Source organism: Streptococcus sp. 'caviae' (genome assembly GCF_001937065.1).
In the GTDB taxonomy this organism is placed as follows: Bacteria; Bacillota; Bacilli; order Lactobacillales; family Streptococcaceae; genus Streptococcus.
This window is the reverse complement of record NZ_MOWR01000002.1, coordinates 1-115,343: the sequence shown is the minus strand read 5'-3', so window position 1 is coordinate 115,343 and position 115,343 is coordinate 1. Positions and strand designations below refer to the sequence as shown.

Sequence of the window (115,343 nt, the reverse complement as noted above, 5' to 3'; positions counted from 1 at the left end):
GAGCAAAAAGATGAATGATGCCCAAGCTGGAATAAATATCACTCATTTCATCAAAGGACTTGTCTAAATAGCCAAAAAGCAAGCCGGTCATGTAATGGCGCATAGGAGCCGGAAACTTTCGATTGACAAACACCAGGGCTCGGCGCCGCCATTCATGCAGTCTCTCAAAAAAAGAGATGTCTTGCTCAGGCACTGCTCTTTCTATCTTCCTAACATTGGCTAGGCGGTAGATCTTTTGTGCTTTTAAATAGCTTCGATAATCAAAACCGCCAAAATTCCGCTGACTGTCGGCTTCAGTCAAATCAGCAGATACCTTTATACGGCTTGTTTCCCAGAGATTCTCAAAATAATGCTTCTCTTTTTGAGATTTTAAGGTGTAAAAAGCTTGATAAATGCGGTGACCTGACTTGCCCTGAAAACTAAGGCTGTCACCATTAACACTGACAGTATCCGGAATAATTCTCAGTTCCTCGACCTGCTTGGGGGCATTTTGATAGTCAGATTCTATCTTTTGGTAGGAAAGGTAAAAATAAAGTCCAAAAAGCAGCAGGAATACGAATGTTTTTAGGCAGGTTTTTTGATCATACTGAGCAAGAAGAAAGATAAAACTTAAAAAGACCAAGAAAACAGTTAGGAAGGAAAAGCGATAGATTAAAAAATAAATCAAAATCGTTAAAAAGGCCAGATAAATGGGTCTTAACAGCAGCATCTTAATCAATACTCACCAAATCTTTCAGCTTTTCAACTGTTTTTTCACCAATGCCGGAAATATTTTCCAAATCGTCTACTGACTGAAAGCCACCGTTTGCTTCACGGTAGTCAATAATATCCTGTGCCCTTTTTTCTCCGATGCCCGATATTGTTTGGAGATCAGCAAGGCTGGCCGTATTTAGGTTAATCTTATCCTGTACCGCTGTCTGAGAACTGCTGCTTTGATTAACTGCCGCTTTTTGAGAATTATCGACAACACTGATATCTTCTCCGATAGATGCTACGTAAATAACAGCCTCATCCTGCAGTTTTTGCGCAAGATTAACTGATTTATGGTCTGCCTTTTCAGAAAAACCGCCGGCTTTCTCAATAAGCTCGTTGACACGGCTGCCAGCCGGCAGACTGTACACGCCTTCTTTTTTCACTGCACCTTTGACATCAACCATTATTGTTGAAACGGCTTGAGTTTTCTTTGATTTTTCCGAATGGGCAGATAAAGCTGCTGATGAAAAGTACTGTTCTTGTGAGCGCTCCAAATGATTCTGTTCCTCTTTTCCATTGGAAAACAAAAGATAAAAACCCAGTCCCAAGGCAGCAAAAACAGCGACTGCAATAAGGAGCCGTTTGTTTTCTCTACATTTATCCAGGATTTCTTCTATCATATAATCCTCCTTACACCTATTCATTCGTAAACCAACGAAAAAGCTGTTTGATAAAAAAAGATTTTATCAAACAGCTCTTTTTCCGCCTGTAGGCAAAAATAAAAAATCGTTAGAAAGGCTGAGCATTTCGTTCAGCTTTTCCAACAATTTTCTTTAAATATCATTTAATTTAACTTCTTTTCCCGATGTTTTTCAGGGTTCCAGACAAAGCTGGCAAACCACGAAAAGATATAGGTTAGGCCCAGCACAATAGCCACCAGAATCATAGCTGGTATGCGGTAAATTAAGCTCCACCAGCTCGGACGGCTATCATCTTTAAAGGTCGCAATTTCTGCATCCATCTGAGCAAATTCCTCTTCAATACGATGCGAAACTTTTTCAATACCGTCGTCATTCATGCGCTTAATATCTGAAATATCAATCGGATTTCCAAAGGTCACATCAATCCTATCGTGCTTGAGAAGGCCCTTAATTGAAGTAGGACCCGCATAGGCGGCCGGCATGATTTTGACCTTACTGGTTTTAGCGATAACAGCAACACCTCCTTTAACATCAGAAGAGTGGCGGCTGCCGCTTGGAAACATAATGAGAGAACGGTCGCCCTTTCTAAGCATGTTTACAGGATAGCGGATCGCTTCAGTTCCTGGGTTTTCCCGGTCTATAGGAAAAGCTCCGCACATGCGAATCCACCAGCCAAAGGCACGGTTGCCAAAAAGTTCCTTCTTAGCCATAAAGATAAATTGCTTAGGCCGAGCTGCAAATGCTAGAAAAATTGGATCCCAGAGAGTACGGTGGGGAGCTACCAAAACATAGTTTTCATCTTGAGGTAAGAGCTTCTTTCGATGGTGATAATGAATATTGCCATTGGCAGCCCAAATTAAAAAGACAAGCAAAGAGCGCAGGTAAGTGTAAAACACTGTCAATTCTCCTTTAATTAAGATACAAAGAGCGTTTCAAATCCGTATAAAATAGGAAACTGACGCTGTGTCCCCAAGACACAAGGAAGTTTATCTTTTTTACCAGGATTTTAGCCCGTGTTCAATTTTGATTACATGATAATGATTTCATTATACTAAAAATTTAACGTTTTTAACAGAAGAAATATGACAGAACTGCTCTTTAGTGTATAATAAAAGTGTTTGATTTTAATCAGCCGCAGCAAGTGGTATCCTATGCCAGGGAACATTTATATGTGGTTATTTCCCTTGCCTTTTTGTTATAATAATGCTTATGAAAAATTCTCTTTTAAAAAAGAAAGAGCGAATTGACCAGCTCTTTTCAACTGATGTTAAAATTATTCAAAATAAGGATGTCTTTTCTTATTCGATTGACAGTGTCTTGCTTTCGCGTTTTCCAAAATTCCCCAGCAAGGGGCTGATTGTTGACCTTTGCTCCGGCAACGGAGCCGTCGGGCTGTTTGCCTCAACTAAAACCAAAGCCAAGATCATTGAGATTGAAATTCAGGAACGGCTGGCTGATATGGGAAGGCGGTCTATTGAACTCAATGGTTTAAGCGGGCAGGTTTCTATGGTTCATGATGATTTAAAAAACCTTATGAAGCACGCACCCAGATCACGTGTTGATCTCATTCTTTGCAATCCGCCTTATTTTAAAGCGACAGAGACATCTAAGAAAAATGCCAGTCAGCACTATCTTTTGGCTCGGCACGAAATCACAACCAACCTTGACGAAATCTGTCAGATCAGTCAGCAGGCACTGAAAACCAAGGGACGCTTGGCTATGGTGCATCGGCCTGAGCGTTTTTTAGAGATAATTGACACTTTGAAGCAGTATAAACTGGCTCCTAAGAGAGTGCAGTTTGTCTATCCTAAGGCTAATAAAGAGGCCAATATGCTGCTGATTGAAGCGATTAAAGACGGTTCTCCTGACGGTATGAAGTTTCTGCCGCCTTTGATTGTTCATAAGGATAATGATGATTATACCGACGAGATTCACGATATTTACTTTGGCAAGGATTACAAGGCCTATATGTATGTTCTCAAATGTGCTGACGGCAGCCTCTACACTGGTTATACGACCGATATTGACAAACGTTTGGCCGCCCATCAGGCAGGCAAGGGCGCCAAATATACCAAAGCCAGACTGCCGGTTGAATTGGTCTATGTTGAAACTTTTAACCATAAAAATGCTGCCATGAGTGCCGAAGCAAAATTTAAACAAAAAACACGTCAGGAAAAGCTGGATTATATCGCAAAACATACTAAATAAGACTAGAACAGGCGCACTACGCCTGTTTCTTTCTTAATTGGGTACATCTTTTCCAGAAAAATTTTAGAAAAAATGCACTCACAAAATCAAAGGGCTAAATGTGAACGAGTTTCGCCAGCCTAAATTTTCAAACCATCAAAAATCCAGACTGAAGCGCTTAACAAGATAGTCCAAACATAAAAAAATCTCCTGAAACACATGTTTCAAGAGAGTTTGACTATTTATCTGTCTTTATCCACCTGACAATACCAGCAACCAGCAATACTGTTATTAAACCACAAGCTATAAGTGCTGCTGTACTGGCAACTGTCCCAGATATAGCATCAATTCTATATAGCAACTGCATAATTGAAACGACTGTAAGTATAATCAGCAGCGAGGATTCAATTCTAATCAGGGAAGTCAGTTTATTGTCAACTGTTCGTAAAAAACTAGGAAGCAGCAGTAAAGTAGTAATAATCAAAAATAAATTAGAAAATGTTTCTTCTCCATTATTGAATGGCCAAATCATTAATAAATTAACTATAACATTTAAAGATGAACAAAAAATAAACGACCATTTTTTTGTCATTATCTATACCTCAAATGATTGAAAATACTATCATCAAATCATTTTAATCTAATGTTGCTGCACCGTAACCTATCATTCCACCTGCAGCAGCACATGTAAGTAAATAAGCACCGCCGAGTCCCCATCTAGCTGCCTGACAAACTATAGCATAGCAGACCAACTCCTAAAGCTCCAAAAACCAGTTCAACTAAACCCAAAATTATAGATTGCATTCTGAGCATCTCCAATCTCTTATTCATTTAAACTGGTAAACTAGGGGCTGTGATTGCAAGTCCGGCAAATCTGCCAGAAACACAGCACGAATTACACCACCTGCGATAGCACTCGTAAGACCAAGTATCAAACCACCTCCGTCTGATTCAAAAAGATAAGCGATATCCACTGCCACAAAATCATCAAGGAAATACTGACAAAACCTCTGATAGGAGAATTCATCACTTTGTTACTTTTTATTTATTTTATTCAAAATAATTCGTCCTACAATTGCTGATATAGCACCGATGATTATAAGCACAATATACTTCATAATTAATCTCAATCGCCTCCCGTTATTAAATACCAACTTCCGCTTGCAACGGCACCGTTAATAATACCTGCTGCTTCTGTTTTTTAATGTAAAATGCTGTAGATACAAAGGCCGAGAAAAAGAAACAGGCAAATAAACGAGACAATAATATGTTTACTGCGGTAAGAAATAACTGCTAAAGCACAGAGAACCAGCATCAATAGAAGTCCAGAAAATCTTTCCATGACATTATCCTTCCTTTTCTAAGTCTGTTTTACTTAATAAGCTAGTATAACCATTACAATAAGACGGAGCGAATTGAATCAAAAAACGATACATCACCAGAAGCCACCGTCTCCCCAACCGTTTTTGGCACCAGCATAGGCACCCGAAACGATACCGATTGCTTCAGTCCCTAAGGCTAGGTAGGGCCCTACTGTCGGAATATTCCATAACCACTTAGCAGGTCTATAAGCAGCGGTAGCACCTGTACAAGCTCCCACAAACCCTTCAGCAACAGCCGAGACAAAACCCTCACCTTCTACAGCAGCCAAATAAGCTGCATCCGCTACTTCAAAATTATCAAAGGCCCAGTGACTCTAATGTTACTGTGTTCATAAAATCTTCCTAAAATTTCACAAGATTCCTAATGGAGCAGGAGATGTTTCTAAAAGTTTTCAAAAACTACATGTTCATTTTAACCCCTACTTTTTGCTGATTCAAGGGCAATTCTGTTCATTTAATGAAATCGATAATAAACCATAAAAAAAGAGCAAATTTTCAGACTATTTTCTTAAGCTATTAACTTAATTTGAAATTTATCAAAAAACTCTCCCGAAATACACGTTTCAAGAGAGTTTGACTGCTTATCTGTCACCTTTGTTGCGAATGGTGAAGCCGTTTTTCTTTTCGCTGGAAGTGCGGTGAGGACGTTTATTGCCCTTGTTTTCAAAATCCTTGCGGTTCTTGTTGGATACCCGCTTGAATTCACGGCGGCTTCTGTCACGATTGCGGCCGTCACCGTGATCACGACGGCTGCCGCGGCGGTTATCACGGCGGCGCCCGCCGCTTCCCTTGCTGCCGGCAAATTTAAAGGGCAGCGGCTTCTCACGGGCAATTTCGACCTTAGGCATCATTTCCGGATCCTGAACTGTCAGAGTCAGAATATACTGTGCCAGCTCTTCCGATGAAAATTCAGCAGCTAATTTCTTAGCATCATCAGTGAACTTTTCAAAATTGGAACGGATCTTATCATCCTCAAAGTCACGTTCAATTTTCTTAAGAGCGACTTTTTTAGTAGCATGAAAGGCTTCCTCGGCAGTTGCCGGTTTCATTCCTTTCATACGTTTCTTGGTCAGATTTTCAATGATTTGCAGATAGCCCATTTCATTTGGAGAAACAAAAGTGATGGACTGACCATGCTTGCCGGCACGGCCCGTGCGGCCGATCCGGTGAACATAGCTTTCTGGATCCTGCGGAATATCATAATTGTAAACGTGGGTCACACCTGAAATGTCGAGACCGCGTGCAGCCACGTCTGTTGCAACCAAGATATCAAGATTGTCATTTTTAAAATCACGGAGCACACGCAGGCGTTTGCCCTGATCCAAATCCCCATGGATTCCTTCTGCACGGTAGCCGCGCAGTTTTAAGCCGCGAGTCAGCTCATCTACCCGGCGCTTGGTGCGGCCAAAAACAATGGCAAGATCCGGCTGCTCTACATCTATAAGGCGGGTCATGGTGTCAAATTTTTCATGTTCCTTGACGCGGACATAATATTGATCAACCAAATCCGTTGTCAGTTCTTTAGCTGCAATTCTGACATGCTCTGGCTCCTTCATGAATTTCACACCGATATTTTTGATAGCATCAGGCATGGTAGCTGAAAAGAGCAGCGTTTGACGGCTTTCAGGCACGCGTGAAATAATCGCTTCAATATCCTCTAAAAAGCCCATGTTAAGCATTTCATCGGCTTCATCAAGAATTAAAGTTTCCACATGGTTAAGTTTAAGCGCTTTGCGTTTGATCAAGTCAAGCAGGCGGCCCGGCGTTCCGACAACAATATGAGCGCCTGATTTCAAAGCCTTGATTTGTTTTTCAATACTGGATCCGCCGTAAACCGAACGAACCTTAACTCCCTTTTCACGGCCAAAACGGAACAGCTCTTCCTGACTTTGAACAGCCAATTCACGCGTAGGAGCAATCACAAGTGCCTGCACCAGATTGCTGGCGATATTAATTTTATTTAAGGTTGGCAGGCCAAAGGCTGCTGTTTTCCCGGTTCCTGTCTGAGCCTGACCGATAACATCTTTGCCTTCCAAGGCCAAAGGAATGGTTAATTCTTGGATAGGTGACGGCTCAGTAAAGCCTGCTTTTTCAACGGCAGAAAGAATGTCTTCTGTTAGGTTTAATTCTGTAAATTTCAATGTTTTCTCTTTCTAAAAAGCAGTGCGAAGCTGCTTTATTAAACTTATTAGTATGTGCAACCTAACCATTATAACATAAATAGCGCAAATTGATAGTTTTTTATTTTAGAATAGAACCATAACACGCTTTCAACATAAAAAGCCTCCAGAAGAAGTGCTGTAAAGCCAGCGGAACTTTCCGGAGGTTTGTTGTTAAGCAAAGAGAACATAGCGGCGGATGCCGCTGTAGGAAATGTAGCTGATCCATTGATGGCCGTCGGCCGTCAGAACCTTATCGTAATGAATGGTTTCACCTGCTCTGAATGTGAATTGGGTCGGGCTGGACGTTTTAGCTGCATTTTTAACACTGAGTTCCTTGGTAAAGGTATAAGTTCCCTGAGCCGGAAGTTTGGGTTTTGCTGGTGCTGCCGGAACCGTCTGACCGGAACTGCTGCCGCTCTTTTGCGCAAGCACGGCTATAGGAGCATAGCGGCGGATACCGCTGTAAGATACATAGCTGATCCATTGACGGCCATCTGTTTCTAAGACCTTGTCATAGAAGACCTTATCCCCTTTGTTAAAGAAGAACTGAGTTGGGCTGGACATCTTAGCTGCATTTTTGACATCCGTCTTACCTGTGAAGGTGTAGGTTCCAGAAGCTGGAAGGTTCTTCTTAGCAGGTACTGCTGGAGCTGGCTTAGACCTTTCAACAGTTGTTTCGGCAGATCCGATACCAAGCTGCTGACCGCTGCTCATCAGATAGTAAAGGTGGACATGGTACTTACCAGTATTATTTTTGTGTTCACTGATTTTCACCGTTACCTGATAATTGCCGCCTGCCTTCTTGTCAGCTTTATACCACACAATATCATCCTGACCATTTTGATCGGACCAAACCGGAACTCTGACTTCTTTAATGGTTTGATTGCTTGAAACCTTAGAAATCAGAACATCAAATTGCTGACTGGTCTTATTTTGAATGCTGATGCTGCCAGCTGCTTTCGGAGCTGCTGGTTTTGGCTGTGGTTTTGCTGGTGTGCCCAGTGAAGCGATAACCACATAGCGGCGGATGCCGCTGTAGGAAATGTAGCTGATCCATTGATGGTTATCTGCATTCAAGACCTTATCATAATAAACCTGATCCCCCTTGTAAAAGGAAAATTGGGTCGGGCTGGACATTTTAGGCTGATTTTTAACATCTGCCTGCTTGGTAAAATGATAAGTTCCGGAAGCCGGAAGAGAGGATTTTGCCGCTGTTGGCTTTGGCGCTGCGGGGACGGAAACCGTTACTCCAATCGGAGCATAACGGCGGATGCCGCTGTAGGAAATATAACTTATCCATTGGTGCCCGTCAGTATCCAGAACTTTATCATAATATACCTTATCTCCGGCATAAAAGGAGAATTGGGTTGCACTGGCCATTTTAGGTTCATTTTTGACAGGCGTCTGCTTTTTAAAAGTATAGTTGCCTTGGGGCGCAAGAGAAACTGCTGAAGCGGTCGTCTTCTTTTGAACTGACTGTGCTGAAACACGAGACTGGACAGCCTTTACACCGACCTTGCTGCTGGCGGTGCGGTCTTGTGTGCTGACCGCAGGTTTGCTGCTCGCAGGAGCAGTTTTTTCTATGGGCTGAGCAGCTGACTGAAGCTTATCGCTAACAGCAGGAGTTTTTACACTGCTGACTGATTTTTCAGAGACAGCGGAAGGGGCTCCAAGCGGCTGATTGAGAGCAGCGCTCTTCTTATCTGCAGTGGCTGGCTGCGTGCTGCTTTTTGCTTCAGCCGGCTGGACAGCTTGGACAGCTTCACTTACAGGCTGAGCGGCAACAGATGATGCTGTGCTGTCGCCTTGATTAGCTGTGTTTTCAGAAACAGCTGGCTGAGCAACTGTCGTTTTAGCTGCTGGGAGCGGATTTGTTACTTCATCGGCAGAAATATTTTGAGCACCTAGAAACAAGAGACAGCCAATCAGAACAGAAGCTGCTCCAAATGAATATTTACGAATTGAAAAACGTTGTGCCTGATGATCTAAATAATTTCTTTTCATGATTTTCTCCTTCTATCTCCCTGTGTTTCAGCAGAAACAGCTGTTGGTTAGTAAAACCGCCCGACTGATTTTTTAAAGTAAACAGGTTTTAGATGACTTTTTACATCTTTATTGTAACATAAAAGAAATATAATGCAATGTAATTGTAATGAAAACGAAATATTGTTTGACCTAATCTCACCAATAAGAAAAAGCAGCTGCCTCAACCTTGCTGCCAGCATTCTCACGATGCCCTGCTTCACATCGTTCGTGGACTATAATTATACTTTCACTGACAGCTAAATGAACAAAAGGCCGGAACTTATGTTCCGGTCTCAACTTGAAGACAAAGTCTTTTATGAGACTTTCCTTAGGTGATGCGGACGGCAAAACCAAACGCCAACGCTATGGCTCTTGACTAGGTTTTGCATTAGATTACAGTTAGAAATAGTATCGATTTCTAACTGCAATCGTCGCAGCGACTTCCTTCGGAATTCCATGCCTAAGTCCAAGATGCAAAGGACGTCAGCGGATAAAGGCAAAATAGGGAGTACGACATGGAATCGTTAAGATTCTAGGCGAACTCATCTTTTTGCCACCATCCGCAGCCCGTGTTCAGTTAAGATTTGAGCCTAAGGTCTCAAATCTTCCGAGTGGCAGAAACAAGGGAGGTCTACCACTTTTATCACGGCGGAAATCTCGGATTAAGGCTCGCTTCGCTCGTAAACCAAAGCCATTTAATTGATATTTGAAGAGCTTCAAAGCATGTTTGCATTGAAAAAGGTCTTTGTCTAAGACACATTAGTGTCCCTTCTTCTTTTGACGGCGCTTCTCCTGCTTTTGCCGATACCTAAGCTCTTTGGCCGCTTCACGCTCCTGCCTGCTTTGAGACCTGCGTTCTTTTTTCAGGCTGTCGTGAATTTCCTGCATGGCCACTTGCGCTTTGGTCGAAGCAATCGGTTTTCTTTTAGCCTTATTAATTTCTCGCTGCATGCGCTTGGGATTGCTTTTCTTTGGCGAAAGAGCTGAGCTGTCTGCCTCAATATGTGTGTCAATATGAGCATATCTGCTCTGCCATTTTCCCAAATCTCCATAAATAAAAGCAAGGATATCCTCGTCTTTGGGTTCCTTGCCAAAGACATAGCGAAAGGCCTTGTACCGACCCTTGGTATCAGTATATTCCACCAAGGCCGCCCAAAAGGCACCGTCAAAATAAACTGTCATTTTCATGCCAGTCCCTCCAAACTAAGAAACAAGGAAATTTAGCCCTTGTTCAATGATATATATTTGGTATGGGACGACCTTGGAGGGAAGGTTACTGACATCTGATGATGCTTGCAGACTACCAACTGCAATGTGTTTTTATACCGCTTTTATTGTAACAAAAAAATCAAGCAGGAACAAATTCATTGGGTGCTGCTCATTAAAAAAATATCTAAGGCCTTGGCTGCCCTTATGAAATGGTTAGATAGCGTAAATACTAAGCAAGAGCAGCAAACTGCCTCAATGCATCAAGAGACAGCTGCATTCTCACCTTAAATGAAAAATAAGGCTTTTCAAGCATAACACCCAGAGCCAGAAAACCGGCATAGCAAAAACTATACCGGTTTCTTTTTATATTTAAGGCTGCTTCTTTTTTCGGGTCAAAATGCAGCTATGAAGCTGTAAACCATCTCAACGTCGCTGCTTAATCAGGCAGAAATCGGCTTAATTCCTCAGCGAATTGAGGGTATCTTTGCACAGCAATCTGTGAAAAATCAGCCATAATATCTGATAAGCTGATCTGGGCCATGGCCTTTTCAGCTGCTTCTTGTATTTCTTGATATCTAGCAGTTAAAACCTCTTTAACACCGCTTGCGATGATACAGTCGGCATTGGTATTTCTGTCTACCTGCAGCAAAGTGTTATGGGACGGCAGGCTTTCAAAAATATCTAACAGGGTAATCTCTGAACTGTCTTTTGCCAAGCGCGGCTGAGCCTTACCGCGCTGGCTGATGATTAAGCCGGCTCTTCTCAAATTGCTCATGATTTTACGAACATTGGAAGCATTGGTTTGAATACTGGCCGCAATCATTTCGCTTTTTAAAAAATCAGGATTGCTGGTACAGGACACATAAACCATGATATGAATGGCATCACTGAATTGTACTGACTGTTTCATTTTACCCCTTTCTAAAATTATTTTTTTCTTGAATTATTATACCATAAAAGCCCAAAAAGTTGTATGTATTAAAGGTACATCTATAAGATATAAGAAGCCCTGCTCTCATCACTATTGCTGCATAAGATGGCTAAAAGAGAAACATTTGCGCTCTTCAAGGAAAGCCTTCAAAGCCTGTCCTGCCAACAAGAAAAAGAACTGAAACAATCAGTTCTTAACAGAATGGCTGAGCAGCAAATATTAATCTTAACAAAAGAAATTTTATCCTTAGAAGATTGGTTTACATTTTTTCTTCCAATTCAACATCTGGATATTTATCCGCAAACCAGCGCAAGGCAAAATCATTTTCAAAGAGAAAGACGGGCTGATCAAAACGATCACGCGCCAAGATATTACGGCTGGAGGACATGCGCTCATCGAGGTCTTCTTCCTTAATCCAGCGGACAGTCTTTTTGCCCATTGAAGTCATGACCACTTCTGCATTATATTCATTCTCCATGCGATGTTTAAAAACTTCAAACTGCAGCTGGCCGACAGCTCCCAGCATGTATTCGCCCGTTTGATAATTTGTATAAAGCTGAATAGCACCTTCCTGCACCAGCTGTTCAATGCCTTTATGGAAGGACTTTTGCTTCATGACATTTTTAGCGGCGACTTTCATAAACAATTCTGGGGTAAAGGTCGGCAGAGGTTCGAACTCAAACTTGTTTTTACCAACTGTAAGCGTATCTCCAACCTGATAGGTTCCTGTATCATAAACCCCGATAATGTCGCCGGCAACAGCATTGCTGACATTTTCCCGGCTTTCGGCCATGAACTGAGTGACGTTTGACAGTTTGACACTCTTGCCGGTTCTGCTCAGATTCACTGACATGCCGCGCTCAAATTCACCCGACACAATGCGGACAAAGGCAATCCGGTCACGGTGTCTGGGGTCCATGTTGGCTTGAATTTTAAAGACAAAACCAGAAAAATCTTTGTTGAGCGGATCGATCGTCGTTCCTTCAGTCGTTTGATGCCCATGCGGTTCTGGTGCAAATTCCAAGAAGGAATCCAAGAATGTCTGAACGCCGAAATTAGTCAGGGCAGAGCCAAAGAAAACGGGCGTCAGTTCTCCTTTTAGAATAGCTTCTTTTGAAAATTCATTGCCGGCTTCCTGCAGCAATTCGACATCTTCTAAGACCTGCTCATAAAAAGGATTGTTGGCAAAAAGTTCTGCACCTTTAGCAAAATCCGCAAAACGCTCATCACCCTTATAGAGCTCTAAGCGCTTATTATACAAATCATAGAGACCTTCAAAAGCTTTTCCCATACCAATAGGCCAGTTCATAGGGTAGCTGGCGATACCAAGCACTTCTTCGAGTTCTTCCAGAAGATCAAGCGGTTCCCGGCCGTCGCGGTCCAATTTGTTCATGAAGGTAAAGACGGGAATTCCGCGATGTTTAACGACCTCAAACAGTTTTTTGGTCTGTGCTTCAATCCCCTTAGCCGAATCCACAACCATGACTGCGGCATCCACTGCCATGAGGGTTCGGTAGGTATCTTCTGAAAAGTCTTCGTGCCCCGGTGTATCAAGGATATTAACGCGCTTGCCCGCATAATCAAACTGCATCACAGATGAGGTCACGGAAATGCCGCGCTGCTTTTCGATATCCATCCAGTCTGATTTAGCAAAGGTGCCTGTTTTTTTCCCTTTGACCGTTCCTGCTTCACGGATTTCGCCGCCAAAATAGAGCAGCTGCTCAGTAATGGTCGTCTTTCCGGCATCCGGGTGACTGATAATAGCAAAAGTGCGGCGTTTTTTAATTTCGTCTTGTAAATTCATAGGTCCTCTTTTTACATTTATCGTATACAATTCTTTGATGCTTAGCAGAGATGGAATTATCTAATGATGATCTCTGTTATTTCAGCATACCAACCCTATTAGTATACTTAATTTTCAGCTTTTTTTCAATCATCTTCAAGCCTTCTGCTGCTATAAAAAACAGAAGAGCATCTTTAACGGACTCTTCTGCCTATAAAAGCTTTAAAACACCAGTCTCTTTTTCCTAATCCTTTTAAAAATCTCATCAATCAGCAGCAGCATGGCTATTAAAACCAAGGAAACAGCTAAATACCTCACCCATAAAGCGCTTTGGCTGATAAAAGGGGGATAGCGCAGGAGTCCATAGTTGCCGCCGGTTATTTTGTTGATAAAAACCAAAAAAAGATTGAGCCCCAAGGTATAAACAGTTATGCTGCGCCGGCTGAGCAGACGGCTCTCATAGTGATTGAACAGATAAACCAAACCATTGACCAAAAGAACATAATGGCCGATAATAAACGAAAAAGCTGTGATATGAGGAAAAGTGTAGGCATCCATAATGGGATAGCCTAGAGCAAAGATGGCCCCGCTTGCCCCCATCAAAGCAAAGTACTGCTTGAGCTTGGTCCCGTCAGGCAGCAGCAAAAGAGCAAACATAGCCAGCCTGCAATGATAGAAGGGCAGACTGTTAGAAAGAGGAATAGCTGCAAACCAATACCAAGCATAGAGCGCTGTCAGCTGAAAAGCCTGAAAGAATTTAAAGGTTCTGACATAAACAGGATTTTGGTAATATTTGGCAGAAGTATAAATCAATAAAAGCAGTGCAGCCATCATCACCAGATACCACAAGAGGGAAATCTCAGGCGGCTGTGTCTGCTGGGAGGTAATAAATGCCTTCATCATAAACTTTCTTTTCATTTTTATGAGCAGCTGGGCTTACGCTCTCAAATTCTGCTGCTTCAGATCTTGATTTTCTTCGATGCTATACGATGTTTCCTCAGGAACTGCAAAGTAATTAAACAGTAAAATCGTGCAGATGCCAAGACTGACACCGTAATCTTCGATCATCGCTATCAGAAAAGCGGACAGAATCAAGATGAAATGATAGAGGGTGAAACGTTTCTTTAGGGTCTGAAGGCCGATCATAATTGGAAACAGCAGATAAACAAGTATTCCCTGACGCATGAGAGAATCAACATAATAATTCTCATTAAAAATTCTAGCTCCGTTTGCATAGTGCAAATCCGGAACCCGTCTAGGTAAAAACTTGAAACCGTAAGCCTTGATATAAGCATGAGCATTTTTCGGACGGCCGGACAGTATTGAATTTAAAAAATCAAAAACAGACGACTTAGCTTGGTAAAAATAGGAAATCAGAGTACCAAGCACAAAGACCGCGACAATTGATTGAAAGACAAATTTTCCTGATATCTTGTAAGCCAGCAGCTGCTTTTTAAAGAGGGAAGTAACCAAGATCACTGCAAAAATAAGAAGACCTGTCCGTGAATCTGTAATTGAAAAAACCAGAAGTCCCAAAACAATCAGCCATAGAATTTCAGATATTGGCACTATTTTTTTACGCATGAGCGAAAAATCATAAAACAAACTTATGATAAACATGCTTAGGGAATTGGGATGCATAAATCCATAAGAGTGGCGAACCAGGTGCTTTGCAGGCCTATAAAGGGTAACATCTGGTATTTTGCCATTGATGTAAAACAGCAAAATTCCGATAGCTAACAGAATTTTGGCATAAAAAATAATGGTAACAAGATTGGACTGCTTGGGATCAACCGAAACGGACAGCAGGAAAAAAGACAGTAAGGAAAAATCCGGAGCAAAATCTATCAAATAAAATTCAGAAGGCAGCAAGACCAAACAGATACCTACTGCAATTACGGCAAATAAGCTTTCCTTTGACCACTTATGCAAATAAAGATGCCAGATAAAGGTCACAAGGCTGAGCAGCAGAGAAAACAAGGTAAATTCTACATAAGTATCATCTACCATATAACGTTTAAAAGAGTATGTATAAACGACAGCTATGAGTGCAATTGTATAAAAACATTGGTAAACCTTATTTTTATTTTCTAAGAAAAAGCGCCACTCTTCTTTTATTAAATTCATTTTTTTCTCCAAAAAAGCCTTCTATCATCAAACTGGACTGCCGCCTGAAAATGAAGTTAAGCAGCAGCTAATCTGTTTCCAAAAATTCTACGACCTTGCCTAAGTTCATTGAATTTGACCCTTTAAGCAAGATTTGATCCTCAGGCTGCAAGACTTCTTTAATCCGTTTGAGCAGCTCTTCAAATTGATTCTGATCTTTTGTCTTTTTGAAATAATAAACCTTGCCCAACGGAAATATCTGACTGGCTAACTGGGCCAAATCAGCAATATCGTCCCCGTAAAAAATCACAGTATCCAAAACATCCGGATTCAGACTGGTAATCAAATTGGTATGCATCTGAACAGAGTCCGGACCCAGCTCTTTCATATCTGCCAGAACGGTGATTTTTTTACCGCCTTCATTACTTGGAATCGCCGAAAAAGTTTCCAAAATCAAGCGCATAGCCGTCGGATTAGCATTGTAGACATCTGAAAGAATGTCGGCACCGTTGGCAGCTTTTTTCCACTCGGTACGGTTGCGGGTCAGCTGCAGTTCAGACAAGGCAGCAACAATCTTTTTTTCCGGCACATTCAGCAGCTTGCCCACATAGGCGGCAATCATAGCATTGGCGGCATTGTACTTGCCGGTAACAGGCAAGGTGATCCTCTGCTCCAAGAAGTTAGTGCTAAAGGTCAGAAAATCTTTGTGCTCTTCTAATTCTGTCACATAAATATCTGCGTCAGAGCCAAAACGAATAACCTTTTGATTATCCGGCAGGAATTGATTGATAATCTTGTCGGCCGGTGCAATCAAAATACCATGGCCGTCCATTCCTTGTGTAATCTGCATTTTTCCTTGGGCAATCTTTTCCCGGCTGCCGAAGAATTCTAAGTGCGCCTCACCAATCAGTGTCACCACAGCGATGTGCGGATGAGCCAGATTAGACAAGAGTGCAATATCACCAAGGTGGTCCTGTCCCATTTCAAGAACGATTTTTTCGGTATCATCCGGCATGTGCAAAACCGTATAGGGAAGACCGATTTCGTTATTGTAATTGCCTTGGGTCTTATAAGTTTTATAGGTGCTGGCCAAAATATCTGCAATCATGTCCTTGGTCGTTGTCTTGCCGTTTGAACCTGTCACAGCAATCACATCAACACGCATTTTTTCCAGATAATACTGAGCCAAATCCTGAAAAGCTTTTAAGCAGTCATCAACCAAAATGTAGGGCTTTGTGTCAGCCAAGTCTTTTTCTGAAAAAACGGCAGCAGCGCCGTTTGCAAAGGCGGTGTCAATAAAATCATGGCCGTCACGTGCGCCCTTAAGCGGCAAAAAAAGATCGCCTGGCGCAATTTTCCGGCTGTCAAATTCAATCTGATGAAGAGCAAGGTCTTCAAAATGGGTCACATCATTTTTGGCGCCAACAGCTTTGGCGGCCTCATATAAACTTAATTTCATTTATAAATCCTTTTTAGGAAAATTCTAAAATCACTACGCCCATTATACCATAAATACTGGCCAACAAATATCTTTATGATATAATATTATATTATCCGCTGATTAAGTGAATGTTCATTGCCTATGCGGCAGTATGCTGCAGCCAATCTAAAAATCAGAATCAGCCCTTGTTTCTGGATTTTTTTGGGCTGAGGCAATCACTTTCTGACTGGATAAACAAGCAAAGTAATTTGCACAGAGTAGATGGTTTGCGTCAAGTGTGTGTGAATGGGATGTTGTCACACAACGAAGCTAACGCGCGGTAAATCATTGCATCCGCTGTTTTCAAGTTTACTTGATGAACAGCTCCATTTATATTAAGGAGCAACTATGTTATCATTTTTCAAACTTCCCCAACTAACTGTTCAGCGTCTGGTCACCCTTGCTATGGCTATTGCCTTGTCCTTTATCATGGGAAAACTATCCATTCCCATTATCCCCCAGCAGCTGGCAATCAGCCTGACCTTCATTCCCAATACGATTATCGGAATGATTGCCGGGCCTGTTTGGAGTTTCATAGCTCTGGGACTGCTTGACATTGTGGACACTCTCTCAGGCAATGCCGGCAATTTTATCATCTGGTGGACTCTTGTAGAAGCCTTTCAAGGTCTGCTGTACGGCCTTTTTTTCTATGGAAAATCCCTAAGCTGGATTTCTCGGAAAGACTGGTTTCATGTCAGTCTGGCAACGACTGCTATCATGCTCGTCGGAAGCTTCATTTTTACACCATTGCTCATCCAAATTTACTACGGTGTACCCATTATTGCTCAGTTTATCGCTGGCCGCTGGTTAAAAATCTTTGAGATTCCCATTCGTGTCCTCGTGATTATGGCTGTTATTCCGCAGCTGCAGCGAATTCCTGAACTACAAAAACTAATGCATAAAACATAATTATAAAAATAAAAATCAGAGAACCATCCCATCTCTGATTTTTTATTTTACTCCGCCTAAATTAAATGGCTTTCTCGCTTGGCAAACATTTCTTTTGCCAGCTGGACTAATGTTTCAATTAACTTCGGATAAGTAAGTCCCATATTTTCCCAAAGCAATGGGTACATGGACCACTGGGTAAAGCCGGGCATGGTATTTAGTTCATTGAGAAAAATATCTCCCTCAGCTGTCAAAAAGAAATCACAGCGCGATAAGCCGCAGCCTCCTAAAGCCTTGAAAGCTGCCGCAGCGTATGAGCGCATTTTTGCGGCCGTGCTGTCATCAACATCTGCCGGAATAGCCATGGTAATTTTATTGTCAATATACTTAGCTTCGTAATCATAAAAAGCAACATCTTTGACCACTTCTCCAGGCAAGGTTGTCTGAACATCCTTATTTCCCAGAATACCGACTTCGATTTCACGCGCATTGACACCTTGTTCAATCAAAATGCGGCTGTCATATTTCAACGCAAGTTCAATTGCTGCCCTCAGTTTTGCTTGATGACTGGCCTTAGAAATGCCCACGCTTGAGCCCATATTAGCCGGCTTGACAAAGACTGGATAAGTCAGTTTAGCTTCGGCCTCAGCCAGCTTAGCCTCTACATCTTCTCCTTCAATAAAGGTCACATAGGCCACCTGAGGAATAGAGACACTTTCTAAGACTTGCTTGGTTGTAATCTTGTCCATGGCTAGGCTGGAAGTCAGCACATTGGTCCCCACATAAGGCATCTTTAAAACTTCCAAGAAACCTTGAACTGAACCATCTTCCCCCATCGGTCCATGAAGAACAGGAAAAACGACAGCTCCTTCTTCATAAATATCACTAGGCTTGATTTTTTGAGAAAGAACAAGAGTGTCATTGGTCATTAATTTTTCTGAATCTGAGGGCTGACTGCTGAATTCCTGAGTCTTTATAAAATCACCTTTTTGAGTGATGAAGTAAGTTTTGACCAGAAATTTATCATAATTCACTGCCCGCATAACGCTCTCGGCTGAGAGTACCGAGACATCACGCTCAGCAGAACGGCCGCCATATAACAAAATCAGTGTTTCTTTTGACATAAATTACCTTTTCTATTTTCTCATTTTTCATTTATCATATCATAAAAAAAGAACCTTTTCAAAAAATATTGAAAAGGTCAGATTGAAGAAAAAGTCAATTTTTATCAAAAGAACTATTGTGTTATGATACTTTCCTTAGGTAGCACGGACGGCAAAACCAAACGCCAACGCTATAGCTTTTGACTAGGTTTTGCATTAGACTGCCGTTAGAAATAGTATCGATTTCTAGCGGCAATCGTCGCAGCAACTTCCTTTGGAATTTCATACCTAAGTTCAAGATACAAAGGGCGCCTGCGGATAAAGGCAAAATAGGGAGTACGCCGCGGAATCGTTAAGATTCTAGGCGGACTCATCTTTTTGCCACAATCCGCAGCCTGTGTTCAATTCGCCTATTTTTCTTATAGATTGTGAGTTGATACTATCCTAAGATGTGTGTGCTTGTGAAATGCTAACTATAGAGTTTGTCTGCAAGCTGAAGGTTCTTTTTAGCAATTGACCAAGCAAAAATCTGCCGGAAAAAGGCGCCACTATAATTCTGTTCTGTTTTCGATGGCACGCAGGAGGGTTACTTCGTCAGCGTATTCAATATCAGAACCGACTGCCAGCCCGCGGGCCAGCCGCGTGACCTTGATTCCAGCTGGTTTTAGCACTCTGGAGATATACATAGCCGTTGCTTCTCCATCCGCTGTTGCATTGGTGGCGATAATAACTTCAGTAATGTCACTATTATCCCGCAAGCGCGTCAAAAGGCTTTTCAGATTAATATCATCCGGACCAATACCGTTCATGGGAGAGATAAGCCCATGCAAAACATGATAGAGGCCATGATATTCCTGGATTTTTTCCATGGCCGACACATCCTTGCTGTCTTCCACCACGAGAATGGTCGAATCATCTCTGCTGTCATCTGTACAAATGCTGCAAGGATCATCATCGGTCAGATTGCCGCAGACTGAACAATAGGTCAGCTCCCGCTTAGCAGCCAGAAGATTTTTGGCAAAATCATTAACATCTTCATCGCTCATGCCAATTGTATAGAAGGCCAGACGTGTCGCCGTTTTAATCCCAATTCCGGGCAGCTTGGTAAAGCTTTCAATCAATTTCGCTATGGGAGTTGGGTAAAGCATTCTATTTTCCTCACTGTTTCATCGGATTCATTTTATGATAAAGGTTGATAATATCGCGGGTAATGGCATGGCTGGTTGTCCCGTGCAAGTCCGTTTCATGCGGCAGGACGACAGCTACAGCGACCTGCGGATTATTGCTGGGAGCATAGGCGACAACATTCAGGTTGGATGTGTAGACAGATTTACCGTCTTCACCGGTCACATAGGCTTCGGCCGTTCCGGTTTTAGCAGAAATAGGAACGCTGGCACCGTTGGCAAGAGTTTTCCCTGTCGCATAGCTGCCGCCATTAACAACATTATAGAAACCATCTTTGATGATAGCCATGTTATCACTGGAAATCGGCACCTCATTTAAGACCTTGGTATCAACAGACTGAACCAGCTTGCCCAAACCGCCGGTCTTGTTGTTATCATAAATTCCTTCCACCAAATGGGGAGCGATGCGCTTGCCGCCGTTAGCTACAGTAGCAGCATACTGAGCCAGCTGCATGGCCGTATAGTTGTCAAACTGACCGAATGATTCTGTCAGAACATTGGCAACATCAAACTTATCCGGTGTGTAGCCTTTGGATTCTCCCGGAAGGTCAATCTCAGTTGCCACACCGAGGCCGTACTGAGCATAAGCCGTTCGCAGTTTTTCCATGGCACTCTCATAGCCCTCTGACGACAGCGTCATACCGCTGTGGTAATCCTGTCCCATCAGCTTTAAGGCCAGCTGAACCATGTAAGTATTGGACGAATATTCCAAGGACTGGCTGGCAGTCAGCGGGATTGAGCCATTGGTAAACCATGATTTGATCGGGTTAGAGCCTGCAAACTGGATGGCTTGGTCATTGATGACCTGATTGCCTGACAAGACACCATTTTCCCAGCCGGCCGTTAAGGTAGCTCCTTTAACCACAGAACCGGGGGTGAAAACTTCTGTAATGGTGCCCAGCGCATTGGAGGAAACCTCTCCTGATTTCAGGTCGTGCTCAAGGCCGGCCATAGACAAAACAGCGCCTGTATTGGGATTTAAGACAACAGCATAGACACCTTCGGAATACTTGGTGTTTCCGGCTGCTAATTCTGACTTAAAGTATTGGTTGAGAATCTGTTCAACACCCTTTTGAAACTCAAGATCAATCGTCAGCTTCAAATTTTTGCCTTTGGTTCCTTTGGCGGTGGTTTTATTGCTGACAATCTTTCCTTCTTTATTAACTTTAATGGACTGAATAGTTCGGCTGCCCTGCAGGTAATCCTCGTATTGTTTCTCTAAGTAAGAAGTTCCGACGCGGTCATTCAGCGAATAACCCTTTTTGACATAGTCACTTGCTTCCTCAGCAGGAAGGCCCGTTTTCTGGCTGGAAACCTTACCGATAATGGAGGTAATTGAATTCTTATCGGCCTTACGCTCCCAGTCCGTCTTCACAGAAATACCTTCCAAATCTGACTTGCTGGTTGCCAGCACAGCAATTTGTTCGGCCGTCAAATCTCCCGTTGTCAAGGAGGCCGTGTTAAAGACCGATGTCGCATTCATCTGACTGAAAATATAAATGATTTTTTCTTCATCTTCAGAATAATTAATTGCACTGTCCGGAACAGCCTTGACCGCATTGGCATAGATATCTGATTCCTTCAGATTGTTGCCGAAATTATCATATTTTTTCTTATCCGGCAGCTTCTTAACCACTTTTTGATAGATCTTAGGATCCGCCAAATAATAATCTTTTTTCTGACGCTTGGTGACCTTGTTTTCAGTCAAAGTGACCATGCCTGCTAATTTCTGGGCATTCTTTTTAATATCCTCAGCAGTCATCGTGTTGCTTCTGGTGAAAGCAACAACTTCTTTGACCTCATTTTCAACCAAAGGAACGCCCTTAGCGTCATAAATCTGACCTCTGGGACTTGACGTCTTGATCGTATAATTCGTTGATTCTGTTAACTTGGCCTTGTAAAATTTAGCGTCGTAAATCTGCATCTGTGCTAATCGTAACAGCAAGATTGTAAACAGAGCTACAATAAAGAAAAATAGGAGATTGATTCTGTTTGAGATAAGAACAAAGGTTCTGGACTGATTCTTCTTAGGTTTCTTGAGTTTACGTACCATTTTTCCTCCTATTTTTTATGAAACTACGTCTTTTATTTTATCATAATTTAGATGAAAACTTGTGACTTTTCTTCAAACAGAGCAAAATTCCTGCAAAGAAAAAGCAAGACAGGAACTCAGTAAAACTAATCTTATCATCCCTGTCTTACTTATACAGCTGCCGGCAAAGAGGCTTTGGTTTGCTATAGAAAATGAGATTGGAACTCAGCCAATCTCATTTCTTTTTCTTTAAACAAACAATCTAAAAATTATTCTCCGAGGTAGTACTCAGCAGTCACGTTCAGATTTTCGTCAAATTCAAATACCAATGGTGGGAAATTAGGAATTTCAACACCCATAATTTCATCATCTGATAATTGTTTGATGTGCTTAACAAGGGCACGGATCGAATTACCGTGTGCACCAACGAAAACATTTTTACCGTCTTTAAGTGCCGGAGCAATCTTATCTTCCCAGAATGGAAGAGCACGTTCAAGCGTTACCTTCAGGTTTTCCGCATCCGGAACGACAGTATCGTCAAGATTTGCATAACGGCGGTCTGTATGGGCAGAGTATTGGTCGTCTTTAGCCATAGCCGGAGGCAAAACATCATAAGAACGACGCCAAATGTGAACTTGTTCATCACCGAATTGTTCAGCAGCTTCAGCCTTATTTTTACCAGTCAAACCACCATAGTGGCGTTCATTCAAGCGCCATGATTTTTCAACCGGCACCCAAAGCTGATCAGAATATTCAAGAGCTAAGTTAGTTGTTTTGATGGCACGTGTCAAAACTGATGTGAAGGCAAGGTCAAATTCAATTCCTGCTTCCTTGATCAATTTGCCGGCATCAATCGCCTGCTGGGTTCCTTTATCTGAAAGGTCAACATCAGCCCAGCCAGTGAAAAGGTTAGCCTTGTTCCATTCTGATTCACCGTGACGAGCAAATACTAATTTTACCATTAATGTTCTCCTTTATTTTTGACCAATGTCAAATAGTTTACTGTTTTATTTTACAAAAATATCGTGAAAAAATCTACTGCATTTTCTAAAAAGATTGAAATCTTCTGTTTCAAAAGCAAAACGAAAGTTCTAAAATGACATCAGATCAAAAAGTAACCATTTAAACTCTAAAATATTAATGCAAAAGAGAATAAGCAAATAAAGCCATCAAAACGATGGCACAGATAAATGAAATCATAATGTTTTTACTGCGGTAAGAAACCAGTGCTAGTATACACAAAACAAGCAATACTAAGATAAATCGAATTATGTCCATAAACTAACATCATCTTTTTATTATTTTTTACAATTCATTAGACTTAGAAGCATTATGAAAACAAGGCCTCCAATGGCTCCAATAATATAATATTCCATATTTATAAGCCTATCTTATTAAAAATTTCATTCACCTATTACTTTTTAAGTATATGACAATAACAAAAAGAGATTGCAATATGAGCAAAGTAAATATAATTAACTTGGCGTCATTGTTGGGAATCAATACACACAATAAAGCTAGGAATATATAACTTAAAAATATATAGCGTCGATATTTCTCTAAAAACATAAGCAATCCTATTAAATCAATGGCCCACATTTATCATAACTTAATCCGGCCATCATACAGGCAAAGCCAGTACTCGCACCTACAGCTCCTGCTCCAGATACTGTTCCAAAGACAGGCACAGTTACCGTACCAAGCCCTGCACCTACAGCCGCTCCGCCAATGAATTCAAAAGCGGCTCCCGCAAGGCCTAGTAACAAACCTTCCCCTTCAGCATCCGAAAGAACAGCCATATCTGCTGCCTCAAAGTTGTCAAAGGCCATTTATTGTGTTCTTTGTCTAAACTTCTATCAGCTTGCAGCAAGCTCTTGAAGCGTTAATTTAGTATTTGAAAATTATTTTAACATTTGATGTTTCTAAATCAATACTATTTGACCGAATTTAACATAACTGTATATTCTATGAAAAAACGTAAATTTTCCGAAAAAATATGGTAATAAAAAGAAACCGACACCCATAAGGAAGCCATAAAATCATAAGAAGATTCTCAAATAAGCTTGCGGCTGCGTATATCTAGTGTTACAATAGAAAAAATTTAACTTTTTGGAGGTCACATGGTTTCAACTCACACAACAATCGGCTCTTTTGATTTTGATAATTGTCTGATGAATGCTGCCGGTGTCTATTGCATGACGCGTGAAGAATTAGACGCTATTGAACAGTCTGCGGCAGGGTCATTTGTGACTAAAACCGGCACTCTTGAAGAGCGTGCAGGCAATCCTGAACCGCGCTATGCCGATACGGTTCTAGGTTCTATCAACTCAATGGGGCTTCCCAATAAAGGGTTCCAATATTATCTGGACTATGTCATTGAGCTGCAAGATCAGCCGGGCAGCAAAAATCATTTTCTCTCGCTCGTTGGTATGTCACCGGAAGAGACCCATACAATTTTAAAAGAGGTTGAAGCCAGCAGCTACCAGGGCCTGGTCGAACTCAATCTTTCCTGCCCCAATGTTCCCGGCAAACCGCAGATTGCCTATGATTTTGAGACAACCGATCAGATTCTTGCAGAAGTTTTTTCATACTTCACCAAGCCTCTCGGTGTTAAGCTGCCGCCGTATTTTGATATTGTGCATTTTGATCAGGCAGCCGCGATTTTCAATAAATACCCTCTCACCTTTGTTAACTGCATTAACTCCATCGGCAATGGATTGGTCATTGAGGATGAAACAGTCGTTATTAAACCCAAAAACGGCTTTGGCGGACTTGGCGGTGACTATGTCAAACCAACAGCTCTGGCCAATGTTCACGCATTTTACAAGCATCTCAATCCGTCAATTCAAATTATCGGTACAGGCGGTGTCAAAACAGGCCGCGATGCTTTTGAACATATTCTCTGCGGTGCCAGCATGGTCCAAATCGGAACAGCGCTCCACCAAGAAGGCCCGCAAGTTTTCGAGCGCATCACCAAAGAATTAAAAGATATCATGACAGCTAAAGGTTATGACAGTCTGGAAGATTTCCGCGGCCAGCTGAACTATATAGACTGACCTTTATAAGAACCGGCTTCCTTAAAGAAGGCGGTTCTTTATTTTCCTCTTTCAGCAGTACTTCTGCTATAATGAAAGCAAGAATCAAAAGGAGGAGTTAGATGTCAACATTATTATCACCTGCCCAAGTCGCAGGGCTTTCACTAAAAAACCGAGTGGTTATGCCGCCCATGTGCATGTACGCTGTTGAAAAAGAAGATGGAAAAGTCACACCCTTTCACCATACACATTACGGTTCCCGCGCTATCGGCCAGGTTGGCTTGATTATTTTAGAGGCAACAGCCGTAGAACCGGACGGCCGTTTAACAAATAATGACTTAGGTATCTGGAGTGATGACCATATTGCGGGACTGAAATCTTTGGTGGATGAGCTGCATGCTTTTGGTGCCAAAGTCGGTGTACAGCTGGGCCATGGCGGTCGAAAAGCCGCTGACGCTATCGATAAAATTGCCCCGAGTCCTATTGCCTATAATCAAGAGTACGGAAAGCCGCGCGAAATGACGGCGGCAGATATTAAGCGAGTTCAAAATTCTTTCGCAGCGGCAGCCAAACGCGCCCAGGAAGCCGGCTTTGACTTGATTGAACTGCATGGAGCTCACGGCTATCTCATCAATCAATTTTTAGAACCTCTGACCAATCACCGCAAGGACAGTTACGGCGGCAGTCTGAAAAATCGCTACCGCTTTGTTCAGGAAATGCTGCCTCACATTAAGGCTAATTTTAAGGGGTCTGTCTGGATTCGCTTATCATTAACGGCTTATGATGAGAGCGGCACACAAAATACCATTGAAGACTGGCAAAATATCGGACGCTGGCTGGAACGCGACGGCATTGACTGTATTGATGTTTCAACTGGCGGCCTGCTCGATGTCCGTCCAAACATTCCCGTTTACGGCGGCTATCAGGCACCTTACACCAGCCGCATGAAAGAAGCTGTGTCCATTCCTGCTACTGCTGTCGGTCTGCTAAATTCTCCAGAATTAGATGAATACCTCTTGCAAACCCAGCAGGCTGACCTGATTGAAATCGGACGCGGTCTGATTCGAAATGTTAATTGGCTGGCAGACGCTGCAGCAATTTTGCACGACCACCAGTTTAAGGTTTACAATAATTCCTATGAACGCGGACAGGTCAAATAAAATGAAAAGCACCTACAGTTATTTGCTGCGGGTGCTTTCTTTTATGAAAAATCGTCTTTACTATCCCTGTCCGTCTCAGACTGATGTTGCGCTTTTAAGTCAGAAGCTTCCATTGTTTTACTGACAAAAATAACACTGATCATTTTGGCAAGTGAAAAGACAATGAGAAAAACGAGAAACAATTTTTCCATAACAGATCTTTCTCCTTTGGCTATAAGTACATGTAAGAAGCGGCTCTCCTAGATTTCTTCAAGCGCAAATGGCGGCAAATCATCTGGTTCGTTTAAGCCTTTATATCTTTTTTTCTCTCTTTTGGCATTCCGGACAAAGGCCATATATCAGAAGCTGCGTCCGTGTGACGTCATAGCCGGTTTGCTGGCGTACCTCCTCCTCAATTGAAGAAATATCGGCATCTGCAAAATCCGTAATCTTACCGCAGGACTCGCAAACAATATGCAGATGCTCATCACCCATAAAATCAAAATATGCTGTATTATCATTGCTGAGTTTGAGCTCTACAACAAAGCCTTCATCTATCAAAACTTTGAGATTGTTATAAACGGTCGCTAAACTCATGCTGGGATATTGAGGAAGAAGGTCGCGGTAAATCTGCTCTGCACTCGGATGATGGTGAGCATTAATCATATAAGCAATAACTGCCTTGCGGGTCTCCGTAATACGAATATGCTTTCTCTTAAGGTGCGTCAACACATGATTGTAGACGGCCTGTTTTGGATCATTGTCATAGACATGCAGTACCATTCTTAGTCCCAGCTCCTTTCTATTTATCTTTTTCTATTATACACTATTTTTACTTAAAGGCGTAAAAGAAGGCTTAAATGGTAAAAGAACAGTTCAGTCTTGGCTTATTTTAACAGTATAATCCAGTAAGTTTGTCTTTTGTCCGTAAGATTAAAGCATAACAAAAACCCTGCTCATAAAGCAGGATTTTTAGACTGTCCTATAATTATTTTACAGCGTCTTTAAGAGCTTTACCAGCTTTGAATGCTGGAACTTTAGAAGCTTTAATTTCGATTTCTTCACCTGTTTGAGGGTTGCGACCTTTGCGTGCTGCACGTTCGCGAACTTCAAAGTTACCAAAACCGATAAGTTGCACTTTTTCACCTTTGGCAAGGTATTCAGATACTGCTGAAAATACAGCATCAACCGCTGCAGCTGAATCTTTCTTAGTCAATTCAGTAGCTTCTGCAACTTTTGCAATTAAATCTTGTTTGTTAGCCATTTAACAAATCCTCCAATAATTTTATAAGCCTTATAGGCTTTAACAGATTCTATCATACCTAAAAAACTTAGATAGGTCAAGTATTTAATGCCGTTTTAACGGTTTTTCTTTAAAATATCAAAGTTTATTTCATCAGTTGCCAAATTGATAGCTGTAGATTTCAAATAAAGGCCGCTGTCATTGTCAATATTTTGCAAATTGATATTAACAACAGACTTCTTGGGGAGAATTTCAACAAAACTTGGCAGCTTGTAGCTGGATCTGATGTAGCTGAGCACCTCAGCTTCCGGCAAGGGCAGATTGCCTACTGACATTGAGGTCACTTTCAGCTGAATGGCTCCGCTTTTTAGGTGGTAAGGCTCAAAATAGATGTAGAGCGGCACCTGAGATCCCAGAAGCTTATAACTTCCCTGAAATTCAATGTTCGTTGATGTCAGGCGCACATTGTAGTTCATATCTTTAGACTGATAGTCATTTAAGTAGCTTGCCAGGGTTTGATTGAGCTCTTCCTTAGTTGTAGTAACGGTGCCGACCTTAACCGGATTTGTTATCGTCTGGCTGCTCTTAGAAGCATCTGCAGAGCCTCCCATTACTCGACTGATAATAACTCCCCAAAAAGCAATGTTGAGGGCTAATAAAAGCAAGAACCCCCACTTCCACCAGTTTCTTTTAGTTCCAATTCTTTTTTGTTTCACTGATTTTCTCCATTACTGCTTTTGACATGATCTGATAACCGACATTATTGGGATGAAAGCGATCATCCTCGGAAAGGACATTGTTGGTTATCTGGCCAGAATCACTTTCACTGCTCGGAGTTTCAACAGCTGTCTGACCGCTGTCAGTTCCCTTATAAAGCAATTCATTAATCGATACAAAATAAACATTCTCATATTCTGCGGTAACCTTCTGTGTTCCTTGGTTCCACTTGTCAATAATTTCCTGCATCTGCGTCAAATCAGGAAAATTTAAATAATAGGGATTGTAGATACCAACCACATAGATAGGCAGGTTCTTATTTTTTTGTCTGGCCAGTTCGATAATTTCTCTCAGATGTTTCTGATAAACCTGAGCTGGTTTTGTAAAAGAAGATGCCTTCAAATTGGTCAAATCTTTTCGGATAACAGCCATAACATCGTTGCCGCCGACTGTCAGCGTCATCAGATTAGCCCTTGTAAGACTTTTTTGAATCTTTTTTTCTTCAGACATCCGTGTCAGAATCTGCTGGCTGGTATTGCCTGAAACCCCGTAATTATTGCTGGCTACATCATAATGGTAGCTTGTCTGCAGTTCCTGTGACAGCAGCGGAATAAAACCGCCCTGCTCTGTTGTGTCCCCAACACCCTCTGTCAGGGAATCTCCGATTGCAACATAATTAAAGGTCGCTGATTTCTTTATCGACAGCTTCTGCCCCAAGTGCTTCAGGCCGGACTCTCTGACCGGAATTAAAAAGTAAAATAAGAGACTGAAAATAAGAAGGCCTGCAAGAAAAAAAGCAAGTCCTTTAGGAAGTTTTTTATTCATAGTGCACCATCACCGCAAAAGCTCCTTCACCTGTGTGAGTCTGAATGACTGACCCTGTTTCAAAAACAGCAATTTCTTTTTCAACATAGGCCTGTAATTTATCTCTGAGACCCTTGGCAAGTTCTGCAGTACCCGCATAAGAAATACCAATCTCAGCAATTTTCCGATCTTTGATGTGAGCAATAAAGCTGTCCAGCCATTTATTGAAAGTCTTATTGCCCCGCCCTTTTGTAACGGGATTTAAGACGTGGTCTTTGAGTTCCATGACCACTCTGATATTAAGCAAAGAACTGATAAGCCCTGTGACACGGCCAATCCGTCCGCCTTTAACCAGATTTTCCAAGGTTGAAACGCCAATGAACAGTTCCGTTTTCTGTTTTACTTCTTCAATCTTGGCTAAAACCTCTTCCAAACTGCTGCCGTTCTTAGCTGCCCGAGCAGCTGCAACAACTTGAAATTTCATGGCCTGATCCGTAAAAGAAGAGTCCAAAACAGTAACATTGGCCCCAGCAATATTGGCTCCCTGACGCGAGGCTTCAACCGTTCCTGATAAAGCATGGGTAATATGGATGGCAACAATCTGCTCTGCGCCTTCTTTGAGAAGGTGCTCATAGGTTTCAGCAAATAATCCCACAGGCGGCTGGCTGGTCTTAGGAAGCGTCTTGCTGTTTTTAGCCAGGGCGCGAAACTGACCTTCCTCCTTAAGATTATTATCGGAATAAACCACACCGTCAACCATAACAGTTAAGGGAACCACCGTAATATCCAATTCCTTAACCAACTCAGGCTCGATCGTAATCGACGAATCGGTGACAATTTTAATTTTGCTCATTTTTGATCCTGTTTCATTTAGCTTTCTAATTTTATAGTATCGCTTTTATTATACCAAATAATCACCTTTTAGGGGAAATTTTGCAGAAGAAAAAGTCTAAAGGCACTGCAGCCTTTTAAGATTCTTGACTAAAAGGAATTTCTTCGATAGGTACCGGGCTTATTTATCAGTAAAAGCGACTTTCTTTACCCTTTTACAAGGATGACACTGCCACATCTGAGAGCTATTTTTTACACTGCTTACTCATTTACTCAGCAATTCTCTGGCCTGCTGACGGGCAGCTGGGGTGACATTGTCTCCTGCCAGCATCTTGGCAATTTCTTCAACTCGTTCATCCGGGCTCAGAAGATGGACAGTTGAAACAGTAGAGTCCTCATCGCTTTGCTTTTCAATGAAATATTGATAATCACTGATGGCAATAACCTGAGGGAGGTGTGAAATAGCCAGAACTTGACCGTGTCGGCCAATCTTATAAATCTTTTGAGCTATGGCCTGCGCCACGCGGCCTGATACACCGGTATCAACCTCATCAAAAACAATGCTGGTCTTATCCTCACGGCGGGAAAAGGTCGATTTAATGGCCAGCATCAAGCGAGACAGTTCTCCGCCGGAAGCTACCTTAACCAAAGGTTTGAAGCCTTCTCCCGGATTTGCTGAAATATAAAACTCAACGTTTTCATTTCCCTCACGGTTGAACTTTCCCTTGGTGAAAACCACTTTGAAATCGGCCTTATCCATGTAAAGCTCTTTTAATTCCTGCTTGATTTCTTTGGACAGGTGATCCGCAATGGCATGGCGCTTTTGGCTGAGCTCTGCCGCTGATGCCAGTAAAGACTGCTCCAGCGATTTTAAGTCTTTTTCAATACCGTCCAAAGACAGATCATTTCCTGTTAAATGATCATATTCCTTGGTGATATTGGCAAAGTAATCCAAGACATCATCTGCTGAACCGCCGTATTTGCGGGTAATCGTATTGATCGTATCTATCCGCGCCTCAATCTGGGCTAGGGCATTGGCATCAAAATCCAGACTGTCCAGAATATCTCCCAAACGCTTGCTGACATCTTCCAAAATATAATAAGATTCGCTGAGACTGTCGGACAATTCCTTGTAGTCAGTATCGTATTCTTCCAGACTTTGCAGATCGTTCATGGCAGAGCGGACATTTGCCAGGCTGGAAAAATCGTCATTATCCAGCAGAACATAGGCATTGGTCAGGGTGTCCACAATAAGCTTGTGATTCATAAGCTTATCGCGCTCTTTTTGCAGTTTCAGGTCTTCGCCTGATTTAAGGGCGGCTGCTTCAATCTCAGCTATCTGATACTCCAGCATCTCAATGCGTGCCTGGTGTTCTTTTTCGTTCTTGCGCTGATCAAGGACACGTTTGCGCAGGCTTTTATAGCGGTCAAACAGCTCCTGATAGGTCTCTTTGACTGTTTGAAAATCCTCATCGCCAAATGCATCTAACAGCTGGATGTGTTTTTGCGGACGCATGAGCTCTTCTTGGTCATGCTGACCGTGAATATCCACTAAATATTGACCGACAGCACGCAAAGTGCTCAAATTAACCATCTGACCATTGATACGGCTGATACTGCGGCCGTTTTGCAGAATCTCCCGGCGAATAATCAGTTCATCGGAATACTCGATGCCATTATCCTGCAGCAGCTGCTCCAAAAACGGATTGGCATCGATGGAGAAGAAGCCTTCAATCTCTGCCTTAGAACTGCCGTGGCGAATGACATCAGTGCTGGCTCTGCTTCCCAGCATCATATTCATGGCATCGATGATAATAGATTTCCCGGCACCTGTCTCACCAGTCAAAACAGTCATCCCCTGCTCAAAGCTCAGTGAGATTTCTTTGATTATGGCAAAGTTTTTTATGGCAATTTCTAAAAGCATGCTCCCTCCTTTTCAGTCTAATCTTTCATCCAAGTCTTTATTTCCCGACGGATTCTGTTACTGTCCTTAGGACTTTTAGCCAGCAAAAGCAGACTGTCATCATCGGCAATCAGACTAAAGATAAGCCCTTCAAACCGTTCGAGCAAGAAACGTTTAAGCAGGTAGCTGGTTCCCGGCACAACATCAATATGAAGGAAATTTTCCAAACCGGAAACTTCATCGGAGACAGCTTTAACAGAACTTTCTGCAGGTTTAGGCGCAGAAGCTTCTTTGCGGCTGTTTCCTTTAGACAGACCATAGATATACCGGCCGTTTGCAGTCGGCACCTTAATAATCCCCACTTCATTAATATCACGGGAAATAGTCGCCTGTGTTGCCTGCAGACCTTCTTTTTCTAAAAGCCCAACCAATTCATTTTGGGTTTCGATGTCATTTTCTAAAACAATCTTTTTGATTAACTCTAAACGTTCACGCTTTTTCATTCTTTTTAAATTCCTCGTGTGCTTGGTCAACAACAGTCTCAATACTTGCTGCAGCCTTATTTTCAGGCTGGTCCGATTTTTCTAAATGGGCTAAAAATTCAATATTGCCGTGCCCGCCCTGAATGGGTGAAAAATCCAGCCCCTTAACTGTAAATCCGCAATCTGTTGCAAAAGCTGTCACGTCTTTCAAGACGTTTTTATGAACCTGCCTGTCCTTAACAACCCCATGTTTGCCAATCAGTTCTCGGCCGGCCTCAAACTGAGGTTTAATCAGTGCAACAACCTGTCCTTGGTCCTTTAAGACCTTAAAGAGCGCCGGCAGTATCAAGGACAGTGAAATGAAACTGACATCAATAGAGGCAAAGGCCGGCTGACCCTGCTTAAAATCCTTAGGCTCTGCATAGCGAAAGTTGTACTGCTCCATGCTCAGCACGCGCTCATCCTGACGCAGTTTCCAGACTAACTGATTGGTTCCGACATCAACCGCATAAACAAACTTGGCACCATTTTTCAGCATGACGTCCGTAAAACCGCCTGTTGAGGCGCCAATATCAAGGGTTATCAGATTGTCCACCGAAATGGAAAAAACATCTAAAGCCTTTTCCAGCTTGAGTCCGCCGCGGCTGACATATTTTAACTTTTCGCCCTTTAATTTTAATTCAGTTGCCGCATCAATTTTTTCGCCGGGTTTATCATAACGTTCCCCATTGATGACATTGACAACCAAACCGGCCATCACTCCCCGTTTAGCCTGTTCTCTGGTATCAAAGAGGCCTTGTTTATAAGCTAAAACATCCACTCTTTCCTTAGGCATGGAGGCGCAACCTTTCTATCATCATTTCAATAGCACTGCTGTCAAAGGAGCCGTCTGAGGCAAATGTTTGAAAAATGACCTTGGCCTGATTAAGGGCATCGTTTAAAACAGCATACGATTCATCCAGCCCCAAAAGGCTGGGATAGGTTGATTTTTCAGCAGCCAAATCCTTTTGCGGTGTCTTACCTATTTCAGCAAAATCCGCTGTTACATCCAAAATATCATCACGTACCTGAAAGGCTAAGCCAACCAATTCTCCCGCTCGACGAAGCTGACCGATGGCTTTTTCCGGCAGCTCTGCTGTAATTCCCGCAGCCACAAAAGGAAAAGTCAAAAGTTTTCCTGTCTTATTGGCATGAATCTTGGCTAAATCAGTCAAATCCAGCTGAACGTGCTCACCTTTAATATCCAGCATCTGACCGCCAACCATGCCATAGGTTCCTGAAGCTTCCGACAATTCGGCTACCAAGCGTATTTTGATCTTATCTGCTAAGTCAGCCTTGGCCAGCAAACCAAAAGGGTCCAGAAAAAGACTGTCACCCGCCAGAATCGCTGTTGCTTCGTCAAATTTTTTATGATTGGTCAGCTGTCCCCGCCGGTAGTCATCATTATCCATAGCAGGCAGATCATCATGAATGAGACTGCCTGTGTGAACCATCTCCAGACTTGCCGCCACTTGATAGTGAGCTTCTGTTAAGCTCAACCCAAACCCCTGCAGCACTTCCAGAAACAATAAGGGTCTGATCCGCTTGCCACCCGCATGAATGGAATACAAGACAGCATCAATAAGATCTTTGGAAACGGCCTCTTGAGCATAGTAGTCCTGCAGAGCTTGGTCAATTTTTGTAATCTTCTTATCCACAATCAGTCCATTTCCGCTTCGCTGCCATCAGCCTGCATAACCTTTACCAGGGTCTTCTCGGCTGATTCCAGAGTCTTCTGCAAATCCTTAGAGAGCACCATGCCCTTTTGAAATTCAGCAATGGCTTCTTCCAGAGGAACATCACCGTTTTCGAGTTTCCCGACAATTTCCTCTAATTCCTGTAAATTTTCTTCAAATGTTTTCTTCTTGTTCGACATTTTCTACCTCCGCTTGAACGTGTCCGTCCTTCATGGCCAGACTGAGACGGTCGCCTTTTTTAAGGTCCTTGGCTGACTGAATAATCTGACCGTCCTTTTGGACAATAGCATAGCCCCGTGCGACAATTCGCTTTGTATCCAGTGACAGCAGCGCATCCTGTGCCTTTTCAAAGCGAGCTAATTTACTGTCGTACTGGCTGGTCATGTGGCTTAGGAGCAGACGCTGGGTCTGCTTTAATTGTTCTTGGTATCGTTTTATCGTTCCCGACAGATCCAGAGACAGCAAACGCTGCCTTAAAAGTTTTTCTTCTCGGTCATGGACATCGTAGGTCTGCTGCACTCTGGTCAGCAAACGTGTCCTCAGATGGTCCAGCTTTTGAACATAAGCATCATAGAGCCTTTCCGGCTGCCTAAAAATAACAGAATGCTGCAGTTTCTTAAGCTGCTCATCCTTTTGCCGAATCAAGCGCATGACAGCCTGATAAGACCGCATCTGCCTTTCCTGAAGAAAGGCCAGCAAATCAGCCTTGGTCACAGGTGTCGCCAATTCGGCTGCTGCCGTTGGCGTTGCTGCTCTGCGATCTGCCGTAAAATCAGCCAAGGTTGTATCTGTTTCATGCCCGACACTGGAAATAATGGGCAGCTGTGAATCAAAAATAGCCTGCACCACGATTTCCTCATTGAAAGCCCAGAGGTCCTCAATAGAACCGCCGCCGCGGCCGACAATGAGCAGGTCTAAATCATCACGCTCATTGGCCAAACCAATGTTGTCAGCCACTTCCTGCGCGGCTCCTTCGCCCTGTACCTTGGTTGGAAAAAGCAAGATATTAACTCCGGGGAAACGGCGCGAGACCGTAGTGATAATATCTCTGATAACCGCACCGCTAGGACTGGTGACAACACCAATCTTTTTGACAAAACGCGGCAGAGGCTGCTTATGGCGCTCATCAAAATAACCGGCCTCAGCCAGCTTTTTCTTGAGCTGTTCAAACTGAACCGCCAAGGCACCAATGCCATCCGGCTCTGCTTTTTCAATGATGATGGAATAAGAACCGCTGGGCTCATAAAGCTGTACGCGCCCGATGACATTGATCTTTATGCCTTCTTCCAACTCAAAACCAAGTTTTTGGTAAATACCGCTCCACATGGTCGCCTGAATGACAGCTTTTTCATCTTTGAGCGAAAAATATTGATGTTTAGGCCGTTTTCTAAAATTAGAAACCTGACCTGTCAGATAAACCCGCTCCAAATAAGGATCACGGTCAAATTTCAGCTTCAAATATTTAGTCAAAGATGACACCGATAAATACTCAGCCATGGAACTCCTTTCCTAGGTTATCAGGTCTTGGATTGCCTCAGCTATCCAAACTGCATAGTAATACAATTATAGCAAAAAATACAGAATTTAGCAGACCTTAGACAGGAAAAAAGCTGCCCCAAAAACACTGCGGCAGCTCTGTGTATATAAAAAGTTATTCTGCTGATAAAGAACCAACTGAAATTTTACAGCTATCCTTGTTCTTAATTGTCAGCTTCAGCAAATTGCGCTTGAAAACAGAAAAGAATACGTTTACAATATAAGATAGAATAGAAATGGATGGTTATATGGAAAAAGTTATTATTTTTGATATGGACGGTGTCATTGTTGACTCAGAATACACCTTTTTTGAAACCAAAACACAGATACTGCGCGATGAAGGAATTGACGCAGATGAATCTCATCAGTATCAATACATGGGAACTACTTTTGAATTCATGTGGCAGCAAATGAAAGATGAATTTAACCTGCCAAAATCAGTGGCCGAATACATAGCCGATATGAATGCGCGTCGGGATGCCTTGATGGCACGGGACGGCGTAAGGCCCATCAAAGGCGTTAAAACCTTAATCCACTGGCTCAAAGACCATGGCTACCGCTTAGCAGTAGCATCATCTTCTCCCTTACAAGAGATTAAACGCGCTTTAACAGAACTTGAGCTGGCAGACTGTTTTGATTATATGGTAACCAGCGAAGAGGTTCCCCGTTCAAAACCGGCTCCCGATGTTTTCTTATACGCCGCTCAGCTCTTACAGGCCCAACCGGCTGACTGTATTGTCATAGAAGACACCAAAAACGGCACCCGCGCCGCTAAGGCTGCGAATATGTATTGTTTTGGTTTTGCTAATCCAGACTACCCCGCTCAGGATCTAAGTGCAGCTGATCAGCTAATTACGGACTACAGTGACCTTTACCAGTATCTGAAAGACTAGGCTGTTGGCTACAGTATTTTTACTGTGACAGAGACTCCTCGCTCATTTCTTTCATCCACTTTGGCAGTTCCTGACTGATTCTTGTGGGTAAAACCACATAAGCCCTTTGCGCTAATGTTTGAGCAATAGCAGAGTGAAGATAGGCAGCCGCGGCAGCTGTTTCAAAAAGATCTGATTTAAACTGGGCGGTAAAACCGGCTATCATACCGGCCAGAGTATCGCCCATGCCGCCGGTTGCCTGATAGGGACCGCCTACGCGAAGTTCTCCGACACGATTGCCTTGATAAATTTTAGTGCGATGCGATTTAGCGACTAGCACCGTTCCTTTAGGAAAATGGGCCAGCGCTTTTTTTGTTTTATCCTCAGTCTGCTCTGAAATCGCAAGACCGGACAGCCTTTCCCACTCTTTTTGGTGGGGAGTGAGGATAATGTTTTTAGTTAGCCATTGAATGCCGGTTTTTTTAGCCAGCAGATTTAGAGCAGAGCCGTCAATGATTAAAGTCTGCCTTGTCCTGATTGATTTCCACACCGCATCAAAGGTCTTTTGAGCTAATTCATCTTCAGCCAAGCCCGGTCCAATAAGAATGACATCAGCCGCTGCCGTCTGTTCGGACAGGCGGTCTTTTTCTGCCATATCAAAAGCCATGGCCTCAGGCAGCTGGCTGTGCAGGGCTGTGATATTGTCTTTATGGGTAGCAACTGTCACCAAACCTGCTCCGCTGTTAACACAGGCCAAAGCAGCCATGATAATAGCACCGCCGTAAGGATAGTTGCCGCCAATTAAAAGAACACGGCCAAAAGTCCCCTTGTGACTTTCAAGAGGACGCGGCTGAATAATTTTTTGAGCTAAAATTTCATCAATAATCATTTGATCACACTTCTTAAAGCTGCTTGATAGGTTTGTTCCAGAAGCATGGTAATAGTCATGGGACCGACACCTCCCGGAACAGGGGTGATGAGACTTGCGACTGTGGCAACTTCGTCAAATTTGACATCGCCAATCAACTTGCCATCATCGTCACGGTTCATGCCAACGTCGATAACAACAGCACCTTCCTTGACAAAGTCTTTGGTTACAAAATGTCCCTGACCGATTGCAACAATAAGCACATCAGCCTGTTTGGCTACCTGAGGAAGCTGGCGCGTCCGTGAATGCGTTAAAGTAACTGTTGCATTTTTATCGAGCAGTAACTGCGCCATGGGCTTGCCGACAATGTTGGAGCGGCCAATAATAACCGCATGCTTGCCTTCAAGATCCACCTGATAAGCACTCAGCATTTCCATGATGCCGGCCGGCGTGCAGGGAACCATGACTGGTCTGCCGCTCCACAAATGTCCTGTATTCATAGGGTGAAAACCATCAACATCCTTATGGGGATCAATAGCCAGAATAATTTTTTTATCATTAATATGAGCGGGAAGAGGCAGCTGCACCAAAATACCGTGAATAGATGGGTCTTGATTATAGCTTTCGATCACATCAATTAATTCTTCTTCACTGATGGCATCTGACAGGCGCACTGTCTCGCTTTTGAAGCCTGCTTTCTTAGCTGCGCGCTCTTTATTGCGGACATAAACCTGACTGGCCGGATTATCTCCCACCAAAATGACCGCTAATCCCGGAACAAGATTGTATTTTTCTTGCATGCGTGCAACTTTCTCAGCCAGCTGAGCCTGCATCTTCTGTGCCAGTGCTTTACCATCAATAATTTCTGCCATGTGTCTCTCCTGAAATAAAACTAAATCTATTATATCAAAAAAGAGCGGGAAAGAAGCAAAAATTTTAAGTTTTGCTTCTTTCCCGCTCCCGCACAGTTGACTGGACTTTGCACTTTATCCTTGCGACAAAAGGAAAAGCAGCCAGCAGTGGTTCATTGCTGCTAAAGCACCTGATAAACTGTGCAGGGGTAAGACTTCTTGGCTTAGCCAGCAAGTCTTACTCCCAACCACAGCGTCAAGTGTTTATCTAAACGTTTCTTATATTTAAATGCTACAGACAGTTCAAAAGATTGCTCTTTCCAGCAAACAGTCTGCTTTCTAGTCTGTTTTAGCTGATTTTTTGATTTCCTCTTTGATTGGACAGGCACAGCTGCAATCTCCGCAGGAACCCTTTTGTTTGAGATAATGGCGCATGCCCAAAAAAACACAGACGGCAATCAGCAGGGCAATAATAATTGTTGACATCTATTTCTCCTTTATCACTCGCGTATGAGACCTAAATTATCCAAAGTAATGACCTCTTCCTTAATCTGACGCGGTTTTCTCACAATGAAATAAAGCATTGCTATCAGCACGGCAACAGCTACTCCTGTCCAAAAGGAGAAGGGCCTGCCATACAGAGCCACAAGACCCACCTGGTAAATAAGGAGACTGACCAGATAGGCAAGACCGGTTTGAAAACCGATTGCTGCCAGAGTCCATTTGAGATTCCCCATTTCCCGCTTGATGGCTCCAATAGCCGCAAAACACGGTGCACAGAGCAGATTAAAGGTTAAAAAGGAATAGGCCGCTAAAGCACTGTAATCTCCCTGAAGACTGGCCCACAGCGAATGCGTGGTTTCTGTCGCATTGGGATTATGATAGAGAATGCCAAAGGTCGCAACAACCGTTTCCTTAGCAGCAAGGCCGGTAATTGCCGCTACGGTTGCCTTCCAGTTGCCAAAGCCAAGCGGTGCGAAAATCCAGGCCAGCAAATGACCGAGGCCGGCCAAGATACTGTTTTCTGTATCAACGGCCTGAAGGGCAAAGTTATAAGAACTCATAAACCAGATTAAAACAGTTAAACTGAAAATAATGGTTCCTGCACGCTTGACAAAGCTCATAGCCTTACCAAAGGCATAACGCAGGACTGCATCAGCTTTTGGCAGATGGTAGCTTGGCAGCTCCATGATGAAAGGACTGGTATAGCCGCCAAGAAAACTCGTTTTCTTAAGGGCAATTCCTGATAAAACAATAGCAGTCATCCCCATAAAATAAGCACTGGGAGCAATCCAAGGATTATGCGGGAAGAAGGCTCCTGCAATCAAAGCAATGATGGACAGCTTGGCCGAACAAGGCATGAAGGTTGCTGTCATAATAGTGATGCGCCGATCGCGCTCATTTTCAATGGTCCGGCTGGCCATAATTCCAGGAACACCGCAGCCTGTCGAAATTAACATGGGAATAAAAGATTTGCCTGAAAGTCCGAAACGTCTGAAAATCCGGTCCATGACAAAGGCAATCCGGCTCATATAACCAATATCTTCCAAAATTCCCAGACAGACAAAGAGGACAAAAATCTGCGGCAAAAAGCCAAGCACTGTCCCAACACCAGCCACAATGCCATCAATAATCAGCGACTGCAGCCAAGGCGCTACTTTTAAACTCTCCAAAATCCCTGTCACAAAATCAGGAACATATTTGCCGAAAAGGACATCATTAACCCAATCGGTACCGATAGTTCCTACCGTTTGAATGGACAGATAATAAACCAAAAACATGACTCCTGCAAAGATTGGCAGTGCCAATATCCGGTTGGTTACAACCTTATCAATCTTATCAGATATGGACATCTTAAAGTCACTGTCTTGACCCTGTGCCATTTGGCTGACCCGCTCAATGAAGGCGTAGCGCTGATTGATAACAATCGATTCTGAGTCCTCTGTAAAGATTTCCTCCGTAATATGGATAATATCTTCAATCTCTTTCTTCTGAAAAGCAGATAAATCCAACTCTTCTTCAACTAAGCGGTCGCGTTCAAATAACTTTATCGCGTAAAAGCGCTGAGAACGCTCCGGAACCGTCTGACCGAGGACTTCTGTAATCTGAGCAATGGCTGCTTCAAATTTGGCATCATAAACCGGATACTGGACGCTGTCAACACTGGCTTTCGTTGTTTGGCTGGCCTTTTTAACAGCCTTGTCAATTCCAGTATTTTTCAAAGCACTGGTAGCAACAACCGGGACTCCCATCTGGTAAGCCAGCTTTTCAGCATTGATGATTTTCCCCTGACTTTTTAAAACATCACTCATATTAAGAGCAATCGTTACAGGAATGCCAGTCTCAATCAACTGGGTCGTCAAATACAGATTTCTCTCTAAGTTGGTGGCATCAACCACATTTAAAATAGCATCTACATGATTGCTGAGCAGATAATCACGCGCCACCTTCTCTTCCGGGCTGTAAGGAGACATGGAATAAATTCCCGGTAAATCCTGCACATTGACTCCCTTTAGTTTTCTGACTTGGCCGCTTTTGCGTTCAACAGTTACACCGGGCCAGTTCCCAACATGCTGGCGGGTACCTGTCAGTAAATTAAAAAGACTGGTTTTTCCGCTGTTGGGATTTCCAATCAAAGCAATTTCTGTCATTTTTTCCTACCTATCTATCTTTACAACACTGATCATTTGCGCTTCAGATTTTCTAAGCGTCAGCTCATAGCCGCGCAGGCTAATCTCTATTGGATCCCCCAAAGGAGCAACCTTGCGAAGATAAACCTTGGTATGACGTGTCAGCCCCATATCCATTAAACGGCGTTTAGCCTCATTGACAGCAAATATATTGTCAATATAAGCAAATTCGCCGACCGGCAGCTCTGATAAAGGAAGTACTTCTTCATTTTCCTTATCTTCACCGACATCTATTTTAGCTAAAATGGAGTCATCAAAAGCAAGACGGCTTGATTTTAACATGACAATAGCACTGGATTTCGTCTTTGAAATCAATTCAACACGGCCGCCAACCTTTAAGCCCAGATTAGAAAGATGCCTTATGCTGGCTTCCGGCAGATTGATACTGACAATTTTATAGGGGGTGTTTGTCTTTGCTTCTTGTAATATCACTGCTGCACTCTCCTTTTCATTGGTCAGACTAAGACTTTCCTGTCCTCATTATAGCATATAAAAAGCCTTGATTTAAGCGGTTTTCAAAGATTGGAATCATTCCAAAAACCTCAAATATCCCAGAAATCGTCTTTTGTTTCAGACAAGGAACAAACCTAACTATCAAATGTTCCTTATCCCTGTAACATACAAGAGATTCTATGCTTTTGAAAAGATATAAAACAGTTAGTCGCTGGAAAGCTTAAAGGCTGCCGTTCAGACAGCCTGATATGAAGCCTTTTGTCAAGTTCCTTTTATATTTATGGATACTATTATTCTCATTTTGAGCAAAGAAAAAAACAGCAAATCCTTTTGATTTACTGTTTCAAAATTGCTCTATTCAATTAGACAAACTGGAATTTGCCAGTCTTATTTGACTTTCTTTGGTTTCTTTTCGGGCAGTTCCGCATACATGCCATCCAGAAGTTCCAGAACAAGTGCCGTATCTTCAAATCTATCAAATACATGCATCAGTGTCTTTGAGCCTTCATACGGATAACGCAGTTCAGAATCTGCAAGCAGTCTGTTCGATGTCGGCGTCCTCTTTAAAAACAGTTCATTATTGCAAATGTCACCAATCAGCTTACCGTTAAAATATACAAGGTATCCACCCATCATGGATTTTATGACAATATCGCCTGCTGCGGAAAAAACTTCACGAGCATATTCGTTAAATTCATTCACTGCGATTACCTCCACAACTTTTAATTTTCTTATCTGTGCAAACTACAAATTATCAACTTATCCAATCTTCCTTTTTTAAGCAGGTTATATGTTCTGTTCTCACTTCGTTCTACACACTGCAAAACGAAATCCCTGGCACAATTTTCTCTCTGACAAAGAAGCAAGACGCAAATGTTGGTCACCTTTCTTTACAAGACTTTTCCTAAGAAATCCTTGGTTCTTTCTTCTTTGGTATTTTCGAAAACCTCCTCAGGCGTTCCTTCTTCAACAATGATCCCGTCATCCATAAAGATGACACGGTCAGCAACTTCACGCGCAAAGCCCATTTCATGGGTCACAATCGCCATGGTCATCCCTGATTTAGCCAGATCCTGCATGACACCCAGCACTTCTCCAACCATTTCCGGGTCAAGGGCGGAAGTCGGTTCATCAAATAAAAGAACGTCCGGATCCATAGCCAAACCGCGTGCAATCGCAATACGCTGCTGCTGGCCTCCCGACAGACTGGAAGGATAAGCGTCTGCCTTATCTCGCAAACCGACCTTATCCAAGAGCTGATAGGCCTTCTCTTCAGCTTCAGCTTTAGTGAGCCCCTTGGTTTTGATAGGCGAAAGTGTAATATTTCCTAAAACGGTCATATTGGGAAAGAGGTTGAATTGCTGAAAGACCATTCCCATCTTCTCACGCATTTTAAAAATATCATTGGATTTATCGGTAATATCCACACCCTCAAAAGTAATGCTTCCTTTGGTCGGCACTTCCAAGAGATTCATCGTCCGCAAAAAGGTTGATTTTCCTGAACCTGACGGCCCGATAATTACCAGAACCTCTCCTTGCTTGATATCAAGATCAATTCCTTTAAGTACCTCATTTTTACCAAAATATTTGTGCAGGTTTTTAATACTGATAAGTGTTTCTGACATTAGCTGTCTCCTTTACCAAAACGGTTTTCAAGTGATTTGACCAGTGCTGACATCAGCGTCGTCACCATCAAATAATAAAAGGCACCAAATAACAGCGGGGTCAAAGGCAGGTAGGTTGCCGTGACAACTGACTGAGCACCGTTCCACAGCTCCATAACACCGATGGTCTGTAAGAGTGAGCTGTCCTTGATAATGGTGATAAATTCATTGCCCAGAGCAGGCAGGATATTTTTAAAGGCCTGCGGCAAAATAACATAACGCATGGCATTGGCAGGCTTAATTCCTAATGAATAGGCAGCTTCCAGCTGCCCCTTAGGAACAGCTTCAATACCGGCACGGACAATTTCTGAAATGTAGGCACCGCTGTTGAGCGACAAAACAATAATTCCGGGCAGAAGCCGTGAAAAATCCAGGTCCAAAACACCGAATTTAACAATGGGCATATTGGCAAAATGCAGAACAACGAAGGAAATCATGATCTGAACGACCATAGGCGTTCCGCGGAATATCCATACATAAAATGACACCAGCCAGTTTAAGAATTTGATATTGCTGCGTTTAATCAAGGCCACCAGAACACCAATAATAGTCCCGAAAAACACCACGCAGGCCGAAATCATGATGGTAACTAGCACCCCATAATTAAAATAAGCCCAATATTTAGATAAAAATGAAAAGTCCATAAACTGCTCCTCTGAAATGATATGAAATATTATATTATAATTTGAATAAAAATACAAGCTATCTTTATCAGTCTTTTACTAGGCTTGACCATTGATAAAACATGGGTAACAGACACGGTATAAAAAAACTGTAAACAAAAACAATGTCTGACAGACGGGTGCTTTAGCTCATCTCGCACCTATGGGAACAAGACGAGCTGACGTCTCATAAGAAAAAGGTTGGAATTTTCATCCCAACCTCCTATAACCATTTGATGCTAGTAGAGTAAATCGTAGATTTCCATAGCGATGAGATCGATACTGTCAAAAGTATAAGTCTCACGCGCAGCAACATCCCGCAGTGTAAACACAGGACCGTTTTCCGGATCATTATTAAATGAAACTTCGGCAACGACAGCACCGTCACGTTCAAAATGACGCTTTAAATTACTGCTGTCGGTCGTCATTAATTCTAAACGATTAATAATTCTCACTAAATGTGATTCCATGGTATTCTCCTATCCGTTTTTTAACTCTTCTTATTTTAACACAAATAAGTCAAAAAAACAGTAAAATCATTCATTATTAGAGATTTTTTAGAGATTGATACATAATTGCTTTAATGGAGTGAAGACGATTTTCTGCTTCCTGAAAAATAGACTGACTGTGTTTCTGGAAAACAGCATCAGTAATCTCAAGTTCCGCATAACCGTACTGTTCATAAATCATTTGACCTATTTCTGTATTGGTATCATGGAAGGCCGGCAGGCAATGCAAAACGATAGCTTCAGAATTAGCCGTCTGATCAAGCAGGTCTTGATTAATCTGATAAGCCATCAGCAGGTCGATTCTTTCCTTGAAATCCACCTCTTCTCCCATTGACACCCAAACATCTGTGTACAAAATATCTGCTCCCTCTACCGCAGCAGTATCCTCTGTAATGGTAATCCTCCCGCCAGTCTGGTGCTGCTTAGCCAAAGCCACAATCTCTTCTTCAGGCTGCAGGGCTTTGGGAGCAATAATTTTCACATTAATTCCCAAAATAGCCGCAGTCACTAGTAAAGAATTGGCTACATTGTTGCGGCCGTCTCCCAAATAGGCCAGTGTCAGTCCTTCTAATTTCCCAAAGTGTTCTTTGACCGTCATAAAATCAGCTATCATCTGTGTTGGATGCCAGATATCTGTCAAGCCGTTCCACACAGGAACTCCTGAAAATTCAGCCAGCAGCTCCGCACTTTCTTGCTTGAAGCCGCGGTATTCGATACCATCAAACATGGAACCGAGAACTTTAGCCGTATCAACAACAGATTCCTTTTTCCCTAATTGTATTTCATTGCTGCCCAAGTAGGTCACATTCATTCCCAGATCCTGCCCTGCAACAGTGAAGGCACTTCTGGTTCTGGTAGAGGTTTTCTCAAAAATAAGAGCAATATTTAAGCCTTCCAGATATTTATGAGGAATTCTTTCCTGCTTCAATTTTTTGAACTGCAAAGAAAGATCAATCAGAGCTTCCAGTTCTTCTTTCGTATAATCTATCTCTTTTAAAAATGATTTTGCTGCTGTCATTCCAATCTCCTTGTATTTTTATACTATATTTTTACATTTTTATTCATGATTGTCAAGTGTCTTTTCAAATAATTTAGCAGCTGCCTTATATTGCAAGACCTTATCCAAACTTTTTCAACTGTTTAACTTCTAATCTTTTTACTTGATTTATGTGCAGATGGTGCTATAATTAACTTATAAAGTTTGACCATTATTGACCAAATAATCTAATGTTCAAATCTTGTATTCTATGACGAAAGAGGTAGTAATTATGCTCTGTCAAAATTGTAATTTAAATGAAGCGACCATTCACTTATATACCAGTGTTAACGGTCAGCAAAAGCAGGTTGATCTCTGCCAAAATTGCTATCAAATTATGAAAACAGATCCTGAAAACAGCTTTTTGAATAATCTTTCCCATCAAAATTCTTCATCTATCAATCCTTTCTTTGATGATTTCTTTGGGGATTTGAATAATTTCCGAGCCTTTAATCAAGATCTGCCAAACTCCCCGCAAACTCAGTCGGGCGGCAGCAATGGTGGCGGCGGAAACAATCGGCGCCCCGGCGGTCCTCGTCAGCAGGGCCCTCAAAGACCAAACGGTCTGCTGGAAGAATTTGGTATCAATTTAACAGATATCGCCCGCAAGGGAGAAATTGACCCTGTTATCGGCCGTGACGAAGAAATTACCCGAGTCATTGAAATTCTCAACCGCCGAACTAAAAACAATCCTGTTCTCATCGGAGAACCCGGTGTTGGTAAGACGGCTGTTGTCGAAGGACTTGCTCAAAAAATTGTTGACAACGATGTTCCTCAAAAACTGCAAGGCAAAAATGTCATTCGTCTTGATGTCGTCAGCCTCGTCCAAGGCACAGGCATCAGAGGACAGTTTGAAGAACGGATGCAAAAACTGATGGAAGAAATTCGGCAGCGCAAGGATGTCATCCTCTTCATTGATGAAATCCATGAAATTGTCGGTGCCGGTTCTGCCGGTGACGGCAACATGGATGCCGGTAACATTTTGAAGCCCGCTCTGGCCCGCGGAGAGCTCCAGCTGGTTGGTGCTACGACGCTCAATGAGTACCGAATCATTGAAAAAGATGCCGCTCTGGAACGCCGGATGCAGCCGGTCAAGGTTGATGAGCCTAGCGTTGAAGAAACAATCACTATTTTAAAAGGTATTCAGCCTAAATACGAAGATTACCATCATGTCAAATATACGGACGAAGCTATCGAAGCAGCTGCCAACCTGTCCAACCGCTATATCCAGGACCGCTTCCTGCCAGACAAGGCCATTGACCTGCTGGACGAATCCGGCTCTAAGATGAATCTAACGCTTAACTTTGTAGATCCTAAAGAAATTGATCACCGCTTGGCTGAAGCCGAAAATCTAAAGGCTCAGGCAACCCGCGATGAAGATTACGAAAAGGCAGCCTACTTCCGCGATCAGATTGCCAAATATAAGGAAATGCAGTCGGCTAAGATCGATGAACAAAATATACCGATCATCACAGAAAAGAATATTGAAGCTATCGTTGAGCAAAAGACCAACATTCCGGTTGGCGAGCTCAAAGAAAAAGAACAGTCTCAATTAATCCATCTGGCTGATGATTTAAAACAGCACGTTATCGGACAGGATGCAGCCGTTGATAAAATTGCCAAGGCTATCCGCCGCAACCGTGTCGGACTGGGAACACCAAACCGGCCAATCGGAAGCTTCCTCTTTGTAGGACCTACCGGTGTCGGAAAGACGGAACTATCCAAGCAATTAGCCATCGAGCTCTTTGGTTCTGCTGACAGCATGATTCGCTTTGACATGAGTGAATATATGGAAAAACATGCTGTCGCTAAACTTGTCGGAGCCCCTCCGGGATATGTCGGCTATGAAGAAGCTGGACAGCTGACGGAAAAAGTCCGCCGCAATCCATACTCTCTCATCTTACTTGATGAGGTTGAAAAAGCCCATCCGGATGTCATGCACATGTTCCTGCAGGTTTTGGATGACGGCCGCCTGACCGATGGTCAGGGCCGCACGGTCAGCTTCAAGGATACCATTATTATCATGACTTCCAATGCCGGTACGGGAACATCTGAAGCCAGCGTTGGTTTTGGTGCCAGCCGAGAAGGTCGGACAAATTCTGTTCTCGGTGAATTAGGCAACTTCTTCAGTCCCGAATTCATGAACCGTTTTGACGGTATCATCGAGTTCCAAGCACTGAGCAAGGACAACCTGCTTAAAATTGTTGACCTCATGCTGGATGACGTTAATAACCGTTTGGCAGTCAATGACATTCATCTCGATGTTACGGACAAGGTTAAGGAAAAATTGGTTGATCTGGGTTATGATCCAAAAATGGGTGCGAGACCGCTTCGCAGAACCATTCAAGATCATATTGAAGATGCCATTACCGATTTCTACCTTGAAAATCCTGATCAAAAGAACTTAAAAGCTGTCATGACCAGCCAAGGAAATATCAGTATCAAGGCTGCTAATCATAAGGTTGAAACAGTAGCCAATACAGCTTCAGAGGCAGAATAAACCTGTAAAGAAGGCTGAGACAAAGGTCTTGGCCTTTTTTCAATGATGCTGGTGATGGACTGAGAGCAGTATCCCAAACCCAAACAGTCCAGAGGCGGCTTTGACTTTTTAGCTGCAGCCGGTTCTGATTTCATACGGTAGGATTATCCTTAGCCGCAGATAATCCTGCTTTTACACTGCACTAGGCAAGAAAACTGTTTTTTAGTATAATAATAAGCACTATTGAGATAATTGTGAAGGAGACGACATGAACCATCCAACTTTTGGCCACAAAGAAGCAAATATTGATTATAATGAGCGCTTTGGTGTCTATGCTGTTATTCCCGACAGCAGTCTGGAGAAAATTATCCTTGTTCAGGCACCAAACGGAGCCTGGTTTCTGCCGGGCGGCGAAATTGAAAAAGGCGAAAATCAGCTGCAGGCCTTGGAGCGAGAACTCCTTGAAGAACTGGGTTTTACGGCTGCTATTGGCCAGTACTACGGCCAGGCAGATGAATATTTTTACTCCAGCCATAGGGACACGTATTTTTACAATCCTGCTTATATTTATGAGGTAACAAGTTTTACAAAAGTTGGCAGGCCTCTTGAAGATTTCAATCATCTGGCCTGGTTCTCTGTTTCGGAAGCCAAGGAAAAATTAAAACGCGGCAGCCACAAATGGGGCATTGAATGCTGGCAAAAAGAGCACCAGAAAAACTAAATTCAGACAGCATTTCTGCTTAAATCATGCTATAATATTATTACGACACTACTACAGGAGGAAAGTTATGCGATTGATCAACACGACCAGCAGCCACCAGCGTCTGGTAAAAAACCAGCTGCAGCATACAGATGCGACACTTATTGAAACTTATTCAGCCGGCAATACTGATGTTATTTTTACCCAAGCCCCTAAACATTATGAACTCTTAATTTCAAATAAACACCGTGCTATTAAAGACAGTGAAATCGAAGCTATCCGAGAATTTTTCCTCAAGCGTAAAATCGATAAAAATATTATTCTTTTAGATCAATTAAAAACCTTGCATACGGCAAATTTGATCGAAATCTCCATTCCGACAATTAACTAGAGTTAGGAACTTGCCTTCCTAACTTTTTTCTTTAACCTGTCAGGTCTTGGACATTTTACGACTGGCTGCAAAAGCACTTTTAGACAAAAAAGACTTGGTCTCATCTTCACTTGATAAGAAGATAAGTTCCAAGTCTTTTTGATTATTTACTTTCAAATCCCTGAGCAAGAGCTTCTGGGAAATGCTCCTCCAGAATAGCTGCACAGTGATCGCAAATAACAGCATTATAAGAGCGTTCTTTAACACTTTCATCCACGCGGCGGCAGCGGTCACAAACCTGACCTTTGGCATGCTCAACAGCAAATGCAACATCTTCAAAAGCAAGCGCTGACTCTGGCGCTGCTTCTTGTGTCACCGTTAATTGCGATACAATCAGCAGCTGAGCCACATCGCTGTCCAGAGCTGTAAGAAGGGTCTGAACTTCCTCGTTTGCATAGATCGTCAGATGCGCTTCAAGCGATTTACCGATAATCTTGGCATTGCGGGCTTCTTCAAGAGCCTTTTGCGCTTGATCGCGAAGCGTCATGAAGGCGTCCCATGTGTCCAAAATCTCATCCTGATTAGCAAAATTCTGAGCCTCAGGCATTTCTGCCAGCTGTACAAACTCTTCTTCCTCATGCTCCAGATACGACCAGATTTCTTCGCTGGTATGCGGCAGAATCGGTGTCAGCAGCTTTGTAATCTTGACTAAAATATCATAGAAAACAGTCTGCATCTGACGCCGAGCCAAACTATCTGCTGCTTCAATATAAACCACGTCTTTGGCAAAATCAAGGTAGAAAGCTGACAAATCAACCGTCACAAAATTAACAACAGTCTTGTAAATGGCCATAAAATCATAGTCACGGTATGCTTGATTAATGGCAGCTACCAGCTTGTTAAACTTAATGGTCATGTACTTATCAACAGAGCGAAGGTTGTCAAAGGCAACCCTATCTGTATGCGGGTTAAAATCAGCTGTATTAGCCAGCAAGAAACGAAGGGTATTTCTGATTTTACGATAGGTTTCTGATACCTGTCCTAAAATTTCCATAGATACACGGACATCGCTGTCAGTATCAACAGAAGCCACCCACAGGCGCAGAATTTCAGCACCGTATTGTTTGGCAACGTCATTTGGTGAGATAATATTGCCCTTGGATTTGGACATCTTTTCACCCTTGCCGTCAAGCACAAAACCTTGAGACAGAACTGATTTATAAGGGGCATGGCCATTAACCGCAACGGAAGTAATCAAGGAAGAGTTGAACCAGCCGCGGTATTGATCGCTTCCTTCCAAATAAAGATCAGCAGGATAAGCCAGCTCCGGACGTGTATTTAAGACACCGTTCCAAGATGAACCCGAATCAAACCACACATCCATAATATCTGTTTCTTTGGTGAATTCTCCATTAGGCGATCTTGGATGCGTAAATCCTTGAGGAAGCAAGTCCTTGGCATCGCGCTGCCACCAGACAACAGACCCATGTTCTGCAAACAAATCAGCAACATGATCTGTAACTTCCTTAGTCATAATAGCTGTTCCGTCTTCCGCATAGAAGATTGGCAGCGGCACTCCCCAGGCACGCTGACGGGAAATAACCCAGTCGCCGCGGTCGCGAATCATATTGTAAAGACGTGTCTTGCCCCAGGAAGGATAGAAATGAACCTTGTCAATCTCATCAAGAATGTCCTGACGGAATTTAGAAACCGAGGCAAACCACTGCGGTACTGCCCGCCAGATAATTGGCTTTTTCGTTCGCCAGTCAAACGGATAGGAGTGAGTAATGACTTCAGAAGCCAGCAGCAAATCGCCCAATTTTTCCTTGACTGTCGGCAGAACCTTGTCATAGAACTGCCCTTGAAAATCAGGACCGGCATTTTCCATCATGATACCGCGCTCATTGACAGTAACAGCTACTTCAAGGCCGTATTTGATACCCACATTGTAGTCATCCTCACCAAAACCAGGCGCTGTATGGACAATTCCCGTACCGGAATCAAGCGTAACATGGTCGCCGTTCATAACCAGCTCTTCCACATCATTGTCCCACGGATGGGCTGTGACGATGCGGTCAAGCTCAATTCCCTTATAAACTGCCAGAGTTTCCGGATTTTCCCAGCCAAAACGCTCCGATAATTCCGAAAGCAGAGCCTGTGCCACAACAAATTTACGCTCATCATTGGCCGGTTTCACCACGACATAGTCCATATCCGGACCAACCGTTAAACCGCGAGAGGCTGTAATGGTAAATGGTGTTGTTGTCCAGACGGCAATATAAGTGTCCGTATCCAAAACTCCCTTACCGTCCTTAACGCGGTTGGCATAGTAAAGCGATGTTGATTCAATGTCATGATACTCGATTTCAGCCTCTGCCAAGGCAGATTCTGATGACCATGACCAGTAAACCGGCTTAGCACCGCGATAGATGTAGCCCTTGTCAGCCATGGCACCAAAGACGCGAATCTGAGCGGCTTCATATTCAGGAACCAGGGTCACATACGGATTGTCCCAATCACCGGATACGCCCAAACGCTTAAAGTCCTCACGCTGCTTATCAACCTGACTTAAAGCATAGTCACGGCACATTTCCAAGTACTCAGCCAGATCAAGTTCCTTGCGCTTCACACCTTTTTTAGCAAGCACCTGTTCAATTGGCAGACCGTGGGTATCCCATCCCGGAATATAGGGTGCCCTGAAACCAGACATCGATTTGGAACGTACAATAATATCCTTTGAAATTTTATTGAGAGCATGCCCCAAATGAATGTTACCATTAGCATAGGGAGGTCCATCATGCAGGAAGAAGGATGGTTTATTAGCATTTAATTCCTGACGTTTAGCATAAATGTCGGCTTCATCCCATTGTTTTTGCCACTGCGGCTCTTTGTTAGGCAGTCCCGCACGCATGGGAAAAGGTGTTTTACCAAGGTTAAGCGTTTCTTTTAATTTCATTGTAACTCCTTATTTATTCTTCACTTCTTTTGTAAAGGGATAGCTGAGCTGTAAGAGCTAAGTCTTTGCTGGTTCCTGAATAAAGTAACAAAAAAAGAACCTTCATCAAAGGACGAAAGTTCGTGGTACCACCTTAGTTCAGACAGACTGCTGTCTATCCCTCTTGGCTTGTAAGGCAAGCTAAGCCTTCTATCCTAGTTATTCAGATAGAAACGAACAAAATGATAAGCTTAATCAAGAGAGTGCAGGTCTTCCACCATCACCTGCTCGCTGAATCTATTCATTAAGCTTGTGTTTTTGTTATTCGTTAATATTTAATTTAAAGGTTTGTGTTTCGTTTAAGTTTAACTCTTCAGGCGTATCAGGTGCCGTTTCATGAGTTGCTTCAATAATAATCGGCTGTTCATTGTCAGCTTGTGTTTCTTCCAATTTCTTATTGCTTTCAGCAACACGGCGGTGCAGATCTTCCATCTCTTCCGGAGTAAACTGACGGGTGACATCAACAGGTTCCGTATCTGCAGTATCCGGTACATGTTCATCTAAAACCTGTTCAACAACTTCTTTGAAAGCTGCATCTGAATTTTGCAGATAAACCGCTGTCGGCTGCAAAAGTTCTGTCCATTCCGGAGAATTAGCAAGAGCCAGCTGACCTTCTACCACAGATAAAAGATGCTGATGGAACACACGGCTTTGGCGTTTCAGCTCTTCTGTTTCAACAGCAATACGCTTAGCTTCATCTGTAGCATCACGCAGAATTTCATTAGCCTTCGCTTTGGCTGCATCAACCAATTGCTGAGACTCATAAGTCGCCTTATTTAAAATGTTGGTTGACTCTGTATTTGCTGATGCCTTAACTTTCTCAGCTGTTTCCTGAGCCAAAATGACAGACTGACTGAGTGACTCTTTCATTTCATCAAAGTAACCAAGTTTGTCTTCTAATTCCTTGATACGATTATCTTTTTCACGATTGGTGCGTACCAACTCTTCATAGTCATCAACAACAATATCCAAGAACTCTTCAACTTCCTGGGTATTGTAGCCAAACATTTTCGTTCCAAAAGTTTTATCTTTAATTTCAAGTGCTGTAATTGCCATTTTATTCTCCTTATTTATGTATGATTCGGTCAATGGTCAGTTTATGTTTTCCATGCTTTGAAAAACCGTTATCGCGTTTTACGGTAAATCTTCCGTAACCTCTGACGCTGATTAAATCGCCTACTTCAACCAGATGAGATACCTTAGGCTGAATGAGGTAATCCAGCTTCACCTTTTCGCTTTCGATTAACTTACTTGCCGTTCCCCGAGAAATTTTCAGAACTGCTGCAATAATTTTATCTAATCGCATACTTGATGCTAAGATATCAACTTCTTTGGTATCGGATTGACTTTCCAGCTGTTTTTCAAAGGGGATTTCTTCAAAAATAACCGCTGCTCTTCCTATTTTGCTTACCTGAGTCCTTAAATAGGAAACCATGCTTTTCTCAACAAAAACCTGCGCGCGGTTTTCCTGAACTAAAATATCACCTAGGATATGACGTTCAATGCCTAATTTATTAATCAAGGTTCCCATAATCTGAGCATGTGTTAAATGATTAAATTTACTGTTGTATTTAATTTCCAGCAAGCTGATACCAAAATCTGTCAGATCCAAACTGTAGTAAGCCGGCGCTATCAGCAGCCGAGCGTATTCAGAAGGAATAAAATCCGAGCTGACATAACACTTTAGATCTGTCTGCCCTGCAATACTCTTCATGACTGCAATTTCTCTGGGATTTAAAAAATCCGTAAGACAAAAACTGTAGGTATCTTCTGCCTGTTTAATTAAATCATAAGCTTTTTCAATTAATTCTTGCTCTTCTAACCTAAAGTGCTGATAAATCTCTTGTTTTGCCATGTTAAATAAGAAGATTAAATAAAAACTGTTTTAATAAATTCAAAAGCAAAATAATGATAATAATTGTAAAATCAAGTCCTGCAAACTGCAGATTGAAACGTCTGAAAGGTTTTATGACTGGTTCCACAATATCAACCAACAGTCTCCCAAGCCAAGTATGATAAGCATCAGGAAACCATGATAAGAGAGCATAAACCACCAGCAAGAAAGAATAGACTTCAATTGCTCTTGCCAGAATAAACACAATATACGCTAACATCGTTTAACGTCTCTTCATGTCGTAATTAAAGCTGACATCCTGACCATTAGCAGCAAGACTCATTTCTTCAATATCAACAATAACATTGATTGGTGTCAACAGATACATTGATGCGCCAACCTTTTGCAGATTGCCGGCCAGCACCTTACTCGCCCCGTCAATAAAGTCTAAACAGCGCCTAGCTTGTGCTTCAAGCATGTATTGGAAATCAATCAGCACACACTCATTTCGAATCAGCAAATCAACAATTTCCTCTGCATCCTCATATTTACGAGGAAATTTAAGGGCAATTGTTGTTTTTTCCTGCGCAGACTGCTGAGCATTGTTGCGGCGGGTTGGCAGCGGGTGAATATTTTCTTCACTGGCAGGACGGCGATTCTGTCCTGACTGCCCTTGGCTGGGCCGCGAAGCCCCTTGGTTAGGCTGGTGACTTTTCTTTGCGTTTTGCTGTGTCTGCTGAGCAGCGGGACGTTTAGCAGATTCCTGCTGTCGAGCCGGTACAGCAACAGGTTCTTCTACTTCGCTGACTTCATCAGTGTCAAAGTAAGAAATAATTCTGTTAAAGCTATCTCTAAGTGCCATAGGTATCTCCGTTTCATTTAAAGAATGCACTGCCTATACGGACAAAGGTTGCACCATTTTGAACTGCAAGCGGAAAATCACCGCTCATCCCCATGCTCAATTCATCCAAAGGCATATTCTTTAAGTTTTTTTCTTTTAGATTTTTTCTCAATGCATTGGTTTGGCTGAAAATTTTTGCCAATTCCTGCTCAGAAGCGTCTATTGGCGCCATCGTCATCAAACCAACAACTTTAATCTTATCAAATTTTTGAATTTCTTCAAGTGCATTATCTACTTCTGACACTTTGAAACCATGTTTGCTTTCCTCGCCAGAAATATTAACTTGCAAAAAGCATTTAATATCATGTTCAGCACGTTTTTGAATTTCAGCAGCTAACTTTACAGAATCAAGGGCATGGAAATAATCAACCAGGTTGATAACATCCTTAACCTTCCGCCGCTGTAAACTGCCAATCAGGTGCCAGGTCAAATCATAGGCCTGTAAAGCTTGATATTTGTCGAGAAACTTGTCAACCCTGTTTTCAGCAATATGCTTAACCCCTGTTTGAACAAGCTTTTCTGCCGTTTCACTGTCAACATATTTCGTAACTGCAATAACAGTGACATCATCCTTACTGCGTCCGGCTGCCTGGGCACAGGCAGCGACTTCCTGAAAAATGCGATCTTTATTTGCTTGTAAGTTCATTGTTAGCGGTTTTTAAAGAAAGGAGGTGTTTCCAATTCATCATCATCGTCTGAGTCAGCTGAAAAACTGCTCATTTTTAACTGACTGTCAATTTCACCTTCAGTAGGACGGGCAATGCTTTCACGGCGAAGATCCCAGTCACCGAAAGCAGACTGCTGAGGCTGCGCCTCTGATTGCGTTTGTCTTGGCTCTGCCGCTGGCATTTCATGGGATTCATTCAAATCAAAATCAAAATTTTGACGGCGTTCAAAATTTGGCTGTGAAGGATTTGAAGATGGAGCTTGCTGCTGAGGTCTTGGCTGACTGTAAGGCTGTGACTGACGGCGAATGCCGGACACTTGCTCAACACGGTCAGGACGAACACCGGTAGCAACTACAGTTACGCGAATCTCGTCTTTCATCGACTCATCAATTGCTGTACCGAGCCAAATATTTACTCCGTGTCCTGCAGCCTGATTAACAATTTCCGAAGCTTCTTCAGCTTCTGTCAGCGTCATATCAAGACCGCCGGTAACATTGACGATGACATCTTCTGCACCATCAATTGTTGTTTCAAGGAGTGGTGAGTAAGTCGCTTTTCGAGCAGCTTCAATCACACGCTCTTCCCCGGTTCCGACACCAATTCCCATCAGTGCATTTCCCTTATTTGCCATGACAGTTTTGACATCAGCAAAGTCGAGGTTAATCAAACCGGGACTGGTAATCAAATCGGTAATCCCCTGTACACCTTGGCGGAGCACATTATCAGCTTCGCTGAGGGCTTCGAGAAGCGGTGTTTTCTTATCAACAATTTCGAGCAAATTATTATTTGAAATAATAAGCAGGGTATCTACTTCATCGCGAAGTTCATCAATACCTTCAATTGCATAATTGCCGCGCTTGCTGCCTTCAAAACCAAACGGCCGTGTAACAACGGCAACGGTCAAGGCACCAACTCCTTTGGCAATACGAGCAATAACCGGAGCAGCTCCTGTACCGGAACCGCCGCCCATACCAGCAGTGATAAAGACCATATCAGCACCACTGAGAGCTTCTGTTAAGGCTTCTTCGCTTTCCTCTGCGGCTTTGCGGCCGATTTCAGGCTGGCCGCCGGCACCCAGTCCGCGCGTCAGTTTAGGACCGAGCTGAATCACCGTTTCAGCTTTGGAGCTGCTCAGAGCTTGGATATCGGTATTGGCTGCGATGAATTCAACACCGGAAACGCCTTCGTCAATCATGCGGTTGATGGCGTTGCCGCCGCCGCCGCCGACTCCAATTACTTTAATTACTGCACCTTGTACAGATGCTGCATCGAATGAAAATGCCATTTTAATCTTTCCTCACTTTAATTTTAATCAAACATACTGCCAAAGATACCACGTACGCGGTCACTCATCTTTTGTTTTGGCTTGGCTGCTTCTCCTTTTTTAGGAGGAAGCTCTTCCAGCTGCGACTCAAGAGTGGTAGATTCTTGTGTTTGAGCGAAACTTCTAGTTTTAGGAGCAACACCTGTCGGTTTAATATCAATTGGTTTTCTTCTCAATTTTTCATCACCAGAAACAGCTCCCTGCGCCAAAATATCAACCTCAGTCAGTGTTCCTACATACTCAACAATACTGATAATGTTGGCAAACATAGGGTTTCTGATACCGACTTGATTTGGAACATGCAATTTGACATTGGCACCAAAGATTTCTTGAGCAACCTCAACAACACCGGGCATGATTGCAGCACCGCCGACGATAACGATACCGCCGGGCAGATCGAGCAGTCTGCCGCGTTCCAGATCTTGCTTGATTCGATCCAGCAAGTGGCGGACGCGTGCTGAAATAATTTCCGAAAGGTAACGTTCAGTGACCTCTATCGGATTTCTTTCACCGACAACTTCCACCTGCACTGTTTCTGTTGAACTGGCTTCAGAGACATTGGCTTCTCCGAAATTGAATTTAAGTGCTTCGGCAACTTGGTGCGATGTTTTAAGAACCTTGGAAATATCCTTGGTGATGTAATCGCCGCCCTCTGCATAGGTATTTGTAAACTGCAGTTCTTGGGCACGCATTGAAGCAACGGTTGTCTGACCGCCCCCCATATCAATCACAGTAGCGCCAAACTCGCGTTCCCCTTCGTTTAGAACTGATTTTGCCAGAGCAAGAGGCGAAATAATGATATTTTCAACCTCAATACCTGCACGCTCCACTGTTTTGCGAAGATTATGCAAAATCGTGCTTGGCCCGGTGTAGATCAAACCGCGCATTTCTAAACGGATCCCCATCATTCCGCGAGGATCGCGGATGCCCTGAAAACCATCTACAATGAACTCCTCCGGAATCAGTGAAATAACTTCACGTTCCGGTGTGATGCTCTTGGTCAAGGCTGAGCGGACCACACTGTCAACATCTTCGTCTTTGATTTCTTTAGATTCGCTGGGGACAGGAATCATTCCTTGGGTAGGCTCAATCTGCAGCAGATTTGCCGGCAGACCGACATTCACCTTGCTGATTGACATCCCCGCTTTTTCTTCAGCTTCTTCAATCGCTGCTTTAATAGCGTCTGCTGCAGTGTCTATATCAATGATAATACCATCTTTTACACCCGAACTTTTAACATTACTGACACCGATAACGTTCATACTGCCGTCAATAAATTCAGCAACCAAAACTTTAATCGAGCTTGTTCCTATATCTAATCCTGTAAAAAAGCCATCTCTAGCCATTCACTCGACCTCTCTATCTTTCCATTCTATTACTGTCAAAAACAGAATTATTCAGGAAATATTATACCATAAAAAAACGTAAAATGTTAAGCTTTTTACGTTTTTTGTTATAGAAACTTAATTTCTTGATTCTCATAAAAATCATGGAGCAGCAGTCGCTTCTGTCACCTGCTGAGCAGATTCTTCTGACCCGGCAGACGAAGAAGACGAGTTGCCATCCGCTGGCGGCTCACTTGATTCTTCCTCAGAAGAGCTTTGGCTTGTTGCAGATGACTTGTGTTCAGCAAGCGCAGCTTCAATATCTGAATTGGTACTGTAGAGACCGACTTCCATGTCGACAATGCTGCCGTTTGTCAGATTCTTCTTGATTTTAGGATAGTAAGGCAGTTTACTGTCAATTTCGGACAGAGGAACACGGACAGTATGGCCGTCTGTCATTTCCAGCAAAAGCAAATCTTTGGTAGAGTTCGAATTAGCCGAGGAAATCGTTTTAATTTCCTTAACTAATGCTTGATCTAATTTTGCTAATTTTTTAACGAGTGCCTGCTCATCCCGCACTTTATCAAGATTGATAGTCATAAAAGATTGGGGCAGTTCTGAAGCATTGACTGTATCGGCACGCGCGCCGTTTTCTAAAATAGGGATATAGCCATTGTCAGTCTGCGTATAGGCGATGATGCTGCGTTCTTTTACTTTCAGCGTAAAATTATTAGGAAAACGGTAAAGCAGATGGGCTTCTTTGATCCATTTATCCCTGGCTTTTAAGGTAGTCTCAAAACGGCTCCTTTCAAAGATCAAAGCTGTCAGATAATCTGATTCCTTAATGCCTGAGCGTTCAATCAGCTGCGCTTCAATGGCATTTTTATTGCCTGAAACCTTTATCTTTTTTTGGCGGCTGAACGGGCTGATCATAAACAAAGAAAGCAGCAAAACCAGCACCGAAACGGTGATTACCAAAAAGGCCTGCCAGAAGTCTTTGCGGGGAATGACCCGTGTTTTTTTCTTCTTCGGCTTTTTAACTTTCGCTTGTTTTTCTTTTGGCTTTTCCTGCTTAGCATCTCTGTCAGCAGCTGACGGCTCTTTCGCCTTTGATTTAGCTTCTTTAGAAACATCCTTGCCAGCCTGAAACTGAGCTCTTTTTTCAGCTATCTTTTTTTCATTTAGTTTTTCTTTTTCAAGCTTTTCTTCCTGTTTTTTTCTGAGAAATTCCAAATTGCGCTGCTGCCATTCCGTTAAAGGAATTTCCTGCTTTTCTGTATCTTTTTTATCTTTTGCCATTACGTTCCTTTTTTTCAGTTCCTATATCTTTTAACAAAAGACTGTAAAAATTGTCCGGAGAGGTAATCTCGTTTGATGAAGCCATATTCTTTTTATAAAAATCTTGATTGGCCAGTAAGTTTTCGACTTTTTCAGTCAGATTGACAACGTTTAAATGTTCTTCAGGCAATTGCTGAGCATAACCCTTTTTTTCAAAATAAGCAGCGTTTTCCAGCTGATCCCCGCGGCTGGCTTCCTTTCCCAAAGGAACAATCACATGCAGTTTGTTCATGGCCAGAAGCTCAAAAATAGTATTGGAACCGCCGCGTGTAACGACAACGTCTGCCAAATCCATGAGCGGCTGATAGAGATCCGTTACATAATCCACCCGATAAAGATTCGGACTCAGGCTGTTTAGATCCTTATCGCCAGAAATATTGATGATATTATAAGCTTTCAATAATTCTGGTGAATCCGTAATAAAGCGGTTAAAAACCTTGGCGCCGGCTGACCCTCCGATAAAAAGCAGTGTTTTCAAATCAGGATCAAACTGTTCTTTGACAGCCTCAATCTGCTGCTCTGCCGCCTGGCTCAAGTCTTTTTTGTCAATTTTAGTGATGGCGCCGACATGCTTGGTTTTAGCCAAGGTATCTGCCTGTTCAAAAGTGGTATACATGGTCGTAGCAAACTTATAAGCAATTTTATTGGCCAGCCCCATTGATAAATCTGATTCGTGGACGAAAACCGGAACCCTTAAAAGCTTAGCTGCAATCACGGGCGGGACCGATACAAAGCCGCCTTTAGAAAACAGCAGCCGCGGACGAATTTTAGCAATTATAGCCAAAGACTGCAAAACGCCCCAGCCAACCTTAAAAGCATCCAGCAGATTTTGCCAGGAAAAATAGCGCCGCAGTTTGCCAGTCGCAATCGAATGGAAGCTGACATCAAGACCGGACTGCTTAATCTGCTCGTGTTCAATCCCGTGCTTATCACCAATGTAGTGCACTTCCCAGCCGTCTTTAAGAAATTTAGGAATAAGAATCAAATTGAGAGTAACATGACCGACAGTTCCGCCGCCTGTAAAAACAATTTTCTTTTTCGCCATGCTAGTCTCCCTTGATAGCTTCGAAAGCCGCAATAAATTCATCTCCGCGCACTTCAAAGTTCTTGTACATATCCCAGCTGGCATTTGCCGGACTCAAAAGCACAACATCACCAGCATCAGCATTTTCAAAAGCAAGTTTTGCAGCCTCAGCTACATCTTTAGCATCCAAATAGACTACCTTTGCCTTATCTGCAGCACGCTTAACCCTAGGAGCTGATTCTCCTAAAATCACCATCTTCTTTAAACCGACAAGGTCGGGAACCAGTTCATCAAATTCATTGCCGCGGTCAAGACCGCCTGCAATCAGAATAACTTTTTGGTTATCAAAGCCTGATAAGGCTTTCTGAGTTGCCAATATATTAGTTGACTTACTGTCATTGTAAAATTTAACTCCGCTGACTTCACCCAAATATTGCAGACGGTGTTTGACTCCGCCAAAATGAGCCAAGGTCTCTCTGATAGCCTCATCTGACACCCCGGATAATTTAGCCGCGGCGATTGTTGCCAAAGCATTTTCAATATTATGGCTGCCCGGAACACCGAGCTCGTCTGCTTTCATGACTGCTTGGCCCTTAAAATAAAGTATTCCGTCTTCTAAATAAGCACCGTCAACCTTTTCTTTTGTTGAAAAAGGCACAACCTTAGCACTGGTTTTGGCAGCCAGATCCTTGGCAAGTTCCTGATTAAAATTAAGGATAATGGTGTCAGCTGCCGTCATATTTTTTTGGATATTCCACTTGGCCTCAATATAATTTTCAAAAGAACCATGGTAATCAATATGTGTCGGCATCAGATTAGTAATGACAGCAATATGCGGGTGAAACTCTTCTATTCCCATCAGCTGAAAAGAGGACAGTTCCATCACCAGCGTATCATCTGAAACTGCCGATTGCGCTACTTCGCTGGCCGGATAACCAATATTGCCTGATAAAAGAGCTGACTGGCCGGCATGATTTAAAACATCTGCAATCATGGTCGTTGTCGTTGTTTTACCATTAGAGCCTGTAATGCCAATAATAGGCGCCTCAGAAATCAAGTAGGCCAGTTCAACCTCTGTAAGGACAGGAATTTTCTTCTCCAATGCTCGGACAACCATAGCGTTTGTGTAAGGAATTCCCGGATTTTTAACCATGTAAGCAAATTCCTCATCCAAAAGTTCCAAAGGATGGCCGCCGCAGATGACCTTGATGCCTTCTTCCAAGAGAGCCTGTGCAGAAGGGTTTTCATCAAAAGGTTTGCCATCATTGACCGTTACAATGGCACCCAGTTTTGCCAGGAGGCGTGCAGCTGCTTCACCCGATCGCGCTAAACCCAGCACCAGAACTTTTTTATTTTCAAATGTTTTAACATGTTTCATTTTGATATTTCTGACTTTCTCATTAACTTATATACCTTAATATTTTACCCTGAATAGAAGACTTTTTCAAGATTTTAAAGTAGGACATGGACTTTCTTTCTCATCAAAAAGCCGCATGATAATATTTGCTATCGGCAAGAGCTTCTTTAATAATCTGCTGAACATAGCTAAGAGACCGGAACAAAGTCCCGGCCTCCTTATTTTAGTTATGATTTTTTTTATTTTTAGGTCTGACTGTCAGCTGCAGCACATCTTTTAGAGCACAGTAGCCAACAGCAATCATTCCTATACCAACAAATATTTCGGGAGGTGACTGCATGATTCTGATAAAAGTCATTCCAGCCAGCACCATTAAAAAGGCCACAACAGCTACCACAGAAATCATATTCATGGTATTTTTGACCGTCTTAGGAGCGATAAAAATGTAATACATTAAAAGCAGGATTGCGATGATAGCATAAAACATTTTTTCTCCTTTCTCTTTGACTGGTAATTTTTACTCTTCTGTAGATTTTTTCTTTTTAGCAGCCTTGGCCCGTGCATTCTTATCCAAAATTTGCTTGCGCAGACGGATAGACTCAGGCGTTACTTCCATGTATTCATCATCATTGAGGAATTCAAGCGATTCTTCCAGTGTCAGAATACGCGGTGTTTTAATAACTGCTGTTTGATCCTTGGTAGCTGAACGAACATTGGTCATTTGCTTAGCTTTGGTAATGTTTACCGTCAGATCATTCTCGCGCGAATTTTCTCCGATAATCATGCCTTCGTAGACTTCTGTACCCGGGTTCACAAAGATAGTTCCGCGTTCCTCAATAGACATGATAGAGTAAGTCGTTGCCTTACCTGTATCAATGGAAACAAGGGCACCGCGGTGACGGCCGCCGATTTCAGCATTGATAACCGGCATGTATTTATCAAAGGTATGGTTCATGATACCGTAACCGCGTGTCATTGACAGAAATTCTGTCGGGTAACCGATAAGCCCGCGGGCCGGTGCCAAGAAAATCAAACGGGTCTGACCGTTGCCGGTTGACTGCATATCAAGCATTTCACCCTTGCGCTCTGACAGCGATTGGATAACCGCTCCCTGATATTCTTCCGGCGTATCAATCTGCACACGCTCGAAAGGTTCCATTTTCACGCCGTCAATTTCCTTGATGATAACTTCGGGACGTGATACCTGCAGCTCATAGCCTTCACGGCGCATGGTTTCAATGAGGATTGACAGGTGCAGCTCCCCACGCCCTGACACTGTCCATTTATCAGGAGAATCAGTTGCCTCAACACGGAGCGAAACATCAGTCTGCAGCTCAGCTAACAGCCGTTCTTCCACTTTGCGGGATGTAACAAATTTACCTTCACGTCCTGCAAAAGGCGAATTATTTGCCAGAAAAGTCATCTGAAGTGTCGGTTCGTCGATATGAAGGATTGGTAGTGGTTCAACGGCATCTGTGGGTGTGATCGTTTCCCCGACAAAGATATCTTCCATACCGGAAACGGCAATCAAGTCACCAGCTTTAGCTTCTTTAATTTCACGGCGTTCAAGGCCAAAGAAACCAAAAAGTTTTGTCACACGGAAGTTTTTAGTCGTGCCATCGAGTTTGGAAAGGGTAACTTGGTCACCAACTTTTACCGATCCGCGGAAAACACGGCCGATACCGATACGTCCGACAAAGTCATTGTAATCAAGGAGGGACACTTGGAACTGCAGCGGCTCATCTGAATTATCCACCGGTGCCGGAATGTGGTTAATAATCGTGTCAAAAATCGGTGCCATGGTATGCTCTTGATCAGCCGGATCATCTGAAAGTGATGAGGTTCCGTTAATCGCTGACGCATATACAACCGGAAATTCCAGCTGATCATCATCTGCTCCAAGCTCAATGAAAAGCTCCAGCACTTCATCAACAACTTCTTCCGGGCGGGCAGACGGCTTATCAATCTTGTTAACAACAACGATTGGAACTAAATTCTGCTCTAAGGCTTTTTTCAAAACAAAACGCGTCTGCGGCATTGTTCCTTCATAGGCATCAACAACCAGAACAACCCCATCAACCATTTTCATGATACGCTCAACTTCACCGCCAAAATCCGCGTGCCCCGGTGTATCCATGATATTGATGCGTGTCCCCTTATAAGCGACAGCTGTATTTTTAGCCAGAATCGTGATTCCGCGTTCCTTTTCAAGATCGTTGGAATCCATAGCCCGTTCTTCTAGCTGCTTATGTTCATCAAGTGTATGCGATTGCTTCAAAAGCTCATCAACGAGGGTTGTTTTCCCGTGGTCAACGTGAGCAATAATAGCAACATTTCTAATATCTTCTCTAAATTTTGTCATGATTCCTCTTACAATTATTTTATTTCAACTTATCAATTATAGCATAATTTTTGAGAAAAAGCGCAGGAAAGATAGCTGTAAACGTTTAAAATAAGAAAAAACATGCCCGAAAGCATGTTTGATACTAAAGCCGCAAGAAAATCAGGCCTGTTCTTTTACTTTCCCATTCCAGTAATCAAGACCGTTTTTTAAGACATAAAGATCTTTATAACCAGCTTTTCTGAGCGTCAAAACCGCACGGGCAACCAACTGTCCGCGGGTATTATCATAAAGCAAAACCGGTTTGTCCTTGCGAAGAGCTGATACAGACTCCTTAAATTGTTCAGACGGCAGATTGCGCGCCCCTAAAATATGCTTACGGCGGAATTCACCGGGAGAACGTAAGTCCACAACCTGCGCTCCTCTCATCATATTTTCAAATTCTGCATTAGAAATATATTTAGCAGCACGGCGGACACGGAGATAATTCCACGCAAAGAAAGCAAGAAAGGCAAAAACAATAATCCATAAAATAATCGTTACAGTTGACATATAACTCCTTTATTCTTCAATAAACTGACGGGCAAGACTGGCTGCTCCAATGATACCGGCATCATTTCCCAGTTCTGCGATTTTAATTTTCGTAGATTTTTTGACTTGCGGAAAGGCAAATTTTTGGAAGTAATTCTCGATGCGTAACCGCAAAAATTCACCGGCTGCGGATACCCCGCCGCCAACAATAACAGAATCAGGATTCAAAATATTACTGATATTGGCTGTTGCAAGTCCCAGGTAAAATCCGACCTTTTCAACCACAGAGTCGGCAAATGCATCACCAGCTGCCGCTGCCGTAAAAATATCCTTGCTTGTCACGCTGTCGCCATTATCAATGGCAGCTTTAATGGCTGACGGACCCTCATAATTTTCTGCCAGCTGGCGGCCCAGACGAACCACTCCCGTCGCTGAAGCAACCGTTTCAAGACAGCCCTTATTGCCGCAGGTACAGTCAAAACCATCTTCCGGCTCAACAATAATATGGCCGATTTCTCCGCCGGCTCCGGCAACCCCATGAATAAGATTTCCATCAGCAATGATACCGCCGCCAACACCTGTTCCCAAGGTCACAAAAACGACATCCGGGTTATTATCACCAGCACCAACCCAGCGTTCTCCGAGAGCTGCAACATTGGCGTCATTATCAATCGCAAAAGGAATGCCCAGTTCTACTTCGATAGCTGCTCCAACTTCCTGTGTCTCAGCCCAATTAAGATTAAAAGCTCCTGTAACAGTCTTTTGAGCACGGTCTACTGCTCCCGGCGAACCCATACCAATACCCGCAAAATCGTCCTTTGATAAACCATACAGTTCCAAACGGTGTTTGATAGAAGCAATAATATCAGGAACGATATGCTTGCCGTCCTCCAAAATATTGGTTTCAATCGCCCATTTTTCCTGCACTTGGCCATCCAAGGTCAGAATACCGAATTTAATGCTTGTTCCGCCAAGATCAATACCTAAAAGCTTTTTACTCATTTTCTTTTTCCTTTTCTATCCTGTGCTCCCTGCGCAAAACCAGCTCAGCCTGTAAGTAGTCATCTTTAGAAATCAGCCCGTTTTCATAGAGCCTCTCAAGCTCAATTTTCATCATTTCGATGTCGTAAAGCCGTTTGCCCAAATAAACATAAATGCCAAACCGTTTCAACAGCTGCTGCACATCATATAATGTTTTCATCTCTCAAATTTTACCAAAAAAAGCCTGTCTTTTCAATACATTTTTGCAAACGTTTGCCTCTTCTCACCAAAAGAAAAAAGGGAGCAAACTAATTGCTCCCCTTCTTTTACCTGCATCAGCCAGACTGCCCAGCTGATTAATCGGCTTGCTGCCGAATAAAACCGTTACAAGCCAGCTATTACCAGCTTAGAGTCCCGGTGCTTGGCCAAGTTCTGCCTGCAGCATCCAAATCGTCTTTTGCGCATCAGTCTGAGCAGCGGTAAAGATGTCATTAGAAACAGCATCCCCTTCTTCATCTGTCACATCAAGACCTACTTGATAAAGGCTGGAAAGATAGCTGTAAACTTCTACAAGACGGCTCAAATGATCAGCCATTGATTTTTCCCAGCTTCCTGCTGTTTCTTCCAGCTTAGAATTTTCATCAAATTCCTTTAAAGTTGAAAACGGGCTGCCGCCAATAGTGATCAAGCGTTCACTGATTTCATCCAGATGGCCATTTAAGCCATCCATCAATTCGTCCATTTTAGGATGGAGGTAAAGAAAACCAGCTCCGCGCATGTACCAGTGCACTTGATGAACAATAGATGCCGCCTTGGACAAATCGGCTACAGCCTGATTAAGCACAGCCTTGGTTTTTTCATTGCCTGAAGCTTCTTTCTTTTCAACTTGATGCGTGATAGACGCATAGATATTTTCAACGAGTGTGTTAGTCATAGTAAGTCCTCCTTGTAAATCTTATTGACACTTATATTTTAGAATGATTCTAATTAAAAAGCAACTATTTTGTCTTCTTTTTGACGAATAATTAGATATGAAACTCTTTTTATTTTTTATGATGGGCGCTTCACTGGGTTCTTTTTTAGGCTTGGTTTGTGACCGTTTCCCAGAAAAATCCATCGTTTTTCCGCGCAGCCACTGCTGTAACTGTCACAGCTACCTAGCAGTGCGGGATTTGATTCCTATCTTTTCACAAGTGTTCAATAAAAGCCGCTGCCGCTTTTGCGGCTGTCGCATTCCTTTAAGATATGCTCTTACAGAATTTTTCTGCGGTCTCATCGGCCTAGGATTTGGACTTAGCCTAGTGACATTTTCACAGGTGTGTCTGCTTTTAATGGGAATGCTTTTATCACTTTATGACCTACAAGAACAGACCTATCCCTTTATTGTATGGTTAGGCTTTACTATCTTCCTGCTGATCTTTTATCCTGTCAATCTCATCAGCATCATCCTCTTTCTGTTCGGTATTTTTGCTGCTCTAAAAAATATCAATATCGGCAGCGGTGATTTTCTTTATCTGGCGACTCTGTCCTTATCACTTAGTTTTCAGGAGGTAATCTGGCTGATTCAAATTGCCAGCATAACGGGAATCGCTTATTGTTTGCTCCGCAAAAAACAAAAGGAGAGGCTGCCCTTTGTTCCCTTTCTTTTTCTAGCCTACAGTTCTCTTATTTTACTGCGTCAGGTAAGCTAGATTTGACAGCACTAAAAGCAGCGAAGCCGAGGCGTCTATGCTTGAACTGTGACGCTTGGTTTCGCTGCCCTCTATTATTTTAGTTTAACTTTTCAGTAAATGCTGCGCTGCTTTGCGTCCTTGATGCACGATTCCAGAAATAGCTGTACCTGATCCTGGATAATAGCCGGCAATCCAGCCGCCGGCATTCAAACCTGCTGCATACAAATGCGGAATGACTTTATCAAATAAATCCAGAACCTGACAGTCAACATTAATTTTGAGACCGCCGATAGAGCCAAGATTGCTGGCAGAATTCTTATAGGCATAGAATGGAGCCTGCAGAGCTTTCAGACCTGTGCGGCGGCCGAATGTCTGATCGCTCCCTCTTTCCATTGTTTTATTCCATTCTTGAATGGTTTCAGCAAGACTGTCCTTAGGAACATGGATAGCATCCGCTAATTCTTCTATTGAATCAGCTTTAAGAACACGTCCGGCAGCCAGATCTTCAGTCAGGCTGTCTGCTGTCCAAGCGCTGCCGGGCTCCTTGATAGAATTACCATCAAAAATCATGTAAGTAGGAGCCATAAACTGCTTTTCCTGCTGGAAAATGGCCCGATACTGATAGGCATAGGTCGCATCTTCACAAACAAAACGCTTACCAGCACCATTGACAAAAATCAAAGGGATTGTTGGAATCTGATTATTGGTCGCATTGCCTGTTTTGCCGCAAAAGTCAATGCAGCCGCCCATGCCAGTCACTGCAGCACCGGCAGAAAGTCCCATCAAAATACCGTCACCAGTATTGGTTTTTGCAGTCAAAACCGTATTAAAGGCCAAATCGTTGAACTGCTGAGGATTGTAAGCTTTGGCTAAAGCGGGATTATGATCAATACTGGCTGTTGCCAAAAGGACGCCTTTCTTGGCAGCAATCAGCTTTTTCTCACCGCCAGCAAGAGCAGCGACACCATGGATTGCCTTGGTTTTTTGATCCTGAATCAAGGATACTACTGTCGTGTTGTATGTTATCTTTGCACCGGCCTTGAGAGCTTCTTTAAAGAGTGCCTGAGTCAGAATAACACCGTCTCCGCCTTGCCCTCCATCCTCATAGACATGGATGCGGTCCGCAAAAATATCATCTTTTACATAAGGAATATGACTGTGTCCATAGACAGAAGTCCACTTGATGCCCATTTGGCTGAGCCATTCGATATTTTGGGGTGCACCCTGGGCTAAATCCCTTACTAAATCAGCGTCTAAAACATTTTCCCCCGCCTTAATCCACAGTTCTGCATGTTTTTCAGGCGTATCTTCCTGATAAGAAGTGAGCGCTTTTTGATAAGGGGTACCTGCTGCCTGAACCACACCGCCTGAATAATTAGTTGTGCCGCCGGCAATACCGGCCTTCTCACAAATCAGGACGGATAAACCGCCGCGCGCTGCCTCAACTGCTGCCGACAGCCCGGCACCGCCTGAACCGACAATCACTAAATCATAGCTGGCATCGTACTTTGAAACCTGATCAAGAGGAATGACAGGCTGAGCCGATGAGGTGTTCTTCACGTCCTGAAGAACTGCCAAAGACGGACTGGTCACAGCATCAACGTCAGGCTGAACGGCATAAGGATTTGCTGATTCAGGGTTGAGAGCTTCTTCCTGACCGATTTTGCCGGCATCGGCAGCCAAGGCTTTTTGAACAGCATTCTTAAAAGCCAGACTTGAAAAAGTTGCACCGGATACAGCGTCAACATCAGCGGAGCCTTTTTCGAGCATGGATGCTTTCATTTGCGCAATTCCCAAGTCTCCAACCAGGGCTTTGCTGCTGTGTTCACAGGCTAAAGACTTGATTTTGCCATCTTCCAAACCAACCTCTACATTTAATGGGCCGTGAAATCCCAGAGCTGCGCCCTTAACTGTTTTTTCTACCATGTTTTCGACTTCCTTTCTAAATAAAATAAAACGCTTTCATATTTATTATACGCCTTCTGATCTTTTTTAGCTGAGAAAAAGATAATAAACTTCTTATTTTATTAAAATTTTGAAAGTCCATAAAAAAAGCGGAAGCTAAACATGATCTTAACACAATCAATGCTCGTTCCGCTTTTGATTCTTATTTATGATAATGGCTGCCGGATTTAATAAAATCTGCTATTTCCTGCTTTTGCCCTTCATGCAGGGCTTTAACAATTTTGGAACCCACGATAACACCGTCTGAAACCTTATTAAAGCGTTCAATATCAGTAAGACTGGAGACACCAAAACCGGTCAGAACGGGAATGGAAGAAAGGCTGCTCAGCCGCTTTAAATGCTGATCCAAATCATCACGGTAGCTGCCAGCTTTACCTGTCACACCGTTGATGGCTACAGCATAAATAAATCCTTGAGCATCTTCTATCAGCTCTTTTTGACGATCCAAACCGGTTGTTAAACTAACCAGCGGAACCAAGGCTAAATCCGTATTGTCTAAATAGGGATCGATGAAATCTTTTTGTTCATAAGGCAAATCAGGAATAATCAAGCCTTTAACCGAAGTCTTTTTTAGTTCCTCAACAAAGCGCTCAAGGCCATATTGAAAAACGGGGTTGAAGTAAGTCATAATGACTAGCGGAACCTCAGTCTTTTTTTCTTGAAGCAGGCTGATAATAGCTGCCAGCGAAGTTCCTTTGGCCAAGCTGCGCTGGCCGGCCAATTCAATGACCGGACCGTCAGCTACGGGGTCAGACCAAGGAATACCTATTTCAATAGCTGATACTCCTTGTTCTTCCAGAAAAGAAATGGTTTCAAAAAGACCGTCAAGACCTTGGGGATGGTCTCCCGCCATGATATAAGGAATAAAAAGCCCTTTGCCTTCTTCTTTGATTGCCTGTAAATGTGCTGTTAATGTCTTTGCCATGATTCTATTTTCCTTCCTGCTCAAAACGTTCTTTGACCTGCATAACATCCTTGTCTCCGCGGCCTGACAGACAGACAATAATAGATTTATCAGGTCCCAGTTCCTTAGCAACTTTTTGCGCCAATGCGATAGCATGACTGGATTCAAGTGCTGGGATAATTCCTTCTAAGCGCGACAGCAGTTTAAAGGCTTCCAAGGCTTCATCATCGGTAATAGAATCATAGGTTGCCCTGCCGATTTCATTGAAGTAGGAATGTTCAGGCCCTACACCGGGATAGTCGAGTCCGGCTGAAATAGAGAAGGCTTCCATGATCTGACCGTGTTCATCCTGAAGGACATTCATGAGAGAGCCGTGAAGAACTCCCGGACGGCCTTTGGCAAAAGTTGCTGCGTGCTTATCCGTATCAAGTCCAAGTCCGGAAGCTTCCGCTCCATACATCGCTACAGACTTATCATTGACAAAAGGATAGAAGAGGCCGATAGCATTTGAACCGCCGCCAATGCAGGCTAGGACGGCATCCGGCAGCTGACCGCCGGAAATATCGGCATACTGACGTTTGGCTTCTTTGCCAATGACGGATTGGAAATCTCGAACAATTTCCGGGAAAGGAGCCGGTCCTAGGGCTGATCCCATAATATAGTGGGTATCATCAATGTTAGCCACCCACGAACGCAGCGCAGCATTGACCGCATCTTTAAGGACACGCGATCCGTCTGTCACCGAATGAACCTTGGCACCAAGCAGCTCCATGCGAAAAACATTGAGTGCCTGACGTTTGACATCTTCTTCTCCCATATAGATAGTGCATTCCATATCAAACAGCGCAGCGGCTGTTGCCGTAGCAACCCCATGCTGGCCTGCACCTGTTTCGGCAATGACTTTATTTTTTCCCATGCGTTTGGCCAGCAGCACTTGACCGAGAGCATTGTTGATTTTATGGGCACCGGTATGATTGAGGTCTTCGCGTTTCAGATAAATCTTGGCACCACCGATATGATCTGTCAGACGTTTAGCAAAATATAAGGGGGTTTCCCGTCCCACATAATCTTTAAGAAGAGCTGCTAATTCCTCTTGAAAACTGGGATCCGCTTTGGCTTTGCGATAAGCTTCGTCCAGCTCAATAGCCGCTGTCATCAGGGTTTCTGGAATAAACTGTCCTCCGAAATTTCCGTAAAATCCTTTTTCATTTGGCTGATTATAAGTCATTTTTTCACACTTTCTATAAATTTGATAATCTTCTGACTGTCTTTTTGACCGTCCGTTTCCACACCTGACGACACATCAACAGCATAAGGAGAAAAACGATGGATACATTCCTTAACATTGTCTGCATTTAAACCGCCTGCAATAAAGAAAGGCTGCTTAATAGACTTATCCTGGAGCAGCTGCCAGTCAAAAGTCTCACCGCTGCCGGCCATGGGAGCATCAAAGAGCAAGTATTGGGCCTTGCTCGATAAAACAGGCTCTTTTGCTGTCACTTGAATCGCACGGATCATCGGCACTGAAATCTGATTTATCAGCTCCTCATCAAAGTCTCCGTGCACCTGTACCAGATCCAGCGGAACTGTTTTGACAGCTTTCTCCAGCTCCTCCAAACTGGGGCTGACAAAGACGCCGACTGTTTGAACAGACGCAGGAATATCTTTGGCTAACTCGCTAGCCTTCTCAAGGCTGACCTGACGCTTGCTGGGAGCAAAAACAAAACCGATGTAATCCGCTCCGCTTTTAACTGCTGTAAGCACAGCCTCCCGATCGGACAAGCCGCAAATTTTAACCTTTGTCAACAGCCAATTCCTCCATCTTATCAGCAATGCTGTCTGTCTGCATCAAAGCTGTTCCGACAAGAATAGCATTGAAATAGGGTGCAAGCAGCTCACTGTCCTGCCGACTGAAAATACCGGATTCTGACACATATACACGGTCATCGCGAAAGTGAGCTGACAATTCCAGACTTGTATTGATATCAACTTCAAAAGTTACTAAATTGCGGTTGTTGACCCCAATAATCTGAGCACCGATTTTGTGAGCAATTTCTAATTCAGGCAAATTGTGCGTTTCCACCAGAACTTCCAAGCCCAAGCCAGTCGCAAAATCATAGAGCTCCTTGAGACGCTGTTTGGGCAGAGCTGCAACGATAAGCAGAATCACTGTTGCGCCGGCATTGCGGCTGCGGACAATCTGTTTTTCGTCAATGATGAAGTCTTTGGCCAGTGTAGGAATCTGCACTTTTTGCGAAATATCAGCTAAGTAATCAATATTTCCCTTGAAAAAGACCTGATCTGTCAGGACAGAAATCATTGCGGCACCGGCAGCTTCATAGAGTGCTGCCTGTTTGATGATATCCACATCAAGATTGATATCCCCCATACTGGGACTGGCCTTTTTGACTTCAGCAATGATCTGCAGCTGGTGCCTGTTCTCTCTTAAAAAGTCAAACAGCCGATAGCTTTTGCGCAGAGGCTTTAAATCCGGCATAGCCAGTTTTGCTACTTCTTCCTTTTTTTGTTTCAAAATGGTTGGTAAAAATTCTTTAGTCAACTTGTGCCTCCTGTAATGCTTGCAGCTTAGCGTAGGCTTTCCCTGATGCAATAATCTCCCGTGCCAGATCAATCCCTTCTGCCAGAGTATCTGCTTTGCCATTAGCAAAAAAACCAAGACCTGCATTAAGGACAGCTGTTTCTAGGTAGGGACTGGGTTCATTCTTCAAAACACTGATGAGAATTTGGGCATTTTTCTGAGCATCCCCGCCTTTAATATCATCAAGACCGACTTCCGGCATGCCTAAATCGTTAAAGGTAAAGCTTCCTTGTGAAATTTTCCCTTCATTGAGCAGTGTATAGTGATTGACGCCATAAAGCGCAGCCTCATCCATATTGTCCGGTCCTGTGATAACAACAGCTCGTCTGCGGCCGAGAAGTTTTAAAACCTGCGCCAGATCCTGCTGCAAATCAGCCTGATAGAGCCCCATAAGCTGTGTTTCCAAGTCCATCGGATGGGTTAAGGGACCGATCAGATTCATAATAGTCGGAATCCCCAGTGCCTGTCTGGCCGGTGAAATATAGCGCATGGCCGGATGCATTTTCTGGGCAAAGAGAAAGGCAATGCCCGTTTGATCTAAGATTTGTCCCAGCTTTTCCGGAGCCAGATCAACGGTAATCCCTAAGGCCTCCAAGACATCAGCAGAGCCTGATTTTGAAGAAATGGAGCGGTTGCCATGCTTAGCGACATGGATGCCGCCGCCGGCAAGGATAAAACTGCAAGTAGTGGAAATATTAAAGCTAAAGGATTTGTCACCGCCCGTACCGCAGTTATCCATGACATTCTTTGCCTGACTGGGAATCAAAACAGCATTTTCTTTAATGGCCTTGACCAAACCTAAAATTTCTTCAGGTGTTTCACCCTTGATTTTTAAAGCCATCAAAAAGGCTGCAATCTGCGCTTCTGTCAGCTGACCTTTTAAAATTTTTTCGGCAACGCCTGTCATCTGACTTTCCGATAAATCTGTTTGAACAGCTAATTTTTCAAAGATTTCTTTCATGATATTTCCCTTCTAAATGTTTCCCGCTATCTTGACAAAATTTTCAACCATCTTTAAACCTTGGGGGGTTCCGATTGATTCCGGATGATACTGCAGACCGTAGATAGGCAGCGTTTTGTGCTGAATAGCCATGATTTCTGCGTCGTCTGAGGTTCTTGCAACGACCTCAAAATCCTTCGGCAGCTCTTCAACTGCAATAGAGTGATAACGCATAATATCAAGCTGATTTGGCAATCTATCAAAAATCGGACAAGAAACTTCAAGAACCATCTGACTTTGCTTGCCGTGCATAACCTGTTGAGCCAAGCCCAATCGGCCGCCAAAACTTTCAGCAATGGCCTGATGCCCTAAGCAAATACCTAAAATCGGCTTCTTCCCTGCAAAATCTTTAATTAAACGCTCCATTTTTCCAGCATCAGCCGGCCAGCCGGGACCCGGGGACAGAACAAGTGCGTGAGCTTCATCTGCCCTTTCATAGAGCTCTACTGCATCATTTCTAAGAACTTTGACCTGAGTAAACTGTCCTAGGTACTGGGCTAGGTTATAGGTGAAAGAGTCGTAATTATCAACCAGTAAAATCATAGAACTTCTCCTATTCTAGTCATGGCTTTGGCCTTGTTAATGGTCTCATAGTATTCATTTTCGGGTATGCTGTCATACACAATTCCTGCACCGGCCTGAACATAGGCCTTGTGATCTTTAATAATCATCGTCCGAATAGCAATGGCAAAGTCCATATCGCCGGTTGCTGACAGATAGCCGATGGCGCCGGCGTAAATACCGCGCTTTTCCTTTTCGAGTTCATAAATACGATTCATGGCACGGATTTTCGGAGCACCGGATACTGTACCCGCCGGCAGTGTTGATTTGAGAGCATCCATGGCGCTTAATTCTGATAACAGCTGCCCCTTTACCACACTGGTCAAATGCATGACATAGCGGAAAAACTCGACTTCCATGTACTTGGTAACTTTAACCGTTCCAATTTCAGCGATTTTGCCAATATCATTGCGTCCCAGATCCACCAGCATCCGGTGTTCTGCGGTCTCTTTGACATCTGACTGTAAGTCCTCTGCCAGCGCCCGGTCTTCTTGTTCGTCTGCTCCCCGAGGACGCGTGCCTGCGATAGGATTGGTGGTGACCACCCTATTTTTGACAGACACTAAACTTTCAGGGCTGGCACCTATAATCTGATAATCGCCAAAATCATAGAAGTAAAGATAATTGGAAGGATTGGTGATACGCAAATTACGATAGAAGTCCAGCGGCTTGCCGGTAATATCTGCTGAGAAGCGCTGACTGAGCACGCACTGGAACATGTCTCCCTGGCGAATGAGCTGTTTGGCCTTAGTGACCATATCCCTAAACTCACTTTCTTCCAAGTGATTCTTAAAGGTCAGCTGGTGCAGGTCACGTTCTGAAAATTCATCATCAGACTGGGTCTTTAAATCAGCTAAAACCTTCTCCAGTGCCGCCTGCTGCGCAGCTTCGCTTCTGCCGCTGTAAATATTATCTTCGACAATAACCACTTTTTCTTTTTTATGGTCGAAAATCAGGTAAGATTCGTAGACAAAAAACTGCATGTCTGGCGTTCCAATGGTATCTTGAGGAATCTCGCCGATCCTTTCATAGAGGCTGATCATGTCATAGCCGACAAAACCAATGGCACCGCCGTTAAAGGGCAAATCCTGAGATTCCTGTGACTTGACCGTCAGTTGACTGAGATAATCCAAAGGATCACTGTCAATAACTTTGCTATTTTCTGTCAGCCGTCCATCTTCAAATTTGATTTCAAAAACCGGATTGTAAGCAACAATTGAAAAACGGGCATTTTCCTTTTCACGCGGGATTGATTCCAGAATCACCTTGTGTTCGCCCTGCACGCGCATGTAAGCAAGAATTGGTGTTAAAATATCAGCATTTAGTATCTTTTTCATGTTTAGGCTCACTTTCTATTCATTTCATGATTGCTATTGACACGCAGCTCTAAAGCTGTGAAGGCTTCAATCATAGCTTGCCAGACAGCAAGCGCAACATCTGGTGATAAGCCCAGCTCCTCTGCCTCCCGCTGCCTGCTTAAAAGGACCTGCCGCACGCGCTCAGGGGCTGCGACGGCTGCTTGACTGCCAGCGGGCTTTAGCCGCCCAATATGCTCAACCATTTGCTGCCGCTGGGCTAATAGAACAAGTAATTGATGATCGATCTGATCAATTTGATTTCTTAGCTTCTGGATATCTGTCATAATTGCACCTGCATGGAAAATTTGGCATAAATACAAAAAGCCCTCACACAGAATAATCTGCATGAGGGCGTTACATCTAGCTAACACGGTGCCACCTCAGTTAACGGGATAGGATAGTCTTTCCCCGTCATCTCAACCTCCTCCAACAAGGAGTCGCACAGTAAGGGGTGCACACCTGAAGAATATTGTTTATCTTCACCTTATTGAAAATCAGCCCACTTCCCAAAATTCTGCTGCTTGTTCGCAATAACCACAAGCTCCCTGAAAACATAAAATTCTGGTACTTTTCTGATTTGTCTACGATTATACACTTTCTAAAAAACAAATGCAAGCCCTTTTGAGCGACTTTTTACTGAATTTCCAAAAAAATCAGAATTTTCATATTGAAAAAAGTTTTGACAACCTTTTGCTTTGATTGATGAAATTGTTTTCTTACTCAAAATATGCTATAGTTAAGTTCATATTAAATTGTTAAGGAGTTTCTCTGCTATGTCGAAAACCAGAGCTCAATTAAAAATGCAGGCTAAAGAGCGCCTTCAGGGCAACTGGGCCTATGCTGTCGGCTTGTATGCCCTGCCGGCTCTCACTATCTCAGCAATTGTTTGGGGCTGTGTACTAATAGTTTTTGTACTCGTCGCATCACTCGCTGTTGCTATCGATGAAGAAGTCGCTGCCTTAATAGGAGCACCTCTTTTTATACTTATTAGTCTTGCCATGTTTGTCGGGTCATTGACTGTGATCATTGGCATTACTTTAGGATTTTTAGACTTTTTCAGAGGAAAAAGACCAACCTATACTGAAGCCGGCACTTACCTTTTAAAAGAAGGACGCTTTGGAAAGTTCTTCCCGACTAATCTGGTCATGATAATTTTTATATATCTATGGTCGCTTCTCCTTGTCATCCCCGGGATCATTAAAACTTACAGTTATAGCATGACTAATTATATCCTCAAAGATAAATTGGAAAAGGGCGAGTCAATGACCGTCACTCAGGCCATCACTGAAAGCCGGCAGTTAATGATGGGGCACAAATGGGAGTACTTTGTCCTTAATCTGAGTTTTATTGGCTGGGCTATTCTAGCTAATTTAACAGCCGGTATCGGTTATCTGTGGTTAATTCCTTATATACAGACAACAACTGCAGCTTTCTACCAAAATCTAATCGATAACAGTGCCAAGGACCAGATAAACCCAGCCTTGCCCGCCAACTAAGTTCAAACCTATACTCCCTGTTGCTTCTAACAGGTAAAAAACTAAACAGCAAAGGTCTGTGACAAAAACGTCCCAGACCTTTATTTTTCAAATAGATTAACAAAGCCGTTGATTGACATAATGGCTTTCTTCGTTTAAGCACCTTATATGAGCAATCAATTGCGAGAGCTCCAATGGCATATCAACTGGATAGTTGCCGCTTTCTTATTTTTCACTATTTAACAGACCAAAATATCAATCTGCCTTTTAAAATGATATAATGTAAGCGAAACCAATTGTCTCTTAAATGTCTTTCGAAAGGAGCCCTACAATGAAAATAATCAATGCTGTATTTTTTATTAAAGCGGACAAAAGACAAGCATTTTTAGCAGACGTCGCGCCTCTGATTGAATCATCGCGTGCAGAGAATGGAAACCATGCGTATCAGCTCTATGAAGCGGTGGATCTGCCCAACCAATTTGTCATGGTTGAAGAATGGGAAAATCAAGCTGCAATCGACCAGCACAACACCAATCCGCATTTTCTTCAATTAATGGAACATTTACAAGATTACAGCACAGCTGACCCTGTTATTAAGGTTGCAGAACAATAAGAATACCAAAAAAGAGTGAGATTCAATCGAGATTTGGCAGAAATCGATTTTTCTCACTCTTTTTTAAAATTAATTTTTACGACCAGCCTTCCACATAAGTATGAAGCGGATAAGTCGGATAAGCCAGCAAACGGGCTTTTTCCGCTGTAACATAGCCAGCGGGGGCGTCAAGGACGCTTGGAATGCGATTGACAATAGTCGCGCAAGTTAAGGCAACAGTATCGGGTTTAGCAACTGAAAACGTAAGATTGGGATCTCCGCTTATTTCCCAGTCACACATATCCCCATCATCTGGACCATAGACCTTACCAATACATTCAACTTCCAATTCAATGCCTTGATGGGTCTTTATTTGAGTAACTGCTGACATACCTGTCACCTGCCCAGCTGGAATGGTACGCTCTAAGGTTTCAGAATAAATAGCTTCATCCAAAACATAAGGAACACTCTTTTGACCAATAGACTGGATAGTCCAATTCATCTTAGAGCAGATAGCCTCAGCGGCATTCCACATATAAGATGGTAAACTTTCAGCAGAAGCAATTTCACGCTCAAAACGATCAATATCATAACCAGCACCATGAGCTTCGGCCAGAGCTAAACCATAGTCTTCAACATTATAGCTAACAGCTCCTTTAACCTTTTTAATCCGGTTCATCCCCGCCATTGCCAGACAAGGCATATTAATCCAGTAAATGTCTTGCATGCCTGAACCCATAATAGTCACACCATATTTTTTGGCTAATTTATCCAAACGGTTAGTTTCAGATGGGGAAGTCGTCCAAGGATAAATAGCTTCTTCACAGGTAGAGATAACATTGACTCCATTTTTGATAGCTTTTTCATAGAATACGTACATTTCGGGCATGTAAGAAAAGATAGTTACAATGGCAATATCAGCATCACAGTCTTGAAAGACCTGATCAGCCTGATCAGAAATAATGACGCCTGTCTTATAACCTAAATCGGCAAAATCTCCAATATCCTGTCCTACCACTGCTGGATTCGTGTCGATAGCTCCGACAATTTCAACACCGTGATCTAAGAGATTTTTAAGAATGACCTTGGACATCTTACCACAGCCATATTGGATGGCTCGAATTTTTGCATTTCGCATGTGCCTGTCCTCCTTTTATTGTTATTTTTTTCACAACTATATTATAATATCTATAGTAACTATAGAGTCAAGGAGAAAAGTCATGAATCTTATTTTAAAAATCGGAGATTTCTCCCGTATTAATAATATCTCAATTCAGACCCTGCGATATTATGATAAAATCGGCCTTCTAAGTCCTTATTCTATTGATAAGGAGACCGGCTACCGCTACTATCATATCAATCAGTCGCAGATAGTAGATGAGATTCAGTATCTGCGCCAGCTTGACTTTTCCCTAGAAGAAATAAGAGCTATCCTGTCTACTCAAGAAAATCTGACCGAAATCAACCATTTCATCAATGAACACCGGCAGCATCTCCTCTCTGAAAAACACCGCTTAGAAGAACGTTTAAAGGAAATAGATACTTTCCAAACCGGTGCACAGATTTATGATTATAAAAGGCACTGCCGCGATTTAGAAATTCTTACTCTGCCGGCCAGAAGGATGATTATTTATCAAACGCAGCAGAATATTTATCAGATGACTGATGAAGACTATGAATTTCACCTGCGAGAGTTTAAATTAGCTCTGAAAAAAAGCAAGCTTTCCTATTCGATTTTTTCCCGTGTCGGCTCAATTATCGCTCAGAAAGATTTTAAATGCAGAAACTGGCTATCTCATCAAATGTTCATGTTTTCAAACGATGAGACTGATAATTTTGCAATCAAGACTTACCCTTCCAGTCTTTATGCCTTGACCTACTGTACTTCCTTTCAGGAGGAAATTGAAAAACTCGATCTCTTTTATCAAATGATCATCAATAAGGGGTATGATATTACAGGCGATTATATCTGTGAGGTTATCCACGAGCATCCGCGTCTCAATCAAAATAAGAGAGATATGTTTATCAGGATGCAGGTGGCCATCAAACAAACAGAAAACACAAAAGGTCTTTAGTCTGAACTGCTGTTTATTCATATAAAAACTGGGACAGACATCCATAATTGCTGAGCAATCATGTGCGTCTGTCCCAGTTTCAAGATTCCCTAGCTACTCAATCCCAACCAGCTTGTGTGGAAACGGGATAATCCTATCCATCAGATGATTTTAAACTAGTATTAAAAAAGAGTGAGATTCAATCGAGATTTGGCAGAAATCGATTTTTCTCACTCTTTTTGCTATGCGGCTGCAAACAGACTTACCCTAGTCCATCATACCTGCCTGCAGCTGATACATTTTGTGATAGGTTCCTTCTTTGGCCAACAGTTCATCATGGGTGCCTGACTCGATGATTCTGCCCTTATCGAGGACATAAATACAGTTTGCATCCTGAATTGTTGACAGGCGATGGGCAATGGCAATGGTCGTCCGTCCTTGGCGCATTTTGGCCAGCGAATTCTGAACAATCTGCTCGGTTTCTGAGTCAATATTGGCTGTGGCTTCATCCAGAATCAAAATTTTAGGAGCGCTGGCAACGGTTCTGGCAAAGGCCAGAAGCTGCCGCTGACCGGTTGAAAAGCTGGAGCCGCGTTCGCTGACGGGTTCATCATACTTCTGCGGCAGTTTTTGGATAAACTGATCGGCATCGACAAACTGGGCCGCCGCTTTAACGTCTTCATCGTTCACATCCTGATACATCTTGATATTGGATTTAACGGTTCCATGGTAAAGAAAAGGTTCCTGCAGAACCAGACCGACATTTTTGCGCAATTCTTTCTGGCTGTATTTTCGGATGTCCGTTCCGTCAATGGTGACCTGACCCTTTTGAAATTCATAGAAGCGCATAAAGACATTGATAATAGATGACTTTCCTGAACCGGTCGATCCGACAAAGGCAATGGTCTGTCCTTGACCGACTTTAAATGAAATGCGGTCTAAAATTTGATTTTCTCCGTCATAAGAGAAGGAAACATCTTTAAATTCAATATTTCCGGCAGTAATTTCAGCATTGCTTTCATCTTGGACAGGCTCATAGCCTTGTTCATCAATCAGATCAAAAACACGGCCGGCTGAAACCATAGATGTTTGCAGGGTCGAAAAATTTTGCGTGACTTCGATCAAGGGGTCAAACAGACGGTTAATATACTGGATAAAGGCATACATCATACCAGCTGAAATCCCAATTGCCTGCCAGTTAAAGCCGAAATAGGCCATCAGCAGGGCATAGGCCAGCAATTTCAAAAGAGACATGGCCGGACGCAGAAAAAGACTGTCTAATGCCATTGAGCGATTGGCATAGTTAAAGTGCTCTTCGTTGATGGTCTCAAATTCTGCTTTCAAACGTTCTTCCTGACCAAAGGCCTGGATAATACTGATACCTTCAATGCTTTCCGACAAGTTGGTATTAATATCACTCAGCAGACTGCGAGTTTTGGCAATTACACTGACAGACTTTTTGCGATAGAGGTTGACCAAAATAAAAATAAAAGGAAGAAAGAGCATGACAAGCAAGGTCAGGCGATAATTAAGCATCAGCATGGTATAGAGGGTCACGCTAAAAATAAAGATCGCCGAAATGAAACTGGACAGAATCCCTGAAAACATTTCACTGATGCTCTCTGTGTCATTGGTCAGCCGCGATACGATGGAGCCTGCCGGGGTCTTATCAAAATAAGACATTCCCAGCTTTTCCATATTGGCAAAAGCGTCCTTACGAATGTCGCGCACAACGCTGAATGAAACACGGGCAAAAAGCAGCTTTCCCAGATACTGTAAAATAGTCTGCAAAACATAAAGGAGATAGTAACCCAGCAAAAGCGAAGCAGCTGTCTGGTTAAAATTTGTCAGGAAATGGTCAATAAAATAACTGGCAACTAAAGGAATGACACTTTTAATCACCGTCGTTGAAAGGAGAAAGAACAAGGCAAAAAAGGTCAGCCATTTATAAGGTTTCAGATAAGACATCAAGCGCAGAAACACGCGGCCTTGGTGGTCGTTATTCTTCATCACTGTCTCCTTTCATTTCTAATTGCTGAGCCTCATAGGTTCTTGCATACCAGCCTCCTGTTTGAATAAGGTCATCGTGGCGGCCGCGCTCAATAATCCGACCGTCCTGCAAAACTAAGATAAGATCAGCATGCACCACTGCACTCAGCCGGTGAGCTGTTATGAGGGTTGTTTTATCCTTACGTGTCTGCTTGAGATTATCAATGATCGCATGTTCAGTCTTGGCATCAACCGCTGACAGGGAGTCATCCAGAATGAGAATATCTGGATTTAAAATCATGGCACGGCTCATAGCAATCCGCTGCTTTTGTCCGCCTGACAAAGAGACGCCCTTTTCACCGATAATGGTTTCAAATCCCTGAGGCATGGCTGCAATATCATCGTAAACCTGAGACAGCTTAGCAGCTTTTTCAACTGCTGCCATGCTCAGCTGAGGATTGCCAAAGCGGATATTCTCCAAAATAGACATGGCAAAGAGAACTTGATCCTGCGGCACATAGCCAATGAGACTGCGCAGGTCTGTCAGACGGTAGTCCCGAATGTCGTGACCGTTGAGAGAGATAGCCCCCTGATTGACATCGTACTCACGCAAAAGAAGCTTAAGCAGGCTGGTCTTACCAGAACCAGTCTGTCCGACAATTCCCAAGGTCTGCCCCTTTTCTAAAGTAAAGTGGATATTGCTGAGTGTCTCTTCATTATCATAGGTAAAATGCTCAATAGCATATTCCAAACGGCCATTGTGAATGTCTGGCAGAGGATTTTTCGGATCTTTAATGTCAGATGTCTGCGATAAGAGGCTCATGATACGCTCATAGGAAACCGCCCCGCGCTGCACAATATTAAAGAGAAAACCAATTGCCATCAAGGGCCAGACCAGCATGTCCAAATACGTCACAAAAGTAACCAAACTGCCGACTGTCACTTGGTTATTTTTGACAAAAAAGGCACCGACCAAAAGCGTTAAGGTATAAGAAGCCCCTACAAACAAGAGCACCAAGGGATCAAACATGCTGTCATACTTCATGGTCGTCATGTTTTTAGCAAAGGTCATCTCGTTAGTTTCCTGAAAAGCAGCTAATTCATCTGCCTGATAACCAAATGATTTGGTTACCTTGATACCTGAAACACTTTCCTGAACCTTGTTATTGAGCTCCGAAAAAGCGGCTTGAGACTGCTTGAAACTCTCATGTGTCTTGCGTCCCAAGCGGCTGGTCGCAAAAGCCATCAGAGGCAGAGGAATCACTGCAATCAAGGTCATCTGCCAGGAAATACTGAAAAACATGGTCATCAGGGTAACCAAGGCCGTGATTGAAGCATCAACAGCCGACATGACACCGCCTCCCGCCAGACGGGTCAGGGAGTTAATATCGTTGGTCGCATGCGCCATCAAATCCCCTGTCCGGTATTTCTGGTAAAAAGAGGGAGACATTTTTGTAAAATGCTCAAAGAGGCGGGACCGCATAATCTGCCCCAGACGGTAGGAAGTTCCCAAAATATAAATGCGCCAGACATAACGCAGCCCATACATGGCAAAGGCGGACAGCAGCAAGTAAAAAAGATCCCACAAAAGCGTTTCTCTCGTCAGACTTTTACGGGTAATATGGTCAATAACATGCCCCATGACCTTGGGCGGAATCAGGTTGAGAACACTGACCAGGCTAAGAGCCAGTATCCCAATCAAATAGCGGCGCTTTTCCAGTTTAAAAAACCACCATAAATTTTTAATAACAGACATCTTTGCCCTTTCTTTTAATCATCATAAGAAAAATCCCCCGCAATGAGGGAAAATAACATTACTATTATAAACCTTGGAGCTTACTCTAAGTCAAATAATCTGACTGCCGTTTTGCTTCGTGATTTTTCTTTGCAGCCACTGACAGGTGTAAAAAGCCAGAATGCTGCCCAAGGTATTGGTCCATAAATCATCGATTTCAAAAACACGGTTGACATTGAAAAGGAAGTCTAAAAGAAGCTGGCTGACTTCGATAAAAAGGCTGATGCTAAAACCAAGCACCGCAGTTCTTTTTAAACTGCGGAGTTCTTTTTTCAGCAAAAGCAAAGATAAAATAAGAGGATAGAGCAGCAAAATGTTGCTGATATTTTGTCCTAAAATCCAAAGCAGATGCCAAAAGCTGTTGATTTTCCCAAAATTGACCAAGGAATTAAAGGGAGTTAAAAGAACAACAAGACGCCCATAGTGCTGAATCCCCGGCGTTTTCACCTGCCTAAAAGGCTGCGGCAGAAAGCACATAGCACAGATAGCAAGCGCATAAAGACAGAGCGCCCATCTGACCGCCGTTTTGCCCAAAGGCGTTAAGTCGCCATCTTTCTCCCAAAATCTTGGCATTATTGAGCAGCCTCAGCAACAGCCTTTTGACGGTCGCGCTTCATTGTATTTGAGCGCAGCTGACCGCAGGCTGCATCGATATCCGTTCCGTGTTCCTGCCGGACCACACAGTTGACCCCGTTTTTCTTAAGCACATCGTAAAAAGCGTCCACGCGCTCCTTGGGACTGCGGCTGTATTGATCGTGCTCAGTCACAGGGTTGTAAGGAATGAGGTTGACATAGGAAAGCTTGCGGATTTTCTTTGTCAAGTCAGCCAGCTCCTGTGCATTTTCAGGATGATCATTGACCCCATTTAACATGATATACTCAAAAGTGACACGGCGGTTGGTTGTTTCAATGTAGTACTCTATAGCTGCAAAAAGCTTTTCCAATGGGAAAGAGCGGTTGATTCGCATGATACTGGAACGCAGCTCATTGTTGGGCGCATGGAGGGATACCGCCAGATTGACCTGGACACCTTCATTGGCAAATTCTCTGATTTTATGAGCCAATCCTGATGTTGATACCGTAATATGACGGGCACCGATGGCAAGACCGTTGTCATCATTGATGGTCCGCAAGAATTTAATGACATTGTCGTAATTGTCAAAAGGCTCACCAATTCCCATCACCACAACATGGCTGACACGCTCGCCCTGACCGCGTTCATCAAAATATTTCTGCACCAGCATAATTTGAGCAGTGATTTCTCCATTGTTGAGATCGCGCTGCTTTTTGATCAGGCCGCTGGCACAGAAAGTGCAGCCGATATTGCAGCCAACCTGTGTGGTGACACAGACCGAAAGTCCATAGTGCTGGCGCATAAGCACCGTTTCAATCAGCATACCGTCGGGCAGTTCAAAAAGGTATTTGACAGTCCCGTCAGCCGATTCTTGAACAATGCGCTGCTTAAGCGGATTGAGGCAAAAATTGTCATTTAAAACGGCGATAAAATCTTTGGAAATATTGGTCATTTCTTCAAAAGATTGGACACGCTTGCGGTAGAGCCAATCCCAAATTTGCGCAGCCCGAAATTTCTTTTCCCCGTGTTCTACTGTCCAGTCAATCAATTCATCACGGGTTAAACCGTAAATAGATGGTTTCATAAATATTATCAAGAACCTTCCAAAATTCAGCCAGTTTTTGAAAACTTAACACTACAAATTTTTCTGGCAGCTAAGTACCTGTCCGGTTCCCTATCCTTTCTATTTTTCCTTTTTCCTAATGACAAAATTTTTCTTGGCATCATGAATTTCCCGCAACGCTTCACATTCTTGTGTTTTTTCTTGGCGGATCCTGTCCGGATTCATCTTCGTGTTTTTATTAAAGCGTTTCTTCTTGCGGTTATCGCGGCGCCTGCGCCTTTGCGAATTATCTTCTTCAGCTTTGACTTCCTTAGGATTTGGATTTTCCAAAACAAAATAGGCACAGCCAAAATTGCAGTATTCCTTGAGATAATCATCCAAACGGCCGATATATGGGTGTCTGTTTTTAGCCTTGGAGTCTTCCTTGTAGAAGCCTTTGAGCCGCAGCTGTTCATTCCCCCAATCGCCGACAATGTAGTCATATTTCAGCAGAATTTCTGAAAAACGCTGGCTGAAAACCTTCGCATTAAAAGCATTTTTGACATTTTCTAAAATCAATAAGTCTATCTCATCACTCTTAACATGATTGTCAAAAGTTATAAACTGAGGCCCGGGAAATTTGTTGTAATTGTACATGTCCGGAGAGATATCTTTTCTCATAGGTCTCCTCTCAGATATTTTTCTACTGTCTGTCTCAGCAAATCAGGAAACAGCAGCCGGCCCTGACGGGAATTAATGCTGCTGAAGTAAGGGGCAAAATAGTACTGATCAACTAAAACAAGACTCAATTTGTCTTTTTTATTGGTAACCTTATTATTATACACTATTTTTCCATTTTTGTAAGTAAAACCACTCGTTACAACCCGGCCAAACTGACGGCCGCGAAAGCCCATGCCGCGAATTTGCTGATTAGCCAGCAGATCAGCCTGAGAAAAAATATCCCGGCAGATTTCTAAAAGCTCTGCTCGGCTTACCTGAAAGGTTACTAGACGCATCTGATGGGGAAGAGCTCGGTGAAGACCAGCCTTGGTCACTGTTTGCTCAAAAGGCTCAACAACTAAGCCGGTATTAATAATGGCCGCATCTGCACCAGCTGATTGAACCATGGCTTCCATGACCATTTCTGCACATTCTTCAAGGGTAGGCTTTCGCGAAAGACGGCAGACTAGGCTTTTTTCAAGCAGCTCCTGTCCCTCTTTCACTAAATTCGCTGCAAAAGCAGCATCATTTTTTTGAGCATCCAAGTCGCTAAGCGGCAGAGCTTCAATACTGATATCCGTCAAAAGATGATTGTCAAACTCCAGTTCTATCTGACCGACATGATCGCCGTAACGTCCTGCTGCTGCCAGATAAGTTCCCTTGACAACTTCTCCTTCTTCAAATACATGATGGGTGTGGGCGCCGATAATCAAATCAATCGCAGGAACTTCACGCGCGATTTGCTCATCCAGACGAATCCCCAGATGGCTGAGTAAAATCCGAAAGTCCGCTGCTTGAATAGCCGGCCGATTTAAGTCCCGCTTGAGGCAGGAAAGTGCATCATGAACCTGCCAGCCGTTTGGCTTGTAAGTCCGGTAATAAGGAAAGGTGTAAGCTAAAAAAGCTATCTTCGTCCCTGCCTCAGTCTCATAAATGACATAGGGTTCAGCCCAAGCAGGGCGCCCATTCCTGTCAGTAAGATTGCCTAGAATCACTTGAAAATTGGCCTTGCTGTAGAGCTGATTGATTTCAGGTTTGGCCAAGCCGATACCTTCATTATTGCCAATTGTCGCAAAATCAATCTTCAAATCATTCATCAATGCCACATTGGCCGCTCCGGCTGTCGCGTCCGTCAAAGGATGGCTCTTATCAACATTGTCGCCAAGATCGCATCTCAGCACTTCCTTATCTGTTTGTGACTGCTCGTCAAAAAAACACTTGATCTTTGGATAAGCCTCAAAATGCGAATGTAAATCATTGATATGCAGAATGCGGATACTTTCTTTCATGTCTTTATTTTAACACTTTCACAGCGGATATAAAAAGATAAGTCACACTGAACTGATCTGCACTCTCACTGCAAGACCAAAAAAGATCTGCTCAACCATAAGGAGCAGACCTCAGAACAACTAGAACGGGCAGCTATACCTGCAACAAGAGGCAAAGACCCTGCGCCCATCGCTTTTTAATCATGTTCTCTTAGGTACTTAACAGCATCTTCCACGCTTTTAACGGGAACAATTTTCATTTTGCTTTTCAATTTTTTAGCGGCCCGTTTAGCCTCCTGATAATTGGTCAGGGCTTTCGGATTTTCTTTTAAAACAGCCTTATCGAGAGGATTGTTAGGAACAAAGAAAATATCAGCATTAATCTTATCTGCCGCCGCAACTTTCATGCCGGCGCCGCCAATATCTCCGACCTTGCCGTCTTCCTCAATAGTTCCGGTCCCAGCAATAACACGGCCTTTGCGGAGGTCTTCATCAATAAGCTGATCATAAATATCCAATGTAAACATCAGCCCGGCACTTGGACCGCCGACTCCGTCGGTACTGAATTTAATCTTATCATCCGAAGCAACCTTAGTATGGTCAACCAAGCCGATACCAATGCCATTTTTACCGTTTGACAGTTTGACAATCTTGCCTTTGGCTGATTTCTTCTTATTTTCAGAAGTGTACTGAACACTGACCTTGCTGCCTAACTTTTGACCGGAAACGTACTTGATCAGTTCTTTGGAGCTGGAAAAGGTCCGTCCGTTGACACCGGTGACAGTATCGGCAATGTTCAAAATTCCTTTAAAGGTCGAATTCTTGCTGACATTAAGGACATAGACTCCCATATAATCAAGACTGGCTTTTTTATCCGCTAGATTAAGGGCTTCATAAATGGCTCCATTTTGCGAGGTTTCCATGTAAAACTGGTTAATCCGCATATAGTCTGCATCACTGACACCGCCGGTTGTTTCCTGAGCACTGGTAATTTCTGTAAAGGGGGTCAGCCAGGCATAAACAACTTGAAAAACAGTTGCCCTGCTCACTCCGACTGCAACAAAATTGTAGGAACCTTTTTCCTTGTCTTCTTGATCATTAACAGTTAGAACCGTACGGATATCATAGGCACCGCCCGGCATCTCCATATAGTAGGGCAAGGGAATAAAAAAGCAGCCTAAAACCAAAAGAAGGCCCAAGCAGCTGACCAGCCACCATTTATATTTTTTGATTGTTTTCAAACTTCTTCTCCACTTCTTTGACGACACTGGCCGGTACATATTTTTTAATATCGGACTTAAAATAAATCAGCTCACGCACATGTGTTGAATTAACATACTTCATGTCCAGCTTGGTCAGCAGATAGACTGTCTCTAATTCCGGCGCCAATTCCCGATTAAAAAAATCCAGGCGAGCCTCGTGTTCCAAATCTTCAGAACCGCGCAGGCCGCGAACCAGATGAGTCGCTTTTAGATCTCTGGCAACATCAACAGCCAGAGAGTCTCGAGCCCTTATGACACAGACATTGTCCAAATCAGACAAGGCTGCCTCCAGCATTCTCTGACGGCTGTCCACATCGAACAGCCCTGACTTATCCTTGTTATAAAAAATGCCGACATAAAGCTTGTCAAACAGTTTGCCGGCACGCTCAATGATATCCACATGCCCATTTGTCACAGGATCAAATGACCCCGCAAAAAGTCCAATTTTATCTGACATAAACCGTCACCTTTGATATTCCATAAATTTTTTGTTTCCAGATGCCCAGCTCCGCAATTTCTTCCGGCAGCTCAACTGATTTATCCGTTTCACAGACAACCATGACATCTTCCGACAGCAGCTGTTGCCGGCAGAGTTCTTCAATATTCTTGACAATTTCTTCTTTAGCATAGGGAGGATCCAAAAAAACCAGATCAAATTGCCCGCTCAGGCGCTCCAAAGCACGCGCAGCTTCCATTTTTAACAGCTGAAATTTGTCTTCTTCCTTGGTCATTTTTATATTGACCTCAACAATAGCCTGAGCCTTGCGGTTTTTCTCTACCAAGACAGCAGAGTTCATCCCCCGCGAAACAGCTTCAATAGCAAGGCCGCCGCTGCCGGCAAAAAGATCTAAAACTCGGCCGCCGCTAAAGTAAGGACCAATCATGTTAAAAACAGCTCCCCTCACCTTGTCTGAGGTCGGACGGGTTGTTTTCCCTTCCAAAGTTTTTAACGGACGGCCGCCGTAACTACCAGAAACAATTCTCATGTGTTTCATTATATCAAAAAAGATGGAAAAACAAAAAAACGGAGATACAATTCCAGATTGAAGGGACTGTCCAAAGAGGCTGTTGTGCTCAGCCACTTTTCTTTCCGCAGGACAAACAAAAACTCCCAGAAACACTGACATATCAGCATTTCTAGGAGCCTTATTTTTGTTTCCTTTTTGTGGAGCTGACTCATTGATATTGTCCGCAAAGGATTATTTACCTTCAAAAATTTTTTTGATTTTACACCAAAACAGCAAATGAACAATTAGCAAGCCTTATTTATCCAAAAAATCAGTCTTCCCTTGCGCTTTGATCTTGGCTTGTGCTGCCGCTAATTTTGCAATCGGAACACGAAACGGAGAACAAGAGACATAGTCTAGGCCAATGCCATAACAGAAGGCAATACTTGATGGCTCGCCGCCGTGTTCGCCGCAAATGCCCATTTTAAGGCCTGGTTTTGTTTGCCTGCCCAGGTCAACTCCTATTTCCATTAAACGCCCGATTCCTTTTTGTTCCAGCACTTGGAAAGGATCTTTTTCAAGAATGCCCTTGTCAACATATTCTGCTAAAAACTTGCCGGCATCGTCTCGGGAATAGCCAAATCCTAATTGTGTCAAATCATTGGTGCCAAAACTGAAGAAGTCAGCATAGGCCGCAATCTCATCCGCTGTAATACAGGCCCGTGGAATTTCGATCATCGTTCCAATCCTGTAGTCAACTGAACACTTTGTCTTCGCACATTCTTCCTGCATGGCAGCGTCAACTAGCGGTCTTAAATAAGCTAATTCCTGAGCGGTTCCCACCAGAGGAATCATAATCTCAGCCTTGACTTGCGCCCCTTCTTTGGCAGCCAGACTGGCACCTTGGGCAATAGCCTTGACCTGCATGATTAAGATTTCCGGATAGGTAACAGCTAAACGGCAGCCTCTGTGACCAAGCATAGGATTAAATTCTGCCAGTTCTGACACGCGTTTGCGCATGTCACTAAGGCTCAGCCCCAACTTTCCTGCCAAACGGATCAGCGTATCTTCGTCATGAGGCAGAAATTCATGCAAGGGCGGATCCAGCAAACGAATCGTTACTGATTTTTGATCCATCACTTTAAAGAGCTGGTAAAAGTCATCTCTTTGGAAGGGTAGAATTTTCTCCAGTGCCCTTTGTCTGTCTTCTACATTATCGGCTAATATCATTTGTCTGACAGCCGGAATTCTTTCTTCATCAAAGAACATGTGCTCCGTGCGGCAAAGCCCTATGCCTTCGGCACCGAAATCGACTGCTTGTTGAGCATCTTTAGGATTGTCTGCATTGGCAAGGACGCCCATATCGCGAACATCATCGACCCAGTTCATAAAGGTTTCAAAACTGCCGCTGACATCAGCAGATTCCATGTCTACAAGACCGAGATAAACATTGCCGCTGCTGCCGTCAAGTGAGAGGGTATCGCCTTCTTTTAGCAGTAAATCGCCAGCTGTGATTGTCTTGCTGACCTCATTAACTCTTAAATCACTGCAGCCTGCCACACAGCATTTTCCCATGCCGCGCGCAACTACGGCAGCGTGGGAGGTCATACCTCCGCGGGCAGTCAGAATTCCTTTAGCGCTGGCCATTCCTTCGATATCTTCTGCGGAAGTCTCCTGACGCACCAAGATGACATCTTCTCCTTCTTTAGCGAGTCGGGTTGCTGCTTCTGCCGAAAAGCAAACCTTCCCTCTTGCTGCTCCCGGAGAAGCCGGCAGCCCCTTAGTAAGAACCTTAGCTTGCTTTAAGGAGCTTTCATCAAAAGTCGGATGCAGTAACTGTTCTAACTGCTTTGGTTCAACACGCATTATGGCTTCTTCTTTAGTAATCAGCCCTTGGTCAGCCAAATCCGTCACTATCTGAATAGCAGCCTTGGCTGTTCGTTTGCCGCTGCGTGTCTGCAGAAGATAAAGTTTACCCCTTTCAATCGTAAATTCAATATCCTGCATATCTCTGTAGTGATTTTCCAAACGCTGGGTGAGCTCTGTAAACTGCTGATAGATGGCTGGCATGTCTTCTTTCAATACTTCTATACTTTGAGGCGTCCGAATGCCTGCTACCACATCTTCTCCCTGAGCATTAATAAGGTATTCACCAAATAAACGATGCTCCCCTGTTGCGGGATTTCTGGTAAAGGCGACGCCGGTTCCCGAAGTATCTCCCATATTGCCAAAGACCATCGACTGAACATTGACCGCTGTTCCCAAATGATGATCTATTTCATTTAAATTGCGGTAAACAATAGCTCTGGGATTATTCCAAGATTTAAAGACTGCCTCAATAGCCAAGTATAACTGTTCTCGGGGAGTTTGCGGAAAATCCTGACCGATGGCCTCCCGATAAATGGCTTTAAATTCCTGAACAATTGCCTGCAGATTTTCAAGGGTCAATTCGGTATCTGCATGATAGCCGTTTTCTTCCTTATACCGATCGAGGACAGCCTCAAATTTGTCTTTGGAAATGCCCATGGCTACATCCGAAAACATTTGAATAAAACGGCGATAGCTGTCATAGGCAAACCAGTCATTCCCTGTCGCAAGAGCCAAGCCTTGAAGACTGTCATCTGTCAGGCCTAAATTTAAAATTGTATCCATCATTCCAGGCATTGAAAACACTGCCCCAGAACGTATAGAAACCAGCAAGGGATTCTGATTATCTCCTAATTTTTTACCCTGCTCTTTTTCCAGCTGAGTTACTTGAACATCAATTTGGCTGATAATCTCTTGACTAATTTGTTCATCTTGCTGGTAATAGTCTCTACAAGCATCCGTCGTAATGGTAAATCCTTGAGGAACTGGCAGGCCAATCCGTGTCATTTCTGCCAGATTAGCTCCCTTACCTCCAAGCAGATCACGCATATCTTTGTTACCTTCATTAAAGCTGTAAACGTATTTTTTTGACATAGGAACTCCTTTCATTGCCCCCTAGTTCTAAATGAAACAGGTGGCACTTTCGATCTAAAACGATTGGCAATGCACCACGCTACTTCGCACCTGCATTGCTTAACTTAGTCATAATCAATCCGGCCGTCTCTTCAATAGAACGGTGCTCGATATCAATGACCGGACATTTAAGCGCTTTCATTATTTTGTAAAAATAATCCAACTCCTCTAAAATACGATTTTTCTGGGCATAATGGACTGTTGAGTCCAAGCCCATTGCCTTAAGCCTTTGACTTCTCATTTTATTTAAGCGTTCGACCGAACTGGTCAGCCCAACAATTTTTTTAGGGTCTACTTCAAAAATTTCCTTAGGCAAGGGCACTTCCGGGATCAAAGGCAGATTTGCCACCTTTAGCTGTTTGTTGGCCAAATAGATGCTCAAAGGTGTTTTGGATGTTCGGGAGACGCCCAGCAGCACTAAATCAGCTTTTAGAAAACCTCGCGGGTCTTTTCCATCATCGTATTTAACAGCAAACTCGATAGCTTCGATGCGGTCAAAATACGACTTCGTCAGCTGACGAATCTTTCCAGCTTCCCGCAAAGGAACTTCTTCTGCCTGCCAACTCATTTGCTTGAGCATGTCACTCATCAAATCTACAAAGCATAGCTTTTCCTTTTGACAGTACTGACCGGCGAAATCAGCCAGCTTTTCATCTACCAAACTGAACATAACCATAGCTTGCCGGGATTTTGCTTCCTCCAAAGCCTCTTTTAGCGCTGCCAAATGATTAACATAAGGGATGCGTTTTACCTCCCAGTCTTTATGACTGGGAAACTGACATATCCCAGCCTGGGCCATAGACTGAGCCGTCTCTCCAGAAGAGTCTGATATAATATATAAAATCGTATTTTCTGCCATTTGACCTCCTACTTACTCAGGATGTGTGATTTCAACAAATAAATTTGCAACAATTGTTTTTGAAAATTTCCCCAATACTTTAAGCTTTCCCTCGCTATTATCTTCGGTTCGCACAACTGGCAAACTGTCAATTTCATTTCGGACCAAAAGAGCAGCCGCCTGAGGAACTAATGTATCCTCTGTGATTGTCAAAATGTTAGGCATTCTTGTCATTACCGCAGCAATGGGCAAATGGCTGACATCTGCACCGCCCATGGTAACCTTTAACAGGTCCTTGCGGGACACTAGTCCGCATAAATAATCTTCATCATCTAAGACATAAATGCTGGACGAATCCTCCAAAAACAATCTGACAATTAAATCGTAAACCCTATCATGCTGCTTCGCGATCACAGGAAGGGTCATGACATCAGAGACTGGTAAATCACTGACCGCACTAAGCTGTAAATCAAAATCCCCTTTCCCCAAATAGAAATAGCCAACCTTGGGCCTGGCATCCAGAATATGAAACATAGTCAAAATGGACAGGTCCGCCCGCAGCGTCGCTCTGCTGACATGCAGTTTGGCTCCTATTTTTTCTCCCGTAATTGGTTGATTTTCCTTAACAATATCAATAATTTTTAACTGTCTGTCATTCAGTTTAATTGGGCATCCCTCCTCTTAAATGTGTTACACTATTTATTATATAGTGTAGTATATTAAAAAGAAAATCATTTGTCAAGGCAGGATCATAAGATTTTTTAACAGGAGGAGCTGCAATACTATTTTGCTGGAAAACTTAAGAGCTTATGAAACAAACAAAAAAAACCAACCTCCAAATATAGGAGGCCGAGCCTTTCTCATAACCTATATATCAACAGCCTTTCTGATAGCAGCAGTCAGGATGAGCTGTCTTTTAAACTTGATTTGATGTCATCTATCAAGCTGGCAGTCATCCGCCGCGGTCCGCGGATATTGGTAACACCGTGCGCTTTAAGCCGCTCAATAGGAAAGTCGCTGTCATCATATTTTTTCAGCAGCTCCAGTTTCATTTGTTTTCGCTTCGCATGAGGCTGCTGAATTCCAGACTCAAGTACCCTGCAGGCATAGCGCAGAGCGCGTGTCGGCGCCGTAATGTAAATAAAAAGGTAATCCCCTGTCTGAATGCTTGCCTTTTGCGGCCAGATATTGATTTTATGCGCAGCAAATTCGGCATCAATATCATAATACTTAAGATTAGCCGGAATAATCCAAAAATCAGGTCCAGCTGGATTTCCCAGACTTTTACCGCTGACCAAAGCTCTGCTATTGTTCACCAAAGAAAACAGCTGTTCATCTGTGACAGTGCCGTCCAGCACAACTGAAATCCATGATTTCTTATTCATATGGTAGGAAGGATAGATTCCCGGAACAGTCAGAAGCTCTGCCAGATCATCAGGTTTGACCTTGAGATTGATGACTTCTACCTGCTGCCTGAGTTCTTCTTGGCTCCACTTTTCTTCTCCCAAATCCAGCTTTCCGCGTTCAATAGCCATGATGAGGCCATACCATTTACGGTTAAGAGGATAGCGATAAGAAGAAAAAGCCGGATATTTTTTAAAGGGATGATCGTACTTATCTCCATAAACCTGCTCCAGCCTCTGCGCCAAGCGGTTGGTCTGCTCCCCTATAAAAGGCTGCGCTTCAAAGCATGCATGGGCCATTTTTCCTAAAATCTCAGCATAAGCTTCTCTGACCTGACCGACAAAGCTGCCTGTTTGATGCTCTGCCCGCAGGGCAAGATAATCATCACCAATATCAGTATCGATCACACGGCCGGATACCGCTCCGGCAGCAGAAATGCTTATCAGCGCCTCGAAATCACCGTTCATGAAGCTTTCTTTGTAGACATATGCTTCCCCTTCCTTTGAAAATCCATAAGGAAGAAGCTTGTCAAACAGCACACGTTTCTTCTTAAAAAAATCTGATTCAAGAGACATCCTATTTTCCTTTCCAAGATATACATGCAAAACAAATTAATTCAGTACATAGTCCCTAATCGCCTTAGAAGCGCCGTTATCGTTGTTAGAGGCTGTTTCTTGGTCGGCCTCGTCTTTGACAGCCTGCGGTGCGTTGCCCATGGCCACTCCCAAACCGGCTATTTTTAACATAGGCAGATCATTGAAATTATCGCCAATTGTCATAGCAGCTGTCAGAGGCACATGATAGTAGCCGGCAATTTCCGTGAGAGCATTTTCTTTGGAGACTGATTTTGAGATGACCTCTAAGTAGTTAGCCTTAGACAGGTAAAAGGAGGCATCCGCAAATGACAGGGTCTTGAGATGAGCAAGCAGTTCTTTAATGTCATCAGCCTCAGCAATCAAAAGAAGTTTATGAACGGGTCTTTTGCTGTCTGCCAAAAGCTTATCCAGTTCACCGACAAGCGGCGTTTCTTTGGTAATATCAGCCTCAATCTCCACCCATTTATCTCTCTTGTCAACAATCCAATCACCGCCCGAATACACATTAAGAGCAATATGAGAAAACTCCCTGCGCATCACATCAACAACCCTTTTAACATCTGTTTTATCGAGACTGTGTTCCATTAAGGTTTGAAAATGTTCTTGATTTCCCTCAACAATAAGTGCACCGTTATAGCAGGCAAGAGGACTGTCACTTAGATGAAGCTCCCGGGCAAGGGGAAACATGCCGTGAGGCGATCTGGCAGAAGCCAGCACAAAAGGAATGTTCTTTGCCTTCAAAGCAGCTACAGTCTCACTCAGTTCAGAGTCAAGCTGATGCTTGTCATCTAAAATAGTCCCGTCGATATCACTTAAAATCAATCGAATCGCTTCTGCCATAGTAACCTCCTAAAAAATAAGTTTCAAATCTTGCGACAGCAGTTTTTGGATAGCTTTTGTCGGTTTTTTATCCGTAATAAAATAATCAAAGTCGTTAATATCAGCCAGCACATAATTGGCTTCTTTTTCAAATTTATCTTCCTCGGCCAGCAGTATCTTGGTCTTGGCATTTTTCAAAACCAATTTCTTCAGGTAGGTATCGGCCGCATCTTCAAAAGACACTTGTCCTTTCTTTAGACCTGCAGCTGCAATGATAGCTGCATCAAAATGAATATCCTTGAGCAGCTCTGCTTCATTTAAAGCATAATAAAAGCGGTTCTTAGGCTGAAACTGGCCGCCCAGAAGGTGAAAATCAACCGTTTCATGCTGAGCCAGAACAATGGCATTATCCAAAGAATGCGAATAGATGGTCACGTCCTTATCAATCAGCTGCGCTAAGCGCAGCACCGACGTTGACACATCAAAAAAGTAGAGCTGCCCCGGTGCTATCAGCTGATAAGCCTTTTGAGCTATGGCATCTTTGCTTTCAGTCAGACGATGCAGACGCTCTTCAAAAGACAGAACGTTCTGCGATTTCTGCAGGGGCAAAATCCCGCCATGAGTCCGAATAACCTGCTTATCAGCCGCTAGAAAAGCAAAATCCCGCCGCACCGTATCGCGAGAAACATTCAGCAGCGCACGCGCATCTTTGGAAGACAGCTCCCCTCTTTCTTCAACCAGCCTCAGGATTTCCTGCAGTCGTTTTTCCCGGTACATAACACCCCTCCTTTGCTTAAATCTATTATAACACATTTTAAGCAAAGATAAGTCTTTTTAAGTTTTTATAAGTTTTTTATTTTTAAAACATAATATGGCAACCTCAAAAACCTGTGACAAAGAGAATATAAAAAGCACCCCAAACCTTAGATTTTTAGCCTAAGGCTTGGAGTGCAGCTCAAAAGTCTCAGATATTTAATTTTAAGGGACCATATAATCCGACTGGAATAGCCTTAGACAGCTGCTATTGACGATAATAATAGTCCTCTGCAGGATAGTTGCCATCACTTTGCGTTATCAAAATACGAGGCTTGCTTGAATCTGACTGATCCCCTTGAGGATTTTTAAAACCAATCTTAAACAAAGCCAAGGCCGCACCCGTATTATTCCCTGCTCTTAAGCTGGCATAAGGAATACCGTTTCTGTTAGCAGAATCTTTAATTCCCTGTAAGGTCATCTTGCCGTTTACTGTACCGTCAGAAGTAATTTCTAAGGTGTCACCCCTGCCGTTTTTCCAAGTACCAACCAAAGATTGAAAGTTGCCGTTATTAATCTCATCAATATTTAAATCTTTTTGACTGACATCAGTGGAAGAAGTCTCATCAGACGTTTCCGCTTCAGTAACTGCTTCGGACGAACTGCTTGAAGTGGATTGTTTTTCTGTCTTTTTTTCAGTCTGCTCAGATTTTGCTTGACTGGAAGCTTTCTGCGAAGTCTCTGTCTTATTACTGCGGCAAGCTGACAAAAGCAAAATGGACAATAAAGCCAAAAAAATGTTTACTAATTTCTTTTTCATAACAAGCTCCTCTCCTTTATAAAAATAGCATACCCTCCTACTTTCCTTTGAGTGACCTCCTTCCTAAAAATGAGAAATTGAGATAATAGAAGAAATCAAACTCTTCAATCACTTATTTTTATTTCAGACGACTTTAACTACCTCTATTATACTACAGTCTTAGCAAAATTAGTCAGAATTGCTTGTTGATTTTTGGTTTGCAGCAATGGAAATTCTTTAAATTATCATAACCTAAATGTTGACAAAAGTATCTTACTGTAGCTCTTGATAATTATCAATCAAATAGCAGGAAAGCTGATAAGCCACACTTTCTATATCGCTGGAATGATATAAATTCTGCAAATTATACAATAAACTTAAACGTCTGTTTTCCATTATTTTCTCCTCGGCCTTGGATTAAGTCTATTTTATATCTTTATAAACAAAAAAGGGGAACAATTATTGTCCCCTGAATAGGATTGTAGCTTTAAAAATATTTTGGAAGAAATTCACTAAAACAAGCCACTTCTTTATAACCAAATAAGCTTATTGGACATCATAAAGATCTTTCAATTTTTTCGCCAAAACCTGTGTAATGAACTATTTATTAATACTGTAGAAATTTATCCATAGTCTTAATTTTCTATTTCAGTTGTCTGATAAGTAAGTAATGATTTACTTAATAATCATAGGACACTTCTGTTAGAAGTAAAATTACTTTTTATAATTATTTGCGATAAGATAGGAATAAAAAAATGCAATAGTTTTGAAACAGTTTTTTCCAGAAATTAGTTTTATTTCACATTAAAAACTTTTTTAAAAAAGTTTGAAAATTTTCCTTCATTGAATTGTCGCATATGTTTTTCAACAAAAAGCCTTGTTTCTTCATCTAAATAATTTAATTCTTTATTTGGTAATAACTTTTTTAAAACTTCCCTGACATAGTCATCAAGAACTATTGAGATGCGCTCAATCTCATTTTGTCCAAATTTTATTCTATTCCCATGAGTATGTTGTGACCTTATCTTGTATGCAATAGCAATATTATCAATAATCTTTTGTTTTTCTGTTGGTTCCTCTGACAATAAATTAGCTGTAATATTCTTTAGTTTTCTCCCCATCCTACGCGTACCATCTTCAAAAGCATATAAGCACTGTAATACTTGCATATATTTATCAATTTTAGAAGCTATTAAACCGCTCTTGCGTGCTTCTTGTAAATAGACAAGCGCTCTAGCATAACTTGCAAATTTACTTCTATCTATTTTATCAGTTTCAAATAAGCTGTAATGGTTAGTGATATTAATAGTCTCAATTTCTTTGTTTCCTATACGAGAATTTATAACCGGAAATACTAATTCATAGTATTCTTTAATACTCTTGATTTCACTGTCATCAACTGAAATAAGTTGATGACTTCCATTTGCCATTGTATAATTCATATCAGAATTCGAAGCAGATGAATACCCGTTTTCTATAATTGTATAAGCTAAATTCGATTGTACACAAGAATCTTTTAAAAGCCAAATAGCAGTTGATAAAGAGACTGCTTTAATTTGCAAATCATAGTGATACTCGCCATAGATCCTATCAGCTAATTCTTTAATCTTTTGATTTTTTATGGCTTCATTAGCTAGTTGTTGATGTTTTAATTTATCTCCATGTGAAAATTTAATCTCTTCAATCAAAGATAATTTATTCAAGAATTCTTCTAATCTAATGCTACCAAAATATTCTTTAAATTGTTTTGAAAATTTCTTGTGATTTGAAAAATATTTTTTAGACAAATCGACTTTTATAGGTATCCCATTACTATCTATAATAAAATCAAAAAACTTTAAATCTTTTTCATTAACTTCTAGAAAGTTAAGTTCCATAGTAATTATATTCATTATATTCACCTTAGTTATTTATCATAAAATCCATTATACCCAAAACACAGCCTTTCAGCTGTGCTTCGTTTACTTTTTCAACGCATTGATAATACTTTTTGTTAACTTCTTCCCTAACCCTTGATTCTTGGGGTGGGTCCTAAGGTAGACATGCACAGTCCTGTATCAGATCGTGTATAACCGGTAGTATTAACAATTTTTTATTTAAAATTTTCTTTAATAATCCTATTTTATTCCCCCAACCTCTCCATCTCTTTAATCCGTTCTACTGTCGCATCGTATTTGGCTTGGTAGTCGGCTTGTTTGTCGCGCTCTTTTTGGACAATTTCGGGTTTGGCGTTGGCGACGAATTTTTCGTTACTGAGTTTGCGGGCCACCATGTCCAGTTCTTTTTGCCATTTGGCCAGTTCTTTGTTGAGACGTTCTAGCTCTTCTTCCACGTTTAGCAAGTCAGCCAGTGGCAGGAAGATTTCTGCACCTGTGATGACCGCTGACATGGCAAGGTCTGGTGTGTCAATGGTTGAACTGATTTCCAGTTTTTCAGGATTGGTGAACCGCTTGATGTAGTTGACATTGCTGTTAAAGAAGTTTTCAAGCTCGCTGTCGCTTGTTTTGACAAGGATAGTGATTGGTTTGCTTGGCGCTACGTTGACTTCGGCACGCGCATTACGTACAGCACGAATGAGGTCTTTGAGACTTTCCACGCCTTTGTGCGCAGCCTTATTTTCAAAAGCAGGATTAACCGTTGGATAAGCTGCGGTCACGATTGAGCCCTCAGCGTATTGTCCAAAGATTTCCTCCGTCACAAACGGCATGATAGGGTGGAGGAGACGCAGGATTTTGTCCAAAGTGTAGAGGAGGACAGAGCGCGTGATGACTTTTTCATCTTCATTGTCGCTGTAAAGCACTTCCTTAGTCAGCTCAACATACCAGTCGGCAAATTCATCCCAGATGAAGTTGTAGAGGATGTGACCAGCCACACCGAACTCGAACTTGTCAAAATTTTCAGTGACCTTGCTAATGGTTTCGTTGAGATTATGGAGAATCCAGCGGTCTGTGACATTACCCGCTGTGCCCGCAGCGACCTTATCGACATTGGCTGTCGCTTGGTCGAGAGTCAGGCCTTCATTGTTCATGAGGATATAGCGGGAGATGTTCCAGATTTTGTTAATGAAATTCCAAGCAGCGTCCATTTTTTCATAGCTGAAACGCACATCCTGACCTGGCGCAGAGCCGTTTGAAAGGAACCAGCGCAGGGCATCGGCACCGTATTTGTCGACAACATCCATAGGGTCAATTCCGTTTCCGAGCGATTTTGACATCTTGCGCCCCTGCTCATCACGGATAAGGCCGTGAATCAGGACATTCTTGAAAGGACGGCGGCCTGTGAATTCCAGAGATTGGAAAATCATGCGGGACACCCAGAAAAAGATGATGTCATAGCCTGTGACAAGGGTTGAGGTTGGAAAATAGCGTTTGAAGTCTTCGCTATCAGTATCAGGCCAACCCATGGTTGAGAAAGGCCAGAGAGCAGAGCTGAACCAAGTATCAAGGACGTCTTCGTCTTGTGTCCAGCCGTCGCCTTCCGGTGCTTCTTCACCCACATACATCTCACCATCCGCATTGTACCAGGCAGGGATTTGGTGTCCCCACCAGAGCTGACGGGAAATCACCCAGTCGTGGACGTTTTCCATCCATTGAAGGAAGGTGTCGTTAAAGCGCGGCGGGTAAAAGTCCACACGGTCATCTGTGTCTTGACTGGCAATGGCGTTTTTAGCCAACTCATCCATCTTCACGAACCATTGGGTGGACAAGCGAGGTTCAACCATAACGCCGGTACGTTCTGAGTGACCGACCGAGTGAGTCATTTTTTCAATATTAACAAGAGCGCCGATTTCCTCTAATTTGGCAACCGTTGCCTTGCGGGCTTGGAACCGATCCATGCCAGCAAATTCGCCAGCCAGATCATTCATAGTGCCGTCATCGTTCATGACATTGACTTGCGGCAGGTTGTGACGCTGACCGACCGCAAAGTCGTTAGGGTCATGGGCAGGCGTAATTTTAACGACACCCGTTCCGAACTCGGGATCAGCGTGTTCGTCGGCCACGATTGGGATTGGCTTGTTAACGATTGGCAGAATAACATTTTTACCAATCAGGTCTTTGTAACGCGGGTCTTCAGGATTGACAGCGACAGCCGTATCTCCAAACATGGTCTCTGGACGTGTGGTTGCGACTTCTAAGCTGCGCGAGCCATCTTCCAGCATGTAGTTCATGTGGTAGAAGGCACCTTCCACGTCCTTGTGGATCACTTCGATGTCAGACAGGGCTGTCCGAGCCTTAGGATCCCAGTTGATGATGAACTCACCACGGTAGATCCAGCCCTTCTTGTAGAGGTCAACAAAGACTTTACGAACAGCCTTAGAAAGCCCCTCGTCAAGTGTGAAGCGCTCGCGTGAGTAATCAACAGAAATTCCCATCTTTCCCCACTGTTCCTTGATGGTTGCCGCGTATTCGTCCTTCCATTCCCAGACTTTATCCAGGAATTTTTCACGACCAAGGTCGTAGCGGGAAATGCCGTCTTCTGCCAAGCGGGCTTCGACCTTGGCCTGCGTCGCAATCCCTGCGTGGTCCATGCCAGGCAGCCAAAGGGTATCAAACCCCTGCATGCGCTTCTGACGGATAATAATATCTTGAAGTGTCGTGTCCCAAGCGTGACCCAAGTGAAGTTTTCCCGTCACATTTGGTGGTGGAATCACGATAGAGTAAGGATGGGCCTTCTTATCGCTAGACGGCTTGAAAACATCCTCCTCAAGCCATTTCTGATAGCGCCCAGCTTCTACTTCAACTGGATTGTATTTTGGTGAAAGTTGTGTTGACATTTAATTCTCCTTATATATTTTAATTAAAGTAACCTTTAGACGAATCTAAGTAATACTCTCTCAAAAGCCAAATTATAATTTTACTTAGTAGTTGCGCCAAAAAGTATGAAATCAATACTATGATAGCAGAAGCTAAAATACCTGAAAGAAAATCTGATGAAGATGATTGACTTATAACACTGTTGATAGCTTTAACAATAGTATCTTTAAGTATATCTACTTCTACAAGTTTTCCCCTCTCTATCCTTTTTTCTGTAAACAATGATGATAATACATTTAATATTGCTAACGTATTAAAACTTACTATCTGCAACCAATAAAGATGAGCTTTCATTTTAGAAGTAGGTTCAGGAATATGGTCATCTTCATCTAATACTTTCTGAGAATTTATCTTCCCAATAAAAGTTGGTAATAAAACAGGTAAAAACCATGTGAAAATTCCAATTAAATCACTTTTTATCTGATCTAAAAGAAATAATATAATTATTATTGCACCGACTATTATCCATTTTGACATCTCTGCCTCTTTATCATCGCCGCCTTTATTAATGCTTTCATATGCCAAAGTCCAAAAATAAATATTCATTGACACAGCCATAAAAAGGATTAATATAGCACTAAATGATAAATTATCTATTTGTAACAATAAACTGATATACATTAAAGCAGACAAAGCCGATCCAAAATATGCTTCTAAGTATGAATTCAAAAGGACCTTGCCTGGTGGTACAGAAATCTTATTTTGTTTTTTATAAATTTTAACAGATATCCACCCTCTTAACAAAGGTAGCCACATCAAAAACAGTAAAACCATTAAACTTACAATGACAGTACCAATAATTTCTTGAGATAAGTGAGATTCCTCAAAAATATCATAAATTACATTGAACTTAGTTTCCACATAACTGACATGATTTTTTAATAGTAATATAAAAATAAAAATATAAATAGTATCAAAAGAGTTTAAAAAAGCAAGTGTACTCAAACTTTTTTGAAAAAATTTTTTTATTTTTTCATATCTTTGTTCAAATGAAACACTATAGAATATAGGTAAAAACGGCTGCGACAATAATACTACTAACCTAGATTTCAAAAATACTAGGAATAATATGATTAAAATAATCCAATAACTATATTTAAAAAGTTTTTTATCTACAAACTTATTTAATCTTAGGCCAAATAAAATCAGTAATACCCCTAAAATAAACTCCGCAATCCATACTGGATTAACAGGTAAAATGCTATTTGGAAGTAAAGTTATTGGAAAAATTATAATAGATGATATTAACAGAGAAACTATAGGCACAAGAGGTAGTAATACTAACATGTATAAAATTATTCTTTTCATTCTATTTTCTCCCCTCTCACTAAACTATCCAATTTTTCCGAACAGTTCAACCTGTGCAAATTTTGCACAAGTTCCTAAATCTCCTTCTTACCTCTCCCCATCCCACTCAGCGTAGAACTGCTGGAGGTAGCTTCCCATAAACTCATGGCGTCCTTGAGCCAGGTGTTTGCCTTCTTTGGTGTTCATGAGGTCTTTGAGTTTGAGGAGTTTTTCGTAGAAATGCATGATGGCCGTGTCTTCGCCTTTGCGGTAGTCTTCAAGCGTTAGGTTTTCGCGCGGCTGTTTACTGGGATCGTGGATCAGTCTGCCTTTATTGCCAGAATAAGCCATGGTCCTTGCGATACCGATAGCGCCGATGGCATCCAGCCGGTCAGCATCCTGAACGACCTGACCTTCTAAACTGAGCTGGGCGGTGTTGTGGCCGCCCTTATAGGAAATGCCCATCATGATATTGGTAATTTGATCGATTTGGTCTGCTGTCAAGCCCTGCTGAGAAAGAAAATCTTTCACTTCAGCCAGAGCCTTAGCTTCATCAAAGAGCTTGCTGTCAGCCATGTCGTGCAGCAGCGCAGCCATTTCACAGATGAAGAGGTCGGCACCTTCAGACTTAGCAATGGTGAGTGCAGTCTTAGCCACGCGCACAATATGCCACCAATCGTGGCCGCTGGCCTCGCCTGACAGAGTTTCTTTCACAAATTGGTGCGTGTTGGTGAGAATCTGTTCCTTATCCACGCTGAACCTCCCATTCACTCTTAAGCAGCCCATATCTTAAGTCATCACAGCGATTCCCCTGGACATCTTTACGATCTCGAATTCGTGCTTCTAAGGTAAAGCCCAATTTCTCTGCCACACGCTGACTTTGCTTATTTGTGTCATAGCAATTTAATTCAAGCTTATGAAGTTTGAGGAGGGTAAAGCCGAGTTCAATCAAGGCACTTGCTGCCTCTGGAACAATTCCTCGTCCCCAATAATCCGGATGCAGGGTATAGCCAATTTCCAGCACATCGTCAGCATGACGGTGGTTAAAGTCCACAGAACCAATGACCTTATCCTCTCTTTTTAGCTTTATGCCATAGCCGGAAGGCAGTTGCTGCTCCGCCTGACTTTTAGGCAGGATATGTTCCAAATAATAGGCTTCATCCTCAACCGTCTCAACCGGCGGGAAACCCGCAGGATAAGTAACTTCTGGCAAACTGGCATAAGCAAAAACATCTGCTGCATCCGCCACTGTCCGTTGACGTAGATAGAGACGATCTGTCTCAATATCAGGCAAGATATTATTTTCAATTTTTCCTAGAATTTTCATAAAGCTACTCTATCTCCTCATCTGGTGCTTGCCCGTCATGGGCCTGCCATTGACAATCCATTAATTCAAAATTAGTGAAGGTTGCCTTGAAAGAGGAATTCTCTGGGCTACAAGCGTAAATACCAAAGGAAATCTCATCAGCCGCCTTCGCCAAATGGGCAATCCTCATCTGCTTAAAGGTTACACCGTCTAGCGAATTCTCAATACGAAAATCCTGACCACGACGACTGAGACGATAGCACATGCTGTTGGTTTCAGCAGGGATTTCTACCGTTGCCCAATCTGAATATCCTTGATTGGTTACAACACTGCCTAGATGTTGAAAGTCTTCATTTTCATACTCAATTGAACCCTTAATCCAGTTATCGCTATCCAGATAAACCACCACTCCACATTGGTCAAAACGATGATGGCTATCAAAGGTCGTTTTCACAACAAAAGAGAAATACTGCTCGTTCGTTGTCATCTGTAAGACAGGCGCATTGTCATTGCAAAAATGATAATATGTCCTCTGCCAAAGGTCAGTATGAGGTAAGGTTTCAATAGTAATTTCCTTATCTGAAATCTGATAAGATTTTGGCTGGCGTGTCCAAACTAACTGATGACAATCAAATGTATCTTTCATAGGTATTCCCTCTTTTTCTATTTATCTAAACAAAAACGCCCCCGTCAATAATGACAGGGACGAACTTACTTCTAAATCCGCGGTACCACCCACATTCGGGTCTTGGAAAACGCTCCAGCTGAAGCAAAAAATTCCAAATGTTGTACCCGCTGCTCTCTATTTTTCTTTAAATACCATCAGCAACCCATACTGATATCTGTGCGGATTTCTCAGCAGCACCGCTTTCTGTAACAGATAGACTTCAGCATTCCTCTGAATGGTTTCATTCTAGCAAAATTTCAGCTGCAAAGCAACTTACATTTCCTATGCCTTCAGGCTAACGCCGTTTTCCTGCAGTTTCTTAACAGTTGCAGGACCGATTCCCTTAAGACCAAGCAGGTCTTTTTCGGTCCAGTCAGCAAAATCCTGAACTGAAACAATGCCTTCATTGTACAGTGTTTCTGCCAGATTGGATCGGATATCAGCCAACTCCGGCAGTGCAGAGAATTCCTCTAAGCTTGGCTTTTTAAACGAGTCCTTGACATCCTTTGTAACTGTTTTGGCTGTTTCTGCGACACTGGCAACAGCTTGTTTAGCCTTAGACAGCAGTCCTTGACGTTTCATTTGTAATTTCAGTGCTTTTTTACGATTCTTTTTCTTTGTCATTTTGTCCTCTTCCCATTAATACTCACGTGAACCTAATAAACCATCCGGCATATCATGAAAACCCTTGCCATTTTTATAGTTTTCAAATTTTCCCTGAATAAATTTATAAGCATCAAGCTTACTCTCATAACGAATGTAAGCATCTGCTGCATGCTCATCTTCGCCCTCTCGGGCAATCTTTCGGCTTTGCTGCATGGCCATTTCATTAACCGTCACCTGTGTATTAATCCAAGTTTCAAAATCCTTTAAAAACTCTTGTTCGTAAGACATTTTCCCTCCTAAATAAAAGGCATTAATCAATCAGTAAACATTATAGCTTAAAAATCAAGGGAATTCAAGATGACAGGCAAAAGACAGCCAAAAATCTATAAAACTCAAAGACTCTCAAGGGCGGTTTCGATTACCTCATCACCGGCAGACATTTTAATGACCTTGCCGTAAGTATTCGGACGTTCTAAAACTGCTGCTAAAACATGAGCGACATCGGCAATGCTGTTAGTGCCGGGTTTAGCGGGATTGAGAGCTATTTTACCGCTGGCTGCTTCTTCTGTCAGCCCGGTCGGCTGAATAATCGTATAGTCTAGATCTGTCTGATGAACCACATAATTATCCGCAAAGAATTTAGCAATGTTATAATTGGTCAGCTTATCTAAACCGGGCAGATGCCACTTATCCGGCTCTAAGGCAAACATAGAGCTCAGAAGAATAAAACGCTTGATGCCTGCCTGTTCTGCAGCCTGAGCCAATTTGACTGCTCCAAAAGCATCAACCTGCAGCAGATCCTGACCTCGGGAACCTGCTGTAAAATAAACAGCATCCATACCTTTGATACGCTCCGTCAAAACTGGCAGGTCATCATGAAGATCAAAAGGAACTGCTGTAATATTTTTATGTTTAATGACCTTTTCAGGTTTTCTGGCACCTGCATAGACGGAATGATTCTCGGCTAAATTCTGAATTAAGCGTTGGGCAACACGTCCGGTTGCTCCTGCGACAAAAACTTTCATACTTTTTCTCCTTGGAAATTTCCTATATTATAACTCTTTCCTTTCAAAAATAAAAGGGAGACTCTTCACGGGAAAGAAGAGCAGCTATTTTTTTCTTTCATGCTTGCATTCTTTTATATTTTATAGTATTATATAAAAGTCGCCGCTATAGTTAAATGGTATAATAGAGCAATGGTAATGCTCCGTTCCGAGTTCGATTCTCGGTGGTGGCATGAAAGTCAGCCAGCCTAAGAAGACTTAGGCCGGCTTTTTTGATTCTTTTGGGCAATAGCTAAAAGCAGCTGTGCCTTACACATGAAAAAAGAAGCGGGACAGACCGCCATAAGTGCTGTCTGTCCCACGCGCTTTTTATCTTTTCAGAGATTTTACATCTCAACATAACAGGAAGTTTATTAGTTTAATTGACGCATTCTTCAATGGCAGTGTCGGCTGCGATACGGCCAAAAGTAAAGATATCCGTCAGTGAATTACCGCCCAGACGGTTGCCTGCATGGAGGCCGCCAGCGACTTCGCCTGCCGCAAAGAGTCCCTTGATGACTTGACCGCTTTCATTAATAACATGCGCTGCAGTATCAATCTTCAGACCGCCCATGGTGTGGTGAACTGCCGGCTTGCGAGGCGTTGCATAGAACGGCGCTTTTTCACACTTAAGATCGAAGCTGCCTTTATTAAATTCAGGATCGAACCCGGCATCGACATAGCTGTTATAATTTGTAATGGTTTCAACCAAAACCTTTGGATCCACACCAATTTGTTCTGCCAATTCTTCCAAGGTATCAGCCCGGTAGAGCGTGCCGGCTGCGACCTGCGCTTCAATCTTCTCATCACTGGTATTGTAAGCTGTTTTTTTGATATTATCATCGGCAATCAGGTAGAAGAGACCGCCGTTATCAATCGCAGCTTGTGACAATTTATCACGGCTGCCGTACTCATCCACAAAACGTTTGCCTTCCTTATTCACCATGATAAAGTTTGCCGGCGGCACCTGAAGGCCTGAGAAGAGGGCTCCTGTTTCCGGGTCTGATACAGGCATCATCTGAGTAAAGCCCATACCAACAAGATCGGCTCCGACACTTTGCCCAAGGATAATGCCATCCCCTGTAATTGCCGGTGAGTTAGATGTCTTAATATCATCATCAATTTCTGTCCAATAAGTGTTGTACTTCTGCAGCATCTTGGTATTAGCCCCAAAACCGCCGGAAGTCAGGACGACTGCCTTAGCATGAATCGTAATTTTTTGACCGTTGCGCCCAGCAGCAATAACACCGCGCACACTGCCGTCTTCCACGATTAATTCTTTGACGGGGGTATCTGTCAAAATTGTTCCGCCCTTGTCACGCACATATTTATCCAGTACAGAGATATAGGCATAGCCCATTGGCATCTTTGGCTTGTGACCGCGGCGCCAGAGGGCACCAACCGGCATGGTAACTTCAGAGCGGTCAAAGTCAACCCCAACATCTTCCAGCCACTTAACAGATTCAAGTGCCCGCTCCGTTAAAATTTTGACAAGGTCATAGCTGCCGTGGATTTCATGGCCTTGCAGGTCTGTCCGCTTACCGCCAAGATAGGTTTGAATGCGGTAGAGTAATTTTGAATCAAAAAGATAGCTTGGGTCTTTGAGATAGCTTTCCAGCTCTAGCTTTAAGGCACGGAAATCTTCCAGATATTCTGGATCAATATCAGTTTCATCAGTATCATGAAGATTTTGCAGATTCTGAGCTTCACCAGGATGAGCCGCAAAGCTGTTTTGCCACTCAGGCCAAGGCGCATTGATTGGGCCGCCGGCACGAACCGTATTGCCGCCAAGTGCCGGGAATTTCTCAGCAACGATTACTGTCTTACCTTGCTGAAGAACAGTCGCTGCCGCTGCTAAACCAGCGCCGCCTCCGCCTACGACAACCACATCTGTGTGATAGGTCTTATCTTCATGGTCCAGAGCTGATGGCGCCTTGGGACGCTTGCGCAAAACATCCGGATTGGCACCGGCCATTTTCACCGCACGGGCAACCCCATCAAGTACACCGTTGCTGGTCACCGAAGCACCCGAAACAGCATCGACATTCAGCGTCTGCCCTTCAATGATTTCATTAGGAATACGGGTGAAGACAATATCGGAAATACCAGACGTTTCTCCCGATGAGTCAATATCAATGGTCTCAATTTTTTCCTCGGAGAGGGTAACCGCCATTGGCAGTTTGCCATTATGACCTTCTGTCGTTACCTGGTAGGTTCCCGGTTCAAAGTGAACTTCCTCCGGCAGATTCAGCTGATTAGCTACAGCCACAAAGCGCAGGAAGCGCCAAAAACAGCTGTCCAGAAAATCCACTGTCCCTTCATCTTTCAAGTCCCCATTGTCATCAAAGGCTTGATGGGCACAGCCAAGCAAGAATTCACTGCCCGGCATAACAGTCGCATTGACACCCGGAGCATCAAGGATCTGGCGCAAGTGCAGCTGAGCTCTGGATGACCCTTGCACATCATAGGACGCTCCGACAATCATCACAGGCTTGCCATCAAGAGGATGCAGGTTGAAAGACAGCCATTCCAAAAGGCTGTTTAGACTGGATGGAATCGTATGGTTGTGCTCGGGTGTGGCAATGATGACCCCATCGGCTTCACTGATTTTGCTGTTGAAATCTTGAATAATCGGTGAATTGGTCTGGTCATCTGTTTCATTGAACATGGGAACATCCGTGATTTCCATGATGTCAATAGCTGCCTTTTTGGCAAAGTGCTTCTGCATGAACTGCAGCAGCAGGCGGTTGTAGGATTTCTTGGCATTGGTTCCGACAATAGCAACTAATTTCATTTTATTCACCCACTTCCCAAGCGAATGCTCTCTTGCGGTCTGTATCAGCCTGTTTGACGATTTCCTGTGTGATGGTCACAAAGTCTTGAAATTCTGCAAAATGGTCTTCCAGTTCTGTCACTTTCTCAGGATGATTGAGGTTCCCGTCATCGTCCAAGACTTGTTCCGAATGGCCGAGGAAAAATTCGCTTCCCGGCATAACACGCGCTTTTAATTCCGGTGCATCCAAAATCTGGCGCAAATGTGCTTGGGCACGAGATGTTCCAAGAGCTCCCAGCGAACAGCCGACAATCATGGTCGGTTTGTTAATGAGAGCACGGCTGGTGTAGGCAATCCATTCCAAAGCACTGGCCAGCGGTGCCGGGATGGTATGATCATACTCGGGCGTTGCAATAATAACCCCATCAGCGGCAGCAATCTTTTCCGAAAAGGCTGCCACACTTGCCGGAGCCGTCTTATCTTCCGGCTCGTTGAAAGCTAGTAAATCTTTGATTTCAAGCACTTCAATATAAGCCTTGTCCGCAAAGTGCTCAGCCATGAATTTTAATAATTTTCGATTGGTTGACCGATCAGAATTGGTTCCGACAATACCAACTAAATTCATACAAAAGACCTCCTGTAAACAATATCTCGCCTCTATTATACATCAAAAAATTATTTTTTATAAGCGAATACAAAGACTGAAATAATTATTTTGAAAGCGTTGATATGGCGCTTTTTCTTTGTTATACTTACTCGCTTTAGACGGCTTAAAAAGAAAATGTTACCACACTAAAAATCAGAAAGAGAAACGTTTCTCCTTCTGATTTGAACATTTATTCTGCCGCATACAGTTTCAAAATCTTCTCACCAATACGTTCGACATCATCGGTTAGACCGCGCAGTTCAAAATCATCCAGCATGGGAAAACCAAATGTTTCAGAATACTGCTTAGCTGTCAGACAGTATTGATTATTGAAATTCTTATTGCCGGAGCCGACAACGCCATAACAATAGCGATAATTATCAGCAAAAGCAATAAAATCCCGCAGCGGTGTTGTCAATATTTCCACATCGCCGCTGTCCAGACCGTTGCCGCCTTCAAGATAGGTCGGCAGAAAAGCCACAAAGTAATCTGTCATGGCAAAAAAATCTTTTTGCTCTTTAACCAAATCCTTAACATTAACAGTCTTGATTGGCAGAACTGTCTTTGATTCCAAATAAGCTTTTAAGCGTTTAACAAAACTGTGTGTATTGCCGCTCAGACTAATATAAACTAACGTAATTGATGATGTCATCTTTTCCCCTTTACGATAAATCTTTCTGACGTTTGACTAGTTTCACCACAGCTTCGGTCCTTGCTGTGTGCGGAAACATATCAACGGATTGAATGTAGACAACGTCATAGCTCTTAGTCAGCTTGACTAGGTCTCTGGCCAGTGTGGAGACATTGCAGGAGACATAAACCATTTTTTCGGGCTGATAACGGCAGATTGTTTTTAACAGTTTGTCATCCAGCCCTGTCCGCGGCGGATCAACAACAAGCGCTGTTGCCCGATAGCCTTCTTTATACCATTGAGGAATAATGTCTTCTGCTTTGCCTGTTTCGTAATGCGTATTGGTATATCCCATACGTCTGGCATTTTCTTTAGCATCAGCAATAGCCTCAGGAATAATATCCATGCCTCTTACTGATTTCACTTTGTCTGCAAAAGCAAAACCGATGGTACCAACCCCGCAATAGGCATCAATCACCTCATCATTCTCATGGACATCAAGTGCTTTGACCGCTTGGCTGTAAAGAACCTGCGTTTGTCTGGGATTGAGCTGATAGAAGGCGCGCGGTGACAGAGAAAAAGAATAATCCAAAACTTTCTCAGCTATAGTATCTGCCCCCCAAAGAATTTCTGTCCTGTCACCATAAATACTGCTGGACTTGCTTGCATTAAAATTAACCGCAACGGTCTTAATCTCTGAAAAATCTGCGGTCAGCTCACGGATAACAGGCACCAGATTGACTTCCTTGCTGCTTACAAAAATCAGCTGAACCTGTCCTGTCGCCTGTGCCTTTCGAACCATAATGGTTCTAATGCCGGCATTTCGGCGTTCATCATAGATAGGAATGCTGTACTTATCCAAGAGCTGGCAGACGTGATTGACAATGCTTTGCGTCAGCTCATCCTGCACCAAGCAATCTTTGATATCAACTAAATGGTGGCTCCCCTCCTGGAAGAGACCGGCCTTAGTCACACCGCCAAATCTGCGCGTTTGAAACTGCAGCTTTGCCCGGTAATGCTTGGGTTCATCCATCCCAATCGTCGGCCGGATATCATAAATTTCATAGCCCTGCGGCTTAAATTTTTTCAAAGCCTGCCTGAGCAAATCTTCTTTAAAATCTAATTGCTTATCATAGCGCAAGTGCATGATCTGACAGCCGCCGCATTCCTCATAGATTGGACATTGAGGTTTGATGCGGAATTTCGACTTTTTATTGATAACAAGCAGCCTAGCCTCTGCAAAATTAGCTTTGACACGGGTTACCTGACAAAAAACATCCTCACCCTTTAAGGCACCCGGCACAAAAACCAAGGTTCTCTTATAAAAGCCAATTCCTTCGCCGTTAATTCCCATTCTCTTGATCTTCAAGGGAATCTTTTGTTTCATACGTAAATTCATACTACTATTTTATCATTTTCTGCTATAATAAAGGCATGAAAATTACCAAAATTGAAAAGAAAAAAAGACTCTATCTGCTTGAAATTGACGAAAGAGATAAAGTCTATGTCACAGAAGATACCATTGTTCATTTCATGCTGAGCAAAGATAAAGACATCACATCAAACGATCTGGAGCAAATCAAAGCTTTTGCCCAGTTTTCTTACGGTAAAAATCTGGCTCTCTATTATCTGTCTTTTAAACAGCGCACAGAAAAAGAAATTAGAGACTATTTGACAAAGCATGACATTGATAAAGATATTATTGCAAAAGTCATTAAGGAACTTGAAAAAGAGAAGTGGATCGACGACCTGCAATACACCAAAACCGTTCTTCAGCAAAACCTTAATTCCGGTGACAAGGGAGCTTATGTGCTGAAACAAAAGCTTTTGCAAAAGGGGATTGATCGGAAACTTATTGATTCTGCTTTGGAAAACACGGATTTTTCAACTGTTTGCAGAAAAACGGCTGAAAAAATCTTAAAAAGATACCAGGGCAAGCTTCCTCAAAGAGCCTTGCGGGACAAGCTCAGTCAGGCATTAACAAATAAAGGTTTTTCTTACCAAGAAGCTAAGGCAGCCATAGACGAATTCCAGTTGGAAGACTTTTCTGAAAATGAAGAGGAACTGATTTACAAAGAACTGGATAAGCAGTACCGCAAGTACAGTAAAAAATATGATGGTTACGAACTCAAGCAGCGCCTGACACAGAGTTTGGCCAGAAAAGGATTTGACTTTGATCAGATTAAAAGCGCGCTTCGCGAGTATTTGTAAACTTCACGACAGAAAGAGTGATTTTTTCAAAAAATTATGATAAACTGTAAAAGACAAACTTAATTGTAGGAAGTTGGTAAGGCAATGAAATTACCTAAGGAAGGCGACTTTATTACAATTCAAAGTTATAAGCATGATGGTAGTTTGCACCGAACTTGGCGCGACACTATGGTACTAAAAACAACAGAAAATGCTGTTATTGGCGTGAATGATCATACCCTCGTCACTGAAAGCGACGGCAGGCGCTGGGTAACCCGTGAACCGGCTATTGTTTATTTTCATAAAAAATTTTGGTTTAATATCATTGCAATGATCCGAGATAATGGCGTTTCTTACTACTGCAACCTGGCCAGTCCCCATGTATTGGACCAGGAGGCATTAAAGTATATCGATTACGATTTAGATGTTAAAGTTTTTGCCGATGGTGAAAAAAAACTTCTGGACGTTGATGAATATGAGACACACAAACAAAAAATGGGCTATTCTGCCGATATTGACTATATTTTAAAGGAAAATGTTAAAATTTTAGTTGATTGGATTAACAATGGTAAGGGACCTTTTTCACAATCCTATATCAATATTTGGTACAAACGTTATCTTGAACTTAAGAATCGTTAAGGTTGTCAAAAAAAGCACTAAGCACTGCAAGGTGCTTTCTTTTTATAGAACCGCAAAGGAGGCTTCATATTATGGCATTTGCAAATACAAAAGGGCGGTATGCAAGCTTTGGAGTTGTTACCAGCCTGCCGCCAGAATTGATTGATGTTTTCTGGGAAATTCTTGATAATAATCTAAAAGATGTCTTCACACTGGATGATATATTAACTTTTCGGCTGCTCAACAATCACGGCCAGCTGAGCTTCAAATACTATGATAAATACAGTCAGACAGTTATCGTGTCTGATTATGCGGCTAAATATGATCCTTTTTATCCGGAAATCGTCCAAATAGTTGACAACAACGGCAGAGAAACGATTCTGCTGCCGCATGAGCTGGACACCAATCTCTAAGGGGTGTTTAAACAGTTAAAAGTATGATACTGACATGAATTCGTTAGAGGAGTCATGCCCGTGTCATGCTTTTTTCTTATACGATATTATACACTGATTTTTCTGCTATCCTGAATACAGAAGACTTATCTGCGCGCCTATGACTGAGGTTTTTGACTGGCTTTTTTTAAAATTTAAATGCTTACAAGGCTTTCAATACCTTCTGGAGCACATCTGTACTCACGTATCATGGACAGATGCACTATTAAATAAACACACGCAGCCCCTGTATGAAAAGTTGCAAATACAAAGAATTCTGCTGCTTGTATCAGTCTTTAACAATAACGGATAAAGTCTTTGCAAAATAAAAAATACCCGTGAGCATGGATCACGAGTATTGAAGCTATTTAAAATGATAATAAAAATGCAGCTGTATTAAAAAAGAATCTAATCAATAGATTCACAATAGTCCGTACGGGATTCGAACCCGTGTTACCGCCGTGAAAAGGCGGTGTCTTAACCCCTTGACCAACGGACCATTCCTATGGGCACGAGTGGACTCGAACCACCGACCTCACGCTTATCAGGCGTGTGCTCTAACCAGCTGAGCTACGCGCCCAAAGCACTCAATATAAAATCAAATAAAATATTGTACTGACTAAACAGATACAATGCCGGCTACATGACTTGAACACGCGACCCTCTGATTACAAATCAGATGCTCTACCAACTGAGCTAAGCCGGCTTATCCTCTATGCGGGTGAAGGGACTTGAACCCCCACGCCCTCAAGCGCCAGATCCTAAATCTGGTGCGTCTGCCAATTCCGCCACACCCGCATGCGCTATGACCCGTACTGGGCTCGAACCAGTGACCCTTTGATTAAAAGTCAAATGCTCTACCAACTGAGCTAACGAGTCCTCCTTTTACGGTCCCGACGGGAATTGAACCCGCGATCTTCGCCGTGACAGGGCGACGTGATAACCGCTACACCACGGGACCTATTTGTACTCGGACTAAAATCCTAGTGAAAAAGATGCTCTGACTAAGAAATCAGGATTTCTTGTCAGACCCCTATTTTCATACGGATTTCTTAACGTCCTTAGTAACATCTTGTATGGGAGTTAACGGGATCGAACCGCTGACCCTCTGCTTGTAAGGCAGATGCTCTCCCAGCTGAGCTAAACTCCCTATTGCTAAGCGACTACCCTATCTCACAGGGGGCAACCCCCAACTACTTCAGGCGTGCTAGGGCTTAACGGCTGTGTTCGGCATGGGTACAGGTGTCTCTCCTAGGCTATCGTCACTTAACTGCTGAAT

General features: G+C 42.9%; 111 protein-coding genes, 8 tRNA genes, 1 rRNA gene, 2 pseudogenes and 1 riboswitch (1 of these 123 running past the window's edge). Of the genes and pseudogenes, 16 read left to right on the top strand and 106 right to left on the bottom strand.

All coding sequences use genetic code 11. The annotated features are described in order from the left end of the window. The 3 genes from BMI76_RS02630 to BMI76_RS02620 form a co-directional block, all read right to left on the bottom strand. Positions 1-709 carry the 5' end (the start) of a DNA internalization-related competence protein ComEC/Rec2 gene (locus tag BMI76_RS02630; protein WP_075346057.1) on the bottom strand. Its footprint begins 1,514 nt before the window's first position, so only the first 709 of its 2,223 coding nucleotides appear in the window; the start codon lies at positions 707-709; the stop codon falls past the left edge of the window. Between the two features lies 1 nt (position 710). Further along, positions 711-1,373 (bottom strand): helix-hairpin-helix domain-containing protein, encoded by a 663-nt coding sequence (locus BMI76_RS02625; protein WP_075346056.1) that lies wholly within the window; start codon positions 1,371-1,373, stop codon positions 711-713. A 164-nt stretch (positions 1,374-1,537) separates the two neighbouring features. Continuing rightward, positions 1,538-2,290, bottom strand: coding sequence for a 1-acyl-sn-glycerol-3-phosphate acyltransferase (locus tag BMI76_RS02620; protein ID WP_075346055.1), 753 nt, complete (start codon positions 2,288-2,290; stop codon positions 1,538-1,540). Positions 2,291-2,603: 313 nt separating this feature from the next. On the opposite strand from BMI76_RS02620, the gene BMI76_RS02615 reads away from it, so the two are divergent. Next, positions 2,604-3,602, top strand: coding sequence for a GIY-YIG nuclease family protein (locus tag BMI76_RS02615; protein ID WP_075346054.1), 999 nt, complete (start codon positions 2,604-2,606; stop codon positions 3,600-3,602). 217 nt (positions 3,603-3,819) lie between these two features. Here BMI76_RS02615 and BMI76_RS02610 read toward each other — a convergent pair whose 3' ends face one another. The 11 genes and pseudogenes from BMI76_RS02610 to murF form a co-directional block, all read right to left on the bottom strand. Beyond that, positions 3,820-4,173 carry a hypothetical protein gene (locus BMI76_RS02610; RefSeq protein WP_075346053.1) on the bottom strand — a complete coding sequence of 118 codons (354 nt, stop codon included), beginning with the start codon at positions 4,171-4,173 and terminating at the stop codon, positions 3,820-3,822. 43 nt (positions 4,174-4,216) lie between these two features. Continuing rightward, positions 4,217-4,297, bottom strand: a pseudogene (locus BMI76_RS10965) (bacteriocin-type signal sequence); the annotation flags it as partial. 719 nt (positions 4,298-5,016) lie between these two features. Next, positions 5,017-5,296, bottom strand: a pseudogene (locus BMI76_RS02600) (hypothetical protein). 248 nt (positions 5,297-5,544) lie between these two features. Next, entirely contained in the window at positions 5,545-7,104 is a 1,560-nt protein-coding gene (locus BMI76_RS02595) for a DEAD/DEAH box helicase (protein WP_075346051.1), read from the bottom strand. A gap of 192 nt (positions 7,105-7,296) precedes the next feature. Continuing rightward, positions 7,297-9,129 (bottom strand): SH3 domain-containing protein, encoded by a 1,833-nt coding sequence (locus BMI76_RS02590; protein ID WP_075346050.1) that lies wholly within the window; start codon positions 9,127-9,129, stop codon positions 7,297-7,299. 780 nt (positions 9,130-9,909) lie between these two features. Next, the gene (locus BMI76_RS02585; protein WP_075346049.1) at positions 9,910-10,338 is read right to left on the bottom strand and encodes a YjdF family protein; all 429 of its coding nucleotides are present in this window, start codon (positions 10,336-10,338) and stop codon (positions 9,910-9,912) included. A gap of 457 nt (positions 10,339-10,795) precedes the next feature. Continuing rightward, positions 10,796-11,269: an Rrf2 family transcriptional regulator gene (locus tag BMI76_RS02575; RefSeq protein WP_075346047.1), complete on the bottom strand. Its 474-nt coding sequence runs from the start codon at positions 11,267-11,269 to the stop codon at positions 10,796-10,798. 280 nt (positions 11,270-11,549) lie between these two features. After that, positions 11,550-13,094 carry a peptide chain release factor 3 gene (locus BMI76_RS02570; RefSeq protein WP_075346046.1) on the bottom strand — a complete coding sequence of 515 codons (1,545 nt, stop codon included), beginning with the start codon at positions 13,092-13,094 and terminating at the stop codon, positions 11,550-11,552. 201 nt (positions 13,095-13,295) lie between these two features. Continuing rightward, the gene (locus tag BMI76_RS02565; RefSeq protein WP_075346045.1) at positions 13,296-13,973 is read right to left on the bottom strand and encodes a TIGR02206 family membrane protein; all 678 of its coding nucleotides are present in this window, start codon (positions 13,971-13,973) and stop codon (positions 13,296-13,298) included. A gap of 36 nt (positions 13,974-14,009) precedes the next feature. Then, positions 14,010-15,200, bottom strand: coding sequence for a hypothetical protein (locus BMI76_RS02560; protein WP_075346044.1), 1,191 nt, complete (start codon positions 15,198-15,200; stop codon positions 14,010-14,012). A gap of 67 nt (positions 15,201-15,267) precedes the next feature. Further along, positions 15,268-16,638, bottom strand: a complete 1,371-nt coding sequence (gene murF, locus BMI76_RS02555; RefSeq protein ID WP_075346043.1) for a UDP-N-acetylmuramoyl-tripeptide--D-alanyl-D-alanine ligase — start codon at positions 16,636-16,638, stop codon at positions 15,268-15,270. A gap of 233 nt (positions 16,639-16,871) precedes the next feature. After that, a riboswitch (THF riboswitch) is annotated at positions 16,872-16,961 on the top strand. A 46-nt stretch (positions 16,962-17,007) separates the two neighbouring features. Here murF and BMI76_RS02550 point away from each other — a divergent pair. After that, positions 17,008-17,568, top strand: coding sequence for a folate family ECF transporter S component (locus BMI76_RS02550; protein ID WP_075346042.1), 561 nt, complete (start codon positions 17,008-17,010; stop codon positions 17,566-17,568). A gap of 56 nt (positions 17,569-17,624) precedes the next feature. Here BMI76_RS02550 and BMI76_RS02545 read toward each other — a convergent pair whose 3' ends face one another. The 5 genes from BMI76_RS02545 to BMI76_RS02525 form a co-directional block, all read right to left on the bottom strand. Then, positions 17,625-18,671, bottom strand: coding sequence for a D-alanine--D-alanine ligase (locus tag BMI76_RS02545; RefSeq protein WP_075346041.1), 1,047 nt, complete (start codon positions 18,669-18,671; stop codon positions 17,625-17,627). A gap of 527 nt (positions 18,672-19,198) precedes the next feature. Then, positions 19,199-19,798: a recombination mediator RecR gene (gene recR, locus BMI76_RS02540; RefSeq protein WP_075346040.1), complete on the bottom strand. Its 600-nt coding sequence runs from the start codon at positions 19,796-19,798 to the stop codon at positions 19,199-19,201. 10 nt (positions 19,799-19,808) lie between these two features. Continuing rightward, positions 19,809-21,887: a penicillin-binding protein PBP2B gene (gene pbp2b / locus BMI76_RS02535; RefSeq protein ID WP_075346039.1), complete on the bottom strand. Its 2,079-nt coding sequence runs from the start codon at positions 21,885-21,887 to the stop codon at positions 19,809-19,811. 248 nt (positions 21,888-22,135) lie between these two features. Next, a complete protein-coding gene (locus BMI76_RS02530; protein ID WP_075346038.1) occupies positions 22,136-22,828 on the bottom strand; it encodes a phosphoglycerate mutase in 693 nt (230 codons plus the stop codon). Positions 22,829-23,446: 618 nt separating this feature from the next. Next, a complete protein-coding gene (locus BMI76_RS02525) occupies positions 23,447-23,695 on the bottom strand; it encodes a hypothetical protein (RefSeq protein WP_075346037.1) in 249 nt (82 codons plus the stop codon). A gap of 291 nt (positions 23,696-23,986) precedes the next feature. Here BMI76_RS02525 and BMI76_RS02520 point away from each other — a divergent pair, with 291 nt between their 5' ends. Both BMI76_RS02520 and BMI76_RS02515 read left to right on the top strand, forming a co-directional pair. After that, the gene (locus BMI76_RS02520; RefSeq protein ID WP_075346036.1) at positions 23,987-24,922 is read left to right on the top strand and encodes a dihydroorotate oxidase; all 936 of its coding nucleotides are present in this window, start codon (positions 23,987-23,989) and stop codon (positions 24,920-24,922) included. A 101-nt stretch (positions 24,923-25,023) separates the two neighbouring features. Continuing rightward, on the top strand, positions 25,024-26,061 hold the full coding sequence (locus BMI76_RS02515) for an NADPH dehydrogenase (RefSeq protein ID WP_075346035.1): 1,038 nt from the start codon (positions 25,024-25,026) through the stop codon (positions 26,059-26,061). A 41-nt stretch (positions 26,062-26,102) separates the two neighbouring features. Here the strand turns inward: BMI76_RS02515 and BMI76_RS10750 are convergent, their stop codons facing one another. The 12 genes from BMI76_RS10750 to xseA all read right to left on the bottom strand — a co-directional run bounded on the left by BMI76_RS10750 (position 26,103) and on the right by xseA (position 35,253). Next, on the bottom strand, positions 26,103-26,252 hold the full coding sequence (locus tag BMI76_RS10750) for a hypothetical protein (RefSeq protein WP_180372823.1): 150 nt from the start codon (positions 26,250-26,252) through the stop codon (positions 26,103-26,105). Positions 26,253-26,352: 100 nt separating this feature from the next. Continuing rightward, positions 26,353-26,823: a Fur family transcriptional regulator gene (locus BMI76_RS02510; RefSeq protein WP_075346034.1), complete on the bottom strand. Its 471-nt coding sequence runs from the start codon at positions 26,821-26,823 to the stop codon at positions 26,353-26,355. A 205-nt stretch (positions 26,824-27,028) separates the two neighbouring features. Beyond that, a complete protein-coding gene (locus tag BMI76_RS02505) occupies positions 27,029-27,304 on the bottom strand; it encodes an HU family DNA-binding protein (protein WP_027975724.1) in 276 nt (91 codons plus the stop codon). A gap of 95 nt (positions 27,305-27,399) precedes the next feature. Beyond that, on the bottom strand, positions 27,400-27,999 hold the full coding sequence (locus BMI76_RS02500) for a YpmS family protein (RefSeq protein WP_075346033.1): 600 nt from the start codon (positions 27,997-27,999) through the stop codon (positions 27,400-27,402). Further along, on the bottom strand, positions 27,974-28,825 hold the full coding sequence (locus BMI76_RS02495) for an SGNH/GDSL hydrolase family protein (RefSeq protein ID WP_075346032.1): 852 nt from the start codon (positions 28,823-28,825) through the stop codon (positions 27,974-27,976). The genes BMI76_RS02500 and BMI76_RS02495 overlap by 26 nt, the downstream gene beginning before the upstream one ends. Beyond that, positions 28,818-29,657 (bottom strand): DegV family protein, encoded by an 840-nt coding sequence (locus BMI76_RS02490; RefSeq protein ID WP_075346031.1) that lies wholly within the window; start codon positions 29,655-29,657, stop codon positions 28,818-28,820. Before BMI76_RS02490 ends, BMI76_RS02495 begins: the two co-directional genes overlap by 8 nt. Before the next feature lie 243 nt (positions 29,658-29,900). Continuing rightward, the gene (gene recN, locus BMI76_RS02485) at positions 29,901-31,559 is read right to left on the bottom strand and encodes a DNA repair protein RecN (RefSeq protein ID WP_075346030.1); all 1,659 of its coding nucleotides are present in this window, start codon (positions 31,557-31,559) and stop codon (positions 29,901-29,903) included. A 17-nt stretch (positions 31,560-31,576) separates the two neighbouring features. Then, positions 31,577-32,041 carry an arginine repressor gene (locus tag BMI76_RS02480; RefSeq protein WP_075346029.1) on the bottom strand — a complete coding sequence of 155 codons (465 nt, stop codon included), beginning with the start codon at positions 32,039-32,041 and terminating at the stop codon, positions 31,577-31,579. Then, positions 32,028-32,855 carry a TlyA family RNA methyltransferase gene (locus tag BMI76_RS02475; RefSeq protein ID WP_075346028.1) on the bottom strand — a complete coding sequence of 276 codons (828 nt, stop codon included), beginning with the start codon at positions 32,853-32,855 and terminating at the stop codon, positions 32,028-32,030. The genes BMI76_RS02480 and BMI76_RS02475 overlap by 14 nt, the downstream gene beginning before the upstream one ends. Next, the gene (locus BMI76_RS02470; protein ID WP_075346027.1) at positions 32,848-33,717 is read right to left on the bottom strand and encodes a polyprenyl synthetase family protein; all 870 of its coding nucleotides are present in this window, start codon (positions 33,715-33,717) and stop codon (positions 32,848-32,850) included. Before BMI76_RS02470 ends, BMI76_RS02475 begins: the two co-directional genes overlap by 8 nt. Before the next feature lie 2 nt (positions 33,718-33,719). Next, positions 33,720-33,935: an exodeoxyribonuclease VII small subunit gene (locus BMI76_RS02465; RefSeq protein ID WP_027975732.1), complete on the bottom strand. Its 216-nt coding sequence runs from the start codon at positions 33,933-33,935 to the stop codon at positions 33,720-33,722. After that, positions 33,910-35,253, bottom strand: a complete 1,344-nt coding sequence (gene xseA, locus BMI76_RS02460) for an exodeoxyribonuclease VII large subunit (protein WP_075346026.1) — start codon at positions 35,251-35,253, stop codon at positions 33,910-33,912. Before xseA ends, BMI76_RS02465 begins: the two co-directional genes overlap by 26 nt. Positions 35,254-35,540: 287 nt before the next feature. Between xseA and BMI76_RS02455 the strand changes: the two genes are divergently transcribed. Next, positions 35,541-36,185, top strand: coding sequence for an HAD family phosphatase (locus tag BMI76_RS02455; RefSeq protein ID WP_075346250.1), 645 nt, complete (start codon positions 35,541-35,543; stop codon positions 36,183-36,185). 19 nt (positions 36,186-36,204) lie between these two features. Here the strand turns inward: BMI76_RS02455 and BMI76_RS02450 are convergent, their stop codons facing one another. The 10 genes from BMI76_RS02450 to argF form a co-directional block, all read right to left on the bottom strand. Further along, entirely contained in the window at positions 36,205-37,053 is an 849-nt protein-coding gene (locus tag BMI76_RS02450; RefSeq protein ID WP_075346025.1) for an NAD(P)H-hydrate dehydratase, read from the bottom strand. Next, complete coding sequence (locus BMI76_RS02445; protein ID WP_075346024.1) at positions 37,050-37,904, bottom strand: bifunctional methylenetetrahydrofolate dehydrogenase/methenyltetrahydrofolate cyclohydrolase; 855 nt, start codon at positions 37,902-37,904, stop codon at positions 37,050-37,052. The genes BMI76_RS02450 and BMI76_RS02445 overlap by 4 nt, the downstream gene beginning before the upstream one ends. Positions 37,905-38,222: 318 nt before the next feature. Beyond that, positions 38,223-38,369 (bottom strand): FeoB-associated Cys-rich membrane protein, encoded by a 147-nt coding sequence (locus tag BMI76_RS02440; protein ID WP_075346023.1) that lies wholly within the window; start codon positions 38,367-38,369, stop codon positions 38,223-38,225. Between the two features lie 14 nt (positions 38,370-38,383). Then, positions 38,384-40,534: a ferrous iron transport protein B gene (gene feoB, locus BMI76_RS02435; protein WP_075346022.1), complete on the bottom strand. Its 2,151-nt coding sequence runs from the start codon at positions 40,532-40,534 to the stop codon at positions 38,384-38,386. A gap of 6 nt (positions 40,535-40,540) precedes the next feature. Further along, positions 40,541-41,005: a ferrous iron transport protein A gene (locus tag BMI76_RS02430; RefSeq protein ID WP_075346021.1), complete on the bottom strand. Its 465-nt coding sequence runs from the start codon at positions 41,003-41,005 to the stop codon at positions 40,541-40,543. A 408-nt stretch (positions 41,006-41,413) separates the two neighbouring features. After that, positions 41,414-41,728, bottom strand: a complete 315-nt coding sequence (locus BMI76_RS02425; protein WP_075346020.1) for a TfoX/Sxy family protein — start codon at positions 41,726-41,728, stop codon at positions 41,414-41,416. A 188-nt stretch (positions 41,729-41,916) separates the two neighbouring features. Next, positions 41,917-42,651 (bottom strand): amino acid ABC transporter ATP-binding protein, encoded by a 735-nt coding sequence (locus BMI76_RS02420; RefSeq protein ID WP_075346019.1) that lies wholly within the window; start codon positions 42,649-42,651, stop codon positions 41,917-41,919. Then, a complete protein-coding gene (locus tag BMI76_RS02415; RefSeq protein ID WP_075346018.1) occupies positions 42,651-43,334 on the bottom strand; it encodes an amino acid ABC transporter permease in 684 nt (227 codons plus the stop codon). The genes BMI76_RS02420 and BMI76_RS02415 overlap by 1 nt, the downstream gene beginning before the upstream one ends. Before the next feature lie 257 nt (positions 43,335-43,591). Beyond that, positions 43,592-43,822, bottom strand: coding sequence for a DUF1797 family protein (locus BMI76_RS02410; RefSeq protein WP_003089333.1), 231 nt, complete (start codon positions 43,820-43,822; stop codon positions 43,592-43,594). Between the two features lie 76 nt (positions 43,823-43,898). Continuing rightward, the gene (argF, locus tag BMI76_RS02405) at positions 43,899-44,879 is read right to left on the bottom strand and encodes an ornithine carbamoyltransferase (protein ID WP_075346017.1); all 981 of its coding nucleotides are present in this window, start codon (positions 44,877-44,879) and stop codon (positions 43,899-43,901) included. A 250-nt stretch (positions 44,880-45,129) separates the two neighbouring features. Here argF and BMI76_RS02400 point away from each other — a divergent pair, with 250 nt between their 5' ends. The 3 genes from BMI76_RS02400 (at position 45,130) to BMI76_RS02385 (ending at position 48,467) form a co-directional block, all read left to right on the top strand. Further along, positions 45,130-47,397: an ATP-dependent Clp protease ATP-binding subunit gene (locus BMI76_RS02400; RefSeq protein WP_075346016.1), complete on the top strand. Its 2,268-nt coding sequence runs from the start codon at positions 45,130-45,132 to the stop codon at positions 47,395-47,397. 247 nt (positions 47,398-47,644) lie between these two features. Continuing rightward, entirely contained in the window at positions 47,645-48,097 is a 453-nt protein-coding gene (locus tag BMI76_RS02390; protein WP_075346014.1) for an NUDIX domain-containing protein, read from the top strand. A 67-nt stretch (positions 48,098-48,164) separates the two neighbouring features. Next, positions 48,165-48,467, top strand: a complete 303-nt coding sequence (locus BMI76_RS02385; RefSeq protein ID WP_075346013.1) for a DUF1827 family protein — start codon at positions 48,165-48,167, stop codon at positions 48,465-48,467. A 142-nt stretch (positions 48,468-48,609) separates the two neighbouring features. Here the strand turns inward: BMI76_RS02385 and ileS are convergent, their stop codons facing one another. The 17 genes from ileS to dpr form a co-directional block, all read right to left on the bottom strand. After that, positions 48,610-51,402 (bottom strand): isoleucine--tRNA ligase, encoded by a 2,793-nt coding sequence (gene ileS, locus BMI76_RS02380; RefSeq protein ID WP_075346012.1) that lies wholly within the window; start codon positions 51,400-51,402, stop codon positions 48,610-48,612. 300 nt (positions 51,403-51,702) lie between these two features. Then, positions 51,703-52,497 carry a DivIVA domain-containing protein gene (locus BMI76_RS02375; protein ID WP_075346011.1) on the bottom strand — a complete coding sequence of 265 codons (795 nt, stop codon included), beginning with the start codon at positions 52,495-52,497 and terminating at the stop codon, positions 51,703-51,705. A 10-nt stretch (positions 52,498-52,507) separates the two neighbouring features. After that, on the bottom strand, positions 52,508-53,296 hold the full coding sequence (locus tag BMI76_RS02370) for an RNA-binding protein (protein ID WP_075346010.1): 789 nt from the start codon (positions 53,294-53,296) through the stop codon (positions 52,508-52,510). Position 53,297: 1 nt separating this feature from the next. Then, positions 53,298-53,555, bottom strand: coding sequence for a YggT family protein (locus BMI76_RS02365; protein WP_075346009.1), 258 nt, complete (start codon positions 53,553-53,555; stop codon positions 53,298-53,300). Between the two features lie 3 nt (positions 53,556-53,558). Beyond that, a complete protein-coding gene (locus BMI76_RS02360; protein WP_075346008.1) occupies positions 53,559-54,137 on the bottom strand; it encodes a cell division protein SepF in 579 nt (192 codons plus the stop codon). Positions 54,138-54,150: 13 nt separating this feature from the next. Beyond that, positions 54,151-54,822 (bottom strand): YggS family pyridoxal phosphate-dependent enzyme, encoded by a 672-nt coding sequence (locus BMI76_RS02355; protein WP_075346007.1) that lies wholly within the window; start codon positions 54,820-54,822, stop codon positions 54,151-54,153. Positions 54,823-54,824: 2 nt separating this feature from the next. Then, positions 54,825-56,129, bottom strand: coding sequence for a cell division protein FtsZ (gene ftsZ, locus BMI76_RS02350; RefSeq protein ID WP_075346006.1), 1,305 nt, complete (start codon positions 56,127-56,129; stop codon positions 54,825-54,827). 23 nt (positions 56,130-56,152) lie between these two features. Beyond that, positions 56,153-57,514: a cell division protein FtsA gene (ftsA, locus tag BMI76_RS02345; RefSeq protein ID WP_075346005.1), complete on the bottom strand. Its 1,362-nt coding sequence runs from the start codon at positions 57,512-57,514 to the stop codon at positions 56,153-56,155. A gap of 141 nt (positions 57,515-57,655) precedes the next feature. Beyond that, on the bottom strand, positions 57,656-58,792 hold the full coding sequence (locus tag BMI76_RS02340; RefSeq protein WP_075346004.1) for a cell division protein FtsQ/DivIB: 1,137 nt from the start codon (positions 58,790-58,792) through the stop codon (positions 57,656-57,658). Then, the gene (locus BMI76_RS02335) at positions 58,779-59,876 is read right to left on the bottom strand and encodes a UDP-N-acetylglucosamine--N-acetylmuramyl-(pentapeptide) pyrophosphoryl-undecaprenol N-acetylglucosamine transferase (protein WP_075346003.1); all 1,098 of its coding nucleotides are present in this window, start codon (positions 59,874-59,876) and stop codon (positions 58,779-58,781) included. Before BMI76_RS02335 ends, BMI76_RS02340 begins: the two co-directional genes overlap by 14 nt. A 1-nt stretch (position 59,877) precedes the next feature. Next, a complete protein-coding gene (gene murD / locus BMI76_RS02330; RefSeq protein ID WP_075346002.1) occupies positions 59,878-61,233 on the bottom strand; it encodes a UDP-N-acetylmuramoyl-L-alanine--D-glutamate ligase in 1,356 nt (451 codons plus the stop codon). Positions 61,234-61,435: 202 nt separating this feature from the next. Then, positions 61,436-61,699, bottom strand: a complete 264-nt coding sequence (locus tag BMI76_RS02325; RefSeq protein ID WP_075346001.1) for a DUF3165 family protein — start codon at positions 61,697-61,699, stop codon at positions 61,436-61,438. 30 nt (positions 61,700-61,729) lie between these two features. Then, entirely contained in the window at positions 61,730-63,574 is a 1,845-nt protein-coding gene (gene typA / locus BMI76_RS02320) for a translational GTPase TypA (RefSeq protein WP_075346000.1), read from the bottom strand. Positions 63,575-63,715: 141 nt separating this feature from the next. Beyond that, positions 63,716-64,105 carry a rhodanese-like domain-containing protein gene (locus BMI76_RS02315; protein WP_075345999.1) on the bottom strand — a complete coding sequence of 130 codons (390 nt, stop codon included), beginning with the start codon at positions 64,103-64,105 and terminating at the stop codon, positions 63,716-63,718. Positions 64,106-64,114: 9 nt separating this feature from the next. Further along, positions 64,115-65,086: an ROK family glucokinase gene (locus tag BMI76_RS02310; RefSeq protein WP_075345998.1), complete on the bottom strand. Its 972-nt coding sequence runs from the start codon at positions 65,084-65,086 to the stop codon at positions 64,115-64,117. Next, entirely contained in the window at positions 65,079-65,285 is a 207-nt protein-coding gene (locus BMI76_RS02305; RefSeq protein WP_075345997.1) for a YqgQ family protein, read from the bottom strand. Before BMI76_RS02305 ends, BMI76_RS02310 begins: the two co-directional genes overlap by 8 nt. A 186-nt stretch (positions 65,286-65,471) precedes the next feature. Continuing rightward, positions 65,472-65,999, bottom strand: a complete 528-nt coding sequence (gene dpr / locus BMI76_RS02300) for a DNA starvation/stationary phase protection protein (RefSeq protein WP_075345996.1) — start codon at positions 65,997-65,999, stop codon at positions 65,472-65,474. 97 nt (positions 66,000-66,096) lie between these two features. On the opposite strand from dpr, the gene BMI76_RS02295 reads away from it, so the two are divergent. Then, a complete protein-coding gene (locus BMI76_RS02295; protein WP_075345995.1) occupies positions 66,097-66,756 on the top strand; it encodes an A24 family peptidase in 660 nt (219 codons plus the stop codon). Between the two features lie 84 nt (positions 66,757-66,840). On the opposite strand, the gene BMI76_RS02290 is transcribed toward BMI76_RS02295, so the two are convergent. The 9 genes from BMI76_RS02290 to BMI76_RS02250 all read right to left on the bottom strand — a co-directional run bounded on the left by BMI76_RS02290 (position 66,841) and on the right by BMI76_RS02250 (position 75,409). Beyond that, on the bottom strand, positions 66,841-68,664 hold the full coding sequence (locus BMI76_RS02290) for an FAD-dependent oxidoreductase (RefSeq protein ID WP_075345994.1): 1,824 nt from the start codon (positions 68,662-68,664) through the stop codon (positions 66,841-66,843). Positions 68,665-68,845: 181 nt separating this feature from the next. Further along, complete coding sequence (gene trpA / locus BMI76_RS02285; RefSeq protein WP_075345993.1) at positions 68,846-69,628, bottom strand: tryptophan synthase subunit alpha; 783 nt, start codon at positions 69,626-69,628, stop codon at positions 68,846-68,848. Between the two features lie 4 nt (positions 69,629-69,632). Beyond that, positions 69,633-70,835 (bottom strand): tryptophan synthase subunit beta, encoded by a 1,203-nt coding sequence (trpB, locus tag BMI76_RS02280; RefSeq protein WP_075345992.1) that lies wholly within the window; start codon positions 70,833-70,835, stop codon positions 69,633-69,635. Continuing rightward, the gene (locus tag BMI76_RS02275) at positions 70,832-71,413 is read right to left on the bottom strand and encodes a phosphoribosylanthranilate isomerase (RefSeq protein WP_075345991.1); all 582 of its coding nucleotides are present in this window, start codon (positions 71,411-71,413) and stop codon (positions 70,832-70,834) included. Before BMI76_RS02275 ends, trpB begins: the two co-directional genes overlap by 4 nt. Continuing rightward, entirely contained in the window at positions 71,400-72,167 is a 768-nt protein-coding gene (gene trpC / locus BMI76_RS02270; protein ID WP_075345990.1) for an indole-3-glycerol phosphate synthase TrpC, read from the bottom strand. Before trpC ends, BMI76_RS02275 begins: the two co-directional genes overlap by 14 nt. Further along, positions 72,160-73,167, bottom strand: a complete 1,008-nt coding sequence (trpD, locus tag BMI76_RS02265) for an anthranilate phosphoribosyltransferase (protein ID WP_075345989.1) — start codon at positions 73,165-73,167, stop codon at positions 72,160-72,162. The genes trpC and trpD overlap by 8 nt, the downstream gene beginning before the upstream one ends. 12 nt (positions 73,168-73,179) lie before the next feature. Continuing rightward, entirely contained in the window at positions 73,180-73,749 is a 570-nt protein-coding gene (locus tag BMI76_RS02260) for an aminodeoxychorismate/anthranilate synthase component II (protein ID WP_075345988.1), read from the bottom strand. After that, a complete protein-coding gene (gene trpE / locus BMI76_RS02255; protein ID WP_075345987.1) occupies positions 73,746-75,104 on the bottom strand; it encodes an anthranilate synthase component I in 1,359 nt (452 codons plus the stop codon). Before trpE ends, BMI76_RS02260 begins: the two co-directional genes overlap by 4 nt. A gap of 8 nt (positions 75,105-75,112) precedes the next feature. Beyond that, the gene (locus tag BMI76_RS02250) at positions 75,113-75,409 is read right to left on the bottom strand and encodes a chorismate mutase (RefSeq protein WP_075346249.1); all 297 of its coding nucleotides are present in this window, start codon (positions 75,407-75,409) and stop codon (positions 75,113-75,115) included. 489 nt (positions 75,410-75,898) lie between these two features. Between BMI76_RS02250 and BMI76_RS02245 the strand changes: the two genes are divergently transcribed. Continuing rightward, positions 75,899-76,621, top strand: coding sequence for a DUF975 family protein (locus BMI76_RS02245; RefSeq protein ID WP_075345986.1), 723 nt, complete (start codon positions 75,899-75,901; stop codon positions 76,619-76,621). A 310-nt stretch (positions 76,622-76,931) separates the two neighbouring features. Continuing rightward, positions 76,932-77,213, top strand: a complete 282-nt coding sequence (locus BMI76_RS02240) for a putative quinol monooxygenase (protein WP_075345985.1) — start codon at positions 76,932-76,934, stop codon at positions 77,211-77,213. A gap of 76 nt (positions 77,214-77,289) precedes the next feature. Here BMI76_RS02240 and BMI76_RS02235 read toward each other — a convergent pair whose 3' ends face one another. Beyond that, positions 77,290-78,330, bottom strand: a complete 1,041-nt coding sequence (locus BMI76_RS02235) for a dihydrodipicolinate reductase (RefSeq protein ID WP_075345984.1) — start codon at positions 78,328-78,330, stop codon at positions 77,290-77,292. A gap of 82 nt (positions 78,331-78,412) precedes the next feature. Between BMI76_RS02235 and BMI76_RS02230 the strand changes: the two genes are divergently transcribed. Then, complete coding sequence (locus tag BMI76_RS02230; RefSeq protein ID WP_075345983.1) at positions 78,413-79,267, top strand: helix-turn-helix domain-containing protein; 855 nt, start codon at positions 78,413-78,415, stop codon at positions 79,265-79,267. A 246-nt stretch (positions 79,268-79,513) separates the two neighbouring features. Here BMI76_RS02230 and BMI76_RS02225 read toward each other — a convergent pair whose 3' ends face one another. The 26 genes from BMI76_RS02225 to BMI76_RS02105 form a co-directional block, all read right to left on the bottom strand. Beyond that, complete coding sequence (locus tag BMI76_RS02225) at positions 79,514-81,256, bottom strand: ABC transporter ATP-binding protein (RefSeq protein ID WP_075345982.1); 1,743 nt, start codon at positions 81,254-81,256, stop codon at positions 79,514-79,516. Beyond that, positions 81,246-82,991: an ABC transporter ATP-binding protein gene (locus BMI76_RS02220; RefSeq protein WP_075345981.1), complete on the bottom strand. Its 1,746-nt coding sequence runs from the start codon at positions 82,989-82,991 to the stop codon at positions 81,246-81,248. Before BMI76_RS02220 ends, BMI76_RS02225 begins: the two co-directional genes overlap by 11 nt. A gap of 90 nt (positions 82,992-83,081) precedes the next feature. Further along, positions 83,082-83,603: a VanZ family protein gene (locus BMI76_RS02215; RefSeq protein WP_075345980.1), complete on the bottom strand. Its 522-nt coding sequence runs from the start codon at positions 83,601-83,603 to the stop codon at positions 83,082-83,084. Next, complete coding sequence (gene rlmN, locus BMI76_RS02210; RefSeq protein ID WP_075345979.1) at positions 83,603-84,688, bottom strand: 23S rRNA (adenine(2503)-C(2))-methyltransferase RlmN; 1,086 nt, start codon at positions 84,686-84,688, stop codon at positions 83,603-83,605. The genes BMI76_RS02215 and rlmN overlap by 1 nt, the downstream gene beginning before the upstream one ends. Before the next feature lie 99 nt (positions 84,689-84,787). Then, positions 84,788-85,327, bottom strand: coding sequence for a YutD-like domain-containing protein (locus BMI76_RS02205; protein WP_075345978.1), 540 nt, complete (start codon positions 85,325-85,327; stop codon positions 84,788-84,790). Then, the gene (locus BMI76_RS02200; RefSeq protein WP_075345977.1) at positions 85,324-86,655 is read right to left on the bottom strand and encodes a bifunctional UDP-sugar hydrolase/5'-nucleotidase; all 1,332 of its coding nucleotides are present in this window, start codon (positions 86,653-86,655) and stop codon (positions 85,324-85,326) included. The genes BMI76_RS02205 and BMI76_RS02200 overlap by 4 nt, the downstream gene beginning before the upstream one ends. A gap of 176 nt (positions 86,656-86,831) precedes the next feature. Then, the gene (locus BMI76_RS02195; protein ID WP_075345976.1) at positions 86,832-87,875 is read right to left on the bottom strand and encodes a SepM family pheromone-processing serine protease; all 1,044 of its coding nucleotides are present in this window, start codon (positions 87,873-87,875) and stop codon (positions 86,832-86,834) included. Beyond that, a complete protein-coding gene (gene coaD, locus BMI76_RS02190; protein ID WP_075345975.1) occupies positions 87,853-88,353 on the bottom strand; it encodes a pantetheine-phosphate adenylyltransferase in 501 nt (166 codons plus the stop codon). The genes BMI76_RS02195 and coaD overlap by 23 nt, the downstream gene beginning before the upstream one ends. After that, positions 88,343-88,882 carry a 16S rRNA (guanine(966)-N(2))-methyltransferase RsmD gene (rsmD, locus tag BMI76_RS02185; protein ID WP_075346248.1) on the bottom strand — a complete coding sequence of 180 codons (540 nt, stop codon included), beginning with the start codon at positions 88,880-88,882 and terminating at the stop codon, positions 88,343-88,345. The genes coaD and rsmD overlap by 11 nt, the downstream gene beginning before the upstream one ends. 276 nt (positions 88,883-89,158) lie before the next feature. Next, the gene (gene ppdK / locus BMI76_RS02180) at positions 89,159-91,804 is read right to left on the bottom strand and encodes a pyruvate, phosphate dikinase (protein ID WP_075345974.1); all 2,646 of its coding nucleotides are present in this window, start codon (positions 91,802-91,804) and stop codon (positions 89,159-89,161) included. 79 nt (positions 91,805-91,883) lie between these two features. Then, positions 91,884-92,702: a pyruvate, water dikinase regulatory protein gene (locus tag BMI76_RS02175; protein WP_075345973.1), complete on the bottom strand. Its 819-nt coding sequence runs from the start codon at positions 92,700-92,702 to the stop codon at positions 91,884-91,886. Positions 92,703-92,714: 12 nt separating this feature from the next. Then, positions 92,715-93,320: a helix-turn-helix transcriptional regulator gene (locus BMI76_RS02170; RefSeq protein WP_307770183.1), complete on the bottom strand. Its 606-nt coding sequence runs from the start codon at positions 93,318-93,320 to the stop codon at positions 92,715-92,717. Positions 93,321-93,580: 260 nt separating this feature from the next. Further along, on the bottom strand, positions 93,581-94,660 hold the full coding sequence (locus BMI76_RS02165) for an MmcQ/YjbR family DNA-binding protein (protein ID WP_075345971.1): 1,080 nt from the start codon (positions 94,658-94,660) through the stop codon (positions 93,581-93,583). A gap of 36 nt (positions 94,661-94,696) precedes the next feature. Then, complete coding sequence (locus BMI76_RS02160; RefSeq protein WP_075345970.1) at positions 94,697-95,521, bottom strand: Cof-type HAD-IIB family hydrolase; 825 nt, start codon at positions 95,519-95,521, stop codon at positions 94,697-94,699. 9 nt (positions 95,522-95,530) lie between these two features. Continuing rightward, positions 95,531-96,277: a DeoR/GlpR family DNA-binding transcription regulator gene (locus BMI76_RS02155; RefSeq protein WP_075345969.1), complete on the bottom strand. Its 747-nt coding sequence runs from the start codon at positions 96,275-96,277 to the stop codon at positions 95,531-95,533. Between the two features lie 244 nt (positions 96,278-96,521). Then, positions 96,522-97,073: a DUF6287 domain-containing protein gene (locus tag BMI76_RS02150; RefSeq protein ID WP_075345968.1), complete on the bottom strand. Its 552-nt coding sequence runs from the start codon at positions 97,071-97,073 to the stop codon at positions 96,522-96,524. A 252-nt stretch (positions 97,074-97,325) separates the two neighbouring features. Continuing rightward, a complete protein-coding gene (locus BMI76_RS10855; RefSeq protein WP_257615233.1) occupies positions 97,326-97,448 on the bottom strand; it encodes a hypothetical protein in 123 nt (40 codons plus the stop codon). Positions 97,449-97,846: 398 nt separating this feature from the next. Then, positions 97,847-98,944 carry a hypothetical protein gene (locus BMI76_RS02145; protein ID WP_075345967.1) on the bottom strand — a complete coding sequence of 366 codons (1,098 nt, stop codon included), beginning with the start codon at positions 98,942-98,944 and terminating at the stop codon, positions 97,847-97,849. Positions 98,945-99,174: 230 nt separating this feature from the next. Then, positions 99,175-101,826 carry a valine--tRNA ligase gene (locus BMI76_RS02140; protein WP_075345966.1) on the bottom strand — a complete coding sequence of 884 codons (2,652 nt, stop codon included), beginning with the start codon at positions 101,824-101,826 and terminating at the stop codon, positions 99,175-99,177. Between the two features lie 19 nt (positions 101,827-101,845). Next, the gene (locus BMI76_RS02135; protein ID WP_075345965.1) at positions 101,846-103,174 is read right to left on the bottom strand and encodes an ABC transporter permease; all 1,329 of its coding nucleotides are present in this window, start codon (positions 103,172-103,174) and stop codon (positions 101,846-101,848) included. 87 nt (positions 103,175-103,261) lie between these two features. Beyond that, a complete protein-coding gene (locus BMI76_RS02130) occupies positions 103,262-103,906 on the bottom strand; it encodes an HD domain-containing protein (protein ID WP_180372822.1) in 645 nt (214 codons plus the stop codon). Continuing rightward, entirely contained in the window at positions 103,899-104,480 is a 582-nt protein-coding gene (locus BMI76_RS02125) for a GNAT family N-acetyltransferase (RefSeq protein WP_075345963.1), read from the bottom strand. Before BMI76_RS02125 ends, BMI76_RS02130 begins: the two co-directional genes overlap by 8 nt. A gap of 4 nt (positions 104,481-104,484) precedes the next feature. Continuing rightward, positions 104,485-105,105, bottom strand: coding sequence for a DUF1349 domain-containing protein (locus BMI76_RS02120; RefSeq protein WP_075345962.1), 621 nt, complete (start codon positions 105,103-105,105; stop codon positions 104,485-104,487). Positions 105,106-105,408: 303 nt separating this feature from the next. Beyond that, complete coding sequence (locus BMI76_RS02115) at positions 105,409-105,750, bottom strand: helix-hairpin-helix domain-containing protein (protein ID WP_075345961.1); 342 nt, start codon at positions 105,748-105,750, stop codon at positions 105,409-105,411. Positions 105,751-105,765: 15 nt separating this feature from the next. Continuing rightward, positions 105,766-106,020 carry a DUF1912 family protein gene (locus BMI76_RS02110; RefSeq protein ID WP_027975806.1) on the bottom strand — a complete coding sequence of 85 codons (255 nt, stop codon included), beginning with the start codon at positions 106,018-106,020 and terminating at the stop codon, positions 105,766-105,768. A 104-nt stretch (positions 106,021-106,124) separates the two neighbouring features. Further along, the gene (locus BMI76_RS02105; RefSeq protein ID WP_075345960.1) at positions 106,125-106,757 is read right to left on the bottom strand and encodes an SDR family oxidoreductase; all 633 of its coding nucleotides are present in this window, start codon (positions 106,755-106,757) and stop codon (positions 106,125-106,127) included. A 141-nt stretch (positions 106,758-106,898) separates the two neighbouring features. On the opposite strand from BMI76_RS02105, the gene BMI76_RS02100 reads away from it, so the two are divergent. Beyond that, positions 106,899-106,969, top strand: a tRNA-Thr gene (locus tag BMI76_RS02100). A 185-nt stretch (positions 106,970-107,154) separates the two neighbouring features. Here the strand turns inward: BMI76_RS02100 and BMI76_RS02095 are convergent. The 4 genes from BMI76_RS02095 to rlmD form a co-directional block, all read right to left on the bottom strand. Next, on the bottom strand, positions 107,155-109,569 hold the full coding sequence (locus BMI76_RS02095; RefSeq protein WP_075345959.1) for a flavocytochrome c: 2,415 nt from the start codon (positions 109,567-109,569) through the stop codon (positions 107,155-107,157). Between the two features lies 1 nt (position 109,570). Continuing rightward, on the bottom strand, positions 109,571-110,173 hold the full coding sequence (locus BMI76_RS02090; RefSeq protein WP_075345958.1) for an NADPH-dependent FMN reductase: 603 nt from the start codon (positions 110,171-110,173) through the stop codon (positions 109,571-109,573). A gap of 211 nt (positions 110,174-110,384) precedes the next feature. Then, positions 110,385-110,846 (bottom strand): class Ib ribonucleoside-diphosphate reductase assembly flavoprotein NrdI, encoded by a 462-nt coding sequence (gene nrdI / locus BMI76_RS02085; RefSeq protein WP_075345957.1) that lies wholly within the window; start codon positions 110,844-110,846, stop codon positions 110,385-110,387. 10 nt (positions 110,847-110,856) lie between these two features. Next, complete coding sequence (gene rlmD, locus BMI76_RS02080) at positions 110,857-112,224, bottom strand: 23S rRNA (uracil(1939)-C(5))-methyltransferase RlmD (RefSeq protein ID WP_075345956.1); 1,368 nt, start codon at positions 112,222-112,224, stop codon at positions 110,857-110,859. 35 nt (positions 112,225-112,259) lie between these two features. Between rlmD and recX the strand changes: the two genes are divergently transcribed. The 3 genes from recX (at position 112,260) to BMI76_RS02065 (ending at position 114,046) form a co-directional block, all read left to right on the top strand. Further along, positions 112,260-113,036 (top strand): recombination regulator RecX, encoded by a 777-nt coding sequence (gene recX, locus BMI76_RS02075; RefSeq protein ID WP_075345955.1) that lies wholly within the window; start codon positions 112,260-112,262, stop codon positions 113,034-113,036. Between the two features lie 84 nt (positions 113,037-113,120). Continuing rightward, the gene (locus BMI76_RS02070; RefSeq protein ID WP_003086179.1) at positions 113,121-113,654 is read left to right on the top strand and encodes a DUF402 domain-containing protein; all 534 of its coding nucleotides are present in this window, start codon (positions 113,121-113,123) and stop codon (positions 113,652-113,654) included. A gap of 71 nt (positions 113,655-113,725) precedes the next feature. Then, a complete protein-coding gene (locus BMI76_RS02065; RefSeq protein WP_075345954.1) occupies positions 113,726-114,046 on the top strand; it encodes a DUF960 domain-containing protein in 321 nt (106 codons plus the stop codon). 445 nt (positions 114,047-114,491) lie between these two features. Here the strand turns inward: BMI76_RS02065 and BMI76_RS02060 are convergent. From BMI76_RS02060 to rrf, 8 genes are all read right to left on the bottom strand, one after another. Continuing rightward, a tRNA-Glu gene (locus BMI76_RS02060) sits at positions 114,492-114,563 on the bottom strand. Between the two features lie 7 nt (positions 114,564-114,570). After that, positions 114,571-114,644 (bottom strand) — tRNA-Ile (locus BMI76_RS02055). A gap of 53 nt (positions 114,645-114,697) precedes the next feature. Continuing rightward, positions 114,698-114,770, bottom strand: a tRNA-Thr gene (locus tag BMI76_RS02050). A 10-nt stretch (positions 114,771-114,780) separates the two neighbouring features. Then, a tRNA-Leu gene (locus tag BMI76_RS02045) sits at positions 114,781-114,862 on the bottom strand. Between the two features lie 8 nt (positions 114,863-114,870). Beyond that, a tRNA-Lys gene (locus BMI76_RS02040) sits at positions 114,871-114,943 on the bottom strand. Between the two features lie 9 nt (positions 114,944-114,952). Beyond that, positions 114,953-115,025, bottom strand: a tRNA-Asp gene (locus tag BMI76_RS02035). Between the two features lie 116 nt (positions 115,026-115,141). Beyond that, positions 115,142-115,214, bottom strand: a tRNA-Val gene (locus BMI76_RS02030). A gap of 4 nt (positions 115,215-115,218) precedes the next feature. Then, positions 115,219-115,334 (bottom strand): 5S ribosomal RNA (gene rrf, locus BMI76_RS02025). Positions 115,335-115,343: the final 9 nt, after the last annotated feature.

Coding starts and splice junctions, on each gene's coding strand:
- BMI76_RS02625 (WP_075346056.1), bottom strand. CDS start 1,373: ATGATAGAAGAAATCCTGGATAAATGTAGAGAAAACAAACGGCTCCTT.
- BMI76_RS02615 (WP_075346054.1), top strand. CDS start 2,604: ATGAAAAATTCTCTTTTAAAAAAGAAAGAGCGAATTGACCAGCTCTTT.
- BMI76_RS02610 (WP_075346053.1), bottom strand. CDS start 4,173: ATGACAAAAAAATGGTCGTTTATTTTTTGTTCATCTTTAAATGTTATA.
- BMI76_RS02590 (WP_075346050.1), bottom strand. CDS start 9,129: ATGAAAAGAAATTATTTAGATCATCAGGCACAACGTTTTTCAATTCGT.
- BMI76_RS02585 (WP_075346049.1), bottom strand. CDS start 10,338: ATGAAAATGACAGTTTATTTTGACGGTGCCTTTTGGGCGGCCTTGGTG.
- BMI76_RS02575 (WP_075346047.1), bottom strand. CDS start 11,269: ATGAAACAGTCAGTACAATTCAGTGATGCCATTCATATCATGGTTTAT.
- BMI76_RS02570 (WP_075346046.1), bottom strand. CDS start 13,094: ATGAATTTACAAGACGAAATTAAAAAACGCCGCACTTTTGCTATTATC.
- BMI76_RS02565 (WP_075346045.1), bottom strand. CDS start 13,973: ATGAAGGCATTTATTACCTCCCAGCAGACACAGCCGCCTGAGATTTCC.
- BMI76_RS02560 (WP_075346044.1), bottom strand. CDS start 15,200: ATGAATTTAATAAAAGAAGAGTGGCGCTTTTTCTTAGAAAATAAAAAT.
- murF (WP_075346043.1), bottom strand. CDS start 16,638: ATGAAATTAAGTTTATATGAGGCCGCCAAAGCTGTTGGCGCCAAAAAT.
- BMI76_RS02550 (WP_075346042.1), top strand. CDS start 17,008: ATGTTATCATTTTTCAAACTTCCCCAACTAACTGTTCAGCGTCTGGTC.
- BMI76_RS02545 (WP_075346041.1), bottom strand. CDS start 18,671: ATGTCAAAAGAAACACTGATTTTGTTATATGGCGGCCGTTCTGCTGAG.
- recR (WP_075346040.1), bottom strand. CDS start 19,798: ATGCTTTACCCAACTCCCATAGCGAAATTGATTGAAAGCTTTACCAAG.
- pbp2b (WP_075346039.1), bottom strand. CDS start 21,887: ATGGTACGTAAACTCAAGAAACCTAAGAAGAATCAGTCCAGAACCTTT.
- BMI76_RS02530 (WP_075346038.1), bottom strand. CDS start 22,828: ATGGTAAAATTAGTATTTGCTCGTCACGGTGAATCAGAATGGAACAAG.
- BMI76_RS02525 (WP_075346037.1), bottom strand. CDS start 23,695: ATGGCCTTTGACAACTTTGAGGCAGCAGATATGGCTGTTCTTTCGGAT.
- BMI76_RS02520 (WP_075346036.1), top strand. CDS start 23,987: ATGGTTTCAACTCACACAACAATCGGCTCTTTTGATTTTGATAATTGT.
- BMI76_RS02515 (WP_075346035.1), top strand. CDS start 25,024: ATGTCAACATTATTATCACCTGCCCAAGTCGCAGGGCTTTCACTAAAA.
- BMI76_RS10750 (WP_180372823.1), bottom strand. CDS start 26,252: ATGGAAAAATTGTTTCTCGTTTTTCTCATTGTCTTTTCACTTGCCAAA.
- BMI76_RS02510 (WP_075346034.1), bottom strand. CDS start 26,823: ATGGTACTGCATGTCTATGACAATGATCCAAAACAGGCCGTCTACAAT.
- BMI76_RS02505 (WP_027975724.1), bottom strand. CDS start 27,304: ATGGCTAACAAACAAGATTTAATTGCAAAAGTTGCAGAAGCTACTGAA.
- BMI76_RS02495 (WP_075346032.1), bottom strand. CDS start 28,825: ATGAATAAAAAACTTCCTAAAGGACTTGCTTTTTTTCTTGCAGGCCTT.
- BMI76_RS02490 (WP_075346031.1), bottom strand. CDS start 29,657: ATGAGCAAAATTAAAATTGTCACCGATTCGTCGATTACGATCGAGCCT.
- recN (WP_075346030.1), bottom strand. CDS start 31,559: ATGCTTTTAGAAATTGCCATAAAAAACTTTGCCATAATCAAAGAAATC.
- BMI76_RS02480 (WP_075346029.1), bottom strand. CDS start 32,041: ATGAAAAAGCGTGAACGTTTAGAGTTAATCAAAAAGATTGTTTTAGAA.
- BMI76_RS02475 (WP_075346028.1), bottom strand. CDS start 32,855: ATGCCTAAGGAAAGAGTGGATGTTTTAGCTTATAAACAAGGCCTCTTT.
- BMI76_RS02465 (WP_027975732.1), bottom strand. CDS start 33,935: ATGTCGAACAAGAAGAAAACATTTGAAGAAAATTTACAGGAATTAGAG.
- xseA (WP_075346026.1), bottom strand. CDS start 35,253: ATGGCTGAGTATTTATCGGTGTCATCTTTGACTAAATATTTGAAGCTG.
- BMI76_RS02455 (WP_075346250.1), top strand. CDS start 35,541: ATGGAAAAAGTTATTATTTTTGATATGGACGGTGTCATTGTTGACTCA.
- BMI76_RS02450 (WP_075346025.1), bottom strand. CDS start 37,053: ATGATTATTGATGAAATTTTAGCTCAAAAAATTATTCAGCCGCGTCCT.
- BMI76_RS02445 (WP_075346024.1), bottom strand. CDS start 37,904: ATGGCAGAAATTATTGATGGTAAAGCACTGGCACAGAAGATGCAGGCT.
- BMI76_RS02440 (WP_075346023.1), bottom strand. CDS start 38,369: ATGTCAACAATTATTATTGCCCTGCTGATTGCCGTCTGTGTTTTTTTG.
- feoB (WP_075346022.1), bottom strand. CDS start 40,534: ATGACAGAAATTGCTTTGATTGGAAATCCCAACAGCGGAAAAACCAGT.
- BMI76_RS02420 (WP_075346019.1), bottom strand. CDS start 42,651: ATGTCAGAAACACTTATCAGTATTAAAAACCTGCACAAATATTTTGGT.
- BMI76_RS02415 (WP_075346018.1), bottom strand. CDS start 43,334: ATGGACTTTTCATTTTTATCTAAATATTGGGCTTATTTTAATTATGGG.
- BMI76_RS02410 (WP_003089333.1), bottom strand. CDS start 43,822: ATGGAATCACATTTAGTGAGAATTATTAATCGTTTAGAATTAATGACG.
- argF (WP_075346017.1), bottom strand. CDS start 44,879: ATGACAGCAGCAAAATCATTTTTAAAAGAGATAGATTATACGAAAGAA.
- BMI76_RS02400 (WP_075346016.1), top strand. CDS start 45,130: ATGCTCTGTCAAAATTGTAATTTAAATGAAGCGACCATTCACTTATAT.
- BMI76_RS02390 (WP_075346014.1), top strand. CDS start 47,645: ATGAACCATCCAACTTTTGGCCACAAAGAAGCAAATATTGATTATAAT.
- BMI76_RS02385 (WP_075346013.1), top strand. CDS start 48,165: ATGCGATTGATCAACACGACCAGCAGCCACCAGCGTCTGGTAAAAAAC.
- ileS (WP_075346012.1), bottom strand. CDS start 51,402: ATGAAATTAAAAGAAACGCTTAACCTTGGTAAAACACCTTTTCCCATG.
- BMI76_RS02375 (WP_075346011.1), bottom strand. CDS start 52,497: ATGGCAATTACAGCACTTGAAATTAAAGATAAAACTTTTGGAACGAAA.
- BMI76_RS02370 (WP_075346010.1), bottom strand. CDS start 53,296: ATGGCAAAACAAGAGATTTATCAGCACTTTAGGTTAGAAGAGCAAGAA.
- BMI76_RS02365 (WP_075346009.1), bottom strand. CDS start 53,555: ATGTTAGCGTATATTGTGTTTATTCTGGCAAGAGCAATTGAAGTCTAT.
- BMI76_RS02360 (WP_075346008.1), bottom strand. CDS start 54,137: ATGGCACTTAGAGATAGCTTTAACAGAATTATTTCTTACTTTGACACT.
- BMI76_RS02355 (WP_075346007.1), bottom strand. CDS start 54,822: ATGAACTTACAAGCAAATAAAGATCGCATTTTTCAGGAAGTCGCTGCC.
- ftsZ (WP_075346006.1), bottom strand. CDS start 56,129: ATGGCATTTTCATTCGATGCAGCATCTGTACAAGGTGCAGTAATTAAA.
- ftsA (WP_075346005.1), bottom strand. CDS start 57,514: ATGGCTAGAGATGGCTTTTTTACAGGATTAGATATAGGAACAAGCTCG.
- BMI76_RS02340 (WP_075346004.1), bottom strand. CDS start 58,792: ATGGCAAAAGATAAAAAAGATACAGAAAAGCAGGAAATTCCTTTAACG.
- BMI76_RS02335 (WP_075346003.1), bottom strand. CDS start 59,876: ATGGCGAAAAAGAAAATTGTTTTTACAGGCGGCGGAACTGTCGGTCAT.
- murD (WP_075346002.1), bottom strand. CDS start 61,233: ATGAAACATGTTAAAACATTTGAAAATAAAAAAGTTCTGGTGCTGGGT.
- BMI76_RS02325 (WP_075346001.1), bottom strand. CDS start 61,699: ATGTTTTATGCTATCATCGCAATCCTGCTTTTAATGTATTACATTTTT.
- typA (WP_075346000.1), bottom strand. CDS start 63,574: ATGACAAAATTTAGAGAAGATATTAGAAATGTTGCTATTATTGCTCAC.
- BMI76_RS02315 (WP_075345999.1), bottom strand. CDS start 64,105: ATGTCAACTGTAACGATTATTTTATGGATTATTGTTTTTGCCTTTCTT.
- BMI76_RS02310 (WP_075345998.1), bottom strand. CDS start 65,086: ATGAGTAAAAAGCTTTTAGGTATTGATCTTGGCGGAACAAGCATTAAA.
- BMI76_RS02305 (WP_075345997.1), bottom strand. CDS start 65,285: ATGAAAACATTATATGATGTGCAGCAGCTGTTGAAACGGTTTGGCATT.
- dpr (WP_075345996.1), bottom strand. CDS start 65,999: ATGACTAACACACTCGTTGAAAATATCTATGCGTCTATCACGCATCAA.
- BMI76_RS02295 (WP_075345995.1), top strand. CDS start 66,097: ATGAAACTCTTTTTATTTTTTATGATGGGCGCTTCACTGGGTTCTTTT.
- BMI76_RS02290 (WP_075345994.1), bottom strand. CDS start 68,664: ATGGTAGAAAAAACAGTTAAGGGCGCAGCTCTGGGATTTCACGGCCCA.
- trpA (WP_075345993.1), bottom strand. CDS start 69,628: ATGGCAAAGACATTAACAGCACATTTACAGGCAATCAAAGAAGAAGGC.
- trpB (WP_075345992.1), bottom strand. CDS start 70,835: ATGACTTATAATCAGCCAAATGAAAAAGGATTTTACGGAAATTTCGGA.
- trpD (WP_075345989.1), bottom strand. CDS start 73,167: ATGAAAGAAATCTTTGAAAAATTAGCTGTTCAAACAGATTTATCGGAA.
- BMI76_RS02260 (WP_075345988.1), bottom strand. CDS start 73,749: ATGATTTTACTGGTTGATAATTACGACTCTTTCACCTATAACCTAGCC.
- trpE (WP_075345987.1), bottom strand. CDS start 75,104: ATGAAAAAGATACTAAATGCTGATATTTTAACACCAATTCTTGCTTAC.
- BMI76_RS02250 (WP_075346249.1), bottom strand. CDS start 75,409: ATGACAGATATCCAGAAGCTAAGAAATCAAATTGATCAGATCGATCAT.
- BMI76_RS02245 (WP_075345986.1), top strand. CDS start 75,899: ATGTCGAAAACCAGAGCTCAATTAAAAATGCAGGCTAAAGAGCGCCTT.
- BMI76_RS02240 (WP_075345985.1), top strand. CDS start 76,932: ATGAAAATAATCAATGCTGTATTTTTTATTAAAGCGGACAAAAGACAA.
- BMI76_RS02235 (WP_075345984.1), bottom strand. CDS start 78,330: ATGCGAAATGCAAAAATTCGAGCCATCCAATATGGCTGTGGTAAGATG.
- BMI76_RS02230 (WP_075345983.1), top strand. CDS start 78,413: ATGAATCTTATTTTAAAAATCGGAGATTTCTCCCGTATTAATAATATC.
- BMI76_RS02225 (WP_075345982.1), bottom strand. CDS start 81,256: ATGAAGAATAACGACCACCAAGGCCGCGTGTTTCTGCGCTTGATGTCT.
- BMI76_RS02220 (WP_075345981.1), bottom strand. CDS start 82,991: ATGTCTGTTATTAAAAATTTATGGTGGTTTTTTAAACTGGAAAAGCGC.
- BMI76_RS02215 (WP_075345980.1), bottom strand. CDS start 83,603: ATGCCAAGATTTTGGGAGAAAGATGGCGACTTAACGCCTTTGGGCAAA.
- rlmN (WP_075345979.1), bottom strand. CDS start 84,688: ATGAAACCATCTATTTACGGTTTAACCCGTGATGAATTGATTGACTGG.
- BMI76_RS02205 (WP_075345978.1), bottom strand. CDS start 85,327: ATGAGAAAAGATATCTCTCCGGACATGTACAATTACAACAAATTTCCC.
- BMI76_RS02200 (WP_075345977.1), bottom strand. CDS start 86,655: ATGAAAGAAAGTATCCGCATTCTGCATATCAATGATTTACATTCGCAT.
- coaD (WP_075345975.1), bottom strand. CDS start 88,353: ATGTCAGATAAAATTGGACTTTTTGCGGGGTCATTTGATCCTGTGACA.
- rsmD (WP_075346248.1), bottom strand. CDS start 88,882: ATGAGAATTGTTTCTGGTAGTTACGGCGGCCGTCCGTTAAAAACTTTG.
- ppdK (WP_075345974.1), bottom strand. CDS start 91,804: ATGTCAAAAAAATACGTTTACAGCTTTAATGAAGGTAACAAAGATATG.
- BMI76_RS02175 (WP_075345973.1), bottom strand. CDS start 92,702: ATGGCAGAAAATACGATTTTATATATTATATCAGACTCTTCTGGAGAG.
- BMI76_RS02165 (WP_075345971.1), bottom strand. CDS start 94,660: ATGTCTCTTGAATCAGATTTTTTTAAGAAGAAACGTGTGCTGTTTGAC.
- BMI76_RS02160 (WP_075345970.1), bottom strand. CDS start 95,521: ATGGCAGAAGCGATTCGATTGATTTTAAGTGATATCGACGGGACTATT.
- BMI76_RS02155 (WP_075345969.1), bottom strand. CDS start 96,277: ATGTACCGGGAAAAACGACTGCAGGAAATCCTGAGGCTGGTTGAAGAA.
- BMI76_RS02150 (WP_075345968.1), bottom strand. CDS start 97,073: ATGAAAAAGAAATTAGTAAACATTTTTTTGGCTTTATTGTCCATTTTG.
- BMI76_RS10855 (WP_257615233.1), bottom strand. CDS start 97,448: ATGGAAAACAGACGTTTAAGTTTATTGTATAATTTGCAGAATTTATAT.
- BMI76_RS02145 (WP_075345967.1), bottom strand. CDS start 98,944: ATGAATATAATTACTATGGAACTTAACTTTCTAGAAGTTAATGAAAAA.
- BMI76_RS02140 (WP_075345966.1), bottom strand. CDS start 101,826: ATGTCAACACAACTTTCACCAAAATACAATCCAGTTGAAGTAGAAGCT.
- BMI76_RS02135 (WP_075345965.1), bottom strand. CDS start 103,174: ATGAAAAGAATAATTTTATACATGTTAGTATTACTACCTCTTGTGCCT.
- BMI76_RS02125 (WP_075345963.1), bottom strand. CDS start 104,480: ATGAAAATTCTAGGAAAAATTGAAAATAATATCTTGCCTGATATTGAG.
- BMI76_RS02120 (WP_075345962.1), bottom strand. CDS start 105,105: ATGAAAGATACATTTGATTGTCATCAGTTAGTTTGGACACGCCAGCCA.
- BMI76_RS02115 (WP_075345961.1), bottom strand. CDS start 105,750: ATGACAAAGAAAAAGAATCGTAAAAAAGCACTGAAATTACAAATGAAA.
- BMI76_RS02110 (WP_027975806.1), bottom strand. CDS start 106,020: ATGTCTTACGAACAAGAGTTTTTAAAGGATTTTGAAACTTGGATTAAT.
- BMI76_RS02105 (WP_075345960.1), bottom strand. CDS start 106,757: ATGAAAGTTTTTGTCGCAGGAGCAACCGGACGTGTTGCCCAACGCTTA.
- BMI76_RS02095 (WP_075345959.1), bottom strand. CDS start 109,569: ATGAAATTAGTTGCTATTGTCGGAACCAATGCCAAGAAATCCTACAAC.
- BMI76_RS02090 (WP_075345958.1), bottom strand. CDS start 110,173: ATGAATTTAGTTGGTATTGTCGGAACCAATTCTGATCGGTCAACCAAT.
- nrdI (WP_075345957.1), bottom strand. CDS start 110,846: ATGACATCATCAATTACGTTAGTTTATATTAGTCTGAGCGGCAATACA.
- rlmD (WP_075345956.1), bottom strand. CDS start 112,224: ATGAATTTACGTATGAAACAAAAGATTCCCTTGAAGATCAAGAGAATG.
- recX (WP_075345955.1), top strand. CDS start 112,260: ATGAAAATTACCAAAATTGAAAAGAAAAAAAGACTCTATCTGCTTGAA.
- BMI76_RS02070 (WP_003086179.1), top strand. CDS start 113,121: ATGAAATTACCTAAGGAAGGCGACTTTATTACAATTCAAAGTTATAAG.
- BMI76_RS02065 (WP_075345954.1), top strand. CDS start 113,726: ATGGCATTTGCAAATACAAAAGGGCGGTATGCAAGCTTTGGAGTTGTT.